The following is a 115,343-nucleotide window of genomic DNA, read 5'->3' on the forward strand; positions in this document are numbered from 1 at the left end:
TTAAATTCCGAACTGATAAATTTACCACTTTGAAATATATATAAGTAATTGATATCGCTTTTTGTTAACTGATTGTGGAGTTATATTTTATACTTCTTAAATTCCGAACTGATAAACTTACCACTTTAAATAAATATATAAGTAATTAGTATCGCGTTAATTGGGTGATTGTCTAGCACCCAAAACTAAAGGAATCCTACATAATTAGAATCCAGAAATATATTTTAAGACATGTATTGTTACAAATTTTTTCCGAATTGTGCATGTAATAATGAAACGTAAATTTTTAAACTAATCAAAACTGAAACATAATCTATAAAAAAGTTTTCTAGGTTATTAAAATTTAATCCTGATGTCGCTATACTAATATTAAGGTTAATTATTTTACTTATAACTCATAGAATAACAATTTAGTACCCTTTCGAGGGATTGTGTTGGAAGAATCATCTGTTCAGATGCGTGACGAGAAGTAATCGTTTAGCATATTGAGCGGATGTTTTTTTATATAAATAATTTAAGGAGATGGTAAAATGCTAAAGAAAAAATATGCTATTGTTAAGCGAATGGGAGAAAAGGAAGAATTTATCGGTACAGTCGAGGCAGAGTCGTTTGAAAAAGCAGAGACCAATGCAAATCGACAATATGCTAAAGAAAAGCAAGCGATGAAAACGGGTGATGCTTGGCTAGTTATTGAACTAGCGGGTGATATTGTATTCGATGCAGAAGGGCGAGTAGTAAATACAAGCGGCAATCTGAATATGTTTTACAAATTTTAATCACTTCAAAAGGGTGATAAAGATTAAATTAGTTGAGTGACTAAAAAGAATCAGAAAAAGCGTAAAGGTATAAACCTTTACGCTTTTCAAATAACTGATTTTATAATTTTAAAATATATGCTTAAATCTTCTAAAAATGATTAAAATCCATAATATACACGCACCTAATAAAGCGACAGCAAAGTCACTTTACGAGTTGGGGGGTTCCCTTTTTATTATTAATTTTAGCAAGTTATGAAACATCTGTTCTGAAAAGTCAAAAAATAAATTGAAAATTTGTCTTTAAAGAATATGGTCTATAACGGCTTTTAATGTTAGTTGAATTTTTCTTCTATCAATGCAAGGAATGTATCATGTATTGCTTGTGAGATGAATTCTCCATCAAGTAGTAAATTGCTTAAATGCTCAATAAATTCCGCTTCATGTGTTTCTAATTCGACTATTTTGTCCGCAGCAGCTTTACGTAACCAATCCAAAAGGCCTTCTTCAATATGTAAAGGGGTTTCCATTTTGTGTAGGACAAGATTTTGATAAAAGTCTGCATCCTGTTCTAATAAATCTTGTTCTTCATCATTAAAAAATAATTCAGTATCGTAATAGTCTCCCCACCCAATAGCAAGTAAATTAAATTCGGAAAAATACAAAGCTACATTTGCATTAAGCTCCTTATTATCGACTTTCGGTAGCACCTTATTTTCAATTTTAAAGGGGTGTATGTACTTACGAAATAATGTTTGTTTATCCAAAAATCCGCATTTCTCCAATAGAACAAGGTAGCTGTGAATTAATGTTGCAACCTGTTTGCTGTCCTTAACATCATATCGAAGCTGATCTTTTATATCTTGAAATAAATATTTCGAGAAGATCAGTTGCTTCTTACTATAATTGTGTTTTATTGCTTTATGAAAAACGAGTAATTGCCATAGCGGATATGGTGTATGGATCCATTTATATTCTTCCATCTGGATATTAAAGATGCCAGGGAAATTGTTGTCTGTTAATCCGTACTCTTTTACTAAACGTCTAAACAAAACTTGCTCTCGATGTGACATCCGTTGTAATACTTTATTTATATTGAAATTTCTTAAATATCTTATATACTGTTGAAACCGTTTCTGCTTTTCTTGTTTTTGATGAATTCTTTGCATCCGTGCAGCACTTTGTTCCTTACGTTTCTTCCAAAGTTCAGCAGCTTTAATTTTTCTATCATTTAAATAGTGTTGAATCTTTTCGTAGGAAAGTTTGTTACATAAAACGAATCTGCATGGCGACTGTATTTTAGCGATTTCCATTTTAGATATTGCAATTTCTTGAAGCTTTACTACAAATCTTGTTTCAGTTCGATACCTAATACCGAAAAATTTGCCAATATGTTTTACAAGGTTGTTTTTAACATCTATGAAGTAAACGCTACGTTCTTTTTTATTCACTAATTGCTGCTGGTATTTTAAGCGTAGAACAACTTCATCATCCTCGATATCTTCTGCATTTATTTCTTTATAATAGTTCTCTCCGAAAAGCCAAATATCTTTGATTCCAGCGATTGCATAAAGCTTTCGGCGTTCCAACCATTCCTCAGCAGTCTGTTCCGCACATTGAATTTCAAAAGCAAACTTATGACCATTCCCAAAATCCGCATACACATCCGCGATTTGATTGGTCTTAGCAATACGTTCTTCTAATGCAACACAAGCATTCGGATATTTATCTTTCAACCAATTATAAATCGCTAATTTTCCACCAAGATGTTCCTGCGTTTCAGGCTCCCCAACGAAACTACATTCAACATGGCGCTCATGATAAAAGTGGTGAATGCGTTTTGGACCGCCGCGAAAGAAGACATTCTTCTGACAGTGCGGACAGTATAGTTCTTTTGCTTTTGCTAAAGAATATAGGCGTTCTTTATCCTCGTGAAAGGCAAATTGTTTTTCACCATTTGGATTGATTGCTACGAACATGTTTTCACCTCTATAAGATATAGAATTAAGTTTATTTGTTACATTTTACACTCAGAATTTCGCGACTAGGCCTTAGTGGATAAATTATACTTTTATTATATATTAATTGAAAATATGGTAAAATATAATCAGTAAAAAGGTAGAATTTAAGTAGAGTTACTCAAATCAGTTTATAAAATTGGAGTGATCTAAGTGAAAGCGAATGAAACAAACCTACAAGAAATAATCGAAGGTTCGAAGCAATATATCATACCAATGTTTCAACGTACATATAGTTGGGATCAAAAACAATGGCTAACATTATGGGAAGATTTAATGGAGTTAGTAGATGAAGCACAGCAATATGAAAATCATTTTATCGGATCAATCGTATCTATACCGGTAAATGCAAACCCTACTGGCGTGCAACAATTTGTAGTTATTGATGGACAACAAAGATTAACGACATTACTTGTTCTTTTAAGTGTTATTCGTGATAAGGCGGAAGAAGATGAATTGCCTGAATTAGCAGCTGAAATTAACGAAACGATGCTTGTAAATCGTTTTAAAAAAGGTGAAGAGTATTTTAAGTTGCTACCAACACAAGTTGATAAAGATACCTTCAAAAAAATTATAAAAAATGAAATTACAGAAGTAGATCAAAATAGTGGGCTTGTAAAATGCTATAACTACTTCAAAAATAAGCTTTATGATTTAACAATTGATGTGGAACAATTAAAAAATGGTGTTTTACATAATCTTTCATTAGTTAGCATTGTACTGTCTCCAGATGATAACCCCTATTTAGTATTTGAAAGCTTAAATGCAAAAGGACAGCCTTTAACAGAAGCAGACTTAATCAGAAACTATTTATTTATGCGCATTGAGCCATCCGAGCAGGAAGAAATGTATAAAGGCTATTGGATGCCAATGCAAACGAATTTAGGAAATTCTTTAACGGAGTTCATCAGACATTTTTTAATGGGCGTAAACTTAAATGTCAAAAAGAAAGATGTTTATGTGAAATTAAAGCAGCAAGCTGATAAAGCAAATGTCATTGATTATTTGAAGGAGTTGGCTGTATTTGCAACATATTATGATAAATTACTACATCCAGAAAAAGAATCTAATGAAAAAATTCAATACTATTTAAAGCGAATTCAACAGTTTGAAGCACGTACTGCATTTCCGTTTTTACTTTATATTTATCGTGATTTTGATACGAAAAAATATAGTTTGGAACAATTCATTGAAATTTTATCAATAATCGATAATTTCATTGTTAGACGATATGTTTGTAATATTGAATCGAAACCATTAAATAAAATGTTTGGGTCTTTATACAATCAGCTAAAACCGTATAGTGAATCCGATTCTATACAAGAATTAAAGGCACTTTTACAAGTAAGAGGTTATCCAAAAGATACTGAAGTTCTTCATGAATTAAAGTTTTCACCTTTATATGGAGGCGGAGACAAGAGAGAAAAGTGTAAGTTTATTTTAAGTGTACTTGAAGAAACTTACGGTCATAAAGAAAAGGTGAATTTAACACAGGCGACTCTTGAACATATTATGCCACAGACTTTAACCGAGTCTTGGAAAAATGAATTAGGTAGTAATTTTGAAGAGGTTCATGAGAAGTATTTACATGCTATTGGAAATTTAACGTTAACTGGTTATAATTCAGAGCTATCAAACGAATCCTTTGAAACGAAGAAAAAATATTATATCAAGAGTAATTTTGAGTTAAATAAAGACCTTGTTAAATACAACAATTGGGACGAACAAGCAATAAATGACCGAGCAGAAAAATTATATGAAAAATTCATTTTAGCATGGCCTTATTTTGGATTAGCTAGCATAAAAGACAATGATGTAACAGGTAGCTCGCCACGTTTATTATTTATTGGTGATGAAACGATTAAGGTTAAGGTTTGGCGAGAGGTGCTAGAACATACGGTAATGTTCATTTATAATCACAAGCCAGATTACTACCAGGAATTGTTGCAAACAAGAACGTTGCTAATTTCAGTAGAAAAGAATACAGAAATGCGCAGCGCAAAGCAGCTACCTAATGGCCATTTTATAGAAGCAAACTTCAGTGCGAAAAGTATCTACACCACATGTAAGAAATTATTTATTGAAGCAGGATTTGAAGCAGATTTATGGAATGTAGAGGTTGAGGTTAAGTGATTAGAAAATGAATAATAAGTTTTGAGTTTTATACACGTAAAGTATAATGATATTAACTTTACGTGTATAAACTACGTTTTTAGAACTCTTTAACCCTATATACAATACATGTGTTTTCAATAATGCTGTAACTAAATTTAAACGTTGTTAAATTACCTGTAACGAAGGCATTAAAATCTTTATAAAATAATTCCATAACATTGCGATTCAACTTATTGAAACCCTTCAATTTTGAATATTCTACTATCATATTACCGACATGGACAAGGGAATATCTAATATTATTTAAAGTTATAAGTTGAAATTCGTTAGGATTAGTTTTGTAAGTGAAAATATATTTTAAGTCATTTGGAATATCGAGGTTATCCAAGACATTTACCCAAAACAGTATGGGTTTTGTTTCGTCAGCTTTATTTTGGAGAATGAAATAATGATCAAAGTTTGGTAGAGAGAGCTTTTGAATTTCATAATCATTTTTTTTTAGAATAGTGTGGATATAATTTAGATTGTCAAAATAGATTTGACCATCCCAAATCATTCGGTTTATATCATAAATATTGTATTCTTCACTGATTTCTTTTAATTTCAAAAAATTTAGTCGTGTTAAATATGCGTAATATGGTTTTTGGTTCATTCATATCCTCTCCAATTCAATTATATTTGAAATTAATTATAAGTAATTTTATGGAATAAAGGTATATTATAATTCAGATAATTTTCTCCGAATGAAATGAGGGTTAAAATGAAGACATTTGAATTTATAGAAGAAATTCAAAAATTAGGATTGAATGTTAATAAATCACATGATTCTGTTAGAGCAGTAATTAACATTTCGATGCCTAAAAAAAATAGAAGTGGTTATAATCCGGGAAAAATTGCAGTAGTTTCAACTACCAATATGTATGAGGTTTCCTGTAGGTGGGAAGCATACACCTTATTAAAAAATAGCCACAAAAAAATATTATGGGATTTGATAAAAGCTTATGTTGAAACAGAAATTGAAGATCGTATTTAATATATTAAACATATGTGATAATAAGAATAAGAGTATTAGAAGAAATTTGTGAAAATAATAGTCTCCGTAAGCATTTTTAGCAAACCTTATTAAATCCTTTGTAAGAGCTATTTTTGCCCCTCAAAAAAGCCCTTCAAACGTTGATGTAATAAGGTTTGTCTGTTTTGTAGATTGAATACCCGCCGTCTCCATACATAAAGCTGAGTAATATTGTAGCGGTAAATAATGATAAAGGTATCATAATATAAAAATGGGTGGATACAGACAATACATTTGGCTATGAATGATTTACTAAGCTTTTACTGAATTTAAGATTGAGCAATACACCAATATAGGAAAAAGGTTAACATCAGCAAAATAAGGTATACTATATTTGTTGAATAGATTTCTTTAAAGGCAGGAAAAGTAGGTGAACCAAAGTGGGGAAATATCAATTGGATACTAAAGGTAAGGTGGCTGTGGCAAAGTATCATGAAAAAAACAAGCCGGCCAAATTTGATAAAAAGCAGCAACTTGAGAAAATACGTGCGGAGTATTTGAAAAAGAAGCAAGAACAAACAGATCAATAATTTGAATGAAAACATAGGAAGACTAAAATTTCTCTATGTTTTTCTTTTCAAATTGATGATAAAGACATTGGAACGACATAGACATATAAATGGGAGTCACCATCTACAATTGAGGATAAAAAATTACATGATTTGAATGCATTTTTCCGTTTTGATAATAATCTTAAAACCTACCGTATGATATTACATCTTAGCCCCAACGACGATTGAGTGGGAGTAGTCATAAAGCGAGATAACCATCCGTTTATCTCTTTAAACTGATATCCAACGTTTTTGGTTAAATGTGAAAGAATTCATGTGAATATATGCATATCAAATTCTTCAAAGGCTCTATTTTGGGTATGAATTTATAAAATTGTTTTTACATCTGAATGTCTCAGTCTCTTAGTATTTTTTTTATTTGCATCTGCTTTCAATAATAGAGACTAATGTCTTTAGAGGTAACTAAGGTTTTTCTAATAAAAAATTATCTTTATTTGTAGCATTCCAAAAATCAGAGCGCAATTAAGTAGGTTACACATAAATGAATTAAATAGTTAATTCGAAGTATGTTAGCTTCGTTATTTCATTTGGCTACTTTGGATAAATGAGTTCGGTATTGCACCGGACTCGTTTTTAATTTTGCCTAGTAGTTTATATATTTTTCTAATTCTATTTTTAATGCTCTATACTTTCTAATTCCCTCATGTAAAGGAAATCGGATTTCATAATGTCAAAGAAATTCACCATGACAGAGTTGTTGTAACTATTTCCTTTACGAGACATACTTTGAACAACCCCTCTTGATTCTAAGGCGCGACAGTATTTATTCATTTGATAATGCCAGTCCTGATCGGTATGCATAAGTAACTGGTGGTGCTCAGGTAAACGTTCGAGTGCTTTGTTCAACATGTCTGAAACAAGTGAATAGGTTGGTCTAGAGTAAACTCTAGTGTTTAATTTGTATACGGCTGAATAATAGCCTCAACTATACTGTATTTCATATTGCTTAATCCATTTAAGGATTGCTTTATTATTAGTCCCCATAAGATTTAGCTATAGCATAGGAGCTTTCCTTCCATTCCTCTTAAGCAGCTCTCAACAGCTTGGAAATTATCTTCGGCAGTTCAATACAAGTTTTTTATGTTCCTAATTCCATCCAATTGCATTGAAAACTTCAAAATATTTTCTGTATTCCTTCTTTAGGAAGTATAACAAGTGAAGTATTTTTTTGTATTGTAGAATAGAGGTGAGCACAGTATTTGGTATATTTATGTACATTTAAAATAATATGAAAATTACTAAATGTATAAGGTGGTGGTTTGAATGAAGAATAGAATCCCCAAACCTATTATCAACACGGTTTTATTGTTACTTTTTCTTGTTGCTTTTTGGCTCTTAGGTAATGTTAGCCAACTGTTTGCTAGTAAAGAAAATACCGAAAGTGAAATTGGTTATATAGTAATGCATGAAGGAATAGTTTATTTTATTCAAGGGAAGGACGCTCAACAATCAGATATAGGGAGTTTCTCTAGCGAAAATCTCATGTACTTAAATAAATTTGAAACAGTTTCAATTTTAATTAATGAATCGAAACTTTCTATGAAAGGAATTAAAAGTGGAGATGAAGTGAGGATTTGGTATTCTGAAATTTTGGAGTCAAATCCAGCAAAAATCAAAGTTATTCGTATAGAAAAACTGTGACTAACATTTCGTTTTTACTAAATATAATTTAATACCATTTATAAATTAAAATTCCATTTATTTCCTTTATTTAAGCTGATTATCGCTTCTCAAAATTAATTTTTATGGAGCATAATGCAACAATCTTGCTCGGGATTCAGCCTAAGAAGATGTGAATGTCATCACTATAATGTAGAAGGGTGTGCTAAAAGTCGAGAAACTTTCAGCACACCCTTTTGTATTTAATTGAACAGACGACAATGAAGGAGTATTATACTCCCGTATTTTTCGATCCATCATTTAAAAATATAGTATAGTTATTGTAAAAACCGAAATGATCGAGGGGACTGGAATAGATGAACTTACTAGAAGTTGGAGTAAAAATAAAGCAGATGCGGAAGAAAAATAAAATGTCTCAGGATGATTTAGCTTCGCAGATTAATTTAACGAAAAGTCATATTTCAAAAATAGAAAATGGTAAAGCGACACCGAGTCTGGTGACATTGTCCAAGATTGCGGAAATATTTGATGTGCCAATGGCCTGGTTTGTTATTCAGGATCAATTTGATGGCATTTCGATTGTTTCGAAAAAAGAACGCCATGAGACTGTTGAGACAAATGAACTTGGCTATCAATATGAGCTGTTAGCGAATAAGAGCTATATGAGCAATATCAATCCTTCTATTGTTACTGTACATAATGGGGCGGAAAATTTAGCGCCTTATACACACGATAATGATGAATTTATTTATGTCATTTCGGGTAGTATCGTCTTGAAATACGATCATAAATTTTACCATCTAGAAGAGGGGGACTCTGCGTATTTTTCTGGGAAAAAGGAGCATATCTTTATTAATAATTCTGAAGAAAACTCAAAGGTATTAACGATTTATGTTGAGGATTAAATCTTTCTTTTAAACGTAAATATTATCGAAAATACAAATTTCTTGTTTACAATACTATTCAGACAAATTACAATTGGTGTAATGTTATTCAACTAAGTTGAATTATATTACACTTTTTTAATTTTGGGGGTATGGGGATGACTTCACGTATTAAGGGATTTTATTTACTTTCAGTAGAAGAGCGCATTAAGTTAATCGCTGAAAAATCAAATTTAACCAACGAGGAAGTTGAAGCTTTAAAAAGTGGAATTTCATTAGAGCTTGCTGATGCAATGGTTGAAAATGTTATTGGACATATTTCAGTGCCTCTAGGGGTAGCGGCCAACTTTAAGGTGAATGGCAAAGAGGTATTTATTCCGATGGCTACTGAAGAGCCGTCAGTAATTGCTGCGGCTAGTAATGCTGCCCGTGCAGCATATGAGTTAGGGGGTATTTTTACTTCCAGCTCGGGAACAGTTATGCGCGGACAGATTCAGGTATTAAATATTGAGGACCCTCATGCAGCGAGGGCGAAAATTTTTGAACATAAAAATGAGATCATCGAGCATTGTAATGAAAAGGATCCAACGTTAGTCAAGTTAGGCGGTGGAGTGAAGGATATAGAAGTGCACTTAATCGACACAGCAAAAGAAACAATGGTTGTCGTTCATTTAATCGTTGATACGAAGGATGCAATGGGGGCAAACGCTGTTAATACGATGGCGGAATCTGTGTCACCATTAATCGAACGGATTACAAATGGACGAGTTGTGCTACGGATTATTTCAAATTTAGCAGATAAGCGTATTGTTCGTGCGCGTGGTGAATTCTCGACAGAAATGCTCGGGGGGATAGAGATTGCGAAAAATATTGTAAGTGCTTACGAATTTGCAGATGCTGATCCGTATCGGGCTGCCACACATAATAAAGGAGTTATGAATGGTATTACAGCTGCGGTATTAGCATCAGGTAATGATACACGTGCTGTTGAGGCTGGTGCTCATGCCTATGCTGCTCGTTCTGGTAGATATCGTTCTTTAACAACGTGGGAGCTGAATAAAGCAGGCAATCTTGTTGGGACGTTGGAATTGCCATTAGCTGTTGGTATTGTGGGAGGGGCTACGAAGACTCATCCTGTTGCAAAAGCAGCGCTAAAAATTATGGATGTGCAATCAGCAGAGGAGCTAGCCAGCTACATTGCCGCAGTAGGATTAGTAGAAAATCTAGCAAGCTTACGGGCACTTTCAGCAGAGGGTATTCAATCTGGTCATATGCGTCTGCATGCGAAAAACTTGGCTGTAATGGCTGGGGCTACAGGCGATATTATTGATCGTGTTGTGCAGCAGGCGGTAGAAGAGAAGGATTTCCGTTATGATCGTGTTTTAGAGATTACAAACTCTCTGCGAGGTGAATAATACATGGCGAATACTCCATACAATGAGCAAAAAAATGTAGAGGAAAAGAAGTTTATTGAAATTTTAGGAGACACGGTTTCTGGCAATCAATTAATTATTTCAATTATTTTAAGCGTTGCCGCAAGCTTTTTAGGCTATCAGTTTGGCCAGTGGGTTTTTCCGAAGTTTGCAGACCCTCAGATGATTAACTCTTATTCACTGTTAACAGGAATCACAGGTATTCTGATTGTTGTTGCTATTAATACGATTCTTTTTAAACCAAAGCGTATTTTAGTAGAGGATGAAGCATCTAGTCATTCTTTAAAGGAAGCATTTGAGGATTTACAAATTGATATAGACGAGGAAATACGCTTAATCGAGGAAGATCCGGTGACAAAAAAGGAGCTTGAGGATTTTGGAATTCTTTCTAGCTTACAAGGCCTGAAAGGAGCGGATAAAAAATGAGTATTTATGTAATAGCTCTTTTATTTGCACTTCTTGGTGCAGCTATCTTTACTGTCATTGGTCTTATCTCAGGTACAGATGAAACAGCAATTATGGTACCAATTACATTGCTAGTTATTTTGCTGGGAGCGCCTCCTGAAGGGGTATTCGCCTTTTTCATGGCAGGCGTGTTAGCCAAGCATTTAACACATGCTGTCCCAACTGCGTTATTAGGAATTCCAGGGGATACTACGGCTGTACCGTTAATCGATCATGCCAATACATTACGCCGTTTAGGGATGCCGCACGTTGCACTACGTAAAATGATTTCTGGCGGTGTTATCGGTGCATTTATCGCCCTACCAACCGCTGTATTGTTAGGTCAGTTTTTAGGTCAATTTGCCGACTTTTTTAAATCTTCATCAGGCATCATTTTTACACTTGCCGCTATTTTAATCGCATTCTTTTCAAAGGGAAAATGGGCAAGTATTTTAATCATTATTCCATTTGCATTTTTCATTAAAGCTTTAGATAGCGTTAGCTTCGCGATGCTGGATAAACATTTAAGTATTACATTCTTTTTAGGAATTGCGATTGGACCGATGTTTTGTAATATTTTAATGGCGGCTTCTTCTGTTGCTAAAAATGATCTAGCACGCAGTAAGCCAAATCAATATAATCTTGCTCCTGAAACGAAATCATGGAAAGGCTATTTCCCGAATCCATTTAAAATTTTATCGAAAAGGCAGACCATTTTTACGAGCATTACAACGTTTCTTTCCTCCCTTACATTTGTCTTCAGTCCTGTTGGGATGACGTCATTGATGGGAGAAATTGTAGGCTCTCGTACAAAAGGTGCCTATAAAAAATCAACAACGAGTCTTACTGTCATGAATGGTGTAACGGAATCGACATATATAGCTGAAGCGATTATTCCATTAATTGCATTCGGTATTCCGTTAAGCCCAGTAGCACTTGGACCAGCATCACCTTTATTTAATGCACCACCGATTTTTACAGTAGATCCAGTTAACAACCTACACACGCTAATGTCTTCATGGGACTTTTTCATTTTTGGGTTAATCGGTATTAGTGTAGCCGCTTTAATTGCTTATCCATTTGCGATGAATTATGCACGTAAAGCATCTGTATTAGTATTGAAATATATTAGCCAGGAAGCAATCGTAGCGATGTTTATCGGATTAGCATTTTTGCTTGCCTATAACGAGGCACAATTGCTAGGAGTAGTGTTAACATTTACAGTCGCAACTGTGGGTGGTTTATTAAATCGTATTTTAGGTGTAGGGGCCGGTGTGCAATTCATGGTATTCTACGCATCAAGCTGGATTATGCTACAGCTGTTCGGCATTTAATTAAAGGAAGTGTATCTTGATGACTTTACCAAAACAAGTGGAAATAAGAGAAGTAGGTCCTCGTGACGGCTTACAAAATGAGAAAATTTTTATTCCAACTGATTTGAAAGTGCAATGGATTAACTTAATCAGTGAAACAGGTGTCCGCCATATCGAAGTATCCTCTTTTGTTAGTCCCAAATGGATACCAGCTTTAGCCGATCATCATGAAGTGTTTGAGCAAATCGCACGTGATGAAAAAATAACGTATGCAGCGCTTGTGCCTAATTTGAAAGGGGTAGAAGGAGCCATTCAACAAAAGGTTGATGAAATTGCGTTATTTATCTCCGCCTCTGAGGAGCATAATCAAAGTAATGTAAACGCTTCAATCAACCAATCTTTGCAGAACTTAAAAGCTGTAGCTGAAGTAGCAAATCGTGAAGGTATATCGTTAAGAGGTTATATTTCAACTGTATTTGGCAGTCCGTTTGGTGATGAAGTAAAGCTTCAAACAGTGAAGGATATCATTGATGCCTATCTAGCAATGGGCGTTTCTGAAATTTCACTCGGCGATACAATTGGGGTAGCGGATCCTGTACAAGTAAAGGCTATTTTATCAGAGCTGCTCACTCAATACGATCGTGATTTGTTTGCCCTTCATTTTCATGATACGTATGGCCGTGCTTTAGCCAATATATTTGCAGCACTTGAGCTGGGGATTACAAAATACGACAGTGCTATTGGAGGTTTAGGGGGATGCCCCTATGCCCCTGGTGCAAGCGGCAATGTATCGACAAATGATTTAGTAAATTTTCTGCATCGTTTAGGTGTGCAAACGAATATTGATGAAGAAAAATTGTTTACCGCTACGCGATTTTTACAGCAGGCAATAGATAGACAGCTTGATAGTAAAGTATATAAAGTGCAAAGTAATTAAGTAAAAGAGCGCCTCTATAGTTAGAATTAAAATTAGAAATGTCCCACCCAATTGGTGGGACATTTTTTACTGAGGGAAAATAGTTTTATGCCAATTAATCATACTACCTTTGAATTCAATAGATGACCCTCCTAAATATGATCAATATACTTTAAACACTTTGCTAGTAGCTGGGTACGATTGGTTACTTGAAATTTTCTATATAGATTTTGAAGATGTTTTTTGATTGTATTTTCACTGACGAATAATTGCTGGGCGATTTCTATGTTTTTTAAGCCTTTGAATACAAACTTTAAAACTTCTCGTTCTCGATCTGTCATTTCCAACACGATGGAGGGCTGTGAAAAGTGATGTAAGGAATACATATTTTCGATATTTCTTTTCAAATATACTAACTTTAAAATATCTTTTTCATTAAATAGCTTCTCTCCTGTTTTCCTTAAAAAGCCAATAACGGCTACGAGCCTATTGTCTATCCTCAAATACATGGCCATTTCATCTTCATAGCGATTTTCCTTCAAAAATACTTCTTTATAGTGGGTTTGTTTTTGCAGGCACATCACTTCATTCCTACTCATTAGCTGAATGGAAGGCTGTGTATTTATATTTTGGGGGTGCAATGGATCAAAGTTTTTATATCTTTGTAAATAGTCATTAATCGTATGACGCTCTATATTAAAAAGCACAGGGGCGGTTAGCTCATTATTTGCTATTTCCCAAAATAACATATGGTGATAGCCGAGATGCTGACTAATTGTTTGCAATAGTTCATGTTTAAAACATTCATTGCTTTGTTTCACATTCATATTTGAAATATGATAGCTTGCTTTAAGAATGTTTTCTAAATCATTTTCTAAAAACATGAAAACACCTCATTTCTCTATTATGCGTATATATTCTACTTAAAACAGAATTATCCTTTCGGGTAATATCTTAAATTTAGAATATTCAGTACATTATAGTTGCAAGATTACTACTATACGAGGTGATGATATGAATTTACAAGAGTATGCATCCTATGACGGTATTGGGTTAGCAGAGCTAGTAAAATCAAAGGAGGTAACACCACAGGAGTTAAAGGAGCTAGCGTTAGAAGGAATAAAAAAAGTCAATCCATCCATTAATGCAGTTGTTAGTGTGTTAGAAGAGCAGGCTGATAAGGCCATTGAGAAGGTTGATGAAAATGCGCCGTTTGCAGGTGTTCCGTTTTTAATTAAGGAGCTTGTGTTACATGCAGAGGGTGTTCCGCATAGTATGGGGAGTCGTATTGGAGAAAATACGGTTATACCCGTCGATAGTGAATTAATGGCGCGCTTTAGAAGGGCTGGCTTGATTTTAGCAGGTACTACGACAACACCTGAGTTTGGCTATAATGCAGCGACTGAAGCAGTTATTTATGGTGCAACGCGCAATCCGTGGAATTTAAATCATAGTCCAGGCGGTTCGAGTGGTGGGTCAGCAGCGGCTGTTGCAAGTGGTATTGTGCCAATCGCTCATGCCAATGATGGTGGAGGTTCTATTCGTATCCCCGCTTCCTGTAGTGGGTTAGTGGGATTAAAACCTACACGTGGAAGAGTTCCAGCTGGTCCATTCAATAGCGAGCCTTTAAATGGTATTGCCATTGAGTTCGCTGTGACTCGTACAATTCGTGATACAGCTGTTTTATTGGATCAAGTAGCAGGCCCTGACTTAGGGAGCTATTCCAAATTAGAAGTAACACATGCACCGTATGGACAACTTATCCAGAAAACAGTGCGCCCGCTAAAAATTGCTTGGACAACTGAAACAAATTCTGGGGCATTTGTCGATCCGGAATGTATAGAAGCGGTTCATAAAACAGTTCAAGTATTAAAAGAACTAGGACACGAGGTAGTAGAGGCGCGTCCGAAATATGAACAAGCATCATTCACAAAGGCGACGGTCGATATTTGGACAGCGAATATTTATCAAATGATTAAGGGGGCTGCAGCAGGCACTGGTAAAGCAGTTTCTCCAGACTATATTGAAGCAGCCATTTGGAAATGCTATGAATATGGTGGTCAATTAAAGGCGGCTGATTTATTGGAAGCTATTCATACAAATGCGGTCGTTTCACGTCAAGTAGCAGGCTTCTTTGAAGACTATGATATTTTATTGAGTCCAACTATTGGCACACTTCCTGCTAAAATTGGTGAATTAAATGCCAACAATCCTAACGTTTCAACTGTTGAATGGACAGAGCAAATTTTCACGTATGCACCGTTTACAAATTTATTCAATGCTACAGGTCAGCCCTCCATATCATTGCCTTTAGCCGAAAGTAAATCAGGTCTACCAATTGGTCTACAAATGACAGGTAAATTTGCAGATGAATTGACGTTATTACAGCTAGGTAGACAGCTAGAGGAAGCCATGCCTTGGAAAGACCGTCAACCAGCAGTACATGTCAGTGAACAGCCTCAGCCAGCGGTATAATCTAGCATGAACGCACTTAGTGTAGACTGGGTGCGTTTTCTTTCTGTCGTAATTTTAAAGCTTCCTCAAAAGCAGGTTTTATCCTGGCCTCGAACTCATATACATAACTTAAAAGCTAATAGGAGTAGTGATTATTGGACAAACAACAACATAAGTACAGATGGATTGTGTTTGTTGCTGTATTGTTTACCTATTTGTTAATGGCAAGTCAGCGAACTGCTCCAGGGTTAATTACAGATCAATTGATGGAGGATTTTGGGGTAACGGCATCGACAATTGGGTTATTGACGAGTATTCAATTTTTTGTGTACACGAGTTTGCAAATTCCAATGGGGATTCTAGCTGACCGATTTGGGCCAAACCTTTTCCTCATCATTGGTGCCACACTTACAGGTATAGGAACGATTCTTTACAGTCTAGGTACACATGAATTCATTCTATTCTTTTCTTTTCTAGAATACTTACTGGTATAGGAGATGCCACCATATGGGTGAATATGGTGCTTATTTTGGCACAATGGTTTCATAAAAAGGAGTTTGTCCGATTAATTGGTTTTGCAGGTATGACAGGGAGCTTAGGCTTCTTATTGGCAACAGTTCCTTTTGCTACATTGATTTTTTTATTAGGTTGGCGAATCACCTTTTTCTCTACAGGACTTTTACTATGCTTATGTGGTGTACTTCTTTATTTTGTGCTCGTACAAAACACAAAACGCATTTTTTCAAAGGAACCTGTAAGCATAACTAAAGAACTAAAACGTGAAAAAAGCTCCAAATTATTACGAAGAATATTTTCAAGCAGGCAAGCATGGGCTTTATTTTTTTGTCATTTTGGCGTTGTGGGCGGGTATGTTGGCTTTATTAGCTCGTGGGCAGTACCATATGGGATCAATATGTATGAGATGTCACGGTCAGAGGCTAGTCAGCTAATTATGATTGGTTTAGTCGGAGCGCTTATCGGAGCACCTTTAATGAGCTGGATTGCTGGCTGGTTAGGTACGATTAAGAGACCCTATATTGTTGTGCATATTGCGGTTTTAACGAGTTGGTTTGCCTTTCTTTTATTGAAAGGGCATCCATCCATTTTCATGCTCATTGTCCTGTTCTTTATCATCGGCTTTGGCTATGGTGCAAGTGCTTTAACCTTTGCGGCAGTTCGTCAAACTTTCCCTTTAAATGAATCAGGCATTGTTTCTGGGTTTGCCAATACAGGGGGCTTTCTAAGTGCCGCATTGCTGCCCATTATTTTTGGGTATATTTTAGATTATTTTCAAGCTGCCACAGGCAATGTAAGTGATGGGTACTACTATGGCTTCATTTCGCCTGTTATATTCTCCTTCATTGGTTTGATGGGAGTCCTGTTATTAAAGGAAAAACGTGTGAGAGTGGCTCTAGCATATCCAAATGATTCAAATAAATCCTATTAAAATAGGGATATTGGACGGGTTTGAAACTTTTGTTGAATATCGATTTTCTATTGCTTTTTCCTCTTTAATCACGCTAATATTTGTTAAATTTATGAAATTATATTACTTTTATGATAGATTTTACCTGGTTAGACATCTCCATAAATGCTACACTGATTAGGAATCTTAAAATTCAGAATAAAAAGGGAGAAAACTAGGAAATGAATCAATTGAAACAAGTTATAACAATACTAAGTATGGCTGTATTGATTCTGGCAACAGGAATTGTCTTTACACAAACGCCTGTCAATGCACAAGAGAAAGATATTCATATTACACTCCTGGCTACGTCAGATATTCATGGCCGCTCTATGCCTTGGGATTACGCAGTGGATGGACCTAATCTCACAGGAAGTTTAACGCAATTATATACAATTATTAAAGATATCCGTAAAGATCATCCGAATACCATCCTATTGGAAAATGGAGATTTAATACAGGATAATTCTGCAGAATTGTTTAATGACCAGCCGCAGTCACCAATGATGGTGGCTGTTAATGAAATGGGCTATGAAGCTTGGACATATGGTAATCACGAGTTTAATTTTGGTTTGGATGTATTAGATAAAGTTTCCAGTCAATTTAATGGAGCAAGACTTGCTGGGAACGTTTATAAAGAAAATGGCGAACGCTATTTACCTGCATATACAATTATTGAGCGTGAAGGGGTTAAAATCGGGGTTATTGGCATGGTAACACCTTTGATTACAGAGTATGAGAAGGGGACAAATCATCTTGATGGTTTAGTTGTCAAAAACCCTATAGAAGAGACTAAAAAGGCAGTTAAGGAATTAGAGGGTAAAGTAGATGTCATGATTGGCCTTATGCATATGGGATTGGAAAATGAAAATGGTGTTCTAGGAACGGGTGTGAAGGAAATGGCTAATGCCGTACCAGAACTAGCTGCTATTTTTGCAGGACACAATCATGTACTGATAAATAAAGAAGAAGTGAACGGTGTTTTTATAACAGAGCCTAATAAATATGGAACACATATTTCACGAATTGATTTAACATTTACTCGCCAAGGCGAGAAATTGTTGCTTAAAGAAAAAGATGCTTCAACTATTCCTGTAAAGAATGAAGACGGGACCTTTGTTGAATCGGATAAAGACCTAGAAAAAACGTTGAAGCCATACCATGATTATGCACGTGAAGATGCTAATATCGAAGTAGCACAGCTTAAAGGAACAAATCTTGTTCCCAAAAATGAAATTAAGGGTATACCAGCTGTACACATCCAAGAAACACCTTTATCAGATTTTTTCCATGAGGTCATGCTACATTATAGTAAGGCAGATGTGGTAGCACATCAGATTGATAATGACAAAGCTTCATTGGATGTAGGTCCTATTAAGAAAAAGGATATCGCCTATAATTATCAATTTGCTGGTGGAGAAGTATCAGTTTATGAAGTAACGGGCAAAGATTTAAAAGATTATATGGAATGGGCAGTTGGCTATTTTAATAGCACACGTGATGGAGATGTGACGATTAGTTTTGATAAAACGCGTCGTTCCTCTAAATATAGTACGAATGATTATTTCGGAAATGTAAAATATGACATCGATTTAACTGAGCAGCCAGGTAACAGAATAAAAAATCTACGAAAATTAGATGGTACCCCAATTAAGCTGGAAGACAATTTAAAGCTTGGTATGAACTCTTATCGTATGGATTTTCTTGTATCAAAAGGTCAGGCACTTGAAGGGCGTAAGTTTAATATGATTTGGTCCTCTAAAGAAGAAAGTGCCTATGGAGAAACAGGCGGTACAATCCGTAATCTAGCCATTCGATATCTAAAAGAAGAGATGAACGGCGTGTATGAGCCAGTGATCCAGCATAACTGGAAAATCGTTGGTGTCGATATGAAATCGCCAGCACGTGCTGCTGTTGTTGAATTAATCAATAAAGATATTTTAGCCATTCCTACAACGGAAGATGGTAAATATACAAATATAGCATCTATTAATGTCAAAGCTTTGATTACAGAAGAAGAAATAAAAATGCTAGCAACAAAAGCAAAAGTAGATGCTAGCCAATTTACTGGGGTAAAAACGTCAGGTGAATTTTATCAGAAGCTGGTAAAAGCATTGAATAAACCTAAAGATGAGCCAGTAGAAAAACCAGTGAATCCAAGTAAGACAACACCAGACAAATCGAAGCCAACTATTACTCAGCCAGAATCACTTAAAGGGATTGTTACGGCAAATCACTTAAATGTTCGTTCAAAGCCATCGAACTCAGGAAAAGTATATGGGACAATTTCAAAGAATACCGAAATTACAATTTTAGAGGAAATACAAGGCTGGTATAAGATATCTTATAATAATAAATCGGGGTATGTTTATAGCAAATATGTAACGATTAAAAAATAAGAGCTAGCATAAGGCTGAAGGAAACTAGATTTGCATCTATTCCTTCAGCCTCTTTACATACGGCGATTTTTAGTCAATTAACACGTTGGGCTTTGTCATTGTAGTAGAGCGTTATTAAACTTGTGAATGTAGGTTATTAAAAGTCAAAAAACCTTATCCCATATATACACTAGCACAAGTATCTGGAGCAGGTTCATAAAAGCAATGATTCTTAAATTGTCCTGTAAACGGCTGACCATACCATGTTGGGGGACATGGTGCATATGGATTGAAGTACCAGAGTGCGTATTTTGCTGGATGTTCTCGCCAGAAATCTAAGTTTTGTTTCGCTAATCTTTTTTCCGTTTCTCTTGCTCGTTGGTAAAACATATTGCCTTTTTGAACAGCTTCGAAAGAATAGTTTCCACCTTGTACCTGGTAAATAACCTGCTCAATCGTTCTTACATCATTGAAATCTAAACAGGACGCCACTGCACGATTCACAATGACATTGCCCACGTAAAGCATACCTTGTTGACCTTCACCCTCTGCTTCTGCTCTCATCATCCTTGCCATTAAAGCAACGTCTGCATCACGGTATTTTACTCTTGGCATTTTTCCACCTCCACCTTATAGTATGAAAAAGAACAAGGCTAGTTTCACTTTATCTTGAAATTCGTTGTTTTTGAATATCACTCCATAAAAAACACCATCTTTACTGTTCAACAGCAAGATGGTGTATTTTCATTAAAAATTATTTTTGAAGTATGGCGTTTTTTTCAGTACAACACATACCGGGATGGCGATAACTAAGCCTACGATGTTTTGAATGACGTCCCCAGGAATGGATGCCAGCGGGGCAATCCAGCTGTTGAACATAATGGCTTGCCCAACATAGTAAACAGCAATCATCACGGGCATTGACACTACTGCTCCTAAAATATTCAGCCCAAGATTATCACCTTTATGTCCTTTTGCCCAAGCAATTTTACCAACAATGAAGCCTTGTAATGCGCGTGAAATAATGGTTGTGGGTGCCCAAATTAACCAGCCACCTACGATATCGAATAAACCCATTCCAATAGCTCCAGCCAGTGCTCCTTTTTTAGGCCCGAATAAAATAGCGGATATAAACAGCATAGATGTTCCTAAGTGGATAAGGCCCCCTTGCCCAATCGGTAGCTTAAGATTGATAAACATTGTAGCAACGAAAACAAGTGCTGCTAAAATCGCTGTAATGACTAAATCAAATGTTTTTGTGCGTGATTTTGTATAGGATGTTGTCCTTTGTATATTTTGCATTTGTCTCTTCCTCACTATGATGAATATTTTGATGATTTTTACTTTAACAAAGGACTGACTATTGTAAAAGTGTCAATTTCATAAAAAAGTTAAGGGTCAGTTTGAGGTTATTTTCGCATCTTTCTAATTGTGATACGATGGGGAGAGTAAAAGCAGGATGAGTTAGGTGGAATGTATGATGAAAAAAGTTGCTGTAATTCAAGATATGTCGTCCTTTGGAAAGTGCTCATTGACGGCTGCGATGCCTGTACTCTCTGTGATGGGTGTGCAAGCAGTCCCACTACCAACAGCTATTTTAACGGCACAAACAGGATATTCAAGCTTTTATTGTGAAGATTTAACGTCAAAGATGGACTCTTTTATAGACGAGTGGAGTAAGCTTGGAGCTACCTTTGATGGTATTCACACAGGCTTTGTTACAGGTAAGGAGCAAATTGATAATATATTTCGCTTTTTAGATGTGTTTCACTCAAATAAGACGACGTTGCTTGTCGATCCAGTAATGGGCGATCATGGTGAGGTCTATAAAATGTTTACTGGTGACTTGCTAGATCGTATGAAAGCATTAGTAAAGTGTGCTGATATTATTACGCCAAATGTTACGGAATGCTGCTTGCTTACAGGTTTATCCTATGAAAGGCTACTGAGCTATCAAAATGATACTGATTATATTCATGCCCTTAAAGAGGCAGGTCAGCAGTTACAGCAAGCAACTGGAGCAAATGTCATTATTACGGGTTTGAATCCACCAGTAGGTGATACGGACAAGCGTTATGTTGGGAATATGTTTGTCGATTCTGAGCGGTCTTTTCATAATATCCGCAACTATAATGGTGAGAGCTATTCAGGCACAGGCGACCTCTTCGCATCCATCATAATGGGTGGCATGATGCGCGGACAAGATTTAATGGAGTCAATGACACTAGCAGAAACATTTTTAGCTGCTGCAATTGAAGCTACTTCGAAGGAGCAAGTACCTCGTGAGGCAGGCGTGCATTTTGAAAAGTTTTTACGTATGCTGCTTTAGAAACTATAGAGTGACCTAAAATGTTAGCATCATTTTAGGTCACTTTTCTTTTAACAGCAATCTCATAGTGATGTCTCTCATGAATAGACAGCAACTGAATAGCTTGAATGAGATTAGGATAATGCGCAATGGGATCAGGAAAAACAATGTGCCCTGCAACATCCTCGTCTATATTTTGTACTACTTTTGCAAAGCAAGTGTCTCGTTGATAAGTAATTGGTCGATATCATAACTGTTTAATACAAAGCGTATTTTCTTAGGTGGAACTAAAATACCTGGTGCTCGCATTCCTTGTCCTTTTTTGAATTGATATTCTTCATAAATATCATGTATTTCAGTAGAGAATGGCTTGTTTCTTCGCATTTTAGCGATAGGCGTAAGGAATAAAGAATATTTGGTTGCTGTGTGGAGCATTTTGAGAATCAAATAAAGGTGATAAAAGTGTTCACCAATGGACCATTTTCCCTCGCTTGTTATCGCCATAGTTCAGCCATAGTTCTTCCTGTGAAAGTGAATGAATAGCTGGTAGGTAGTGTGCTCGTTGTGCCTGTAATGTAAAAAAGTGTTTTGACATATTAGTAGATTCCATAGATTTTCAACTCCCTTATTTCCATTTTAAGGATTACTGTTGGAAAAGTGCATCAAATGCCAATCGTTATGGCCGATAAATAGGAAAAGTATGATAGGAGGAAAAGGCATGGAAATTAGACAATTAACAGCTGCAGATGCTGAGGTATATAGAGATTTAAGATTAGAGGGATTGCAAACAAATCCAGAAGCTTTTGGCGCTAGCTTCGAGGAAGAAAAGAATTTGTCAATTGGGTCGTTTGCAAGTAGGCTCGAAGGACAGGGAACATTTACGTTTGGGGCATTTGACCAGGAGGATTTACTCGGTGTGGCGACATTGGTGCAAGCAAATAAAATGAAGCTAAAGCATAAAGCGAGTATTTTTGCCGTTTATGTTTCTACAAAAAAGCGGGGATTGGGCATAGGAAAACAACTAATGGTAGAGATCATCAATCAAGCAAAGACACTAGTAGACGTCGAGCAAATTAATTTAACAGTTGTTTCTTCCAATGAATCAGCAAAAGGATTATACAAATCGTTAGGTTTTCACGTTTTTGGAACAGAACGAAACGCCTTAAAAATAGGGCAGCAATATTTTGATGAGGATTATATGGTGCTGTATTTCTAAAAATGCTAAAAAGCCTTTGAAGTATTCCATCTTCAAAGGCTTCAATTTATTAGGATGAGTAACAATGGAACAATGAAATTAAAGCAAGGAATAAAAGAATCCCCGTAATAAAAAGAATAAGTAAAGAGCTAACAATGCCCACTTTTTTTATAAGTAACCATAGACTTAGCAAGATAGTAAGGACCGATAATGGGAGTGCCAGCCAAAATCCAAGATTCCCCAAGTATTCAATCATAATGGGGAATGAATGGTGAAAGTAATTGTAGGGAATATCTAGCATGAGAAAAATGGTCAATATAAGCTCCATAAAATCCCCCCATCTACATATTTGTTCTTACATATATGGTATGCAGAAGCATCTTTAAGTCACACGGCAGCATCCTTTTTAAAGGATGCTGCCGTATATTTTTTTATAGGCTTATTAATTTTCCTTTTTATCTAACAATTTCAAGATGACCGCTTCCAAATTTTCTATTTTCTTCTCAAAACGCATAAAGAGATAGATGGTAATGGCAATAGGGAAACCTGAATTACCTATTAGGTGAACCCACATTTGTATAGTTTCAATTGGTATCATAACATCTTCCTCCCTCATTATTGTGATGCTTACAGTTATGAAAAGTGAACGTACGATTAATAAAATCAATATGAATGAATAAATTAGGGAACATTTGTTCTGTTTTTGGTTTATAATAGATATATGATATTCACTTTAATGAACAAGAAGGCGAATATATAGGAGTGATGCGAATGTGTAATGAGTACAAAATAATAGAAGAGTTTTTTTACAGAAATAGAGAACAGGTTAAAAACCCAATTATCAGGAGTTTTTTGGCAGATGCACAAAATCTTTATTTGGTACAACATGCAATCTTATATCCCAATGATTGTAATTTGAAAATGGTTGATGAAACATTTCAAGCTCATTATCAAAGGGTACAGAAAATAAAATATATCAGCAATTTAATTTATTTCTTTAGCTTGGATTTCGATAAAAAAAAGAGAAGATTGCAAAATCGCTTTTTATTAGTCGCAGATAGTGGTCTAATGGACGACGGTAAAAGAGACGAAGAGAGCGAAGAAGAAGGATTATTAGAAAAAATTGAAAATGAACAGCTCTTTAAAGGCTTGCAAAAATTAACAGACAAGCAACTGCAAATTTTAGAAATGATTTATGTCAAAGACTATTCTATAAAAGTAATCGCTGAAACATTAAAAACAACACCACAGAATATATCCAACCTGCATCGAAAGGCTTTAAAGAAGCTTCATCATATTATTAGAAAGGAGGAGATTTAGTCAATGCAGAACAATATGAATGAGGAGATGCTAATAATTATTGAAAATTTTACGCCAAAAATTAAGCAGTGTCTTCATCAAACAAGTTACCAGGATAGAGAAGACTTAGAGCAGGAGATTAAGCTGAAAATTATTGAAAAGCTGACAACGAAGGAATTTGAAAACACACCTAGTTTTTGGAATTTTTTTGTATGATAAAAAAAGAGCAATGCCCTTTTAAGAAGGACAATTGCTCTTTTTAATCATTAACCCTTTAAGAAATCTGGTTTCGCAAAGCTTGGATTTGGATATGCGTAGAAGCCTTCACCTGTTGCGCGGCCCAATTTGCCTTTTTCGATGTACTCTGTTTTTAAGAGGTTAGCTAATTTTTTCATGTTTTCATCACCAGTGGCAGTTGCTTTCGCTTCCACAATGTTATAGGCAGTGTTAATGCCAACGATGTCTAGAATAGCAAATGGTCCTAGTGGAGCGCCTGTACCAATCATCCATGTTTTATCAATTGTTTCTGGATCGGCCACTTCTTTTACAAGTAAAGATTCAGCTGCATCTAAAAACGGAACTAGTAATGAGTTTAAAATATAGCCAGGTTGCTCTTTATGCAATGGTAGTGGTACCATGCCAATGGCGCGTGCAAATTCAATCACTTCATCAAATACTTTCATATCTGTACCAGGGTGTTTCATAATTTCCGCAGTATTGTTTTTCCAAATTGTATTAGCAAAGTGAAGAGCTAAAAATTTATCAGGACGGCCAGTTGCTTCAGCAAATTGGCTTGGTAGTAAAGTAGACGAGTTTGTTGCAAAAATTGTTTTTGCTGGTGCTACTTTTCCAAGATTCGTGTAAAATTCTGTTTTGATGCTCACAACTTCAGGGATTGCTTCTATAACAAGGTCAGCATTGGCAACGGCTTGCGCCAAGTCACTATTAAAAGTAAGACGTGCATAGGCTGCATCCACTTCTTCTTGTGTAGCACCTAAATCTTGTTGATAAAATGGTTTTAATTTTGTAATACGATCCTGTGCATTTTTTAACGCCTCATCGTTAATGTCATACACTGTTACATTAAAGCCTTTGAAAGCAGATTGATAAGCAATTTGGCTTCCTAATACACCACTACCTGCAACCGTAATGTTTTGATAATTCATCGAAATTCCTCCTTTGAAATTGTTACATCAATATAATAGTGTGGATATGTAGATCAATCCTTCGTTACAATTCCATACTACTTCTACCTACGAATAAAAATCAAATGAAAGCCTCTAACATTATATAAATATAAAGTATATTGAAAGAAGTTTCTTTCCAAGTATGTACCCGCTGTTAAAGAAATATAACAAAGAACAGCCTTTAAGCTGCCCTCATTTGAGAGATATATCTAATTACATATGTAATTGTGGTAGATAGCATTGAGAAATTTGTCCTTCTGTTAAACTAGTTTCAAACTCAAAAGTAAAATAGGAAAATTATAATGTGTTAAAAATGTGTCTTTTATATATTTATTGTTTAATTCCCATATTTTTATAGATTTATAAACTGTTGTTTTAGTACACTGAATCTATGAATTGAAGGGGGAAAAACAGTGAAGAAAATAATGTTAGCTGGTGCACTGAGTATTGCATGTTTTACAGGGGTTGGTGGACAGGCGTATGCACAGGATGTAGTAAATATGGCAAATATAATCCATCCAAAGCAGAATGTTGCAGCCACTAGTCAGTTACAAGCCATGCCCTATCAAGATATTTATAAAATGCTTTTGTTATCTAAAATAGGCTTTGAAAATAATGAAGTGTCGATTGTTACAACAAAAAATAGTATTACAGTAAAAATTTCATTAGAGGCGATTCTTCAATCGTACAAAGATGGTACAAACCTCTATCCAGAGGGAGAAAAAGAGTTTAAGGAAAACTATGAAGAACTGAAGAAGTTATTTGGGCCTGCGATTCAAATAAAAATTACACAAACTAGTAATGGCTATAAGAGTGAGGTATATACAGCTGGCAAATGGGAAGCAGTTAGTGCAGAGGATTTAAATGATATGGTACAGGTATTTGCTCGTGCCGACGTTGAGTTAAAAGCAGGTGGATATTTCAAGGATGCTATTGGTCATTGGGCTGAAAGCTATATTCAGTTACTATATCAAACAAATATCATTAATGGGACAACGGCTACTATGTTTAATCCAAATGGACAAGTGACGCGTGGAGAACTGGCGGCTATTATTTTCCGTGCATCTGGCTTAAATGTGAATGAAGATTATGAGGGTCCTGCTTCTTATACTGATCTTAGTGGTTTCTGGGGTGCTAAGGAGGTAGCGATTCTTGAGGAGTATGGCTTAATCGATATTTTCAATGGTGAAAAATTTGAGCCGAAAAAGCCCGTTACACGAGAGGAAATGGCCTATATTACTGCTAGGTATTTAGAAGGTATGGAAGTGAATGTTGCGCAAGTGAGCAAAAACAATTCATTCACAGATAAAAATCAAATGCGTCAAGAAACAGTAGAGGCTATCGGTCTATTGCAACATCTAGGTATTTTAAATGGTACGAATGGTAAGTTTAACCCAAAAGGTAATCTTACTCGGGCAGAGGTTTCTAAAATTTTAACGCTTACTTTAATGCTAGTTAGTGAAGAAGAATAAAAGAGGAAAGGGATGTCTCATGCGCGGAGACATCCCTTTGTTATTCAACAAGTATATGGAAAATATAGCTTAGGAAATAACCTAGAAAGAGATACATAAAAACTGCTTTAAATGAGACTTTCTGTAGCTGATGCAAAATGAATTCAGAAATACTAGCTGTAGCAATCAATCCTATCGAAATGCCCATTAAGATCCCTTGTGCTTTGTCTGGTAAAGCCCAATACTGACCAAACCAGATGAAAATACTAAAGAAAATAGAGAAGATGAAGAAATAAATGAAAAGTCTCCAAAGCCTTTCACCTTGAGAGATGAGTGCAGTAGATAATGCAAATCCCTCTGGAACATGGTGGAGAATAATGGAGGCTGTGAGAGAAATACTTAATGCAGCATTTCCAAGTAAATTTCCAACAGTGAGACTAATAGGTATTGTATGGATAATCATAGCTAGTGTTAATAGAGAGACAGAGGGATTCTGTGCATGAGAAGCATGAAATAAGGTATCTAGTAGTTGGAAGATGAAATAACCAATAAAAATACCTAATATAATCCCAAATGATTGATAGATTTGAAAGGAAGAAGGGATGATATCTAGCACAAGTAAGCCTACTAAAAAACCTCCGCACAATAATGATAACCCCTGTGTCGTATGCTGAAATAGCTTAGAGAAAATCCAGGCAATCGCGCCCCCAATGCTCACACTGAAAAATAGAAAACCGCCAAGTATCATTGCACTCACCTGTAAAATTCCTCCGCCCTATCATCAACTTAATGCCTTTTTCAAACTATATGCTAAGTAGAAATGAATATGCTTGACATTGAATTGCCTGCATAAAAACGATAATGACAAAGATGTGCATACTGCAGGTTAGCGAAGGAAAGAATAGAGTCGAAAATATATGCTTGTTGTGATGATACTATGCAAAGGGAGTGTTGTCGTGAAGGCTGTAACCTATCATGGAAATAAAGATATTAGATGGTCCAACTGTTAAAAGAAGGACGATATTATTGTGAAAATCACTTCTACTGCTATTCGTGGAACTGATTTGCATATTTACCAAGGCGCTATTCTTTCACATAAGAATTATGTAATAGGTAAGAGCATGTGACAAAAGTGAAAAAGGGTGACTGTGTCCTCTTGCCTTTTAATGTATCGTACCATTACATATCAATTGCCATTAGAAGAAGCAAGTAGCCTATGAAATAATTTGTGGACGGGAAGATAACTATATAAAGTTGATTCTAAAACCTGAAATCGAGTGAGTATGCTCCTTTTTTGTGGAAATATAGGGAATGGTTTAAATTGACTGAATATTGGTTTAATTCTATACTTTTTAATAGAAAGGACAGATTCATCGATTTAGCTCATATAGGGAGGAATGGTTGAATGAAATGGGATGCTAGTTATGATGTAGTAGTAGTAGGCTCTGGTGCAGCGGGATTGACAGCAGGTTTAACAGCAAAGTTACAAGGAATGAAATCATTAGTGATCGAAAAAACAGATCGCTATGGTGGTGCTTCTGCTATTTCAGGCGGTGCTTTATGGATTCCTAATAATCATATCATTAAAGGTGCAGGTGTCCCAGATACACATGAACTTGCACGCCAATATCTAGATTCAACAATCGGTGATCGTGTGCCAGAAGAGCTAAAGGAAACTTATATTACGAGAGGGCCTGAAATGTTACGCTTTTTATACAATAAAACAAAGCATATGCGCTTCCAATATGCAAAAGGCTACTCGGATTATTATCCAGAAAAACCAGGTGGGTTGTCACAGGGACGCTCCATTGAACCACTTATTTTCGATTTAACAAAAATGGGCTCTTTAGCAAATTCTATGCGTCGTGCAACTCTATCAACAAAAGGCTTCACGATGAATAGCTACGAGTTTCATAAAGTGAATATGATTACCCGGACGCTAAAAGGTAAAACTACTGCACTGAAATTAGGGGCGCGTTTAGTCAAGTCAAAGGTAACTAAGAGCGATCCAGTAGCCTTAGGAGAAGCTTTAATTGCACGTTTACGCCTCTCCCTTGCAGAAGCAAATGGTGAGCTTTGGCTATCAACGGCCTTTAAAGATTTCATTATGGGCAAAGGAAGAGTAATAGGAATTATTGTGGAAAGAGATGGACAAGAGCTTAAAATTGAGGCAAAGAAAGGTGTTGTTCTGTCATCAGGTGGCTTCTCACATAATCAGACACTTCGTGAAAAGTATTTACCAAGTCCTACGAATGCTGCATGGACTTCTTCTCCAGAAGGTCAAACAGGTGACATCCTTGAACCTGGCGTAAAAATTGGTGCAACGTTGGATTTAATGGATAAAGTATGGGGAGCCCCTTCTGTTATTGATCCACAAGGACATCCATTCTTCCTTGTGGCAGATCGTGGCGTGCCCAATATGATTGTAGTGGATAGTGCAGGGCAACGTTTTGTCAATGAAGCGGCTCCATATCATGAATTCGTGGATACGATGTATAAGCATCAAGAGGTCACACAGCAGGCAGTTCCTTCCTGGATATTAATTGATGCTTCAGCTAAAAGCCGTTATATTTTTACAGGATTGTTCCCAGGACAGGCATTCCCGAAAAGTTGGTTTGAGCATGGAGTTGCAAAAAGTGCGGAAACGATTGAAGAGCTTGCCAAACAAATGGAAGTGCCAGCGGAGAACCTAGTAGCAACGGTGAATCGTTTTAATGACTTTGCGCGGAACGGACATGATGATGATTTTTATCGAGGAGATAGTGCCTACGATAATTACTATGGGGACCCGACACTACCAAATCCAAATTTAGCAGAAATCAAGAAAGCACCATTCTATGCATTGCGTCTATATCCTGGAGACATCGGCACAAAAGGTGGCCTCGTAGTAGACGAATATGCTCGTGTAATAAAGGAGAATGGCGAACCCATTGAGGGGTTGTATGCTTCTGGCAATTGTTCAGCGTCTATCATGGGGGAAACGTATCCTGGCCCAGGCGCAACCATTGGGCCTGGTATGACACTAAGCTTTGTGGCGACAGCACATATGGCCAATGCAGTGACAAAAGATGAGGTATCACTTGTAAACGTGTAAATGAAACGAAGCCCTTCCTTTCTAATAAGGAGGGATTTTTACGTTGGTGTAATGTTCTAATACTTTCTTGCTAGGAATATAGTGGCTACTAAATGTATGGCGATAATCATGTGAAAAGGAGCGATTTAGTTCATTGCTAGCTTATAAACTCATAACGACTATCGAAGAGTTAGAGCCCTATCGGAGCATTTGGTCAGAGATTCTTGAAAAAGAGTATAATAATAACCCTTTTATTGAGTATGAATGGATTTCAACTTGGTGGACAACGCTCGGGATTCATGACAATGTCAAAATTTACATAGTGGAGCATCAAGGTATAGCAGTGGCCTTTTTTCCGTTAGTGCATTCTGTACGATTTGGTACAATCCATTATTTCAGCTTTTTAGGACAAGGTTTTGCGACCTATATGGAAGTGATTGCTGATAAGGAGTGGTTAGAACCTTCGATTACGTTTCTTTTGAAGGAGTTTTCACGAAAATATAAGCGTTATTTAATCGTGTTACATGGATTATTAGAAAGTAAAAATACCTCTCAAGTATTAGAAAAATATGCGATTGAATATCAGATGCCTCATTCGATTTTTCGAACTGTCACATCTTATATTGATTTCCAAACCATTCCTATGGAAACATTTCTAAAGATGCATCGTAAGAAATTCAAAAGCCTTAAACGGCGTGAAAACAAATTAAAGTCTCTTGGTCATGTCGCCTTTCAGGAAGTGGATCACAATCATCTACAAGACATGTTTACGTTATTCAAGAGAAGATGGCAAAAGAAAATTGATAAAAGTGGCTTTACTGAAAAGCAAACTCGTCTATTTTATGAGCAGCTAGCTAAAACCAACAGTAAGGAGCTTCGCGTAGAAGTCGATAGCTTACAATTTGAAGGGCAGTGGATTGCTTTTACAATTGACCTATGCTGTAGAGAGCGCAATTTTTGTCAGGCAATGGGCCATGAGCCAGATTTTAATCTATTTGGTCCAGGTCGCCTCATTGAAAAAGAAAATATGCTAAAAGCACATCAAGCTGGCTATCGTTATTATGACTTAGGAAGTGGCTATGAGCCATATAAGTTTGAATGGTATACACATATTGATTTTACTAGGAAATTTGTGATGAGTACAAAAGGAGTTAAAGAGCGTAGTATTCGATTATGGATGGTCATACGTGATCGCCTAAAAGGGCTATTAACGAATAATCATCAGCTAGTAAAATTGAAGCGAGACCGATTAGGAGAACTGCGTTATTTTCTGAAGCATGCAAGCACGAAAGATTGGCTAAGAGCTTTTACAAAAATGTTCCAACGAATGCTAGCCATTCATATTTTAGATGTTTATATTGCAAAGCAACAACAGAGTAAAGGAAATGTGAGATTTCAAGAATTATCAATGAAAGACATCATGACAACGAAGGATCGAGCGAAAAATGTTACAGATTTCTATAAGGGCTATCGACTCTTTGCAGATAGCGATCATGTCATCTATAAGCGACACGATCAAACGGTAGCCGAAGAAACGGTTAACTATTCCTATGAGCTGTCAGACAATATGTCGTTTATAAAAGAATATGATAGCTTGCGACTAAAGGAGATCGTTGCAGATGTGCAGCGGGAAGGGAGAGCAGTCTGTACAATAGTCCCTTGGTATAAGAGAACCAGACGAAGAAAGCTCATGCAGGCAGGCTTCCATAAAGTAGCTAAAATTAATATAATAAAGATTTTCAAGTGGCAAAAAATATACGATATCTAAATAACAACACCCTCAGCATATTTGCTGAGGGTGTTTGATTAAAAATGAATACCAGGTTTATCAATTAGCTTACAGCCTGTACCATACTTGGCTTTTAAGGCACCTTTGAAAAGAGTGTGCTCCAGCTCTGGGAATGTCTGTTTCCAAAGTTCAAAGACATTATGGCTAGATGCTTTGCCGTCCTTTGTTAAGCGCGCAATATGGAAGCCATATTCATCATTACAGCGAGCCAATGGGCGGTTTTCTCTTACTGTAATAATTCGACCACTTGCCGTCATTTCATATAAGCCTTCATAGCCAGCAATCGCACGGCTTTCTTCTTGTCCTTCAACTAAAGGCTTTTCTTCATGTGGTGCTACTTTTTCCTCTGTCGTTGCTTCTTGTTCAGAAGATTGAGTTTCTTTATCGCTGTTTCCTGCTGGTAGTTGTTCAACAATCACAAAATCTTTTTTTGAAGCTTTATCGCTCATTGTCGCCATCACGTTCATGATAGAGCCTACATAGCGTAATGGTTTTTCTCTTCCTTCTTCGAAAACAAAAATATTATACTCGGTTTTATTAATCTTTTTCATAATAATATTACCCGTTGTAATAGTAAAACCGATGAATTTGTTCTTTTTAAGTGCTTGTATTGCTTCTTGCTTTGTTAAAATCATTTTGAAAATCTCCTAAAGAATTATTTATTCTATTCTACCATAAAAATTATCACATTGTTTTTCGTAAAATAATGGATGATTTTGTACAATGCAGGGAAATATCCCTATTTTCTCAAAATTAATAATGGTACTATTAAGAATGTTTGGGGAATAGAACTCCTTTATAAAGGAGCTTTCATAATAGAGATACAATTTTAGTAGGGAGTGTTGATAGGTTGATCAATGTGCTTGGGGGCATAGGTTTATTTTTACTTGGAATGACGATGCTAACAAACGGTTTAAAGGAATTGGCAGGAGATGCCTTGAAAAAATGGCTCAATCGTTTTACAGGTGGGACCATTAGCTCGGTACTATCTGGTACATTTATGACAATGCTTGTACAATCCTCCACGGCCACGACCTTGATTACGATAGGTTTTGTCAGTGCTGGACTTCTTACATTTGTCCAATCGATTGGCGTTATTATTGGCGCCAATATCGGGAGTACGAGTACTGGTTGGATTATTTCATTAATCGGCTTTAAGATCAATATGCAGACAATGTCACTACCTTTTATTGCGCTTGGTGTATTTGTCCAATTGCTCGCACCACGTGATTACAAAGCAATTGGAGGGCTAGTGACTGGTTTTGGCTTATTATTTTTAGGTATTGATGTTCTTCAGGGAGGAATGGCTGCGGTACAAGATAAAATTCCATTCGATGCATTTAGTGCAAATTCTATTAGTGGCAAGCTAATTTTAATTGTTTTGGGTCTTATCATGACGGTTATTATGCAGGCTTCTAGTGCTGCAATAGCAGCCACTTTAACAGCTTTATATGCAGGTGCTATTGATTTTGAACAGGCTGCTTATTTAGTCATTGGTCAAAATATCGGGACGACAGCTACAGCGTTATTTGCTGCGATTGGTGCATCAACAGCTGCAAAACGAACAGCTGTGACACATGTAATGTTCAATGTAGTCACTGCTATACTAGTGACATTCGGTGCAAGGTTTATGTTTGCTCTTACAGAGTTTGTCACGAAATCCATCAATGGTAGCTTTGCTGAAACACTCGGCATTGCTGTTTTCCATACATTATTTAGTGTGATTGGCGCGATACTCTTTGTGCCATTTGTTCGTCCTTTTGCAAAGGCCATTGAAAAAATGATACCTGAAAAAGGAAATTATTTAACTCGTAATTTAGATAGTAGTGTTGCCAAACTACCTGGAGTTGCTGTAGAGGTATCCTTTAATACATTGCAAGATATTACTAAGGAAATGACGACAGTACTCGTTTCCCTTATTCAAGGAAAAAAACGCACAGCTGAAACAGACAGTAGATTGGCTCAAATAGATGAGGCAATCGAAAAAACACGTTTATTTATGGATGCTATTCAATCTTCCTCTCAAAAAGAACGGTATAAGCATATTGCCCTTTTACATGCTTTAGACCACTTATATCGTTTGTCAAAGGCATTACGTGAGCAACATCCAAATGCCTTTCAATTACAGGAGACATTAACCCAAAAGTGGTTAGAGGTATTGGAAAAAGTACTACTAATCATTGATGAGGATGAACGTCTACCTGAGATTGCTACCTTGCTTGAGGTTACTTCCTCTGAAATGGCTACGGTGCGTCGTGATAAACGAAACGCATACTTTGAGCACACTGTTGAAAATGTGGTAGAGTTAGAGACAGCTGTATCGAAAGTGGAGACTTTGCTGTGGATTGATCGACTTGTCTATCACTATTGGCGTACGACCGCTCGTCTTGCAGAGTACCAAACCGTGACTAAGAAAGGTCGTCATATTGACACAGAAAAAAATACAGTAACAGTTGAATAAATGGAATGCTCGTCTTACGTTTGTAAGCGGGCATTTTTCTTCGCTTTACAAATAAAGGAGGATCTAGAATGGTTCAGCATAAATTTACAATGGACTTAACTTGGTCAGAAGGAAGAAACGGTACAGGAAATATCCAAGCTAGTAATTTGCAAACACAAATTTCTATTCCTCGGGAAATGAATGGACCTGGCATTGGTACAAATCCAGATGAAATGCTTTTAGGGGCAGCTGCAACCTGTTATTTAATTACACTAGCTGCTTTATTCGAAAGGTCAGAAATAGATGTACTGGAATTATCCATGCAGGCCCATGGATTTGTTAGTGTAGAAAATGGCATTTTTACGTATGAAAAAATTGTCCATAAACCGACTATTATTGTGCAAGAGCGAACAGAACATCTTGAAAAAAGACTTCTACGCTTAGCACACAAGGCTGAACAAACATGTATGATCAGTAAAGCATTAAAAGGTAATGTTGTAATTGAATGTGATGTTCAAATTTTTGAAGCAAGCATATAATAAGACAGCAAGAGTTATTCAGCAAGTAACGCTGATATAACTCTTTTTTTCATAAAATAAGCACTTTTTCTAAAATAGTTCTAGAAATGTTCAAAATGAATATATAGAGTTAAGTGCTAAAAAAATGCAAAGGATGATGTATTGCACGTTCAGACAGCTCAGAATCTCACATTCTATGGTCAGTACGGCAAAAGAATATTCGATATTATTGGGGCATTATTTTTGCTTTTTATAACAATTCCTCTAATGCTAGCTATATTCCTCATTTTACTCATAACGACAGGTCGCCCCATTTTTTTTAAACAAATCCGAACTGGCCTCGATCATCACCGCTTTGTGATTTGGAAGCTACGAACAATGTGTATTCAGGCAGTTCCAGTCAATATGCCGACTATTTGTGCTGATGGTATCCCTGATGATTATTATTTTAAAACAGAGCAAGATACACGCATCACAAAAGTGGGCGCTATTCTTCGAAAACTCAGTATTGATGAAATTCCACAACTTTTAAATGTGTTAAAAGGTGATATGAGCATTGTAGGTCCACGTCCTGAAGTACCAACGATCACGAATGCATATAATTCCTTACAGGCTCGGCGTTTGGAGGTAAAGCCAGGATTAACAGGCCTCGCTCAAATTAATGGTAGGTCGAATATTTCACATGGACAAAAAATATCATATGACATTGAATACGTTGATCATTATTCCTTTTGGTTGGATGTCCAAATTTTGTTGAAGACAATTTATGTTGTCGTTGCACGCACAGGTGCTTATTAAAAAATAAGGAGTGGCCATACTGAAGATCGTTCAGCTTATTACAAGAATGGATAAAGTTGGAGGTGCGCAAAAACATGTGGAGGCACTTGCTATCCACTTAAAACAGGATGGGCATGATGTCACAGTAGTGACGGGCTCCTACCAACCATCACTGTGGCACTTACAAGAGCATAAAATCCCTGTTATCAGTATATCTGCTCTTCAACGGGCTATTCATCTAGCGAAAGATCTTCAAGCATTTTGGCAATTAAGAGCCGTTTTCAAACATCTACAACCAGATGTTATAGCCACCCACTCCTCTAAGGCTGGTGTGATTGGTCGCATAGTTGGTAGGTTGTTACAAATTCCAACTATTTTTACGGCACATAGCTGGAGCTTTACAGAAGGTGTTCCTTACAAGAAAAAGCTATTCTATCAACGGATGGAAAGATCAATTCAGCCATTTACGACAAAAATTATTACAGTGTCTGAATATGATCGGGAACTAGCACTAATGAAAAAGGTCGCTCCTGCTCATAAATTGCTGACTATTCACAACGGCATTGACCCTATCGAGAGAAATAAGACAACTGAAAAGATATGCATGGAGCAGCCAGTCATTGTCATGGTTGCTCGTTTTGAAGTGCCTAAAAGACAAGATGTCCTGTTAAAGACTTTAGCGGAACTGACAGATATCCCTTGGCACCTTCAATTAATTGGAGATGGTTCTCTGCGTCCAGCTTTAGAACATTTCGTTGAACAAAATCGATTATCAAATCGTGTAACATTTTTAGGTAATCAATTAGACGTTCATTCTTATCTTGAGAAAGGCCACCTATTTGTTCTGTTATCAGATTGGGAAGGCTTGCCGATTTCGATTATTGAAGCGATGCGTGTAGGACTTCCTATTATTGCAACAAATGTAGGTGGTGTGAAAGAGCTTATTATTGATCATGACAATGGGTTTTTAGTGGAGCGAGAGAATAATGAATTATTGAAGAAGAGGCTACATCAATTATTAATGGATGCTCCTTTAAGAGGGGAAATGGGGACGGCAAGTGAGCAGCGTTATTTACAGTACTTCACCTTCATCCCCATGTATCAAAAAACATTAATGGTTTATCAACAGGCTGTTTCAGAACTAGTGAAGAAAGGGGATTAAATTGCAATTAATTCGCATTAGAACTGATGATGAGCTTATGTGGTACAAGGAAATTTGGGATGCCATTTTAGAAGAAGAGAACAATGATAATCCATTTATAGAATTTGCTTGGTTTTATAATTGGTGGCAAATTGTAGGACGGAAAGTGCGTGTAGAGCTTTACGCCATTGAACATGAGGGGACAATTAGGGCCTTTTTTCCTTTTACAGTGTCTATTCGTTGGGGGGTAAGGGTGTATGCTTTTGCGGGAGAAAACATCGCCAATTATACAGGGGTTGTGGCTAAAAAGGAATGGTTACAGCAAGTTACAACCTTTGTGTTTGATGAGCTCATTAAAAAGCATCGGCATATTCTTTTTTCCTTGCATGGGTTATTAGAAAGCAAGGTGTCTACTAAGATCTTAGAGCAATACTTTGTAGAAAGACAATTACGTACAAGCCTGTTCCGAGTTGTGACACCCTATCTTGCTTTTTCGGAAATTGATTTTCATCGCCATTTCAATCAACGTCGAAAAATGCATGGCGTTGATCGACGAGAACGAAAACTAAGAAATTTAGGCTCCTTAGAAAGACGTGAGGCTTCACAGGACGAGCTTTGGCAAATGTTTCGGTTATTTGATCGACGATGGGCAAAAAAACTAGATACAAGTGGCTTTACAAAAGGCAAGAAAAGAGATTTTTTTGAGCGTTTAACGATGCTTAATGGTGAGGCGTTACAGGTAGAGGTCGATGCACTTGTCTTTGAAAACCAGTGGATTGCTTTTACCTATGGATTATGCTGTCGTGGCCGCTATGTAACATATGCTCTTGCACATGAGCCAACTTTTAATTTATTTGGTGCTGGTCGGATAGTCACTCAGGAAGCCATCCAGCGAACGTTTACTGCTAACTATCGCTTATATGATATGAGCATAGGCTATGAGTCTTATAAATTTGATTGGCGCTCAGACATTGATTTTACAAGACAGATGCTTGCTAGCAGCGGTACGAAACGTACAAATCTACTGGCAGGTTTTTTATCGTTAAAGCAAAGGCTCAAAGAATTTATGAAAGGGAACCAACGAGTCGTAGATTGGAAGCGTAACACACTGGGCCATTTACGATATTTAGTAAAGTATGGAAAGGTAAAAGATTGGCTAGAATATGGACAACAATTCGTAGAAAAATTTATTCGTTTGAAACAAGTGGAGCTGTATGAATTATCCCCATCAGATGACGTATCACCACAGCAACCTGTCGGAAACTTATTTGAAGAAATGTCGATTCAGGAAGCGATGCAACTTGATCAGGAAGAAGTCATGGCCCTCCTTTATAAGGGCTATACGATTTATAAAGACTCCTTTGCGGAAACGAATAAGCTGGCGTTTGCATTACATGCCACAAACTGGCGAGTGGATTCAATGCAAATTGTAGAAGCCTTACCGAAGCAAACCTATTTTTTAGCCTATGATGTTTTCAAACAAATCGACATTATTACAGCTTTTTTACGGAAAATAAAACCAGCACAAACATTGTGGGTATCGGTAAGTTTTTGGCAATGGCGCAAGCGCAAGCGCTTAGTACAACTAGGCTATAAACCTATTTCTCGAATGAAACATTATAAACTTGCTCGTTTTGAGCGACACCGTGTAGAAAAATATACAGAGAGTGGGGGCGATGTACATTCTGTCCATTAAAAGTAAGCGATGGAATATCGCAATGCAGCATTTTTATTTTCTCGAAAAGCCAGCCAATTTTCGAAAGTCTATGAAAGTTGTAGGCTATACGCATTCATTAGTACCAAGTCGGAAGCTTGTAAAAAGCGAAACGATTCACATTTATTTGCAAGAGCATGAGCTTTCATTGTATTTAGCACTGTCTGAAGGTAATCGTAAAATCTTACGACGTGCCCAAAAAGAATCCTATCAAGTCATTTTGTATAAAGAGCCATCCATAGAAAATTTGAAAGCCTTTCAGCAATTTTACAATCAATTTGCCAAAAGAAAAAAAATTGAAGCAATCGGCAAGTCGCAAATGGAAACCATTCTGCTCCTCAATGAACAGGGTGCCTTATTATTATCGGAGATCCAGAGTTTTTGTGGACAGACATTATGTTATCGATTAGATATTGTGCATGAGAAAAAAGCGATGTCTTATTTTGAGGCAACATGTCATGCAACTGCATTGCCTGCACAATTAAAACGTCCTTTCCGTTATGCAAATCGGTTTTTAATTTGGCATAACCTGCTACACCTAAAGGAGCAAGGTTTTGTCTTATATGATATGGGAGAATTAACGGACAATCGAAATGTACGAGCCTTTAAATTAAGCTTTGGTGGCCAGGTTGTTCATGTTTACTCAGGCTACATTATCCAATCAAAAATACGTGCACTTTTACTAGGTGTGCAAAAATGGAGGAAGTAGCAACATGAATGGTGGGGGTCTCGTTATTTCATTAGATTTTGAGCTGAATTGGGGTGTCCATGACGTATTTCGTTATGGCCAATACAATAAAAACCTATATGGTGTCCGTAAAGCCTTGCCCAGGATACTAGCGTTATTTGAGCAATATGACATCCATGCAACTTGGGCTACAGTTGGATTATTGTTTGCTGAATCAAAGGCAGAAATGGCTCATTATTTGCGAGGTATCCCTGTGAAATATGAAAATATGCGCTTTGCAGCACATACACAGCTTGCAAAAGTTGGCGAAAATGAACAAGAAGATCTACTGCATTTTGGTAAATCTTTAATAGAGGAAATTAAACGTACACCACATCAGGAAATAGGAAGTCATACCTTTTCTCATTTTTATTGCTTGGAGAAGGGCCAAACAGAAGCTGCCTTTTGTGCAGATTTACATGCAACCAAAACAATTAGTGACGGTTATACTGCGCCTATGAAATCGATTGTCTTTCCTCGTAATCAAGTAAACAAAGACTATTTTACAGCATGTTTAGAAGCGGGGTATGTTTGCTATAGAGGCACCGAAAATCATGAGCTATATGACGCACAAAAGTTTACGAAAAAGGGAAGACTTTTAGGTGCTAAGAAGTGGTTAGATAGCTATTGGAATATAACTGGTCATCATATAGCCACCCTGGAAGAAATGCAAGAGGAGCAACTGATTAATATTCGATCAAGTGCTTTTTTAAGGCCATACTGTAGTCCATTGCGTATATTCGAAAATTTAAAAGTAAAGCGAATAAAGGAAGGCATGCTCAAGGCTGCACAGGCACAAGCCTTTTATCATTTATGGTGGCATCCTCATAATTTTGGCAAGCATATTGATAAGAATTTGGCGATGCTAGAAGAACTATTAAGTTATCATCAAGAACTGCGTAATCAATATAATTTTCAAAGCTATTCCATGTATGAGGTAGCGGAACTTTGCGATAGCCTTTCGAAACAGCAGAAGTAATAATGGAAGAGCTCTCTGTACGAAGAGTTGGTAAAAAAGAGGTTTGCTCTCTGAAGAGTAATTAAAGTGCTTGTAAACGAGAGAAAGTCATTTATTAAGAGTGTCAAAGCGCTCAAGGTAGGTGAACAACACTCAAAAAGTTGAGAACAGCCACAATCTCCTAACAAAAGAAACATGTAATTTCTAAGCAAACTGATTTCAAGTTTGCTTTTTTTGTTTGATCAAAAGAATATTTTCAATATAAGAGAAAAAAAGAAAAACTTTGACGAAAATCATTGTACGAATGGTACTATTACTATAAAGAAAATATGTTAGGACATTTACAGGGGAGCACCAATTGATTTAGGTCAATTGAACTTGAATGGAAAAGAGAAGAAGGTGGTAGATGAATATGTTTATACAATCAGAATGCCAATGGAAGCAGGAGAATGGATCAGCTATGCATCAGTGGATAAAGCAGCAAACAAATCCGAATCCGAATGAGGTGGATATTGTCGTATATGGAGCGCTTTTATCATATACCAATGGTGCGTCGTCAAAAGCGCAATACCCAACAGCCTTTCGTAAGGCTTGGCCAGGTTTTCAATCATATAATTTAGATGAGCAGGTGAATTTACGTGCCCTTTCAGTTGTGGATATTGGGGATGTGGCGATTCTAGAAAATGATCGAATGCTTTCGGAATCTGCCATCGAGGCTGCTGCAGAAAATTTAAGTATAGCCTTTCAAAGAAGTTTTACTTGTTTGATTGGGGGAGATCATACTATTACAGCGCACTCCATAAAAGGTATAAAAAATGCCTTCCCACAGGATCGCATTGGCATCATTCAGATTGACACGCATTTAGATGCAAGAAACCAAGAGGAAATTGGTTTAGCACAAGATTCTCCAATTCATCAGTTAATTGCAGCAGGGGTTGTTGAGGGGAGACATGTCTATAATGTCGGTTTGCATGGCTTTTTCAATTCACCCGAAATGATTCATTATGCTAAAGAACAAGGCATTCATATGATTACGTTAAAGCAAATGCGACGTGATGGTATTCAACTCACAATACGTGAAATGCTGCGTCAGCTTATGTATGAAGTAGATCGCATTTATGTGTCTGTGGATTTAGATGCACTTGATATTGTATTTGCCTGTGATGTTCCTGCAGCTTCACCTGGTGGTTTAACGGCTTATGAGTTATTCGATATCCTCAAGATTATTGGCGAAAATGAGGGTGTTCGTCATATTGATTTTGTTTATGCTGATCCTAAAGAAGGTATACTACGTCCAGAAACTGTTAAAATCGGTGTAACTGCATTTTTACAATGGTTGACAGGCATTCAACTAGATCATCGCAATCGTATCTCGAAAAAAGGAAAGGTTATGTTGTAAAGCAAGTGTATTTCCGAGTATTAACAATGCTGAATTTTAAAAGTTTGCTATAATGTTTAAATAGAAAACAATAAATAAATACAAACTTTGTATTGTAATAGAGAGGAAATTTATGATGACAACAAAACCAAGATTATTGATTGTCGACGGTATGGCACTGTTATTCCGTTCTTTTTTCGCTTCGGCTGCCATGGGGCATTTTATTCGCTTGGCAGATGGAACACCTACGAATGGGGCCCAAGGATTTGTGCGACATGTTCTAACAGCACAAACTATTATGAAGCCAACACATATGGCTGTTTGCTGGGATATGGGCGCACATACATTCCGCAATGATTTATTTGATGGTTATAAAGCGAATCGCCCAGCACCTCCAGAGGAAATGCTACCACAATTTGATATGGCGAAAAATTTATCGCAGCAAATGGGTTGGCAAAATTTCGGGGTGAAGGGCATGGAGGCAGATGATTTAATTGGCTCCATGATAACGAAATGGCAGGACGAGGCAGACATTACGGTCATTAGTGGTGATAAGGATTTACTTCAGCTTTTAAGGCCATCTACAGAAATTGCGTTTATGAAAAAGGGCTATACAGAATACGATATTTATACACATGCTCGCTTTAAAGAAGAATATTGTATTGAACCTTCACAGTTTGCACAGGTGAAAGCCTTTATGGGTGATTCAAGTGATGGCTATCCAGGTGTGAAAGGGATTGGCCCAAAACAAGCGTTAACGCTTATTCAAACATATGGCTCAATAGACAAAATACTGGCATCACTCGGTGAATTGAAGCCAGGTCAAAGAACAAAAATTCAAGATAATTTAGATATGTTGCAGCTATCACATGAGCTTGCAACGATTCAAACCAATGTACCAATTGACGCTGATTTTACAAGCCTTGTGTTACCAACTTACGAACCACATATTTTTAAAGCAATAGAAGAGCGTGGCTACACACTAATTGCCAAGCACGCCCGTTCTTTGTATTCGCTTATTTAATCAATCATCGCAGAGTATAGTCATATGCTCTGCTTTTTTTATTGTAAGGAAAAGAATAGAGAGCAAAAAGAAGGCTAATCGATATTTGCTCTAGTAAGGAACCATTTTCACGAAGGATAATACCTTTTCGTTGTCTTTATAGAGAGCCTGACGAATTTGGCTATCACGTTGTGGACCACCATTATCATGGAATATTAGCCATAGCTCATCATTTTTTATCTCATAGCCTATAAGTGGTACCCAATGATAAGCAAAGGTTGATTTTTTATCTTGCCACTGAAGGCTAAAATAGCGATCAAAACGCATAGCAACTGGTCGACCTGCGTCAATTTCCTGTAGAGCTTCCTTTAATGAACATGTTCGAATATCCCACGTTGGAAGCAATTGACGAAGATTGTGAATCAGTCTCCATTTGAATAAGCCAATTCTTGTACCACCAAGCAGTTTATATAGCTCATTAATAGAAGGAGTTGACTCATTTAAAAATTTTAAGATGACATGAATCGTAGTAGGTCCACAGGCAGAATTGCGATAGCTTGGTGCAATGGAAATCTCATATTGTGAAGCCCCTCGTAGTGCCAATTGTTGACGCATGATAAACTCCTTTCAAAAAGAGCTGCATTTCAAGAAGAAATGCAGCTCTCTCGCCATTATTGTTGAGCAGATAAAAATTCTGTTACTTGCTGAGGTGTTTTTGCATTTGCACTATGTAAGTGTGCAAGTTTTTCACCATTTTGGAAAATCAATAGACTTGGAATTCCCATAACATCGTACTTATCAGCGATTTCTGGAAGCTCGTCTCGGTTTAGCTCATACCAGTCATATTGGTTGTACTCTTCAATGATTGGATCGATGAACATATTCATACGTGTGCAATCAGGGCACCAGCCAGCATAAAATTTCACTAAAACTTTTTGGTCGCCAGCGATTAATTCGTTAAATTGTTCTGCAGTAGTAATAGTTTTCATTAAGTATTCACTCTCCTTGCTTTCCATTCTACACATTTTTCTCGCAATCTGAAAGTTTTCTGTTTGGCCGTTTCAATCGCTACTTCTTGTCCTCTTTTAGCTCGTTAAAAACAAAAAAAGATGTATACTGCAAAAATAATTCTTGAAAAAAGATTGCTAAATTAGACAAAATAATCTACACTAAAAACAGAAAAGTAGTTTTATCTTCATTCATTAAGAAGTGTCATTTTGGAGCGAAGATAAACCTTAGTCGTGCTTGGTTGAGTGGAGGGAATCTCATTCAACAAAAGGACAAAAAATTCACTAAGGAACACTTGATATTTTTTTGGCCAAAAAATGAATGGCTATTCATTCAATGGGAGAATAAGGGGGAATTGCTTGTGACTTACAACATTAAAAAAGCAGCTGTTCTAGGTTCTGGGGTGATGGGCTCTGGAATTGCAGCACATTTAGCAAATATCGGTATACCAACATTACTATTGGATATAGCACCGAAGGAACTGACGCAAGAGGAAGAAGCAAAAGGCCTTTCTTTAGAGCATCCAGCTGTTAGAAATCGTATTGTAAACGGAGCTTTGCAAAAGTTATTAAAGCAAAAGCCAGCACCACTTACTTCTAAGAAAAATTTATCACTACTATCAGTTGGCAACTTTGAAGACGATCTAGGGAAACTAAAAGATGTAGATTGGATTATTGAGGTTGTTGTAGAAAATTTACCAATTAAACAAAGTCTTTATGAAAAAATTGATGCGGTTCGTTCACCAGGAACAATCATTAGTTCAAATACATCTGGTATTAGCATTAATGCGATGGCAGAGGGACGTTCAGATGATTTTCAAAAGCATTTTCTTGGCACACATTTTTTCAACCCACCTCGCTATTTAAAATTATTAGAAGTGATTCCTGCCAATACAACTGCACCTGAAGTAGTTAGCTTCATGAAAACGTTTGGGGAAGATGTGCTTGGTAAAGGAGTTGTACTTGCAAAAGATACACCAAACTTTATTGCCAACCGCATCGGAACATATGGTTTACTTATCACTTTACAGGAAATGTTAAAAGGTGGTTACTCTGTTGGTGAGGTAGACTCTGTAACAGGTCCGCTTATCGGCCGTCCAAAGTCTGCAACTTTCCGTACGCTAGATGTAGTTGGTTTAGATACATTCATTCATGTAGCGAAAAATGTTTACGATCAAACAACAGGTGAGGAGCAGCAAGTATTTGCAGTACCTGAATTTTTACAAAAAATGGTCACAAACGGTTGGCTAGGAGCAAAATCGGGTCAAGGTTTCTTCTTAAAACAAGGAAAAGAGATACATGAGATTGATCCAGCAACCTTAACGTATAGTCCAGCCAAAAAATTAAAAACACCTTCTATTGAAATGGCAAAACAAACTCGTGGATTGGCCAATAAAGTTAAGGCGTTAACCTATGCAAAGGATCGTACAGGCGAGCTATTATGGGGGATTTTTGCACCGACGCTCCTTTATTCTGCACAGCTGCATGGGGAGATTGCAGATGATATCGTAGCCATTGATAACGCGATGAAATGGGGATTCGGCTGGCAACAAGGGCCATTTGAGATTTGGGATGCTATAGGCGTAAAAGATTCTGTGGCGAAAATGGAGGCTGAGGGCCGAGAGGTACCTGCTTTTGTCAAAGAGATGTTAGCAAATGGCGTGGAGACATTCTATACAGAATTAGATGGAGATTTAGCTTACTATAATGGTTCACAATATGTGAAAGTGCCAGTCAATGAAAAAGAGATTAATTTAAAACGTTATAAGAAAAAGCATGGTGTGATTAAATCAAACACAGGTGCTAGTTTAATAGATTTAGGGGATGGAATTGCATTACTGGAGTTCCATTCGCAATCCAATGCAATCGGCTTGGATATTATTCAAATGATTAACTTTGCGGTAGATGAAGTAGAGGCTAACTATAAGGGCTTAGTCATCGGTAATCAGGGGAAAAACTTCTGTGTTGGGGCAAATCTAGGAATGATTTTGGTAGAAGCACAGGATGATAATATATTTGAGCTAGATTTCGTCATTAAAGCATTCCAAGATGCTATGCAGAAAATTAAATATTCACGTAAGCCTGTTGTAGCAGCACCGTTTGCCATGACATTAGGCGGGGGAGCAGAGGTTTGCTTACCAGCTGCACATATTCAAGCAACAATGGAAACATATATGGGCTTAGTGGAAGTAGGGGTTGGATTAATCCCAGGTGGTGGCGGAAATAAAGCACTCTATCAGAAATTCCTAAAGGGCTTACCAAACGGCGTAGAGGTAGACTATCAACATATTGCTAATAAAGTATTTGAAACAATTGCGATGGCGAAGGTTTCAACATCTGGTGAGGAAGCACGTGAAAATAATTTCCTAAACTTTGCGGATGGTATTTCAGTTAATCCAGATCATCAATTGTATGATGCGAAGCAGGCGGCATTAGCACTTTACGAAGCGGGCTATCAACCACCTGTACCAACAAAAGTGCCAGTGGTCGGTGCATCAGGCTATGGTACATTACTCATCGGTGCGCAAGGGATGTTTGAGTCAGGCTTTATTAGCGAACATGATTTAAAAATTGCTAAAAAATTAGCTTATGTTATTGCAGGTGGAAAGGTTCCGTACGGCACATTAGTCGATGAGCAATATTTATTGAACTTAGAGCGTGAGGCATTCCTTAGTCTTGTTGCTGATCCACTATCACAGCAGAGAATGCAACACATGCTGTTAAAAGGTAAACCACTTCGTAACTAATTGACGAAATAGATCAATCTTGCACATGAAACAAAGGGGGATTAATACGATGCGTGAAGCCGTTATTGTAGCAGGAGCACGAACTCCAATTGGAAAAGCAAAAAAAGGTTCTTTAGCAACAGTAAGACCAGATGATTTTGGTGCTGTTGTAGTCAAGGAAACATTGAAAAGAGCAGGCTATGAAGGGCCAATTGATGATTTAATTTTAGGCTGTGCAATGCCAGAAGCAGAGCAAGGAATGAATGTAGCACGTAGTATTGGGGCACTTGCTGGATTACCAGATACAACGCCTGCTCTGACAATCAATAGATTTTGCTCATCAGGTTTACAGGCAATTGCTTATGCAGCAGAGCGAATTATGCTAGGACACTCAAAGGCTATTCTTGCTGGTGGTGTAGAATCCATGAGTATGGTGCCGATGGTAGGGAATACACCACGTTTAAATCCGACTTTAGCAGAAACGGCTCCACAGTATTATATGGGCATGGGGCATACAGCTGAGGAAGTAGCTCGTCAATATAATGTTAGTCGTGAAGACCAAGATGCTTTTGCTGTTCGCTCGCATGAGCTTGCTGAAAAGGCAATTAAAGAAGGTAAATTCAATGATGAAATTGTACCAATTGAAGTGGAACAGCACTACGTAGATGATAACAATAAACCACAAGTGAAAAAATTCACATTCAGTATGGATGAAGGTGTACGTCCAGGTACATCAGTTGAAGGTTTAGCCAAACTACGTCCAGCTTTCCACGTAAAAGGCAGTGTAACGGCGGGCAATGCCTCTCAAACTTCTGATGGTGCAGCAGCTGTACTAGTAATGGATCGTGAAGAGGCTGACAAGCAAGGACTGACACCAATGGCAAAATTCCTAGGCTTTGCAGTTGGCGGTGTACCTCCTGAAGTAATGGGTATCGGGCCTATCGTGGCAGTGCCAAAAGCGTTGGAAATTGCGGGTTTATCCATCGAAGATATTGATTTATGGGAAATCAATGAAGCATTTGCTTCACAGTCATTACAGGTGGTACGTCATTTAGGCATCGACCAAGAGAAAGTCAATGTCAATGGTGGAGCGATTGCATTAGGTCATCCACTAGGCGCAACGGGAGCTATTTTAACATTAAAGCTAATTCATGAATTGAAGCGTCAAGGGAAGAAATATGGCGTAGTGACAATGTGTATTGGTGGCGGCATGGGTGCTGCTGGCGTATTTGAAATTCTATAATATTTGCTAGATCAGCTTGAGGTGTACTGTTTACGGTTGCCTCCGAACATTGTATACGTCAAGCTTTTCTATACATGATCATTAGGGGAATCAACTAACAAAAAGATATATTGGGAGGAATTAATCATGACTGAAAAAACAACTGATTTCATTAAAGGCGGCGGATTTCTTATTGAAGATGTGGAATTAGATCGTGTATTTACACCGGAAGATTTCACTGACGAGCATAAAATGATTGCTAAAACAACAGAGGAATACGTTACAAATGAAGTTTTACCAGTAGTGGAAAATTTAGAGCACCATGAATTTGAGCATTCAGTGCGTCTCCTAAAAAGTGCAGGCGAATTAGGCTTACTTGGAGCAGATGTGCCTGAAGAATACGAAGGGCTAGGATTAGACAAAGTTTCTTCAGCTTTAATCGCTGAAAAAATGTCTATTGCAGGTGGTTTCTCTATCACACATGGTGCTCACGTTGGTATTGGGTCATTACCAATTGTTCTATTCGGTAATGAAGATCAAAAGAGAAAATATTTACCTAAGCTTGCTTCAGGTGAATTAATCGCTGCCTATGCATTAACAGAGCCAGGTTCAGGTTCAGATGCTCTAGGTGCAAAAACGACTGCAAAATTAAACGAAGCTGGCACACATTATATTTTAAATGGTGAAAAACAGTGGATTACGAATGCAGGCTTTGCTGATGTATTTGTGGTCTACGCAAAAATTGATGGCGATAAATTCTCCGCCTTTATCGTAGAACGTGCCTACAATGGTGTTTCAGTTGGTCCTGAAGAAAAGAAAATGGGGATTAAATCATCATCAACTCGTACATTAGTATTGGAAGATGCGGAAGTACCTGTAGAAAATCTATTAGGCGAAATTGGTCGTGGTCATATTATTGCGTTCAATATTTTAAACATTGGTCGTTATAAACTAGGCGTGGGCACAATTGGCGGATCGAAACGTGCATTGGAGTTAGCTATTCAGTATACAAACCAACGTCAGCAATTTAAGACAAAGCTTTCTGATTTCAATCTGACAAAAGAGAAATTATCAACGATGGCTTCTCAATTGTATGCTTCAGAATCATTAAACTATCGTACTGTGGGTCTATTTGAGGATCGTTTAAGCCAATTAAGCCTAGAAGAGCAAAAGCAAGGTAAAGAAATTGCAGGAGCGATTGCTGAATATGCCATTGAATGCTCTATTGCTAAAGTATTCGGTTCAGAAACTTTAGACTATATTGCTGATGAAGCTGTCCAACTTCATGGCGGTTATGGCTTTATGGCTGAATATGAGGTAGAGCGTATTTACCGTGATTCTCGTATTAATCGAATTTTTGAAGGTACAAACGAAATTAACCGCATGATTGTACCTGGCACATTTATGAAAAAGGCGCTAAAAGGTGAGCTACCATTATTACAAGTTGCCCAAAATTTACAGCAAGAGCTGCTTATGCTAATGCCAGAGGATATCGGTACAGAGCCGTTAGCACAAGAAAAATATTTAGTGAAAAATGCCAAGAAGATTGCTGTATTAGCTGCAGGATTAGCAGCACAACGCTTTGGTGCAAAGCTTGATCAAGAGCAAGAAGTATTGGTAAACATTGCGAATATAGCTAACCAATTATTTGCAATGGAATCAGCTGTCTTACGTACAGAAAAAGCAATTGCTCGTGACGGTGCTGAAAAAGCACATCAAAAATTGCTATACACACAAATTTTCTGCCAAGAAGCATTCGCAGAAATCGAAAAAGAAGCAAAAGACACAATTCTTGCTTCAGCGGATGGCGATGCAGCCCGTATGACATTATCTGCACTGCGTAAGCTAACGCGTAATAATCCATACAATTTAATTGCGAAGAAGCGTGAGGCTTCCGTTAAATTAATTGATGCTGAAAAATATATTGTATAATAGTGCAAATTTAACCTAGCTATCTGCAAAAGATAGCTAGGTTTTTTTATATGAGATGGATAATCGTAAAAGGAGCGGATAAATTTGCACAACTGGTGGATAAACTTACAAAAAAAAGTGAAGTTCACCATTGAAAACAACTATGATGGTATACTACAGAAAAAGACAGAAGAGGAGCATTGTAATGACGATTCAATTTTTCCATTATCCGAAATGTACAACATGTAAAAAGGCACAGAAGTGGTTAAATGAGCATGAGGTTTCCTATGAAGAGGTACATATCGCAGAGCAACCTCCCACTAAAGAAGAACTAACAGCTATTTGGCAAGCTAGTGGACAGCCTTTGAAGAAATTTTTTAATACCTCAGGCATGAAATATCGTGAGCTTGGCTTAAAGGACAAGTTAGCGGAAATGACGGAGGATGAGCAGCTTGAGCTACTTGCTTCAGATGGCATGTTAATTAAACGTCCCATCGTGACAGATGGAAAAAAAGTTACTTTAGGTTTTAAAGAAGTAGATTTTGAGCAAGCTTGGAAATAACCGTATTAAACCTTGTATTTATAGGAGAAGTATGGCACACTGAAAGTGAATATATTACATATTTATGGAGGGGTTTTTTGCATGAGCACACCTAAAGACTTACGATACTCTGAAGAACATGAATGGGTAAAAGTAGAAGATGGAAAAGTACGTATTGGTATTACTCACTTCGCACAATCTGAATTAGGAGATATCGTATTCGTTGAGCTTCCACAAGTTGGCGACGAAATCAAAACAGATGATCCATTCGGTAGCGTAGAATCAGTAAAAACTGTTTCTGAATTATATGCACCAATCTCAGGTACTGTAGTTGAAGTAAATGCAGATTTAGAAGATAGCCCAGAATTCGTTAATGAATCACCATATGAAAAAGCATGGATGATCGTTGTTGAGCCTGCTGACGCATCAGAAGTTGAGAAACTAATGACAGCAGAGCAATACGAAGAAATGATCGCTGAATAAGACAAGCCATAATCGAAAAACGTCGGAAACTACCGGCGTTTTTTGTTATATAATGACTTATAAGTGGGGATCTCTAAATGGAGGTGGCGTAATGTTCGAGGGAAAATGCTTGATAGTAGAAGGGCGCTCAGATAAGCTACAAATTGAGCCTATTTTGAATGAGAATGTTACAATACTATGTACGAATGGTACAATTGGTGTGCATCAATTAGAAGAACTACTGGATCCCTATGAGGGCTGTGAGCTATTTACTTTTTTTGATGCAGATACTTCTGGCGATAAGCTACGTGCATTAATGGACAGACATTATCCAGAAGCTGAGCATCTGCGCACAATGCCAACATATAAGGAAGTAGAAACGACACCAAGAAAAGTGCTAGCGATGATTTTACTGCGTGCACATTTTTCAATCCATAATGAATATATTTTGTAAGGTTGCGTGAGTAAATGGAAGAATGGTCAATAGAGCAGTGGGAAGCGGCTAAACAGTCGGGAGAGAAAACTGCATTTTATTTATATACACCGATGTGTGGAACGTGTGCAGTGGCATCTAAAATGATGTCCATTATTGAGCAATTACTGCCACAGCTACAAATTGGTAAAGCAAATATCAACTTTTTGGAACACATAGCTTATGAGCATCAAATTGAAAGTGTTCCATGTCTACTCATCAGTGATGGCGGAAAAGTGACAGAAAAGATTTATGCTTTTCAATCCGTACCATTTTTATATGAATTGTTAAAAAAATCAATTGACTGAACTTTACTAGCGTGGTAAAGTATCAAATATATTACTAAAACATTAAATATATCGAACTCTTATGAAGAGTGGCGGAGGGAAGTGCCCTATGAAGCCCGGCAACCATCACAATGTGAAAAGGTGCCAAATCACCCAAAGATTTTTCTTTGAAAGATGAGAGAACGGTTTAACGTATCATACGTGACCCCTTCTACTTGTCTGTGAGTGAAGGGGTTTTCTATATGAGAAAAGGAGTATTCGCTATGATCCAGCTTCAAAATATTACAAAGAAATACAAAACAGCAAATGGCGAATTAACGGCAGTCAAAGACGTCAACCTTACTATTAATAAAGGTGAAATTTTTGGCATTATCGGCTATAGTGGTGCTGGTAAAAGTACCATGATTCGTTTATTAAACGGTTTAGAGAAACCGACAGCAGGAACAGTAACGGTGAACAATCAAGAATTTTCATCGATAAAAGGGCAAAAACTTAGAGCAGCTAGACAAAAGGTAAGTATGATTTTCCAGCATTTTAATTTACTTTGGTCAAGAACAGTTGCCGAAAATATTGCATTCCCTTTAGAAATCGCAGGCTTCCCAAAGGCTCAACGTGAAGCGCGTGTGAAGGAATTAATTGCCCTTGTAGGCTTAGAAGGGCGCGATAAGGCATATCCATCCCAGCTTTCTGGGGGACAAAAGCAGCGTGTAGGAATTGCACGTGCATTAGCGAATAATCCAGAGGTTTTACTATGTGATGAGGCGACATCCGCACTCGACCCTGAAACAACGGATGCCATTCTTGATTTACTCGTAGATATAAATGAACGCTTAGGCTTAACAATCGTCCTGATTACCCACGAAATGCATGTCATCCGCAAAATTTGTCATCGTGTAGCGGTGATGGAGGCAGGCGAAATTGTGGAACGTGGTGAGGTATTACAAGTCTTCCAAGCCCCACAGGCGGCTATTACTAAGAAGTTTGTATCTCAAATTACAGACACTAAGGAAACACAGGATACGGTAGCACAAATTAAAACAAACTATCCAACTGGACAACTTGTCAAATTGATTTTTGTTGGTGAAAAAACAGAACAGCCTGTCATCTCACATCTTGTGAAACAATTTGATGTAGAAGTAAGTATTGTTCACGGAAATATTTCGCAAACAAAAAATGGTGCATATGGTACATTGATTGTGCAAATTGATGGCTCTCAGACAAACGTCACTGAAGCCCTTCGTTATTTAAATACAGTGGAAGTACAGACGGAGGTGATTGAAAATGCTAACTAATCTCTTTCCGAATGTAGACTGGGAAAATATGTGGCAAGCTACCTATGAAACTTTATACATGACAGCTATATCAACGGTTGTGACATTTATTCTTGGGTTAGTCATTGGTATTGTTCTATTTCTAACTAGCCCCAATCAGTTATGGGCAAATAAAATCGTTAACTTTTTAACAGGATCACTCGTTAATATTTTCCGTTCCATTCCATTTATCGTATTAATTATTTTATTAATTCCATTTACGAAATTTTTACTAGGTACAATTCGCGGTGCCAATGCGGCGTTACCTGCTTTAATTATCGGTGCAGCACCGTTTTATGCTCGTATGGTATTAATTGCGTTACGTGAAATTGATAAAGGTGTGATTGAAGCAGCCCGTTCAATGGGAGCAAAAACTTCTACGATTATTTGGAAAGTATTGGTTCCTGAATCATTACCAGCTTTGATTTCTGGTATCACTGTAACGGCTGTTGCTCTTGTAGGATATACAGCGATGGCAGGAATTATTGGTGCAGGTGGTCTTGGTAACTTAGCTTTCTTAGACGGCTTCCAGCGAAATCGCCAAGATGTGACATTAATGGCAACTATTTTGATCTTAGTAGTCGTATTTATTATTCAATGGATTGGTGATTTAATTACCGAGAAAATTGATAAACGCTAGCAAGAAAAAGGGGTTATTCCGGTTTTTACCGCTAACATATTTTAAACAAATAAAAGGGAGTGTCATAAATGAAAAAGTTATTAGCAGGATTATTTTTATCAATACTTGTACTAGCATTAGCAGCTTGCGGTACAGATAAAAAAGAAGATGAAAAATCAGCATCTGGCGATCAAACAGATAACAAAGAAAACGTAACATTAAAAGTAGGTGCTTCTAATACACCGCACGCAGTTATTTTAGAAAAAGCAAAACCGATCTTAGCTAAAGAAGGCATAGACCTTGAAATTGAAACGTATACAGATTATGTTCTACCAAACCAAGATTTAGACTCAAAAACACTTGATGCAAACTATTTCCAACACATTCCTTACTTAGAGCTACAAATTAAAGACAATGGCTATGATTTTGTTAATGCAGGTGGCGTTCATATTGAACCAATCGGTATTTACTCTAAAAAATATAAAACGTTAGAAGACCTGCCTGAAGGCGCAACAATTTTACTTTCTAACTCAGTATCTGACCATGGTCGTATGCTGTCATTGTTAGAGGCTAAAGGCTTAATCAAATTAAAAGAAGGCATTGATAAAACAGCAGCAGAATTAAAGGATATTGAAGAAAATCCTAAAAACTTTAAATTCGATGCAAATACTGCCCCAGAAATGCTTGTACAAATGTACGAAAACGATGAAGGCGATGCAGTACTTATCAATTCTAACTTTGCCATCGATAACGGTTTAAACCCAATTGAAGATGCTATTTCTCTTGAAGATAAAGAATCTCCATATGTTAACATCATCGCTGTACGTGCAGGTGATGAATCAAAACCTGAAATTAAAAAATTATTAGAAGTATTAACATCTAAAGAAATCCAAGACTTCATTTTAGAAGAGTGGAAAGGTGCAGTAGTACCGGTAAAATAAGAATTAAAAATTTTATAAAAGGGTACATAAGTTTAACGACTTATGTACTCTTTTTTTATTTGTAGTTAAATTGATGAGAAACTATGTATTTTTTATGACGTCTATTTATGTTTAGATATTGTTTAGTCATATTTATTACTATAGTAATGTTGTTAATCTATGAAATAAATGATAGAAAGTAATAATAAGAAAAAACTAGATGGAGTGATTCTAATGAATGATATAAAATTCACCCATGACATCATGCAAGAACATGAAGTAGAGCGCTACTTTAAAATATGGCGAGAAAGTGTTATTAGATCACGCCTTACTATAACAGCAGTCTTTTTAAAAACAGCTAATGCTACACAACTGAATGAAAATGTGAATGATCAAGTTACCTCGTTTTTACAATCAAAAATACGCAAGACAGACTTGCTTTTTCAATTATCCGACGGGGATCATTGGGGCATCTTCTTTTTACAAAGTAGTGATGTAGAAGCTAGGGCGTTTTTAAAACGAATATTTGCCATCTTAAAAGCAGAACGAAAGTTCCAACAGATTGCATTAAAGGCCTCTATAACAGAAATAAGAAATAATAACGTTATTTTTGAAGAGCTGTTAAATAAAAATAAACAGATGTTATCAGGGGATGAGCAATTTACTTGGAGTATAGCAGAGGTAAAGGATTACTGTGAGCAACCAACTGAATTTGTGAAAGTTAGTATTATTGAGCAAAACGCAATTTTTAGACAAGTATTAGAGTCAACGCTTAACCAAATAAATATCCCTTATTTTTCTTTAGATGTAAAGGTTTATGAGGATGGCTATAGCTTTTTACAATCGGATGATTATAAATCAGGGCATATGCATCTAATTCTTATGAATGATATTTTACCGCTAAAAAATGGCTTAGAAATATTGCATATCTTACGACATATGCCAAATGAAAAGAAATTTATTATTTATATGATGTCAGAACGCAATTCTGAAGGGGCAGCGCTTAATGCTTATGAGGGCGGTGTTGATGAATATATTGTCAAACCATTTAATTTACGTTTGCTAGAAGCCAAAATTAAAAGAACGTTTGCGAGGTTTTGGCAATGATCAAGCTGACTGTTTCGACGCTTTTGGCAATAATTTTCTTCTTATTAGTTGTGCTCTTTATCTTTTTAATGTATTTACTTGTTCAGCGACAGCGTGAAAGCTATTTTGAAAAAGTTCGTGACCGTTATTTACAAAATTATTCTCAATTTTGGTATGATTACTTATTCAATAACGCATTATTTAGTATCGTATTGGTACCTAGAGGAAGCGCCCAAGTAGAAGCTATTGAAAAAATTTTTTCATCCTATTTAAAGAATATAAGGAATGAACAGGTGGAACTAAAAATTAAACAATTCTCCAATCAATATTTAAAAGCATTCTACGAAAAAGATTTATCCAGTAAACGATGGAGTATTCGAATGAATGCCCTCTATCGAATTGCAGACTTACAAATAGATGAATTGCTAACGAAGTGCCAAGAATTCGAAAAAAATAACATTACAGATGAAGAACATTTCCAGTTATTGAAAATATACTCGCTTTTCCAACCAGATTTATTTATGGAGAAAATAAAAAATTCCAATGTAAATTACGCTGAAAGTGAATATAGAAGACTATTTATATTATTAGATGATAATGTATTTATTCGATTTTTCCATGATTTTAATAGTTTGTCGGCCAAAATGCAATTTGCTGTTATTGATACTGCTGCTGTAAAAAGAAATATGGAGTATTTGGATGAATTAAAAAAATTATTACACCATGATACACCGGAAATTAACATCAGAGCATTAAAAGGGCTATATGAAATAGGAATTATTGATGAGATGGATCCCTTTGTCCCTTTTGTGACCTCAGAAATGTGGGAAGCCAGGTTAATGGTTGCAAAAATTTTTAAACATGTACCGCTTACTTACACTTATAGTTATTTAGAGCAGCTTCTTCAAGATGAGAATTGGTGGGTACGTTCCCAAGCGGCAAAAACGATTGTAGAAGATCGACATGGTATTGCCAAATTACAGCAATTCATTGAATCCTCAAATGATCAATATGCAATTGAAATGGCCCAAGAAATTGCAGCGAGAAAAGAGGGGAAGTAAATGAAAATAATTGATTCTTGCATGATGTTTTTTGGGGGCATTATTTTATTTTATATGCTGTTCGTTATTGTTTCATATTGTACAATGTTCATCATTGCTATGCTGGATTTAAGAAAACGCTATCGTCTCGATCTATCAGAGTATGATGATGCACATATCGATGCCTTTTATTCAAAACCGGTATCGTTACTTGTTCCTGCTTACAATGAAGAAGTAGGAGTTGTAGATACAGTATATTCATTATTGAATTTACGTTATCCTCAAACTGAAATTATCATTATTAACGATGGATCTACAGATCAAACCCTTCAAACGGTCATCGAACATTTTCAAATGAAGCCAATCAATAAAATTGTTCGAACTAACATCCCTACAAAAGACATTAAACAAATATATGAATCTGAAATCTATAAAAATTGTATTTTAGTAGATAAAGAAAATGGTGGTAAGGCTGATGCGCTAAATGTGGGTATTAATGTATCTCAATATCCGTATTTTTGCTCCATTGATGGGGACTCCATTTTAGATGAAAAATCCTTGCTGCGGGTGATGAAGCCTATCATTTTATCTGATGGTGAGGTCATTGCAGCAGGTGGTAATATACGTATTGCAAATGGCGCGAAGATGCAGTTTGGCTCTATTTATGAAACTCAATTACCTAGTAATTACCTAGTAATCATGCAAGTAATCGAATATTTGCGGGCATTTTTAATGGGGAGAATAGCGTTAAGTAAATTCAATTTAGTCCTTATTATTTCAGGAGCATTTAGTGTTTTCTCTAAAAAATGGGCTGTTGAAGCAGGTGGATATTCAACCAATATTATTGGGGAAGATATGGAACTGGTGGTGAATATCCATCGACTTATAAAAGAAAAAAAAGAAAATAAGCGTATTGAATTTGTACCTGACCCAGTTTGCTGGACGGAAGCACCTCAAACATTAGGAGTACTACGCAATCAACGAAGAAGGTGGCATCAAGGGTTATTTGAAAGTCTATGGAAGCATAAAAAAATGACCTTGAATCCTAGATATGGAATGATTGGATTTCTTTCGTTCCCGTATTTTTGGCTAGTGGAATGTCTAGGGCCTCTTGTCGAGTTAGGAGGATATATTTATATTGTCATAGCCTTTTTCTTAGGGAAAATTTATTATGAGGTTGCACTCATGCTGCTACTACTATTCGTTATTTATGGTGTTATTTTTTCAATAGCGGCAATATTGTTTGAATCGTGGAGTATGAATACGTATCCGAAAAAAAGAGAGTTGTTACGCATGATTCTTTTAGCGTTTACAGAAATTTTTTGGTATCGCCCACTAACATTATTCTGGCGCTGTGAGGGATTACTTCGTTTTGTCTTAAGAAAAAGTGACTGGGGTAATATGAAACGTGTCGGCATTGCTGAAAAGGAGAAAAGTGTATGAAACGAATCTATATAGGGGTTATGGTCGTTCTAGTCCTCATGATAATCCCTATTACATGGTGGTACTTAGAAGATGAAAAACAGCTTAATGTGGCCATTATAGATAAAACCGTTCCGAATGAGTCTTACCGAGAGCACTTAGGGTTGAATTGGTTTTTAAACCATTATAAATATAGATTAAATAATGAACCTTATGACGTAGAACGCGATTATTATGGTACGGTCCCAAATGATGAAACTAAAAGTGTTGTAGAAAAGAATTTGCCAAATGATTATAGTGACTATGATGTCATTTATTTGGCAGATACGTACGGAGTTTATAAAGATGATTTACAACAAACAAAACGTTTAGGTGAACGTTCAGAAAAAATTGTTGGGGGACTTGAACAAAAAGAATGGCAGGCAATCGTCGAACGCTTAGCCAGCAAAAAAAAGAGTATGTTAATAGCTGAGTATAACACGTTTGCTTCACCAACATCAGGGGAAGTTCGTAAAGAATTACAGGATTATTTAGGAATCACATGGTCTGGCTGGATCGGGCGTTATTTCGATGAGCTTGATTATCATAAAAATTTAGAAATACCACAATGGGTGATCGATGAACATGGCGATAATTGGTCATATAAAGGTGGAGGCTTTTTACTATTTAACGAAATAACTGAGGAGCTTCTTGTTCTAGAAATGAACAAGCATGTTAAATCTGAAGGTATTCAAGTGCAGTTTACTGAAAATGGGAAAAAATTCTTTCATTCATCTGCAAGGGCGCAATACGATTATTGGTTTGATATTATTACACCTAAATATGCTGAAGATGCTCTTGCAAATTATAAATGGGATTTAACAAAAAAAGGAACAGAGCTGTTAAAGGATAATGGCATTCCAGAACAATTTGCAGCAATTGTAGGCCAAGATAAAAGCTACACATCTAGTTATTATTTTGCGGGAGATTTTAATGATATCGCACGGGTACCGAATATTTATAAAATAACAGGGTTACCTACAATCTATAAATATGCTGAGAAGTATGCGGACAGTTCGTTTTATTGGTCCATTTACATCCCAGTAATGCATAAAATATTTGATTCATTTGAGCACAAAGAGGTTCAGGACACTGTAAATCATGAGAAATTAAACTATAATGCAAGGATTCAGGGACAATCTTTTGAGGTGCTAAGAGATGGCAAATGGAAACCAATCGTATTTAAGGGTGTCAATATCGGAATGGGGAAACCTGGCGCCTTTCCTGGAGAAGCAGCAATTACTGAAGAGGAATATTATCGATGGTTTAAACAAATAGCAGACATGAATGCTAATACGATACGAGTCTATACATTACATCCACCAGGCTTTTATAGAGCACTTGCTAAATATAATGAAGAACATCCAAAAAAACCATTATATGTTTTACATGGAGTTTGGATTAATGAAGAGGGCTTAGCAGGTTCATTGGATGCCTATGACAAAGATACATTAGAAGATTTCCAATTAGAAATGAAACAAATGGTAGATGTCATTCATGGAAATATCTATGTGAAGCCTCGCCCAGGACATGCATCTGGCTTGTATGATGTAGACGTATCAAAATATGTTGTAGGATGGGTACTAGGAATTGAATGGTATCCACACATGGTTGTGGGAACGAATGAAAAACATGCAAATATTGGTCAATACAACGGTACTTTTTTTGAAACAAAGGGTGCATCTCCGTTTGAGCATTGGCTAGCAGAACAAATGGATGTGGTGTCAGTTTATGAAAAGGAAAAATATAACTGGCTACGTCCAATGAGTTTCACGAACTGGGTCACAACTGACATTCTTGAACATCCGTCAGAGCCATCTGAGGAGGAAGATTTAGTAGGGGTCAATCCAAATGTTATTCATACAAAAGGAGAGATGACTGCACCGGGACAATTTGCTTCCTATCATGTGTATCCTTACTACCCTGACTTCTTTAATTTCGATAAAGATTATTTAAATTATGTCGATTTCCGAGGGAACAAAAATAGCTATGCAGGTTATTTAAAAGAGCTCCATGAAGCTCATACTATGCCTGTTCTTATTGCGGAATTTGGTATCCCAGCATCACGTGGTAAAACACATGATAATGTATATGGTTGGAATCAGGGGCAAATGTCAGAGCAAGCTCAGGGAGAAACACTTCAACATTTATTTGAGGATATTATGCATGAAGGGCTCATGGGAGGACTTGTTTTTACATGGCAAGATGAGTGGTTTAAACGAACGTGGAATACGATGGATTATGATGATCCGAATCGTCGACCATTTTGGTCCAATGCTCAAACAAATGAGCAACAGTTTGGATTATTAAGCTTTGATAGACTTAAGGTAAAAGTAGATGGAGAGACAACGGAATGGACGGGTAAACAGCTATATGATACTGCACCAAACAACCCAACAGATTTTGCAGTAGACTATGATGAGCGCTATTTGTACATTAAATTAAAAAGTGAGGAGTTAGCCAATACCTCCCCTCGCATTTTATTAGATGTTGTACCAGGTCAAGGAAATATGTCTGCTACATCTATAAAAAATATGACGTTTTCCAATGGTGTTGATTTTATAGTTGAGCTCAATAAAAATGGTCAATCTAGGGTTGTTATTGATGAATACTACGATTTCTATGATTATTTCTATGGCCACCGTTTAAATTTAGTTGCTCCCCGAATGGCAAATGCCTTGAAAAATAGTGGAAAGTTCGCCCCTATTTACTATGTGTTAAATAAACAACTATTTTTACCTGAGCAAAATAGAACGACTGATTTTAGTATCTACGAAACAGGAAAATTACTTCAAGGAAATGCTAATCCAGAAGCAAAAGATTATGATTCTTTAGTTGATTATACTTGGACCGATGACAATGTTATCGAACTTCGCATCCCTTGGTTATTGATTCAAGCTAAAGATCCGAGTCAGCGTGAGTTTATAGGTAACCTGTATAAAGATGGCGATAAAGCGGCCGTTAAAGTAGACAATATTTATATTGGTGCTTTATTTGTAGATAAAGAGAACAACGTTGTTCAATCTATGCCAGCAGCTTCTAATGGTGTTTTACCACCACTCTCTACTTATACATGGGAAACATGGCAAGTACCAAAATATGAAGAGCGCTTAAAACAATCCTATTATATTTTACAAAAATTATTTAAAGCATATTAAAGGAGCTAAGGGTAGATTGTTCTGCCCTTAGTTCTTTTTTATTTACCAATCCCCTTAAGTGTCGGTGGTCAACCGGGGCTTAAGGGGATTTTTAGAATTGTAGAAAGAAAAATTTTTCTAAACAAAAAAATTTACAGTTAATGGTTAATATAAAAACGTCGTAAATAGACATTTTTATAATGAAAATTTGATTTATTTTTTAGAGGAATAGGTTTTTATTACCTTGTATGTAATTGTTTAGAAATTGTTTAGCTTCAATTAGTACTATATAAACGTTAATAAACTTATTTTGAGTGATGTGTAATCCTACTGATCTATTTCGACTAAAGAGTCCTGTGTAAGTTTGAATGTTGAAGGGGGTTTTTACAAAAGATGACGAGAATTGAACCATTGCTTTATGGAATGCGTTCCTCAATTAAATAAAGAAAAAACAATGAAAATACAGATTAAATAAAGGAGTAATTTTAATGACGAGCGAAACGAAATCACTAAGTACAGCTTTATTAAAAAAAATCCAAACAAAAAAAGCAACAATTGGAGTGATTGGACTTGGCTATGTAGGTTTACCGTTTGCTGTGGAAATGGCTCAAAATGGATTTAAGGTAGTTGGTTTTGATAAGAATCAAGGAAAAATCAGACAATTGCAAAATGGTGAAAGTTATATTGCTGATTTACCGAGAGAAAATATAGAGCAAATGATCGAAAGTAAACATTTTGAAGCAACTAAGGATTTTTCTATGCTTTCACAAGCAGACGTTGTGATTATTTGTGTACCTACACCTACTACTCCTGATGGAACACCTAATATTTCATATATCGAAGAAGCAACGCATGCCATCGGACAAAATATTAAAGCCAATGCGCTAGTTATTCTTGAAAGTACGACTTACCCTGGGACAACAGAAGAAATGGTCCAGCCTATTTTACAAAAATATGGTTTTACTATTGGTCATAATTTGTTTTTAGCGTATTCACCAGAACGTGTTGATCCAGGAAATAGCAACTTTTCCGTGTCGAATACACCAAAAGTTATTGGGGGAATAACAGCCACATGCCTAGAATTATCAAAGATTTTTTATGAAACAGTTCTTCATACCCATGTGTGTACTGTGACAAGCCCTAGAGTGGCTGAAATGGAGAAATTACTGGAAAATACTTTTCGCCAAATTAACATAGCCCTTGTAAACGAGTTAAGTCAGATTTGCTATAAGATGAACATTGATATTTGGGAAGTTATTGATGCAGCTTCTACAAAGCCTTATGGTTTTATGCCATTTACACCAGGGCCAGGAGTGGGGGGGCATTGTATTCCAGTAGATCCTAAATATCTACTATGGGCTGGGCAACAACATGGTATCTCTGCAACGTTAATTGAAGCAGCTGATAAAATCAATGACTCAATGCCCAACTTTGTAGTAGAGAGATTAAGTAATTACTTACGTATTCAAAATAAAGAGCTGTATAGAGCCAATATTGTTGTCATTGGTGTCACTTATAAACCTAATATAAACGATTCACGTGAATCACCAGCACTTCATGTTATTCAGCAACTACTAGATAAACAATGCCAATTAACGATCATTGATCCTTATATACAAACATTTTCTATCGAACAATCCCATTTCAATACGGTTGCATTAACAGCACCAATAATCCAACAAGCAGATGCAGTATTAATTTTAACGAATCATTCAACTATTGATTACTCTTTAATTGATCAACAAGCTTCTTTAATTTTTGATACACGTAATACCCATTTTTTGTTCGAAAATAAAAATTATTACAAACTATAAGGGGGAATTCATAGGAAATGAAACTACTAAAACTATGTGGTCTGCTCATCATGCTGTTCTTAGCAGGCTGTCAGTCAGCGACACAAGAAACGATTCATCCAGTTGATTCTTCTATAGAGGTCAAAAAATCTGATGGTACTAAAAGTGAATTAATTAGTCATGCCAATATTGTGGTACCAAAAGTATCGTTAACATTTAATGGCTTAGCAGATAACGACACAATGAAATTGCTATTAACGAAACTAGATGAATCGAATATGAAGGCTACCTTTTTTCTAGAGGGAATGCGTGTTGCTCAAGAGCCAGAGCTTGTGAAAGATATCTTAAAAAGGGGACATGAGGTGCAAAACGGTACATTGACATTTCCAGATGTAACGTCTTTGGATTATGACCAAACGTATGAAGAAATCATGTTAACCAATCAAATTTTTGAAGAGCATTTAGGCTATACACCAAAATTTGTTCGTAGTCGTTCAGGCGATGTTACCGATAATATGCGCTTAGCAGCTAAGGCGCTTGATATGAAAGCCGTTATTGGATTATCTATTAACCCACTTGATAGAAAAATGCAAAGTGCTCAGGAGCTGATTAATTATATCAGTAAATATATTGATAGGGGCTCTATTATTCATCTCAACACATACATTAATCCTGCCATTATTGATGCTATACCATTATTAGCTCAATTAGCTAAAGAACGCGAGTATACCATTACTACTTTGAGTGATCTATTGGATAAACGTTATTTAACAAAGTCCGTGGAAGAAATTTCAGGATATGATGCTGTCAGTCCAAATGTAAATTATGAGCAAGCCAAGCCGAATTTATATTATCGAAAAGAGACAACAAAAAAGGAAATAGCTATTACTTTTGATGATTGGGCACATGAAAAACGAGTAAAAGAAGTGTTGGATGTTTTACGTAAATATAATATCAAAAGTACCTTTTTCCTAATAGGAAGTGGTGTGGAGAAGAATCCACAATTAGCGAAGATGATTGTAGAGGAAGGTCATGAGGTAGCGAGCCACTCCTATTACCATTTAGATGTTACAAAAATGACACCCGAAGAATTACAAGATGATTTAGTGAAGGCACATCAGGCATTAACCTATGCTTTACAAGAGCCCCCGCTTCTATATTTCCGACCAGCCCAAGGAATAATGGATGAGCGAACGGCCAAGATCATTACTGCTGCGGGAATTAAAACTATTGCTATGTATGATATCGCTTCTTTTGATTGGAATTTAGATTACTCAGCACAAGACATTTACGAACGGGTGATTTCTAGGGTTGGGCCCGGCAAGGTCATTGTCATGCATATCCTAGATGGAACAAATACGGTAGAAGCACTTCCACTCATTATTGAAAAACTTCTAGAAGATGGTTATAGCTTTAGCAAAATGTCTACTTGGATTGAAGAAGATTCAAATAGGGATGTGAATGAACAATGAAAACAAAAAAAGAGATCTTAACGATACCACGCTCTGACCGTCGGATTCTTTCAAATATTCCCGATCCCGAAAATGTAAGGAGCCTTGTGAATCGTCGTGGCGCCTCCTATCAGAAAGAGGAAATTGATCCGACAGATGTGAATGAAATCTATCGACTTCAACAATTAAGTTTACGCTACGAAACTCATTTTGAGGTTCATATTAAAAGGGCAAAACGCCAAGTGAACGCAGAAAAACTTTTTGCAGAGGATATTTCGGTAACGGGTATCCTCGTTTACTCTAATCAACCTCATGAATTTTTAATAAATGAAATTTTAACAATGAATTTCAACATACCGGGTGGTGCAATGCCTGAGGGCTATGAAGCCAAAGTGAAGTTAAAGGCTAAGGTTGTCCGTTATTTTACGAAAGAAGTGGATAGAGAACTACGTTATTATGCTGCCTGTGAATTTTTACAGCCTTTAAACGAATATATGACAAAAAAACGTTGGGGCATTTCTATTTTTATGGCTAGTTTATTTTTATTGGTCGTATCGATTATTGTCATGTTAATGAGAGCAGAAAGCGTGATTTACTTTAGGTTTAATAAATTTTTATATCTTTATAGTATTATTGCAGCAACATTTCTGTTAAGTAGATATTTATTTGGTATTTTCTATAAAAATGTACCGATCAATCCAAAGTTTGAACCAGGTGTCTCCATTATTATTCCAGTCTTTAATGAGGAAGAGTGGATTCATCGCACGATTTCTAGTTGTATCAATCAATATTACCCAGTAGATAAATTAGAAGTAATCGTTGTAGATGATTGTTCAACAGATCGTACAGAGGAAAAGGCATACGACATGATTAACCTTATTCATCAAGAGGGTGAACGATTTAAGACGAATGATCGATTAAAGTTTTATAAGCTTCCACAAAACGGTGGGAAACGGGAAGCGTTAGTTGCGGGTGTTCATCAAGCGAAGCATGATTTAGTTGTTTTTGTGGATTCCGATAGTTTTTTAGAGCCACATGCAATCCGTAATTTAGTGCAACCTTTTCAAGATCCCAAAATGGGCGGTGTGGCTGGCCGAACAGAGGTTGAAAATAAATTTACTAATGCGCTAACTAAATTACAGACGGTTCGTTATTATATTGCCTTCCGTATCATGAAAGCAGCTGAAGCATGGTTTGATACGGTTACTTGCTTATCAGGACCACTAGCCTGTTACCGGAAAGAGCTAATTTTAAAAAATGAAACAGCATGGCTTAATCAAAAATTTCTTGGTCAGCCAGCAACTTTTGGTGATGACCGTAGTATGACAAACTATATTTTAAAAACACATCGAACAGGCTATCAGGACAATGCCATTTGTTCAACAATTGTTCCATCTGACACAAAAGTTTTTCTATCCCAGCAAATGAGATGGAAACGTTCTTGGCTTCGAGAATCTTTGCGTGCATTTTTATTTATGTGGAAAAAAGAACCGTTTATGTTCCTTTTCTTCATTATTGGTTTAATTGTGCCGATTGCAGCACCAATTGTCGTTGTTTATAACTTAATTTATGTACCAGTCATGTATGGTATTTTTCCTACAACGTTTTTAATAGGTTTACTATTAATGGCCATGCTTATGAGTTTGGCTCATCTATTCTTTAGAAAAAGTAAACTATGGGGATTTGGTTTTATCTTTGTCCTCTATTATGAATTTATTTTGCTATGGCAGATGCCAGTTGCTTGGGTGACTTTTTGGAAATCTACATGGGGGACAAGGGAAACACCTCAGGATGTTCTAGCGAAGGAAAAGAAAATGGAAAAGCAAAAATTACGAAAATCCCGATTTTCGATGTTGAAAATTAGAAAAAAGGGTGAGAAGGAATGAACGGAAAAAGTGTAGAGCTTCAGCCAGCTAAAAAAAATCGTCGGAAAATCATCCGTTCGATCGCTCAATTAATTATAGTAGTATTGTTAGCTGTCATTTTAATTAAAGCTGTTTTTCTAACAGAGAAAAGGGGAGCTGAAACAGTTCCATTAAATAATAAAGAGGGTTTTATTGCTCTTTCCTATTTTGGTGTCAGTAGAAATGAATCACCTAAATATGTGTCTAAAAAGAATTTAGAAGAACAATTAACTTTGTTAGAAAAACAAGGGTATCAAACCATTACTCAAAAGGATATTTTAGACTTCTATCAGCATGATAAACCATTGCCAGAAAAAGCTTTGTATCTATCATTTGAAGATGGACGTACAGATTCTAGTATTTTTGCTCAAAATATTATGGAAAAATTAAATTATAAGGCAACGATGTTTACTTATGCCAATAAAATGGATACAACCGATAATAAATTTTTAAAGCCCAAAGATTTAAAACTGATGGAAAAAAGCGGTTATTGGGAAATGGGCTCCAATGGATATAGGTTAACCTATATTAATATTTTTAATGATAAAGGACAGTCCTTAGGCGTCATAGATGAAAATAACGTACCTAATAAAACAACAATAGAATACTATAATCATTATTTAATGGATTTTATTCGTAATCAATATATGATACCAAGTGAAACTCGACAAGAGATGGAGGCTCGTATTAAGAAGGACTACAATTTAATGCAGGATATCTATCATGAAGAGTTGGGGGAAGTCCCTAAAGCCTACGCAATTATGCATGCAAACTCACTTTATAACAATATGGATCCTCTCGTAGAAAGTGTGAATAACAAAGAAATTAAAGACAAGTTTCGTATGCATTTTAATCTAGAATTAGGAGCCTACAATGATAAAGAGGCAGATATTTATAATTTAAGCAGATTACAAGTATCACCATATTGGTCAACTAATCATGTGATGATGAAGATCAGACAGGCCAGTAGGCAAAACATACAATTTAAGATAGGAGATCAGGAAGTAGCACAACACTGGAAAGTGATAAATGGTGCGGCAGAATATGAAAATAATGAGATCACCTTAACTTCAGCACCATCAAGTGAAGGCAGAATTCTTTTAAAGGAGGAACTGCCAGATCAATATAATGTGAATTTTGCGTTTAAAGGGAATGTGGTTGGCCAACAAGCTTTCTATGTAAATTACGATGAAAAAACAAATAGTTATTTACGAATTGTACTAGTCGATAATGAGATTGTAATAAGTGAAAAATTACCAGGCGGGGGAATTGTTGAAAAAGAACGCTTTCCATTAAATGAAATTAAGTGGAATGAAGAAGAATACGCATTTAATAAAGCAACAGTTTACACTTACCATGATACGCAAAAAGGGTCACGTATAGATGAAGAAGAGTACCCAAGAAACTTAACGGAAAATAGAGTATTTAACATTGCTATAAATAAGGATAAAATAGAAATAGATGTAGATAATGTATTATCCGAGACCGTTCAAATAAATCCGAAATTACAAGGGGCACAGATTGGATTTGGTGCGTTGTACAGTAATAAGAACACTTCACACGAACAGTATGCAGATGATATTTACGATACATTAATTGAAGATATTTTGATTACAGATAAAAACAATCAAACTATTTTTACGAACCAATATACGAATTTCGAGAAGGTTAAGTATAAATCCACTGAGTTATTTAATCATGTCGTTGATTTCTTTATCGAGACCTTCTAAATCGGGGTGAAATTAGAGTCAAGTGAAGAACATTATGTTATTTATTTGTATTGCGCTACTATTTATTACAGCTTGTAGTAATAGTAAAGAACAGCCAGCTAAAGCAAAGGAAGAATTTAACGATAAGGAGAAGCTCCGATTATCTATTTGGTTACCAGAATGGCAAAATAAATCCGCCATGAAAGATGTAGAAAATTCTCAGCTTGGATTACAAGATATACGTGTTTTTGGCGCATATTTTAATAGCAATGATGAACTATTGTTAACAGAAAATGCCGTAGATATGTTGCAAAAGACCAAGCAGCAATTTAATGATTCCCATCATGTGATCCTAACACTCATCAATGATTATGTAACAGAGAATGCTCCATCTGTTCAAAAGGATAGCACGCTTTTGCATAGATTATTGCAGGATTCCTCAGCAAGGCAAAAGCATATTGGAAATATTTTGCGGGTTGTGGAACAATATCAAGTAAATGGCATTGAGATTGATTATGAAAAGGTGGCTAAAGATGACCTTCAAAACTATATCCTATTTTTAGAAGAGCTTTACCAAGAGCTTTCCAAAAAGGATGTTACATTGCATGTTGTACTCGAACCACGCTTTCCATTTGATGTGAAATTACCAGATGGACCTCACTATACAGTAATGGCCTATAATGTTCATGGTTACCACAGTGGGCCAGGTGCTAAAGCTACTTTTTCTTTTCTAGATGATTTAGTAAAAAAAATGAAGAAGTCTAATCAAGATTTAGCTATCGCCTTTGCCACTGGAGGTTTTGATTGGGTAGCTCAGGGCAAAACAGTCGCTTTAACAGAGCTTGAGGCCGAACAATTACTAGCCGATAGAAAAGCAGCTAAGCAGCGTGATCAAGCAAGTGGAGCCGTTTATTTTTCATATGTAGATGACAATAATGTCAGCCATGAAGTTTGGTATGCTGATCAAGAAACGCTAGAAAAATGGGTTACTTACGTTCAAAAGAAAAGCTATCATGACGTTGTATTATGGCGTGCAGGAGGCTTAGGAGAGAAAACAATAGAATGGATTGCTGAGCAATCAACAGAATAATAAAAAAATCGCCCAAAAGGCGATTTTTTTATTGGAATTGTGAAAGGCGAGAAAAAAAGTTTTTCACAAAGTCTAAGAAAATGATTTCTGATGGTGCAATTTCTCGATTTACGGGTGAAATAATACCAACAGTTCTAGGGATTGTAGGAGATTCAATAGGAACCTTAATGGTAAAGCGAGCTGCTGAATCATAAAGAGAACTTTCTGGTAATAGACTAACACCTATGCCAGCGGCGACTAAGCCCTTTAGTGCATCCAAATCTTCTCCCTCTGAAATGACATTTGGTAAAAAGCCTGCAGCTCGACAAGCATCCATCGCTACCTTATGCAAAATGTAACCATCTGGAAATAATACGAATAAATCATTTTTCAACTCTGCAAGCTGTATGCTTTCTCTTTTAGCTAATGGATGATTGGCTGGTAGGAGTGCGGCAATATTTTCAGTAAACAGAATGGTTGATTGAATGGATTCGTCCTTAGGGGGCAGGGGTCCCAAAAAGGCGAGGTTCAACTCCCGATTTTTGACTGCATCAATCAAAAATCGATAAGACCCTTGACGGAGCTGGAATTGTAAATCAGGATATTCGCGTTTAAAGGCTGAAATAACGGTTGGCAGAACATAGCTAGCTAAACTTGTTGGAAAGCCGATTTTAATTGAGCCCTTTGCAGGATCAAGATATTCTTCTACTTGCTTTGCTGCAAAATCGATGGCCTTTAATGCCGTAATGGTATGCTCAAGAAATGTCTTCCCTATTGGTGTTAATTTGACATTTCGTCCCACTCGTTCAAATAACGGAGTGCCTAACTCATCCTCAAGATTTGCGATTTGCCGACTAATGGCAGATTGGGCTACATGAAGATGCTCAGCAGCCTCTGATATATGCTCACGTTCAGCAACCTCTACAAAATAGCGTAATTGACGTAACTCCACTAACATTTCACCTCTATTAATCTAAAAATAAGATTGATTATACCTTAATTATATATTATTTAAGATGAAAAATGACTGTTTATGTCAAAATAAAAATTATAAGCTGTTAGATATTTGAGAGTTCGCTATTGTAAGATGAGGAGGAGGTGGGATTCATGATAAAAAAAAGTTTAAGTTGGTTATTTATTTTAGTAGCCATCACGATGCTAACTTATTTAATTTTTAACGATCAAGATACAAGCAATACTAAGTTACAGGCGGTAGATGGTCAATTAGATTTATCAGAAATAACAAAAGAGGAAGAGATTGTAGCATTGTCTGGAGAATGGCGTTTTATAGGCAATAAATTTCTTGAACCTGCTAATTTTCCTGATCATGCTCCAATTGAAAAGGTTCCTGGACCATGGCAGGCCGATGCAGAGTATGGTACTTATCAACTTAAAATTAAGCTACCACCTCATTTCAAAAAAATAGGTATTCGGGTACGAAATATTTGGTCATCTCATCGACTGTTTATAAATAATGAGATCGCTGCCTCCTATGGTAAACTAGCTACTGCTCGTGAAGCATCGAAACCAAGTAATCCTGTTTATGAAGTGTATTTTTCACCTTCTTCAGATTCGGTGATCCTAACAATACAAGTTGCAGATTTTCATAATGCAAGGCATGGCATTATATTTCCTATAGATATAGGAGATGCGGATGCTCTTGCAAAAGATGTCATTCAAGATGTGTACTTAGAAAAAACAACGATTATCATGTTATTAATATTTTCAATCTTTCATTTTAGTTTGTATTTATTAAGAATAAGAGACAAAGCGTTTTTTTATAGTGCAATGTATTTTTTTACGTTGGCAATTTTGGTATGTACAAGAGGCGAACGAACTCTTTATAGAGAGTTTCCTACTATAGAATTTGAATTTTATTTTCGTTTGCAAGATTTTATAACGTATATAAATGCAGTGATGCTATTCCTGTTCTTTGCCTATACGGTAACAGCTATGATGAAGCGTAGGACAGCTTTATTATTTGTGTCACCACTACTATTATATGGCGTTGGAACACTGCTTTTACCAGCAAGATCCTTATCAGAGCTACAATATATATTTTTTACCTATATAAATTTCCTAGCATTTTTTATAATAGGACGATTATTGTATTTGATCATGAAGAAAAGTGCTCATGTTCCGAAAAATGAACTGATAATATTAAGTGCAACAATTATATCTCTATTAATTTTTAGCATAAGTGGAACATTTGATCAGCTTTTTTTCTCTGGGCGAAATGTTTTTAATCGTATTGGTCTGCTATTCTTTGTAGTATGTATGAATATTTATTTGGCAATGCGACTAATTAATCGAACAAGAGACGCTGAATTATATAGCCAACGTCTGGAAAAGGCGACAATCGGTAAGGATTCCTTTTTAGAAGTGACAACAAATGAATTAGAACAACCTCTTTATCATGCATTAAATATTACAAAATCCTTATCAACTCAATCTATGACGGATAAGCAACAACTACTAGAACAACAATTAGAACGTTTATTATATCTAGTAAATGACTTAAAAGATTTCACTAGAATAAGGTTTCAGGATTTTAAAATAGATGTACACCCAGTTAATATTCAAATGATTATTCAGCATGTATTAATTATGCACGGAAAGAAAATAAAAAAAACGCATATTCGTTTATACAAGCACACCAATCCAAAATTATTAGTTCAAGCTGATGAGCAACGTCTAGGTCAAATCTTATACAGGGTACTTGAAACAGCTATTGCTCATGCTGGGAATGGGGATATGATTCTAACTGTTTTACATCTTGATACAGACGTAAGAATCTTGGTAGAAGGAGCTGGCCCTGAGCCTATACAGCAAAAAGCAGCAGATGAGACTGGACAGTCGATAGGGAAAGCCATCATTGAGCAGATGGGTGGTACATATTCGGTAGATTTATTACAAAATGGCATTCGATTTATCATCACCTTGCCATTCGGGGGCTATGAGCAAGTGCTAAAAGACAATGAGATGATTATCATTATGAATGATCAGCCACTGTTCAATGAAAATTTGCCAAGATTACTCATAGTTGAGGATGATGTCATTCATGCAGAGGTTTTACAATCGTTACTACAAAGCCACTACGCTATAGAGGTAGTGCATTGTCCTGAGGAGGCACTCAACGTTATTCAGCAGAAAAGACCTGATTTTTTATTGATAGATGAAGTGATGCCTGGAATGGGAGGCATTGCCCTAACCAAATATATACGTAAGTATTATAGCTATATAGATTTACCGATTATTATGTTAGTAGCCAATGAATATCCAACGAATATTTCACTTATCCTAGAATCAGGGGCCAATGATTATATCCGTAAGCCAGCTACAAAAGAAATGTTACTTACACGTTTATCGGCTATAGCATTAACGAAAGAGGCTATGGGCAAAGCGATACAGCATGAAATGGCTTTTCTACAGGCACAAATCAATCCTCATTTTTTATACAATGCACTCAGCAGTATTATTTCGTTTTGTTATACAGACGGAGAGCGAGCAGGGCATTTATTAACGATGCTTTCTACCTATTTACGTTATATATTAGAATCAGGTAAGGATGGGCAACGCGCAACGTTAGAGAAAGAGCTTGAAATTATACGTGCCTATGTAGAGATTGAACAAGCACGCTTTGGTGATAAGTTAACGGTTATTTTGACAATAGAAGATACATTAGATGCTGAAAAGATAGAAATCCCAAGTTTACTGATACAGCCTTTAGTTGAAAATGCAATTCGTCATGGGATTTTTGAAAAGGATGGAAATGGGACAGTCTTTATTGAAATTAAAAGGCAGCAAAATAATTTAAGCATTCAGGTGAGGGATGATGGCGTTGGTATGACTGAGGAACAGGTAAAAGCTTTAAACAATGGAGAAAATATATTTTCAAATGGCATCGGATTTACCAATGTTCTACGTCGAGTAAAAGAAATGCCGAGTGCTACTCTTTCTATTACTTCTAAGAAAGATGAAGGTACAACAATGGTATTCATACAACCTTTAAAGGAGCTTCAACATGTGGAAAATTATTATGGTAGAGGATGAACAGCCAATTTTAGATTTGCACAAACTATTACTTGAAAAAGAGGGGCTTTTTCAAGTTATTGCCACCTTTACATCACCTTTAGAAGCAATAACTCAAATTTTGTCCATTAAGGGTGAATATGATGCGCTAATTTTAGATATTGAAATGCCAAAGATGAATGGATTAGAGCTTGCAGCTATTTTAGTAGAAGAAGGCATTGATGTCCCTATTATTTTTTCAACAGCCTATGCAAAATATGCTGTAGATGCATTTCGAGTCCAAGCACTAGACTATGTATTAAAGCCCATGACACCAAGTATTGTACTACAAGTAAATGAAAGACTTACAAAATATTATGGGCGTCAAACACAGCGAAACACTACAAAGTTGGAAGTTAGTTTAAAAGGTGAGGTTGGAACAAGGATACATGACAAAGCTATTAAATGGCGAACAAAGGTTACGGAGGAGCTTTTTTATTATTTATTAGTCCATGAAGGAATCGTAGTATCGAAGTATCGTATTTTAGATGATATTTGGCCTAATATAGATGAGAAAAAAGCGTTAGCTAATCTTTATAATACGATTTACCGTCTACGTCAGCTTTTTATAGAGCTAGGTTTACCTATTCAAATAGAACGCGTGAATGAAGGCTATGAGCTGAAGACAAATGATGCAATTGTTATCACTTCTACCTTAGAGTCAGATGCTTTTTTACTGGAATCAAAAGGATATTTATGGGCATATCATCTAAATTAATGGAGAAATGGCAGAAATGTTGGATACAATCTACGTTTCTGTCTTTTCATTTGCCTAAAATTACTTTCTTTTGAGGAGACAATCCATTAATTTTTATAGCAAAATTTCTTTCTTCCAATATGAACTTAAATTGATTCCATTTTAATGAAATAGGTTATAGTATAGATATGTTGTTTATGCTAATTTGTCACAAAACCGCTACAATTAGCACTTTTCTCGAGGTTTTCACTATGTAGCTAGATGAAATCAATTCTCAATTAGGGAGATTTTATTGAAAATGAAGAAAGTCTATTCTCATTGTTTAGGTGAAGTAGCAATAATCTGAAAATGCTTACAAAGTCTTTATTTTTAAAGATTCTATTTAAGGAATGGGAAAGTAATTGAAATGGTTTGCATAGAGAACGATTTTCAGTTAAGATTAGAATGATGATAATTAAGGAATGGTTGACCCATTCACTGAACACTATGGAGGTATTTTCATGTCAACTTTAGTTATTAAAGATCTTCACGTTGCTATCGACGGAAAAGAGATTTTAAAAGGCGTAAATCTTACAATTAATACAAACGAAATTCACGCAATTATGGGACCAAACGGAACTGGTAAATCAACACTAGCTTCTGCTATTATGGGTCATCCAAAATATGAAGTAACTTCAGGTACTGTTGAGTTAGATGGCGAAGATGTGCTTGAAATGGAAGTAGACGAGCGTGCTCAAGCTGGTTTATTCCTAGCAATGCAATATCCATCTGAAATTGCTGGTGTTACAAATGCTGATTTCTTACGTTCAGCAATTAACGCGCGTCGTGAAGAAGGCGATGAAATTTCATTAATGAAATTTATCCGCGAATTAGATAAAAACATGGAATTCCTTGAAATGAACGAAGATATGGCTCAACGTTATTTAAATGAAGGTTTCTCTGGCGGGGAGAAAAAACGTAATGAGATTCTTCAATTAATGATGATCAAACCAACATTTGCAATCTTAGATGAAATTGACTCTGGTCTTGATATCGATGCATTGAAAGTTGTCTCAAAAGGCATCAACGCAATGCGCGGTGAAGGCTTTGGCTGCTTAATGATTACACACTATCAACGCCTATTAAACTACATTACACCAGACCATGTACACGTAATGATGCAAGGACGTGTTGTAAAATCAGGTGGTGCAGAGCTTGCACAACGCTTAGAAGCAGAAGGTTATGACTGGATTAAAAAAGAATTAGGAATCGAAGAAGAAACAGAAGAACAAGAAGCATAAGAAGGAGGACGAACTAGCATGACAGTGGAACTTAACTTGCCTGTAACAGTACAGGACGTGCGCTCGTTCTCAGAAGCAAATGGTGAACCTACTTGGTTTACAGAACTTCGCGCGGCAGCACTAGACAAAGTAGCTGGTTTAGATTTGCCAAAACCAGATAGAACGAATATTACAAAATGGGATTTCATGAACTTCCCAGTGTTGGCAGTTCATAGTGAGGCATTCCCTTCATTGGATGCTCTACCTGAAGAAGCAAAAGGTTTAATTGACCTTGAAGCACAAGAAAACCTATATATTCAACGTAATAATACACCAGCATATATTAAGGCATCACAAGAACTTGCTGATAAAGGTGTTATTTTTACTGATATTTTCACAGCAGTTCGTGAACATGGCGAACTTGTACAAAAATACTTTATGACAGAAGCTGTTAAAGTAGATGAGCATAAGTTAACAGCACTTCATACAGCACTTGTTAATGGTGGAGTGTTTGTATACGTACCAAAAAACGTGATCATTGAGCAACCACTTCAAGTTGTTTTCCTTAATGACAATGCGGAAGCTTCATTATATAACCATGTTTTAGTAGTAGCAGAAGCGAATTCAGCAGTAACATATGTGGAAACTTATGTTTCAACAGTTGAAGAGGCAAAAGGGCAAGCGAATATTATTGCGGAAGTCGTTGTTCAAGATAATGCACAGGTGACATATGGTGCAGTAGATGTCCTTGCAAAAGGATTTACGACATATGTTAATCGTCGTGCACGTTTAGCGCGTGACGCAAAAGTTGACTGGGCTCTTGGTCTAATGAATGATTCTGATACAATCTCTGAAAACATTACGCATTTGATTGGTGACGGTTCTCATGCAGATACAAAAACAGTCGTAGTTGGTCGTGGAGAACAAAAACTTAACTTCACTACTGAGGTTCGTCACTGGGGTAAAAACTCAAACGGGCATATCTTAAAGCATGGTGTAATGAAAGATGCAGCTCAGTCAATCTTTAACGGTATTGGCTATATCGAGCATGGTGCGACAAAAGCCGATGCACAACAAGAATCACGTGTATTAATGCTGTCAGAAAAAGCTCGTGGGGATGCAAACCCAATTTTATTAATTGACGAAGATGATGTAACAGCAGGACACGCAGCATCTGTTGGTCGAGTAGATCCATTACAGCTTTATTATTTAATGAGCCGTGGTATCTCGAAAGCAGAAGCAGAGCGCCTTGTTATCCATGGATTCCTTGCGCCAGTTGTTACGCAATTACCAATTGAAGGCGTTCAAAAGCAACTGACGGAGGTTATTGAAAGGAAAGTTCGCTAATGATGAATAAAGACATTAAAAGCTATTTCCCAATTTTAAATCAGGATGTAAATGGTCATAGACTTGTATATCTTGATAGTGCAGCGACGTCTCAGAAGCCTGTTCAAGTGATTGAAGCGATTAAAGCTTATTATGAATTTGATAATTCCAATGTTCACCGTGGCGTGCATACACTAGGAAACCGTGCAACAGATAAATATGAAGGTGCTCGTGAAAAGGTTCGTAAGTTTATTAATGCGCAATCAACACAGGAAATTATTTTTACGCGTGGTACAACAACCGCTTTAAATACAGTTGCGACAAGTTATGGTCGTGCAAATGTTGTTGAGGGTGATGAAATTGTCATTACTCATATGGAGCATCATTCCAATATTATTCCTTGGCAACAATTAGCCAAAGAAAAAAATGCAACTTTAAAATACATTGAGCTTGAAGCAGACGGCACTCTTAGCCTAGAGAAAGTACGTGCGACAGTCACACCTAAAACAAAAATTGTTTCGGTGTCTATGGCATCAAACGTACTTGGAACAATAAATCCAATTAAAGAAATTGCTCAAATTGCACATGCTAATGGTGCTGTCATGGTAGCCGATGGTGCACAAGCTGCGCCACATATGAAAATTGATGTGCAAGATTTGGATGTAGATTTCTTAGGTTTCTCAGGGCATAAAATGTGCGGACCAACTGGAATAGGTGTACTATATGGTAAAAAGGAACACCTTGAAAAGATGGAGCCAATTGAGTTTGGTGGCGAAATGATTGATTTTGTTGGGCTTTATGAGTCAACGTGGAAGGAATTACCGTGGAAATTTGAAGGTGGAACGCCTATTATTGCAGGTGCAATAGGTTTAGGAGCCGCTATTGATTTCTTAACTGATATCGGGTTAGATAACATTCTAGAGCATGAGCATAAGCTTGCAGGCTACGCAATGGATCAACTTGAAACAATTGACGGTTTGAAAATTTTTGGCCCACGTGACCCTATGAAGCGTTGTGGATTAGTAACATTTAATCTAGATGATGTACATCCACATGATGTGGCAACGGTGCTTGACATGAATGGTATTGCTGTTCGTGCAGGACATCATTGTGCACAGCCACTAATGAAATGTCTTCAGCAAGTAGCGACAGCACGAGCAAGCTTCTATCTGTACAATACAGAGGAGGATATTGACCGTTTAGTTGCAGGGTTACGTTCTGCGAAGGAGTATTTTGGCGATGTCTTTTAATAATTTAGATCAACTATATCGTTCAGTCATTATGGATCACTATAAGAATCCTCGTAATAAAGGATCTTTAGATGAGAATGCTGTAACGATCGATATGAATAATCCGACTTGTGGCGACCGTATTCACTTAACATTGAAAGTGACAGACGGTGTTGTAGAGGATGCAAAATTTGATGGTGAAGGCTGTTCTATTTCTATGTCCTCTGCATCAATGATGACACAGCTCATCAAAGGAAAAAAAGTAGAGGAAGCTATTGAGCTTTCTGATATTTTTTCTAAAATGATGATGGGTGAGGAGTACAGCGATAAATATGACCTTGAGGATGTTGAGGCACTGCAAGGTGTTTCACAATTCCCTGCACGAATTAAGTGTGCAACATTGGCTTGGAAAGCAATGGAAAAAGGTGTGAAATAAATCTTACTTCCTTGTTCTTGAGTGAAAGCTACTATGCCTTCACTCAAAGCAAGGGATGATTACCTAGAAAAATACATCTCAATGAACGGAGGAGAAACGATGGCTAAAAAAATGCCTGATATCGGCGATTACAAATACGGTTTCCATGACAAGGACGTATCAATTTTCCGTTCAAAACGCGGTTTAACTGAAGAAATCGTCCGTGAAATTTCAAATATGAAACAAGAGCCAGAATGGATGCTAGAATACCGTTTAAAAGCTCTTGAAACTTTTTATACAAAACCGATGCCACAATGGGGTGGCGATCTTGGAGATTTAGATTTTGATGAAATTACGTACTATGTAAAACCATCAGAAGCTACTCAAAAATCATGGGATGAAGTACCTGATGAAATCAAAGCAACTTTTGATAAATTAGGTATCCCAGAAGCAGAGCAAAAATATCTTGCAGGTGTATCTGCACAATATGAGTCTGAGGTAGTTTATCACAACATGAAAAAAGACCTTGAAGATCTTGGTATTGTGTTCAAAGATACTGACTCTGCTCTACGTGAAAACGAAGATATTTTCAAACAATATTGGGGCAAAGTGATTCCTTACACAGACAATAAATTTGCTGCTTTAAACTCAGCGGTATGGTCAGGTGGATCATTTATTTATGTGCCACCAGGTGTTAAAGTAGAAACACCGTTACAAGCTTACTTCCGTATTAACTCAGAAAATATGGGTCAATTCGAACGTACACTTATTATTGTAGATGAAGGCGCTCACGTACACTATGTTGAAGGTTGTACAGCTCCTGTTTACACAACAAACTCTTTACACTCAGCAGTTGTAGAAATTGTTGTACGTAAAGATGCCTATTGCCGTTATACAACAATCCAAAACTGGGCGAACAATGTTTACAATCTTGTAACGAAACGTACAGTTGTAGAAGAAAACGGTACAATGGAATGGATTGATGGTAACATCGGTTCTAAATTAACAATGAAATACCCTGCATGTATCCTTAAAGGTGAAGGTGCTCGTGGTATGACATTATCGATTGCATTAGCAGGTAAAGGACAACATCAACATGCTGGCGCAAAAATGATCCATATGGCACCAAACACATCTTCAACAATCGTTTCTAAATCGATTGCTAAACAAGGTGGTAAGGTAACGTATATGGGACAAGTTCGTTTCGGTCCTAAAGCAAGTGGTGCTCGTGCTAACATCGAATGTGATACGCTGATTATGGATAATCAATCGACTTCCGATACAATTCCTTATAACGAGATTTTTAATGATAATGTATCTTTAGAGCACGAAGCAAAAGTTTCAAAAGTATCTGAAGAACAATTATTCTATTTAATGTCTCGCGGAATTTCCGAAGAAGAAGCAACAGAAATGATCGTAATGGGCTTCATCGAGCCATTCACAAAAGAACTACCAATGGAATACGCAGTAGAAATGAACCGTCTGATTAAATTCGAGATGGAAGGTTCTATCGGTTAATTTATTAGCCACCCCTAGTCACAACATAAATTGTGACTAGGGGTTTTTTGTGTTTTTACGTCGTGAAAGAAAGTGGATAATTATAATATATCGAAATAGTACTGGATTTATTTAAGATTACATAATAAAATGATAATGATAATCAATATCAATTGAAAAGGGGGATGGTAAATCTAGAAGATGTTCAGTACTTCAATAAGCAAGATGAGATAGTTAATCATCATAACAATCATCATTCAAAGGAGAATAGGTAAATGAAAAAGAAATTTTTATTTATTAGTTTCATAGCATTATTTATGCTCATTCTCGCCGCATGTGGAGAGAAGAAGGCAGTAGAAGAGGAATCTTCCACTGATACACCAAAAGAAGAAGAAGTGACACAAACAAAAGAAGAATCAACAAATGAAAATGGCACGAGAACGATTGAATATCTTGGTGAAAGCTATGAAGTGCCAGAAAAAGTGGAAAGAATTGTTGTAACAGGAGCTATGGAAGCAATGGAGGATATGGTGGTGCTGGATGTTCACCCAGTTGGAGCTATTGCTATTGGTGGCAAGTTCCCTGAGCTCTATGCTTCTGTAACAGACAAAGCAGAATCTATTGGTGAGAAGATTAAACCAAACTTTGAAAAAATATTAGAATTAAATCCAGATGTCATTTTAGGGTCCACAAAGTTCCCAGAAGAGGTACAAAGTAAATTAGAGAAAATTGCACCTACAATTTTAGTTTCACATATTTCGACGAACTGGGAATCTAATTTGAATTTACTAGCAGAACTAACTGGTAAGCAAGCAGATGCTGAGAAGATCTTATCTACATATAAAGCTGATATTGAAGCTGCTAAGTCCACGTTAACTGAAAAACTACAAGATCAAAAAGTAGCGGCTATTCGTATTCGTGGGGGACAAGCGTATGTTTATCCAAAAGAAGTATTTTTAAATGCAGTTCTTTATGGCGAGCTTGGTTTAGCAGTACCTAATGAAGTTGCTAAAGCTAAATCTCAAGAGGCCATTTCTGTAGAACAGCTTGCAGATATGAATCCTGATTATTTATTTGTGCAGTTTTCAACAGATGAAAATGCGGACGCGCCGAATGCTTTAGAAGACTTTAAAAAGAATCCAATCATCCAAAATATTACTGCATTTAAAAATGACCGAGTATTTGTTAATGTACTAGATCCACTAATGGAAGGTGGCCCTGCATATAGCCGAATTAAGTTTTTAGAGGCTATTCAGCAAAATCTTGTGAAATAAACGTCGCCTGTTATAGTAGCATGAGTTCAATGGAATATGGACTCATGCTTTTTCTTTGGCATAATTAAGTGATAAAAGAAGGTATATTTTTTACATGATGTTTATTTGTAGTGACATACTGTGTGCTATGATTATGTACATAGAGGAGGATGTCACATGATTGTAGTAGGATTAACTGGTTGGGGCGATCACCCTTCACTTTATAGTGGAGTGACTACTTCAAAGGATAAATTATTTGATTACACAGGTCATTTTTTAACGGTTGAAGTAGATACTTCTTTTTATGCCATACCAGCCAAAGAGCATGTTCGGAAATGGTGTGAGGATACACCTGAAAACTTCCGTTTTGTTGTGAAAGCTTACCAAGGAATGACGGGTCATTTACGTGGAGAGATTCCCTTTGAATCAAAAAATGATATGTTCAATGCATTTATTGAATGTGCCAATGAATTTAAACGTTATGGAAAGCTAGCCATGGTATTAGCACAATTTCCACCATGGTTTAATTGCCAAGGAAAAAATGTGCAATATTTATTGTATATCCGACAGCAGCTAAAGGATTTTGAAGTAGCGATTGAATTTCGAAATCAAACATGGTATGCAGAAAATGTTGTCAAGCAGACGATAGATTTCTTAAGAGAACATCAATTTATCCATACGATTTGTGATGAACCACAGGCTGGTGTAGGATCTGTTCCTTTCTACCCTGTAGTGACTGCAAATAAAGCGTTGATTCGTCTCCATGGTCGCAATATACATGGATGGCGGAACACAGGAAATGCAGAAAATTGGCGTAAAGTTCGCTTCTTATATGATTATAATAAAGAAGAATTACAGCAGCTTGGGGATAGCATGAAAAAGCTTGAACCAGAGGTCAATGAACTCTTCGTTTTATTTAATAATAATTCTGGTAATCATGCAGCGAAAAACGCAAAGGAGCTACAAGGTATGTTGAATATTAACGATGTCGGGTTGGCACCTAAACAATTAAACATGTTTGAAGGGGAACTATAATGGAGTTTATTTTATTAGTCATCATTGCCTTGCTTGCTGGTCTAATTGGCTCATTAGTTGGGCTAGGTGGTGGTGTAGTATTAGTACCAGCAACATTATACATCGGCTTAAATTTAGGAATGATCCCAGATATTACACCACAAAAAGTAGTCGGTTTATCAGTGGTGATGATGATTTTCACGGGACTTGCCTCCACGCTAAGCTATATGAAATCTAAAACGGTGGATTATAAAAGTGGTTTTATATTCTTTATTGGAAGTATTCCAGGAACAATCCTTGGCGCATGGGTCAATAAAGGATTAGATTTACCATCCTTTAATTTATATTTCGGTATTTTACTTATTATTTTATCGATTATTTTGCTTGTGAGAGACAAACTGAAGCCTGTAAAATGGTTTGTAAAAAATGGTATGCAGCAAGAGTTTACTGACTCTGAGGGAAAAACCTATGTATATGGCTATCCCATTTGGTTTGCTATTACATTAACATTTGGTATTGGCTTTGCTTCTGGTTTATTTGGAATAGGTGGCGGCTCCATGATCGTGCCAGCAATGATTATTTTATTCTTATTCCCCCCACATGTCGCGGTGGCAACATCGATGTTTATGGTATTTTTAACGTCCATTGTTAATTCTGCAAGCCATGTTTATTTCGGTCATGTACCCTGGCTTTATACTATTCCAGTTATTCCTGGTGCTTATGTTGGAGCAAAGCTGGGTGCTGCGTTAAATAAGAGGATTAAATCCGATACACTTGTACTAGCTTTAAGGATTATTCTATTATTACTAGGAATTCGATCTATTATAGAAGGCATATTAGCTTAATTTGAAGTGAGGTGGCTTTAATGCTTGAAAAGATCCATATTTTTCACACAAATGATTTGCATAGTCATTTTAAGTATTGGCCACGAATGCAAAGCTATGTGAAAGAAATGCGCAATAAATTAGGGAATATCGGGGAAACAAGCTATTTGTTTGATGTTGGAGATCATTTAGATCGTTCCAACATTTATACAGAAGCAACAGTTGGGAAAGGTAATGTGCGATTGCTAAATGAGGCGGGTTACGATGTGGTGACAATCGGCAACAATGAAGGTATTACATTATCCCATGAAGAGCTCTTCCACTTATATGACAATGCTAATTTTGATGTTGTGGTTGCAAATGTATATGCCTCCCACGGGAAGAAGCCAGCATGGATGAAGCCTTATGTAATCTTAACAACAGCAATGGGTACGAAGATTGGCGTCATTGCAGCCACGGCCATGTTTGAAGTATATTATGAAGAATTAAATTGGCATATGGACGACGCTAGAAGTACACTGCTACGTTTAGCGCATCAACTACGTGAAGAAGTAGACATTGTTGTATGCTTATCCCATTTAGGCATTACAGAGGATGAGCTCTTAGCGGATGAGTGTCCAGAAATTGATGTTATATTCGGCTCTCATACTCATCATGTCCTACCAGAGGGCAAAGTGATTAATGGGGTTTTACTGACAGGTGGAGGTAAGTTTGGCCAATATACTGGACATCTTATCATAGAATATGATAAAAAATTGAGGAAAATTGTTGAAAAAAAGGATACTTTAATTCATAATAAGGATTTGCCAATTGTTAAAAATGAACAGAAAGTGGTACAGTTTTTGGAGGATGAAGGAAACAGAATATTGGATACTCCAGTTTTTACAACAAAGAAAGCCTACAACAAGGAATGGTTCCATTATTCACAGCTATCTGATTTATTTGCACATGCAATTTTGGAAAAAAGCGGAGCGGACTGTGCATTATTCAATGCAGGGATATTTTTAGATGGTCTTCCTAAGGGAATAGTGACTGCCTTAGATTTGCACCGAATTTTTCCACATCCAATTAATTTATGTACAATTGAATTATCCGTCGCTGAAATGAAAGAAATTTATATGCAATCCAAAAATGAAGAATGGCCCTATATCGAACTAAAAGGACTAGGGTTTAGAGGCGTCATTTTTGGAAAAATATTGACATATGGATTTTCCATGAATGAAAATCGGCAATTATTAATTAATGGTAAGCTAGCAGATCAAAATCACATTTATAAACTGGTCACATTGGATCTGTTTACATTTGGTTATTTTTATCCAAGTTTTAAATATGCAAAAAAACAATATATTTTACCTGAATTTTTACGAAACATTATGATAGATTATGGTCAAAGATTCTTTAAACAATAGAGAGAGTTTAAAGAATGGAATGGGGAAGAAGTCATGCGATTAATTTCAATCGATGTATTAAAAGAAGGAATGGTATTAGGAAGAACCATTTGGAATGAGGCAGGTCATCCGCTTTTAAAGAAAGATGTTGTCATTAATGACCGTATTATTCAAAGACTTCAACAGTTAAATACACATTATTTATATATTGACGATGAGATTTCTGAGGGAATAGAAGTAGAAGAGACCGTTCCACCTGCTATGCGAAATAAAGTCATCAAAACTATAAAGGATTCGTTCCAGTCCATTGATGGTTTGAATCCAGTAAATGCTTCTTATATATTAGATCAGCAATCAAAGACAATTGTTTCGATCGTAGATGAATTACTTTCTGCAGTTACTGGAAATAATGAAATTCTAACCATTTTAACAGATGCTTATTTATTTGATGAATATTTATATCAACACTCTTTCCAAGTGACATTGTATTCTATTGCCATTGCCAAAGAACTTGGCTACTCTGCTGAGGATTTACGTTTGATCGGGATAGGTGCATTATTACACGATGTCGGTAAACTAATGGTACCGAAAGATATTTTAACAAAGCCAGGACGTTTAACGAATGATGAGTTTGAAATGATGAAGATGCATGCTCGTTATGGTTTTGATTTATTACGGAATTTACATTCAATCTCTCTGCTTGTGGCGCACTGTGCTTTCCAACACCATGAACGTATTGATGGAAGTGGCTATCCAAGAGGACTTGTTGACTTTGAAATTCATCCATTTGCCAAGATAATTGGTGTTGCAGATGTTTTTGATGCGGTGACAACGAATCGTGTATACCGGGAGAAGATGCTCCCTTCACAAGGACTAGCTATTGTTGAAGCTGGCTCGGGCACTCTTTATGATGCTCGAATTGTAAAAGCTTTAAAAAGAGCTGTCGTTCATTATCCAAATGGTGTTATTTTAAAATTATCAGATGGACGCCGTGGGATTGTATCTAGACAAAACACGTTGGATGCGGCATTACCATGGATTCGTATTTTTGAAGAACAAGATCAATTGCTGGCAGCTACATATGAAGTTAATTTAGTGGATTATCCTGATGTAACAATTGAAAATGTTGAGACGGATTATGTGGTTCCCGCAAAAGTAGAATAAATTACTCCTCCTGTTCATACGTTATGGAACAGGAGGAGATTTTTTTGTTTTTCCCTCGAAAAAGAATGAAATTACGCTCATATGGTAGAAGGGGAATGCGTCTTAATAAATTAACGATTTTAATTGTTAGTATGGTTGTTTGCCTTATATTATTTATTTATTATTTAAATGAACGGCTCATGCCAACCTATTTGCAATATGCGGAAGTGCAAACTACGAAGATTGCCTCATATGTTGTGAGTAAAGCCATTAATTCACGTACCTCTAATGTATTAGATGTAAATGATATCATTGAAGATATTCCTCCAGGTACGTCTGAAATGATGACGACTAAGTTTAATACAGAAATCATTAATCGTGTTCGAGCAGAGACATTAGAGCTTGTTAAAATGTATTTGGAGCAAGCTGAACAGGGAGAGCTATCGCATTTACCTGAATTAGATAATGTTGAATATGATATTAACAGGATCCAAGATGGTGATGGCATTGTCTTTTTTGTACCGCTTGGTCAAGCAGCCAATATTCCCTTGCTTGGAAATTTGGGGCCAAAGATCCCGATTCGCTTCCATGTGATTGGGAATGTTCATAGTAATGTGACATCCTCTATTCAAGAATTTGGAATCAATAGTGCTTATGTGGAGGTAGGTATTCATTTAGAGGTAAATGTTCAGATTATTGTTCCTTTCGCTAGTAAATCTTCTACCGTTGCACAGGATATACCTGTAGCGATGGGCCTAACAAGGGGACCTGTTCCAAACATTTATACCAATAGTAGTGACGCGCCACAACCGTCCATAGAAATACCTGTCCCTTATAAATAGAAATGTTTGTTGTGATAGTTGTTGGAGTGCCTTTAATATGTTACATTGACAACAGTGAAGATAGTTAATATTAAAAAATGTATATTTTTGATAGGGGCGATATTCGTATGACATCTTGTAAACCTACAAGTAAAGAAGAACATGTAAGAAAACCAGATTGGCTAAAAATAAAACTAAACACGAATGATGAATATAAAGGGCTTAAAAAGCTGATGCGTGAGAAAAATCTGCATACAGTATGTGAAGAAGCTCGTTGTCCAAACATCCATGAATGCTGGGGAGAGAGACGTACTGCTACCATGATGATTCTTGGTTCCGTTTGTACACGTGCTTGTCGTTTCTGTGCAGTGAAAACAGGTTTACCAAATGAACTAGATTTGGCAGAACCAGAGCGCGTTGCAGATTCAGTAGCCATTATGAATTTAAAGCACGTTGTTATTACAATGGTCGCACGTGACGATTTAAAGGATGGCGGAGCGCAAGTTTTAGCAGAAACAGTACGTGCAATTCGTCGTAAAAGTCCTTTCACATCTGTTGAGGTATTGCCATCAGATTTAGGCGGGATGAAGGAGAACCTTCAAATGTTAATGGATGCAAAACCAGATATTTTAAATCATAATATTGAAACAGTACGCCGTTTAACACCTAGAGTGCGCGCTCGTGCAAAATACGAACGCTCTTTAGAGTTCCTGCGTTTAGCTAAAGAGATGCAGCCTGAAATTCCAACGAAATCATCACTAATGATTGGATTAGGCGAAACACATGAAGAAATTTTAGAAGTCATGGACGATTTACGTGCAAATAATGTAGATATTATGACGATCGGTCAATATTTACAGCCAACGAAAAAGCATTTACCAGTTAAAAAATACTATTCACCAATAGAATTTGGTAAACTGCGTAAGATTGCCATGGAGAAAGGCTTTAAGCATTGTGAGGCTGGCCCACTTGTACGTAGTAGTTATCATGCAGACGAACAAGTAAATGCTGCAACGAAAGAACGTCAATTACAAGCGGAAGTGTAAACGTCAAGGCTGAACGAAAAGGGTGGTGTCACTTTGATCATAGTTGAAGGATTAGAATATGAACTAATAGAAGATTATCGCGAGGCCTTTCAGGAGGAAGTTTTTCAGGAAAGATACTCAGATATCTTAGCCAGATACGATTATATTGTAGGTGATTGGGGCTATAACCAGTTACGTTTAAAGGGATTTTTTGATGATAAAAATCAAAAATCCACTTTTGATACAAAAATAAGTACGCTTCAAGATTATCTATACGAATACTGTAATTTTGGCTGTGCTTATTTCGTATTACGTAAATTAGGGAAAGTTATGAAACAGCCAGAAGTAGTGGATATGAGTGAAGTAACAAAGCCAACAGACCATGAACCTTTAGCAGAATAAACTCTTATACAAAAACCTGATGTGATAGGCATCAGGTTTTTTTTCATGATTGTTAGCTTTTGTGTAATTGGGGAAAACTAAAGCACAAAACAGCTTATCGAAGGTGTGTTGCAAATGAAAAGAGCCGTATTTTTAGATCGTGATGGTGTTATCAATGAAGTACTGACCAATCGTGTGAAGTTTGTGAATAAGCCTAAGGATTTGTATTTTTTACCGCAAGTGCCTGAGGCAATCAGAAAGCTAAATAAGAATTTTGATTATGTGTTTGTCGTGACAAATCAAGGTGGGGTCGGTTTAGGCTTTATGAAGGAAAGTGGCTTACAGAAAATACATGAACATATGGTGAAGGAGTTAAAGAAAAAAGGGGCAGTGATCCATGAAGTCGTTTATTGTCCGCACAAACCTAAGTCAGGTTGTGCCTGCCGCAAGCCCAATAGCAAATTAATTGTGGATTTAGGAAAGAAATATAACATTGATTTATCAAAATCCTATATGGTTGGTGATACAGATACGGATATTATTGCAGGAAAACGGGCAGGAACAAAGGGTGTTTTCCTAGGAGAACAAGATCCATTAGCAGATGCTGTCTTTCCAGATTTAATAAGCGCTGCCCAGTGGATTATTAAGGATGTCACAGCTTAAATGTATTGAGAAAAAGGGCGTATAAATCATTAAAAAAGGGATAATTTATGAATGGAGGTGATGATGTTGGGAAAAGAAAAACGCAATAAAAAGCCATTAGATCGAGAGGAATATGGGTATGGTTTTGATATTAGTGTAGACGATTTAGCTGTGATTGGTCAAAATCAGCAAGCGAAAAAGCAAAATGATAATGAAAATAAAGACAAGCCCCATAATAAAGATAATCCATCCACTTTAAATAAATAACAATACGTAAAAAGATTTCGCAATCGCTCAGGGTTAGCGAAATTTTTTTATGTTATATAAAAAAACACCCAATAAAATGGGTGTTAGTTCAATAATTCACGCAAGTATTCCCGTAATTCGATTGTTTCTTCCTCTGTGCGATTGTACACATGTTCTAAGTAACCAGGCTCTTCTACATCATCAGGACCAATAATAGCAAAGCGACCGAACTGGATATCCATGACAAGCACTTTTCCAAAGAAGCGGCCAGATTGTAATATAGCTAAATCATAACGTAGCTTTTGTCCAGCAAAACTAACAAATCTTGTTTTCGTATCTTCTACATCATCATATAAAAAAAAACGTTCCATCTTTTAATCTCCTTCCAATCCTATAGTTATGGTACTATAGAAGAGAAAAGACTATCAACTTTTAAAGATTTGAATGGGGGCTTTCCTTGTGTATTTTGTAGATCGTAATAAAATCACAAAAAATTTACAGTACTTAGATGGGCTATTAACTATTTTGGAGACAGAGGATAACTGGCTTCAGAATGATATAAAGAAATTAGCTATCGAGCGAATTGGACACAACATTATGGAGTCAATGATGGATGTAGGAAATTTAATGATTGACGGTTTCATTATGCGCGATCCAGGAAGCTACGAGGATATTATTGATATTTTAGTCGATGAAAAAGTTGTAGCTGCTGATTTGGAAGCACCATACAAAGCAGTTGTTGGCTTACGTAAAATGCTAGTGCGTGAGTTTATAGAGGTAGATATCCAAGAGGTTATCCATGTATTAACAGCCAATCTAATGGCTTTAAAGCAGTTCTCGCCAGCAGTTCATAATTATTTAACAAATGAATTAGGACCTGTTTCAGCATTTTTGCCAGAGGATCATCAATGAAACAATATAAGGCCTATTGCTTTGATTTAGATGGTACTGTCTACCGTGGGAAGGAAGGTATTCCTTCTGCGGTAGCTTTTATTCATCGTTTACAGCAAGCAGGAATTGAGCCATTCTATGTAACGAATAATTCTTCGAAGACGCGAGAACAACTGCAAGAAGCTTTACTGTCTATTGGCGTGAACGCGCCATTAGAGCATATTTATTCAAGTGCATTGGTCACAGCAAAGTATGTGGCCCTACATTTTCCAAGCAAAAAAGTAGCGATGATGGGTACAGATGGTATTCGTCAGGCACTACTCAATGAAAATATTGTGCCTGTTGAGGATGAGCCCGATGTATTTGTTATGGGGATTGATCGTACGCTTGATTATATGGCACTTGCTAGGGCAACGGTTTTTGTTCAGCAAGGAGCGACCTTTATTGCCACGAATCAAGATATTAAATTCCCAACAGAATATGGGTTCTTACCAGGCAATGGTTCTTTTGCACGCTTGGTAGGAGAAGTTGCAGATGTTGAACCAATCTATATTGGTAAGCCATCGCCAGCCATGCTGGAAGTAATTGCGACCGAACATGGAATTGCGAAAGAAGACATGGTAATGATCGGTGATAATTATGATACGGACATTATGTGTGGCATTCGATTTGGCTGTGACACCATTCATGTGAATACTGGGGTGACGCCTACAAAGACTGTCCTCGAAAAAGAATGCCAACCTACATATGTAGTGGACGTACTAAAGTAATAAAAGGATGTTTATGCTAATTTTCAGCATAACATCCTTTTTATTTGTTCAAATTTATTCATATAGGCATTTTAGAAAACTACCATAAAGGATTTTCTTCAATAAATTGATAAATGGCTTTCGTTAATTCATCAGGAGAATCAGCTTCTACTAATTCACCGTTTACTATTGCATAGAAGGATTCTGAGCACTTTGTACAATAACTGAGGCAGCCATATTCCAAAACGTCGATGTTTGGATCGCGTTCGAGTACTTCATAAGTTGCTTGAGAGCCATTTGCTAAATTACTTATACAAAATTCAACCATTGGATTCATCCATGTCACCTCACCAAAGTAATGCTACTCGGTTTTACGATTTTCGTCAATTATTTATGTTTAAGAGAAAAGAAACGTTTTTTAATAAAAGATAAAGGGAATTTGTTATTAATGGCTTAAAAATCAATAGAAATGAACAGGTTCTCGTTTATTTTGTGAAATCTTTCACAAAATTTCATTCTGATATTGTGAAACTTCTCACAATCGGTTATACTCGTTTGTGGATACTTTGTGAACAATTATTAAAAGAGATATAAAAGGAGACTATTATGGGAAAATTAGTACTTTTAGGTGGCGGCTACGGCAATATGCGTGTCATGCTTCGTCTATTAAACAGCCTACCACTAGACAGAGAGGTAGTTATAGTAGATAGAGCCCCTTTCCATAGTTTAAAAACAGAGTTTTATGCATTGGCGGCAGGGACAGCAACAGATAAAGAAATTCGTGTAAGCTTCCCGGAGCATGAACGTTTAACAGCCGTATATGGAGAAGTCGTTGAAATTAATCGTGCGGAAAAAGTAGTCATTCTTGAAGACGGACAACGTATAGAATATGATGATTTAGTCATTGGGCTTGGCTGTGAAGATAAATATCATGGTGTACCAGGTGCGGAAGAGTATACGTACAGCATTCAAACAATGGGTAAATCACGTGCAACATTCCAAGCACTTTGTGGGTTACCAGCTGGGTCTACAGTTGGAATTATAGGGGCTGGCCTAAGTGGAATTGAGCTTGCAAGTGAGCTACGTGAAAGTCGCTCAGATTTAAAAATCAAGCTATTTGACCGTGGTCAACGTATATTGAAAGATTTTCCGGAGAAACTCAGTAAGTATGTAAAGGATTGGTTTGTTAAGCATAATGTTGATGTGGTTGCCAATTCAAATATTACAAAAGTAGAGCCAGGTAAAATTTTTAATCATGATGATGAAATTTTACTTGATGCAGTGGTTTGGACTGCGGGGGTTCAGCCAGTCAAAATTGTGCGTGATATGGATGTTGAGAAAGATAAACATGACCGTCCACTTGTCACACAGTATTTTAATTTACTCGATGATGAACATGTCTATGTTGTAGGAGATTGTGCTTCATCAGATTTAGCCCCAACAGCACAATTAGCAGAGGAACAAGCGGAGCAAATTGTGAAAGTACTTCGTATGCGTTGGAAAGGTGAACATTTACCAGAGAAGATGCCAGATATTAAATTAAAAGGCTTTATGGGAGCTCTTGGTAAAAAACAAGGCTTTGTATACTTAGCTGATACAACAGTAACTGGGCGTATCGCTCGCTTAATGAAATCAGGATTATTATGGTATTACAAACGTCAAAATGATTAATTAGCTGAAAAGGGATTGTTTCAAAAATCATTTTGAAACAATCCCTTTATTTTTATTAAACCGTTTCGTCTGGGACAAACCCTAAATTTTCAAGGGCCGTAAATACAGGCTTTAATTGGACATAGCCCTCTCCAACTACCTCATTGTTAATGAGGACAAGGGGGTAGAAAAATTCATCGTCTTGAATACGTGACGCATACTCTTGGTCGCGTTCATTCTCAATTGGACCTTCAATATCGATATAGCGAATATCATATGCTTGATCTGGATATTTGCGATTGATGGCTGCTTGTAGCCACTCATATGTATCCTTGGAAGATGGGGCATTGACACAACTAGCACAGATGACAGCTGTTCCATAAATTTCAATCATAGGTTTTGTTGATGGCATAGTATTTTCTCTCCTTGTGATTCAATATTGGATTTTTTCTGTTGCTAACATTATAATCATTATAAGGAAAGGAGTCGAGATAAATGGCAGAAGCAACAATTAACGACCAAGTTCAAGAGGTATTAGATAAATTACGTCCATTCTTACTACGTGACGGTGGAGACTGTGAATTAGTAGATGTTGAGGATGGCGTTGTGAAATTACGTTTATTAGGTGCTTGTGGCAGTTGCCCAAGTTCTACGATTACATTAAAAGCTGGTATTGAACGAGCATTATTAGAAGAAGTACCAGGTATCGTGGAAGTAGAGCAAGTATTCTAAGCCTTTTTAAAAAGTTCTAGCTGTTTGCAAGCTAGAACTTTTTTATTTACCTATTTATGACGCGCATGTTCTTTTTCTTCACGAATAATAGCCCACTGTTCTTTCGCCATATCTATAATTTTTGCCTCACCACCGACACTTTGTTTTTCAATGACTCTAGAAAAGAAGCGTGTCGCATTTTCAATATCTCCAATACGTCTAGATAATTCAGCAATCATATACATAATTCGGACAGCTGACATTTGTGTAGAGCTGTAGTCCTCGGTAGAATAAGATTCCATATAATAATCACGTGCTAATTTCATAAAGCGCTCTTCTTGTCCACTATTGTTTAAGGAACGATAAAGCCATGCAAGACGTAAAGTTAGTCCAGCAATCGCTACATTTTTTTCTTTTTTAATCGTGCCACAAAGAAACGCTAACTTATAGGCTTGAATGGCTTGAAATACGGTACGTTCACCCTTGAAATCATGATGTACCCATTTTTCTGTAATTTGTGTACGTATATCATCTTGGATACCCGGTGCAAAATATTTTGTAAAGTCTTCTGTAAAGGAAAAGCCACAATGCTCACATACAAAAACATTATAATAGAGAGCATTCACTTCATCTGCATAAATAGGTTGAAAATCTGTTTCCGTATGATCTACTTTAATAAATTTTGAACGCACTTTTAATGTTGGAAATTCTTTTTTGCAATTTAAACATTGAATTTTTTTCTCATAATATGGTGAAATCTCCATATATATTACCCCCTGCCAAGAATTCGTTGTAACTATTATACCAATGATGTTTTTATTAACATGAATAAAAAATACTATTAATGTGAAAAATATGAGAATTATAACTTATAATCGACTTGAAGCTGAATGTTTGTCATACAATGGTCAAAATTGTTATGATAATACGTAAGAAGGAAGGTGATTGGGATGACAAGTACAAAGCAAATTATAGAAGTGACACAGGCTGCTGGCTTTCATATTAATGAAATGATGGAGCATAATGAAGAACAAGGTTCTTTTTTACGTGTAGTGGTGAATGGTGGCGGCTGTAGCGGGCTATCCTATGGCATGCATTTTGATAAAGAGAAAAAAGATGATGATTTTGAAGATGTTCAGCATGGTTTAACAATTCTTGTTTCCCGTGAAGATGCGCCGATTTTGATGGGAACAAAAATTGACTATAAACAATCGCTAATGGGCGGTGGCTTCACAATCGATAATCCAAATGCCATTGCATCATGTGGCTGTGGTACGTCTTTCAGAACAGCAAAGCGTGAAGGTACGCCTGAGGTTTGTGAGTAAAAGTAAATAAATCCATTCGAATAATGGGCTAACAATAATAGGCTTCTTTGATTGATGATGTTGCAAAACATGATGAATGAAAGGAGCTTTTTTCTTTCTTTTTATTTACCTGTTTGTAAGTAACTATGTTAAAAATCATCTGACACTTCCAACAAATTTTTATGACCTTATTTAGTGAAATTCAAGGCAATGTATAATAGCTTCTTTCATTGAGGTTGAATGAAAGAAGCATTTTCACTGTGGATTAACTGTAAAATTCAGAATAAATGCTTCATTCCATAGAAAGTGAGCAGGTATAATAGGTAGATAGAGGTGAAGGTTATGAGAAAAGATCGAGGGAAAATATGGTTGGGTGTATCAGGTGTTACGGTGAATGAGCTTGGGCAATGGTTGGTTGTAAAGAAGGCTTATAGTGGCTTGAAGGGGCGTTGGTCATTGCCAGCAGGTTTTGTTAATGCAGGAGAAACGGTAGATGAGGCGGTTATTCGTGAAATCAAAGAAGAAACAGGCATCGATTGTAGAGTCTCAGGCTTAATTGGATTTAGAACAGGTGTCATCCGTGATGATATCAGTGATAATATGGCGATTTTTTATTGTCGAATGCTAGATGAGCAGCAGCAGGTTTCCATTCAAGAAAAAGAAATTTTAGAAGCAAAATGGTTGTATCCACAGGAACTAGCACAAGATGAAACAACCTCTGTGATGTTAAAGGAAATGGCTTCCAATCAATTTGAAAGACATCAATTAGAGGCGATAGAAGGGATTAATCCTGGTGATATTTTTGGTTATACCTCTTATCGTTTATTCTTTAAAAAATAATATGACTTTTAGGAGGTGACCTTTGATGGAGCTGTTTTTATTTATGTTAGAGCGAGTTGGGCTGATCATTGTGTTTGCCTTTTTAATGTCAAGATGGCGACTCTTTCGAGAAAAGCTGTTTCAGGAGCAAGGAACGAAAGAGAAAATATGGCTCATTATTATCTTTAGTAGCCTATGTATTATCAGCAGTTATACAGGGATTAAAATTGAAAGTGGGACAATCCATCCTTTAAATCAGATGATACATAGTACGATCAATGCGGAAGAGGCCATTGCTAATACGAGATTAATTGGTGTCGCTATTGCAGGAATTTTTGGTGGACCACTTGTTGGTGTATGTGTAGGAATTATTGCAGGTATTCACCGAATTACACTTGGTGGTTTTACAGCAATAGCCTGCGGTGTTTCAACAATTCTAGCTGGCTTTATTACAGGTGGTTTAAGTAAACGCTTTAAAATACGTCAAACTTTTTCCTATAAGAAAGCAGTCATTATCGGCATCTGTGCAGAAACGATTCAAATGCTGGTGATTTTAGTAGTCGCGAAGCCATTTGAGCAGGCCTTGCAGTTAGTTTCATTAATTGCAATGCCGATGATTTTAATGAATGCCTTTGGGATATTTTTATTTTTCATCATTATTAAAACGTTTATTGATGAAGAGGAGCGAACAAAGGCATTACAAACTCATCAAGCTTTTTCAATTGCCCAACAAACAATTGAGCATTTTCGTAAGGGCTTGAATGAAGAATCATGCCAAACGGTTGCAGAAATTATTAAAAGAGAAATAAAAGTAGATGCGGTCGCTATTACCGATAAAAATGGGGTGTTAGCACATGTTGGCGTTGGTGAGGATCATCATTTAATTCATCGAGAAATCATGACAGCTTTGACAAAACGAGTATTAGAGGAAGGCAAAATTTTAATGGCTACATCTCAAAAGGAAATTCAATGTCCACACGCTAGCTGCCCATTAAGTGCTGCCATTGTCTTGCCCTTGAAGGTACAGCATCGAACAGTTGGAAGCTTAAAGCTTTATTTCACTAAAGCGGATTCTTTGACAGGGGTGAAGAAGGAGCTAGCAGAGGGTTTGAGTAGACTATTTTCCTCTCAGCTTGAATATGCTGAAATTGAGCAACAGCGAAAATTATTAAAGGATGCTGAAATCAAGGCATTACAAGCACAAGTTCATCCACATTTCTTCTTTAATAGTCTGAATACTATTTCAAGCTTGATTCGGACAGATGCAGATGAGGCAAGAGCATTATTAATCAAGCTTAGTACATTTTTTAGAAGCAATTTGCAGGGCGCACGGCAAATGCTCATTCCATTGAAAAATGAAATAGATCATGTTGAAGCTTATTTATCTATTGAGCAAACACGGTTTCCAAATCGTTACGAAGTTGAATTTATCATGGATGAAACACTCTTTGATGTGCAAATTCCTCCATTTACCTTACAGCCTCTTGTCGAGAATGCTATTTATCATGCCTTTAAAAATCGTAATGAAGGCAAAATCTATGTCAAAGTACAACGTGTGAATGATAAGCTGGTCCTGTTAACGGAAGATAACGGCTGTGGTATGAGGAAGGAGCAGGTAAAACAACTTGGCAAGCGTATAATGCAATCCGAACAGGGGACAGGAACCGCTCTTTGGAATATTTATCAGAGGATCCATGAAATTTATGGTTCTGAAGCGGATTTTCATATAACAAGTACGTTAGATGTGGGCACAAAAATTATGATTCAACTGCCGTTAAAGGCGACTAGATGGGAGTAGAAAAATTTGAATGTATATATTGTGGATGATGAACCCTTAGCACGCGCGGAACTGCGATATTTATTAGAGCAAACAGCATTAGTGAATGTTTGTGGTGAATCTGAAAATCTTGAGGAGTTGTGCAAAGCGTCACAGCTTGAAGAAGTCGATTGTATATTTCTAGATATTGAATTAGGCATGAACAATGGACTTGACTTAGCTAAACAATTATTACTGAATGCACAGAGACCTGAAATTATTTTTGCTACAGCCTACGATGACTATGCTTTGCAGGCATTTGAAGTCAATGCATTTGATTATATATTGAAACCCTTTGAGGCAGAAAGGGTACAAACAGCTGTGAAAAAACTGTTAGCTAAAAAAAGAGCTGCGCAAGCAAAAACAATGGAGGAGTTAAAGGCATCTCAGTTGGACAAGCTCGATAAGTTAACAGTTTATGCAAACGATCGAATTTTATTATTGAAAATACAGGATATTTTGTATTGTACCTCTGAGGATAGTAAAACGGTTGTTGTGACAGAGCAGGGGCGGTTTTTTGCTTCTGAATCATTGGCCGCGTTAGAAAAAAGACTTACCTTAAAAGGCTTTGTACGTGTCCATCGCGCGTATATTGTCAATTTAGAGCATATTGTGGAATTAGAGCCTTGGAGTAGTTCTAAATTTAATTTAATTGTGCATAACAGACATTCCATTCCAGTAAGTAGGCTATATATGAAGGATGTACGGAAAATTTTTGACCTATCGAAGTAGTTGCATTTCAACGGACAACTACTACCTTTCAACTTTAATTTCTGACATTTCAGTTATTTTACGAATAATATGGACATTCCTTTGCTATGATGTGGAAAAAGTAAAAGGGGTGTTTGCATGAATGCGATTACAATAGTGATAGGGTCTATTTGTATTTTGATGATCAGCTATCGTTTGTATGGCATTTTCTTTACAAAGAAGGTACTTAAAATAAAAGATGATACGCCCACCCCAGCCCACACTTTGGAAGATGGTAAAGACTATGTTCCGACGAATAAGTGGGTAACCTTTGGGCATCATTTTGCAGCGATTGCAGCAGCAGGACCTTTAGTTGGACCAATCCTAGCTGCACAATTTGGGTATTTGCCTGGACTTCTATGGCTATTAATCGGAGCAGTAATTGGTGGGGCAGTTCATGATGCTGTTGTTTTATTTGCTTCCATGCGTCATGGTGGTAAATCCCTATCGGAAGTGATGAAGGAGGAGTTAGGCCCTATCGCAGGTTTCTGTACAGGCCTTGCGATGCTATTCATTATTACGATTACAATGGCAGGTCTCTCGATGGTGGTGTTAGGTGCTTTAGAGCGCAATCCATGGGGAACGTTTGCTGTAGGTATTACGATACCAATCGCCATGCTTGTGGGTATTGCCTATCGTAAAACAGGCAATTTAATTGTTACATCTACTATAGGCTTTATTTTATTAATGATTGGGGTATTTATCGGACCGCTTATTCAAGGCACAGCATTCGGTGATTTTTTAACATTTGATCGGGATACATTAGCTATCATCTTACCAATCTATGCCTTTTTTGCCGCTGCATTACCTGTGTGGCTTTTATTAGCACCTCGTGATTATTTAAGTAGTTTCATGAAGATTGGGGTATTTATTGCACTAATTATTGGCGTTTTCTTTGTTAATCCTGCTATTCAATTCCCACCATTGACAGAGTTTATTCATGGTGGTGGACCAGTAATTGCCGGTCCTGTGTGGCCGTTTGTTTCTATTACAATTGCCTGTGGTGCCATTTCTGGCTTCCATGCTTTTGTAGGCTCAGGAACAACACCTAAGATGATTGATCGTTGGGAGGACATCCGTATTGTAGGCTTTGGTGCTATGTTAGTAGAGTCACTAGTAGGTGTGATGGCTTTAATCGCAGCTACTGCTCTTCATCCAGCCGACTATTTTGCGATTAACTCAGCACCAGCTGTATTTGCTACATTAGGAATGGAGCCCGTTCATCTACAAGCATTGTCTCAAAGTATCGGCATGGACTTGGAAGGACGAACAGGAGGTGCTGTAACGCTAGCAGTTGGTATGACAGATATCTTTACAGGTATTCCTTGGTTCGCAGAGTTATCTTCGTACTTCTATCAATTTGTCATTATGTTTGAAGCGGTTTTCATTCTTACAGCCATTGATGCTGGAACAAGGGTAGCTCGTTATTTAATACAAGATTTTGGTGGCAATGTTTATAAACCACTGAAGCGTACCAATTGGGTACCAGGTACAATTTTTGCTAGTGCACTTGCCTGCTTTATGTGGGGCTATTTATTGTATTCAGGGGATATAAGCTCAATCTGGGTATTATTTGGTGTATCCAATCAGCTAATGGCAGCCATTGGTCTAGTATGTGGAGTGACGATGGTATTGAAGGTCGCAGATAAACGCATCTATGCATTGACATGCTTTATCCCATTGGCTTATTTATACATTACGGTCAACGTTGCAGGCTATTGGATGATTAAAAATGTATACTGGAATCCAGCCGCTGCAGGCTTTAATATGTTAAATGGGATTTTATCTGTTATCATGTTAATGCTTGGCTTCTTAATTGTGCTGACAGCATTTAAAAAATGGGCACAGCTTTGGAAATCACCAAAGTTTTTAGTAGCTCAATCAACTTCATAAAATCATAGAAACTATTGAAGATAAGCATTTGTCTTCAATAGTTTTTTGGTGAAAAAAGCATCTACGACGAAGGAGAAGCAAATACCCGCGGAAGAAGCATATACCCCTAAATTCAAAGATCAACCATAGATGATCGATTGATGATTTTCCTAAATATGACGAACAAGCGAAAACAAGGATATGTTCATTGAAAGCGGTGTCGTAATCATGTAAACTAATGAGAGGAAAACGGAGGTTATACATACATGGATGGTCCAGTTTCATTAGTGCAGTTAATCATTTCTATTTTGTTATTTTTCGTCATGTTCTTTGGTATCGGATTCTTGTTAAATATGCTGTTACGGATGACATGGTTAATGGCAATTGTGTATCCAATTGTTGTCATCTTTATTGTAGATGAAGTAAGCTTCTTAGATTATATTTTTAAGCCAGGCTCTGCATTCCCAGCATTAATTGATAAATTACAGGCACTTCAGTTTGTGGATATTGCTATTTTATCAGGTGGCTTTGCGGGTTCTATTGTGGCTGGTATCGTGATGATTTATTTACGTAAAAGTGGCTATCGAATGTTCTAACGTGCTTAGTATTCTTTCTTCAATTGAAGAAAGAATACTTTTTTTATACAAAAAAACACAGCCTCCTCTAGAGGATGTGTTGATGTCTGTTAGATGAAAAACTCGTAGGCTATGATGGCGATAAAAATACCCGTTAGAGCCCCAAAAAATACTTCACTTCGTTTATGGCCTAATAATGTTTTTAATTCTTCCATTTTTTCTTGTCCGTCCATCTGTGGCCATTTTTTTAAATCATGAAGCAATGTTTGGAAATCCTTACGCAGTTGATTTAAAATGGCTGCATGCTGACCTGCTTGGTAACGAACACCACTAGCATCATACATCACGATAATGGAAAACATTGCGGCTACCGCAAAAATGGGGGATTCCAAACCCGTCTCATAGGCAATTGAGGTTGCCAATCCAGTGACAGAAGCAGAGTGAGAACTAGGCATTCCACCTGTTGAGGTAAAAAGTCCCCATTTTACTTGTCTGGTCATTAAAAAATGAATGGGGATTTTAACAAACTGTGCAAAGAGAACCGCAAAGAGGGCAATTAGTAATGGGGTATTGTGGAGTAAACTCAATTTCATCACAACCTTCGCAAATAATTGCTTTTATTATAACATTCATTATTTTCTAAAAGAAGATATAGGCAAATATTACGCGCTTTTCAGAAACTTCGTTATAATAGTATATGGAATGGAGGAATTTACATGCATATTGTAAAAGAAGCAAAAACATTTGAAACGATTTCTACTGAACTATTAGTGGTAGGAGTCACAAAACATCGTGAACAAATGCAGGACTGGGCAAGCTTTTCATCTTTTTACGGTGAAGCCCTTGATACATGGATTAGTGCAGGAGACGTCTCAATTGAATTAAAGAAACTAACGAAATTACCATTTGTGAAAGACCATGCTAACCTGAAACGTATTGTATTTGTAGGTTTAGATGAGCGTAAAAACCTCACAGAAGGTGATATTCGCACAGCATTTGGTTTAGTGGGAAAAGAATTAAGATCTTTAAAAGTAAAAGAGTATTCCATCTGGCTTGAATCATTTACAACAGAGTCAATTTCAACAGCAGATGTAGCATTTTTAGCAGGTGAAGGAATTGGCCTTGGCTATTATGCTGTCCCACATTATAAAACAACTTCAAACGAAGTAGATAAACGTATTGATGCTGTTCACCTTGTGACTACAGCAGAGGATTTAGATGAAGTGGTGGCAAGCTTTGAGGTAGGTGTGATTTATGCAGATGCTGTCAATGAAGCTCGTAGCTTAATTAATTTACCTCCAAACCTACTAACAGCTACGGATTTAGCTAACTATGCACAATCTCTTGCTGTGGAATACGATTTTGAAGTAGAGATATTAGATAAAGCACAATTAGAGGAACTAGGTATGGGTGGTATATTATGTGTTAACCAAGGCTCTTATGAAGAACCACGATTAATTACCTTAAAATATAAAGCGACTGAAGATTTTGAAGATCCAATTGGCCTTGTTGGTAAGGGTGTAACGTATGATACAGGCGGCTATTCTTTAAAACCAAAGGACTCTATGGTTGGTATGAAAGGTGATATGGGCGGTGCCGCTGCTGTACTTGGTGCGATGAAAATTATCGGTGAATTACGTCCAAATAAAAATGTTGTAGCCGTTATCGGTTCTACAGATAATATGGTGTCTGATACAGCGTTTAAACCAGATGATGTGATTACGACGTACAGCGGAAAAACGGTAGAAGTATTAAATACGGATGCAGAAGGGCGTTTAGTTCTGGCAGATGCAACTACATATGCTAAACAGCAAGGGGCTACATCACTGATCGATGTTGCTACTTTAACTGGAGGCGTTATTACTGCACTAGGTATGGATAAAACAGGTGCTCTTGCAAATGATGATGCATTTTTTGAAGCATTTATGGAAGCTGCAAAAGAGACCGATGAATTTGTTTGGCGTATGCCTTTAACAGAAAATGATAAAAAACGAATTCGAAAATCAGATGTAGCTGATTTAAATAATTCACCTGGTCGTGATGGTCATATGATTTTCGGCGGCGGTTTTGTGGGCGAATTTGTTGGTGATACACCATGGATTCACCTGGATATAGCAGGCACATCTGATGCAGTAGCTGTACATGATTTAGGACCTAAGGGTGGTACTGGTGTTATGGTCCGTACACTCGCGAATTTTGTCCAACGTTTAGGGGAAGAAAAATAATAAAGTATGTCAATCAGCGGGAGTTTATTCTCGCTGATTTTTTGTGATTTATGTACTAATCCCGATGGAATAGGCATTCTACATATGATAGATGTATCTTCCTTCATACGATAGAGTAAAAAGGGGAGGTAGCATATGCGCAATTTCGGAGGTTATCCAGGCGGAGGATTTGGAGGCTTTATTTGGCCATTTGGCGCACCGTTTTTTGGTGGTTTTTTAGGCAGTTTCCTTGGCTCTCAATTTAATCAATATCCTTACAATCCATATTATCCAAACTATCGACCATATCCACCAGGTCCATATTTTCGACCAGGTCCGCGATATCGTAGACCATGGTAAGCACATAATTAGATCAGCCAGTTGTCGATCTTGATATCGACAACTGGTTTTTATTGTGCCTAACGAAGTATCAAAATTAGTGTTGACAGAATATACTAAATTATTTATTATTCTTATTATATTACTAAGAATTAAATATGTGGCTGACTAGCAAACTAGAGGCTTTTATTATTCATAGGCATTTTTGTGTCTAAGGATAATATTAGCCTTTTTTCTTTATCTTAATTTAGTAAAGGTTTTTGTACCGAAAGCAAAGTGTCAGGTTTAGAAAATCGAGGACCCTTATTAGTAAGTTTAATCAATCTGAAATGCCATGACAACGAGGCGTAATTGACAGAAGGAGTGAGATGAAATGGGGAAAGTTTATATTGTTGGTGCAGGTCCTGGAGATGTTGACCTCCTTACGATTAAAGGATTACGTTGCATTGAATGTGCAGATGTCATTTTATATGACAGACTCATTAATAAAGAGCTATTAGCCTATGCCAAGAAAGACGCTAAATTAATCTTTTGCGGGAAATTGCCTCAGCAACATGCCATGATTCAGGAGCAAATCAACCAAACGCTTGTTGATTATGCCCAACAAGGATATGTTGTCACAAGATTAAAAGGAGGAGACCCATTTGTTTTTGGTAGAGGGGCAGAGGAGGCAGATGTGTTAGCGAAGCATCAAATTCCCTTTGAAATTGTTCCTGGTATTACGTCAGGTATAGCAGCTCCAGCATATGCAGGTATTCCTGTCACACATCGTAACTTAGGTTCAAGTTTTGCTATGGTTACTGGGCATATGCAGGATGGAAAAGAAGATGCTATCCGTTGGGAAAGTCTTGCAAAAGGAATTGATACGATTGCCATTTATATGGGTGTTGGTAATCTTCCGTATATCCGTCAACAATTACTCAAATATGGCCGTGATGAAAAAACGCCTGTGGCTGTTATTCACTGGGGAACAGTTTCTACTAAGCAAAGAACTGTTACGGGGACTTTAGCTACAATTGAGGAAATTGTGCGTACAGAAAATATTCATAACCCTAGCATTATATTAGTAGGGAAGGTTGTGACCTTAAGAGAAACCATTCATTGGTTTGAGCAAAACCCCGCACAGCCAATCCAAATAACGGGATAAGGTTGTGGGATTATGCAGGCTATTTTATATATTGCACATGGCAGTCGTGTCAAGGAAGGTGTAGAGCAGGCCGTAAACTTTCTTCAAGGCGTACAACAAGAAGTGACAGTAGCTATTCAGGAAATATGCTTTCTAGAGCTGGCAACACCAACCATTGCAGAAGGCATTGCTAGCTGTATTCGGAAAGGGGCAACAGCGATTGCCGTAATGCCTATTCTCCTACTAGCTGCTCAACACGCAAAGCATGATATTCCGAAAGAAATGGCAAAAGCTCAAAAACTATACCCATATGTAAAGTTTACATATGGTGAGCCTCTTGGCATTCATGAACGATTAATTGACACATTACAAGCTAGGATAATAGAAAAACAGCAACCTAACAGCAATGCGAGTGTTTTACTCATAGGACGTGGGAGTAGTGATCCAGCCGTCAAGAGGGATTTAGCCAAAATTGCCAAAAGGCTACGTACTAAATATCACTATAAAACCGTTGATACATGCTTCTTATACGGAATGGGACCAACCTTTGAAGACTGGTTACTGCAAGTTAAAGGGAAGCAACAGCAAATTTTTATTGTCCCTTATTTATTATTTACAGGCATTTTAAGACAAAGTATTGCCAAGCGATTACAAGGCTTTGACAGTCAAAACATTATGTTATGTGAAAGCTTAGGCTATGACGACAATGTGAAAAAAGTATTAGTGGAACGTATTGATGAATTACTACATTTTAAAGAGGAAGGTGTTTCGTAATGGTAGATAAAAGAACTGAAAATATAAATCTAGCATTAGATAATGTCCGCCAAATGTTAAATACTGTGAACCACGGATCAATTACATTGATTGTTCAAAATTCCTATGTGGTTCAGATTGAGAAAAAGGAAAAAATAAGGCTTCGATAAATTAAAAAATATGAAATGAAGAAGATTCGTGAGGTGGCAAAGATTGAAATTACAAGTAATAAACAGTCCATTTAATGAAGAGCAGGTGAAGTTATTAAACGAGCTTCTCCCTAAATTAACAATTGAACAAAAATTTTGGCTAAACGGTTACCTAAGTGCTCCCCAAGCAACTCTTGAAGCAATTGTTGAACAGGCACCACCAGCAGCCCAGCCGATTACCAAAACAATAACAATCTTATATGGTTCCCAAACAGGCAATAGTCAAGGATTAGCTGAAAAGTATGCAGCAGCTTTAAAAGAGCAGCAGGTAGATGTAACTGTCTCATCATTAGGGAAATTTAAAGCTAGTAATTTAAAAAAGATCACCAATCTATTACTTATTGTGAGTACACATGGAGAGGGAGATCCACCCGATCAAGCGATACAATTCTATGAATTTTTGCATAGCAAGCGGGCGCCTAAGCTAGAACACCTACAATATTCGGTTCTTGCTTTAGGGGATAGCTCCTATGAATTTTTTTGTAAGACAGGTAAGGACTTCGATGAGCGATTTGCGCAATTAGGTGCAACAAGAATTGTTCCTCGTATAGATTGCGATGTAGATTATGATGACGCAGCTGCACAGTGGTTCTCCGCGGTTCAACAGGAATTTCTTCAGCATACAACTTCAGCAACGTCTACTTCAGCACACACCGAAGGGGCGCAAGTACTTGAAGAATCTACATATTCAAGAAAAAATCCATTTTACGCTGAAGTACTTGAAAATATAAATCTAAATGGTCGTGGCTCCAATAAAGAGACGCGTCATCTTGAATTATCGATTGAGGGAGCTAATTTTCATTTTGAACCTGGCGATAGCATTGGCATTCTGCCAGAGAATGATGAACAATTAGTCAATGCATTGCTGACAGCACTTCAATTTGATTCGGAGACAGAAGTGACTGTTTTTGATGAAACAATAACAATAAAAGAAGCACTACAGAAAAAATTAGAAATTACGGTGTTATCTAAACCGTTACTCGAAAAAATTGCTGCTTATACAGAGCATAAAGAATTTTCTAAGCTATTTGAAGAACCAAAAGCCTGGAAGGACTATGCAAAAGGAAGAGACTTGCTCGACCTAGTAGAGGAATTTACACCATTTACTTGGAGTGCACAGCAATTTGTAGAGTTACTGCGTAAAATTCCAGCTCGACTTTATTCTATTGCTAGTAGCCAAAAGGCCAATAGCGAAGAGGTTCATTTAACGATTGGCAAGGTAAGCTATGAAACAGCAGGTAGACAACGTCTTGGTGTTTGCTCTGGAAGTGTGGCAGAACGAATACAAATAGGTGATACATTACCAATCTATGTTCATAAAAATCCGAATTTCAGATTGCCAGAGAATAATGAAACGCCAATTATTATGATTGGTGCAGGCACAGGTGTTGCACCATATCGAGCTTTTCTAGAGGAGCGAGAAGAGTTAGGGATTGAGGGGAAAGCATGGCTCATCTTTGGTGATCAGCATTTTGTTACGGATTTCCTCTATCAAACGGATTGGCAACGTTGGCTAGCTGCTGGCACATTAAGTCACATGCATGTAGCCTTTTCACGTGATACAGACCAAAAAATCTATGTTCAACATAAATTGCATGAAAATGCCGCAAGTTTTTATGAGTGGCTGGAGCAGGGGGCTGTCATTTATGTATGTGGTGACGAAAAATCAATGGCATCTGATGTGGATGCAACCATTCATCAAATTATTGAGCAGCAAGGACAGAAAACACCAGAGGAAGCAAAAGTCTATGTGAATGAATTAAAACAGCAAAAACGCTACCAACGTGACGTTTATTAATGGAGTTCAACACAAATTTCTCGAAAACCTTCCCTTATTAATGAGTTGATCTCTTTGTTAGCAAGTAAACCCTCAGGTATGCCCAATACGCTGAGGTGTAATGGATTAAAGGAGCGATAAAGAATGACTGAAAAAATAGTGTTACCTCCACAGCCCGGGAAACCAAGTGATGTAGAGCGTATTAAAACCGAAAGTAATTACCTACGTGGAACACTCGAACGTACCATGAATAATCCATTAAGCTCTGGTATCCCAGAGGACGATAATCGCCTTATGAAATTTCATGGCAGTTACTTACAGGACGATCGAGATCTTCGGAATGAACGTCAGAAACAAAAGCTGGAACCGGCCTATCAATTTATGGTACGTGTACGAACACCAGGTGGAGCAGCTACCCCAGCGCAATGGCTTGTGATGGATGAAATGGCTAGAAAGTATGGCAATGGCTCTTTAAAATTAACAACACGCCAAGCATTTCAAGTACATGGCATTTTAAAATGGAATGTTAAAAAATATATGCAGGAAATCAATGAGGTGTTATTGGATTCTCTTGCTGCATGTGGAGATGTGAACCGTAATGTAATGTGTAATGTCAATCCAAACCAGTCTGCATTACATGAAGAGGTTTATAATTGGTCTGCAAAACTAAGTGAGCATTTACTGCCGAGAACACGCGCTTATCATGAATTATGGTTAGATGGAGAAAAGGTAGTAGATAGTCAGGATGTAGAAATTGAACCGATTTATGGAGCTCAATATTTGCCGCGTAAATTTAAAATTGGTATTGCGATTCCACCAAGTAATGATGTAGATGTTTTTTCACAAGATATAGGACTGATTGCCATCGTTGAAGACAATCAGCTTGTTGGTTTTAACGTAGCGGTTGGTGGAGGCATGGGCATGACACATGGTGATCATGAAACCTATCCACAGCTTGCTCGTGAAATTGGCTTTATAACGCCAGATAAATTACTAGAAACAGCAGAAAAAATAATAACGATACAGCGTGATTATGGGAATCGCTCTGTCCGTAAAAATGCACGATTTAAATACACGATTGATGCGAGAGGACTTGAATGGTTCCAAGAAGAATTAACGCGTCGTCTAGGCTGGGAAATTCAGCAGGCTCGTCCTTATACTTTTGAGCGTACAGGTGATGAATTTGGCTGGATTAAAGGGGCAGATGGTCATTGGCATTATACGTTATTTATTCAAAATGGCCGTATAAAAGACTTTGAGGATTATCAGTTGTTAACTGGCTTACGTGAAATAGCTAAGGTGCACACGGGTGATTTTCGTTTAACACCGAACCAAAACCTAATGATTAGCAATGTAACACCCCAGAAAAAGAAACAAATAAATACGCTTATTGAACAATACAAGCTAACAGACGGTGCGCATTATTCTGCCTTACGCCGCAATTCCATTGCCTGTGTCTCATTACCGACATGTGGCTTAGCCATGGCAGAAGCAGAACGCTATTTACCTTCTCTTATAACAAAAATTGATGCCATTATTGATGAGGCTGGCTTAAATGAAACAGAAATTGTTATTCGCATGTCTGGTTGTCCAAATGGCTGTTCACGTGCAGCAATGGGTGAAATCGGCTTTATTGGCAAAGGGCCAGGTAAATATAATATGTACCTTGGTGCAAGTTTTACAGGCAATCGCTTAAATAAAATCTATCGTGAAAATATTGGTGAGGAGGAAATTTTAGCAGAGCTACGACCAATTCTTCTGCATTTTTCAAAGGAACGTTTAGAGGGCGAACATTTTGGAGACTTTGTCATTCGTGCTAGGTATGTCACAGCTGTCTATGATGGGAGAGAATTTCATTAAAAATAAAAACCATGTAGCAAAGAAAAATTTGCTACATGGTTTTTTATATAGAATAATCCTCAGGAATAAATACCTTTAATTGTTTCGGCTTTACAAATACCTGATCGCCCACCTTCAGTTGAAGAAGATGAAATTGTTCTTTTGATAACTCCGCTTCTAAAAATTCATCAAGATCCTCACGTCGTAGTTCAATTTGAACGATAGGTCCTAGCAAATGAATGTGGCTGATTTTAACAGGAACTGTACCTGAAATACTTGTTTTCTCAATCTGAATATCATGTGGACGTACATAGCCTATCGCATTGTCCTCTGAATGTGTTAGGGCCTCAGGTACATCAAGTGCAACTTCACCCTGCATGAGCTTACCATTATGTAAGCGACCTTTAAATAGATTAACATTGCCCAAGAAGTCATAGACAAATGGACTTTTGGGATTTGTATAGACCTCATCTGGACTACCAATTTGCTCGATTTTGCCATTATTCATGACCACAATGCGATCTGCAACATCGAGAGCTTCCTCTTGGTCATGTGTCACAAAAATACTTGTAATATGAAATTCATCATGTAACTTTCGAAGCCAGCGACGTAACTCCTTGCGTACTTTTGCATCGAGAGCTCCAAATGGTTCATCTAGTAACAGTACCTTTGGCTCTACAGCAAGCGCTCTTGCCAGTGCGACACGTTGTCGTTGCCCACCTGAGAGCTGTGTTGGATATCGATCTGAGAAATTTTCAAGCTTCACAAGTTGCAATAATTCCATCACTTTATCTTTGATTTGTTGTTTTGAAGGTCTGCTTTTTCGAGGACGTACCTTCAGGCCATAAGCTACATTGTCAAAGACCGTCATATGGCGAAAAAGCGCATAATGTTGAAAGACAAAGCCCACATTGCGTTCCTTTGGATGACGATCTGTGATGGATTGACCATCAAATAAAATATTGCCGACATCCGTTGTTTCAAGCCCAGCAATCACACGTAATAATGAGGTTTTTCCTGATCCAGAAGGGCCAAGCAGTGCTACTAGCTCCCCAGACTGAATATGTACGGATATATCCTCTAGTGCCTGAAAGGACCCATATTTTTTGGATACGTTTTGAATTTGTATACTCATTGAGACCATCTCCTTTTAACTAGATTTTGATTTCCAAGCAATAATGTCTTTCACAATTAATGTAAAGATGGCCATTACGCTCATTAAGGAAGCAACTGCAAAGGCTGCTGCAAATTGATATTCATTATAGAGAATTTCAATATGAAGGGGCATCGTATTTGTCATGCCACGGATATGACCAGATACCACAGACACAGCCCCGAATTCTCCGATGGCTCGTGCATTACATAAAATCAAACCATAGAATAGTCCCCATTTAATATTGGGTAAAGTGACATACCAAAAGGTTTTAAAGCCACTTGCCCCCAATGAAATGGACGCTTCTTCCTCAGATATACCTTGGGTTTGCATCAGCGGTATTAATTCACGTGCAACAAAGGGCAATGTGACGAAAATTGTGGCAAGGACAATGCCAGGTAGTGCAAAAACAATTTTAATATCATGTGCAAACAACCATTCACCAAATAGTCCCTGTGAGCCAAACAATAAAATAAACACTAAACCTGCGATAACAGGTGAAACTGCAAAAGGTAAATCTACCATAGTAAGTAATAGATTTTTCCCCTTAAAATTAAACTTTGTAAGTGCCCAGGCAGCCATTACGCCAAAGATCGCATTGAGGGGTACAGTAATGGCTACGACGATTAATGTAAGCTTAATAGCAGCTAATGCATCTGGATGTGTAATCGCAGCAAAGTAAACATCGGATCCTTTTTGAAAGGCTGTAATAAAAATAGATACTAAAGGTAGTACGATAGAGAAAGCTAAAAAAGCTAAGGCAATAAATATTAACGTATAGCGAATAATACGAGGCTCCTGTAAGGCAGCAGTCTGTGTAGCTGCTTTCCTTTTTCCTGTACTAGCCTGCTGAATAAAAGTTGATTGTTCCATATAGTACCTCCTAATGTACAAACCGACGATTGGCTAGCCATTGTATCAAGTTAATGGTGAACAACAAAATAAAGGATGTCACAAGCATGACAACAGCTATGGCAGTTGCCCCCGCATAATCATATTGCTCAAGCTTTGTCATAATAATTAACGGCGTAATTTCCGTTTTCATCGGCATATTTCCTGCAATAAAAACAACCGAGCCATATTCACCTAAAGCGCGCGCAAAGGCCAAGGAAAAGCCAGTTAAAATTGCTGGTACTAGCTCTGGTAAGATGACTTTACGGAAGGTTTGTAAACGATTGGCTCCAAGGCTTGCCGAAGCTTCCTCCACCTCAGCACTGATATTTTGTAAAACGGGCTGGACCGTTCGTACAACAAATGGTAGCCCGATAAAGGTTAAAGCAATAATGATGCCAAGAGGTGTAAAGGCAATTTTAAAATCAAAAAATTGACCAATCCAACCATTTGGTGCATAAAGAGATGTTAAAGCAATTCCAGCGACAGCAGTAGGCAATGCAAAAGGTAAGTCTACAAGCCCATCAATGATTCGTTTAAAGGGAAATTGATAGCGAACGAGAACCCATGCAATAGTCGTACCGAAAAAAACATTTAGTAAGCCTGCAATCAGTGCAGTGCTGAAGCTCACTTTGTAGGAAGCAACAGCACGGGGATCTGTAATGATATCTATAAATGCTGACCAGCTTAAGGACATGGTATGAATGAAAATCATGGAAAGTGGTAGTAACACTAGTAAACTTACGTAAAGCATTGTATAACCAAGAGATAAATGAAAGCCTGGAATAATTCGACGCGATTTTTTAGGAATGATTAAACTGCTCATCAAAACGCTCCTTATTGTGGTACGTATATTTCATCAAAGGTACCACCATCTTTAAAATGGGTTGCTTGTGCTTGTGACCAACCACCAAAATCATCGATGGAAACAAGTTCAAGCTGAGGGAATTGATCTTTATACTTTGCTAGAATCGTTTCACTACGTGGTCGATAATAATTTTTCGCCGCAATTTCTTGCCCTGTATCACTATATAAATGCTGTAAGTAAGCTTCAGCGACTTCACGTGTCCCTTTTTTATCTACGATTTTGTCTACAACTGCAACTGGTGGCTCTGCTAAAATACTTAAAGAAGGCGTGATGATTTCAAATTCATCCTTACCTAATTCATTGAGAGAGAGGTATGCTTCATTTTCCCACGCAATTAAGACATCACCAATTTTACGTTCTACGAATGTTGTTGTAGCTCCACGAGCGCCAGAATCAAGTACTTCTACATTGCTGTAAAGTGATTTCATAAATTTTTTTATTTTTGTCTCATCATTGTTATATAACTTTCCGGCATAAGCCCAAGCAGCTAAGTAGTTCCACCGTGCACCTCCAGATGTTTTGGGATTAGGCGTTATGACAGATACATCATCTTGAATCAAATCATCCCAATCTTGTATGTTTTTTGGATTGCCCTTACGAACTAAAAAAACAATTGTAGATGTATAGGGAGTCGAATTAAGATCAAATTCGGTTTGCCAATCTTTATTCAGCAGCTCACGAGTTTGAGCAATTTCATCAATATCGTAAGCGAGTGCGAGTGTCACAACGTCGGCTTCAAGACCATCAATAACTGCACGCCCCTGTTTGCCAGATCCACCATGTGATTGATTGATTGTGACGTCTTGGCCAGTATCATCCTTCCATTTTTTTATAAAATCTTTGTTGAACTCATCGTAAAGCTCCCGTGTTGGATCATAGGAAACATTTAGTAGCTCTACAGACTTCTTGTCTTCCTGACCGCTTGTTTTTTGATCTGAGTTAGCACTTCCACAGCCAGTTAAACTAAGCGTTAGAATAGTTAATAATGCCAAGGATTGTAGAACATAGCTCTTTTTTTTCATAGTTAATCCGCCCCTTTTCTGTCTTAAGAATGCAAAAAGCCATCACCCACAATGACATGACAACATTGGGTAGATGGCCTTCAGATCCTCTGATCAGCGTTTTTTTAGGTCAAAGCTTTAGTAATACATTAAACATATATTTCCTATTAGTCAACAAGGAATTATAAAAAAGATTATTTATTTTGAAAATTAATAAAAGTGTCCTTAGATACCACTCATCATATGCAGCAAAGAGCAAAAAAAATGGGTGTATGGAAAAGATATTTAAAAAACCTAGTTGACTGCTTGGTGTACTTTAGTATATATTTGGTAATAAGAAGAATGATTGTAGTACGAGGTAACAACTACTAGTGAACAATCATTAAATATAGAGCTGGCTAGTCAAACTAGAGGCGTTTTAACAAAGACCTGTTTTTCCTATGTCTTTTGTTAGAACGCCTTTTTTGTTATGAGGGGGATTCGATGTTAACTTACGAAAATTGGCAAGAACCGATCATTGATTTTCAGGTTGATGATATGTATAAGGCTGCACTAGAGGTTTTACAGTGGAGCTATCAAAAATATGGAGATGAAATCGTCTATGCATGTAGCTTTGGTATTGAGGGCATTGTCTTAATTGATCTCATTTCAAAGGTAAAGCCTAACGCTACGATTGTATTTTTAGATACAGATGTACACTTTAAAGAAACATATGAAACCATTCATAAAGTCAAAGAAAAATATCCACAACTCAACATTGTCATGAAGAAGCCAACCCTTACACTTGAGCAACAAGCTACACAACATGGTGACGAACTATGGAAAACCAACCCAAATAAGTGCTGTGATATTCGTAAGATAATACCTTTACACGAAGCCTTATCAGGTAAAAAGGCTTGGATATCAGGTTTACGTCGTGAGCAATCACCAACACGTCAACAAACAAACTTTTTAAATCGTGACGATAAATTTAAATCGATTAAAGTTTGTCCATTGATTCATTGGACTTGGAAGGATGTCTGGCGTTATGTTTCGAAGCACAGTTTGCCATATAATCCGTTACACGATCAAGGCTATCCAAGCATCGGCTGTGAGCATTGTACGAAACCATCATTTACAATGGAGGATTTACGTTCAGGTAGATGGCAAGGTTCTGGTAAAACCGAGTGCGGGTTACATGAATAAAGGAGTTCTGCCATGCTTGAATATTTTGCAATAGCTATTAGTTTATTTTTTGCGATGAACATAGGAGCAAGCGGTGCAGCAGCCTCAATGGGTGTTGCTTATGGGGCAGGTGCCATCAAAAAAGCGTGGCAAGCATTGCTTTTATGCGCGATAGGCGTCTACAGTGGAGCTGTATTAGGCGGAGGAGAGGTAGTTAAAACGATAAGCTCAGGCATTATGCCCCAGGAATATATTACGGTAAAGGTTGTCATCATTATCTTGATTTCTGCGACAAGCTCGTTATTTTTCGCCAATCTTTTAGGCATTCCCTTATCAACAAGTGAAGTAACAGTGGGTGCTGTCGTGGGTGTAGGAATTGCCTATAAAGTACTATTCGTCAATTCGCTGCTTGTCATTATATCATTTTGGGTGATTGTACCGCTTGTTGCCTTTGTCATTGCTCTTGTATGTGGAAAGTTATTATATAAGTTACAAAACACAGGGTTGCTGAAAGATCGGCCAATTTTAACTGTTCTTCTCGTTTTAGCAGGATTTTTCGAAGCATTTTCAGCGGGGATGAATAATGTTGCCAACGCAGTTGGACCCTTGGTGGGAGCAGGAATGATGGATGTGACAACGGGCATTGTGCTTGGCGGTGCATTTGTCGCAATAGGTGCTCTGCTACTTGGTAAACGAGTGCTTGAAACAAACGGTAAAAAAATAGTGCGCTTTCAAAAGGCAGAGGGCATTCTCATTTCAAGTACAGGTGCACTGCTTGTTGGCGTAAGCTCAATTTTTGGGCTTCCAGTACCCTTAACACAAGTCACTTCTTCATCCATCATTGGGATGGGGATGGCGAAAAACGGAAAGCAAATCTTCCATAAGCATATTGTGAAAAAAATTATACGTATTTGGGTTGTATCACCCATCTTTTCATTAGTCATTTCTTATTTTTTAGTGCAGTTATTTTTAGAAAAAGACCTTTATGCCATTATTTTAAATGGCAGCATTATTGTTGGGACGCTAGGGGTCATTAGTCTGATGCGTACGATGCGTGAAGAAGAGCAGTCTATCTATGATGCAGGGGAAGGCATTTAAATTGAATCATATCATCACTATCTTTTGACTACAAAACTTAGTATTTAACTAGAATTAGGAGGAGATTTTTATGAGTCTACAACCACATGGTGGACTACTTGTGCAAGCATTTAATCCGGAAAAAAAAATCACAACTATTCATAAGGAAATTGAGTTGGATGCAATTTCGTTGAGTGATTTAGAGCTAATTGCTATAGGGGGGTATAGCCCAATTGAAGGTTTTTTAACACAAGTAGACTATGAGTCAGTCGTGGCACAAAGTCGTTTAGCATCAGGTGTAGTATGGAGTATTCCGATTACCTTACCTGTTACAAAAGAGAAAGCGTCCATTTTACAGCCTGGTGACGAGGTGAAGCTGGTTTATGGTGATGAAGTATATGGCGTTATTGAAGTAGCAGATATTTATGAGCCGAATAAACGAAAAGAGGCTTTACTTGTCTATGGAACAGAGGATTTAGCACATCCGGGCGTTCAAAAGCTTTTTGATCGTCCTGCCATTTATGTTGGAGGGAAAATTACGTTAATTAAACGTCTTACACAAAAGTTCCCTGCTTATTCATTTGATCCAATAGAAACGCGACAATTATTTGCTGACAAGGGATGGAAAACTATTGTTGGCTTCCAAACACGTAATCCAGTCCATAGGGCGCATGAATATATTCAAAAGGCAGCACTTGAAACGATTGATGGGTTATTTCTAAATCCACTTGTGGGTGAAACAAAGTCAGATGATGTGTCAGCTGCTATACGTATGGAGAGCTATGAGGTTTTATTAAAAAACTATTATCCTGAAAGTCGTGTACAATTAGGTATTTTTCCAGCCGCTATGCGGTATGCAGGACCAAAGGAAGCTATTTTCCATGCACTTGTTAGAAAAAATTATGGCTGTACTCATTTTATTGTTGGTCGTGATCATGCAGGTGTTGGTGATTATTATGGCACATATGATGCACAAAAGATTTTTGAACAGTTTACTGAAGATGAATTGGGAATTGTCCCACTGAAATTTGAGCATAGCTTTTATTGCCAGCAATGTGAAGGCATGGCGACGACAAAGACGTGTCCACATGATAGCTCTGCCCATGTCATTCTATCAGGAACGAAGGTACGTGAGATGCTACGAAATGGAGAAGTACCACCAAGTACATTCAGTCGTAAAGAAGTCGTAGACATTTTAATTAAAGGCATGAGTAAGGAGGTAGTGAAATGAGTTCAAACATTGTTTGGCATGAAGCCTCCATTACAAAAGAAGAACGCCGTTCAAAAAATAAACATCAAAGCTTTATTTTATGGTTTACGGGTTTATCTGCTTCAGGAAAATCATCAGTGGCTAATGCATTTGCCCGTCGATTATTTGAAAGGAGCAATCAAGCCTTCGTATTAGATGGTGATAATGTGCGTCATGGCTTAAATAGTGACTTAGGATTCGATGAGGCAGGGCGCAAAGAAAATATTCGTCGAATAGGTGAAGTCTCAAAGTTATTTATAGAGAGCGGTCAAATTGTGCTAACGGCTTTTATTTCACCTTATCGAGAAGATCGTCAGGTAGTCCGTGAACTTGTAGAGGATGGTGAATTTTTAGAGGTCTTTGTAAAGTGTTCAGTAGAAACATGTGAAAAAAGAGATCCTAAAGGTTTGTATAAAAAAGCAAGGAATGCTGAAATTGCTAATTTTACAGGGATTAGCGCTCCATATGAAGAACCGATTAACCCAGAAGTTATTTTGGATACAGAACAGCATTCCATTGAAGAATGTGTGGAGCAACTGACAAATATTTTAACTGCCAAGGGATATATTTAACTAAAAAAATCTGCTCGATTTAGTAATCGGGCAGATTTTTACGTTTATTTTACACCTTGTTCCTTTTTCATTCTGTCAATTTCAGGACCTAGTTCATCACGTACGGTACCTTTCCAAGGCTTAACACCAGCAATATAGGAAGAACGCGTCATAATGTGTCCGCCAACAGGACCAGTAATAAAGAGGAAGAGTATCCCCAGTAAAATACGAGGGTTGAAATGATCTTCAA

At 37.0% G+C, this 115,343-nt stretch carries 107 protein-coding genes, 4 pseudogenes and 1 riboswitch (1 of these 112 running past the window's edge); of the genes and pseudogenes, 87 read left to right on the forward strand and 24 right to left on the reverse strand.

The genetic code is table 11. The annotated features are described in order from the left end of the window. The first annotated feature begins 530 nt into the window (after positions 1 to 530). Complete coding sequence (locus C7B89_RS00005; protein ID WP_115672930.1) at positions 531 to 776, forward strand: hypothetical protein; 246 nt, start codon at positions 531 to 533, stop codon at positions 774 to 776. Between the two features lie 314 nt (positions 777 to 1,090). Here the strand turns inward: C7B89_RS00005 and C7B89_RS00010 are convergent, their stop codons facing one another. Then, the gene (locus tag C7B89_RS00010) at positions 1,091 to 2,734 is read right to left on the reverse strand and encodes a competence protein CoiA (RefSeq protein WP_115672931.1); all 1,644 of its coding nucleotides are present in this window, start codon (positions 2,732 to 2,734) and stop codon (positions 1,091 to 1,093) included. Positions 2,735 to 2,926: 192 nt separating this feature from the next. Here C7B89_RS00010 and C7B89_RS00015 point away from each other — a divergent pair, with 192 nt between their 5' ends. Beyond that, on the forward strand, positions 2,927 to 4,906 hold the full coding sequence (locus C7B89_RS00015; protein WP_115672932.1) for a DUF262 domain-containing protein: 1,980 nt from the start codon (positions 2,927 to 2,929) through the stop codon (positions 4,904 to 4,906). Between the two features lie 79 nt (positions 4,907 to 4,985). Here the strand turns inward: C7B89_RS00015 and C7B89_RS00020 are convergent, their stop codons facing one another. Beyond that, positions 4,986 to 5,540, reverse strand: coding sequence for a hypothetical protein (locus C7B89_RS00020; protein ID WP_115672933.1), 555 nt, complete (start codon positions 5,538 to 5,540; stop codon positions 4,986 to 4,988). Between the two features lie 108 nt (positions 5,541 to 5,648). Between C7B89_RS00020 and C7B89_RS00025 the strand changes: the two genes are divergently transcribed. Both C7B89_RS00025 and C7B89_RS22995 read left to right on the forward strand, forming a co-directional pair. Next, positions 5,649 to 5,921 carry a hypothetical protein gene (locus C7B89_RS00025; protein WP_115672934.1) on the forward strand — a complete coding sequence of 91 codons (273 nt, stop codon included), beginning with the start codon at positions 5,649 to 5,651 and terminating at the stop codon, positions 5,919 to 5,921. A gap of 419 nt (positions 5,922 to 6,340) precedes the next feature. Continuing rightward, complete coding sequence (locus C7B89_RS22995; RefSeq protein ID WP_004228154.1) at positions 6,341 to 6,490, forward strand: hypothetical protein; 150 nt, start codon at positions 6,341 to 6,343, stop codon at positions 6,488 to 6,490. Positions 6,491 to 7,118: 628 nt separating this feature from the next. On the opposite strand, the pseudogene C7B89_RS00030 reads toward C7B89_RS22995, so the two are convergent. Further along, positions 7,119 to 7,411 (reverse strand): annotated as a pseudogene (locus C7B89_RS00030) (IS3 family transposase); the annotation flags it as partial. Between the two features lie 384 nt (positions 7,412 to 7,795). Here C7B89_RS00030 and C7B89_RS00035 point away from each other — a divergent pair. From C7B89_RS00035 to C7B89_RS00060, 6 genes are all read left to right on the forward strand, one after another. Further along, positions 7,796 to 8,173 carry a DUF3221 domain-containing protein gene (locus C7B89_RS00035; protein WP_115672935.1) on the forward strand — a complete coding sequence of 126 codons (378 nt, stop codon included), beginning with the start codon at positions 7,796 to 7,798 and terminating at the stop codon, positions 8,171 to 8,173. A gap of 335 nt (positions 8,174 to 8,508) precedes the next feature. Next, positions 8,509 to 9,057 (forward strand): helix-turn-helix domain-containing protein, encoded by a 549-nt coding sequence (locus C7B89_RS00040; RefSeq protein ID WP_115672936.1) that lies wholly within the window; start codon positions 8,509 to 8,511, stop codon positions 9,055 to 9,057. A gap of 137 nt (positions 9,058 to 9,194) precedes the next feature. Further along, the gene (locus C7B89_RS00045; RefSeq protein ID WP_048394314.1) at positions 9,195 to 10,451 is read left to right on the forward strand and encodes a hydroxymethylglutaryl-CoA reductase, degradative; all 1,257 of its coding nucleotides are present in this window, start codon (positions 9,195 to 9,197) and stop codon (positions 10,449 to 10,451) included. A 3-nt stretch (positions 10,452 to 10,454) separates the two neighbouring features. Then, positions 10,455 to 10,895 carry a hypothetical protein gene (locus C7B89_RS00050; protein ID WP_048394316.1) on the forward strand — a complete coding sequence of 147 codons (441 nt, stop codon included), beginning with the start codon at positions 10,455 to 10,457 and terminating at the stop codon, positions 10,893 to 10,895. Next, positions 10,892 to 12,247: a tripartite tricarboxylate transporter permease gene (locus tag C7B89_RS00055; protein ID WP_066037148.1), complete on the forward strand. Its 1,356-nt coding sequence runs from the start codon at positions 10,892 to 10,894 to the stop codon at positions 12,245 to 12,247. Before C7B89_RS00050 ends, C7B89_RS00055 begins: the two co-directional genes overlap by 4 nt. 19 nt (positions 12,248 to 12,266) lie before the next feature. Then, a complete protein-coding gene (locus C7B89_RS00060; protein WP_048394320.1) occupies positions 12,267 to 13,163 on the forward strand; it encodes a hydroxymethylglutaryl-CoA lyase in 897 nt (298 codons plus the stop codon). 131 nt (positions 13,164 to 13,294) lie between these two features. Here the strand turns inward: C7B89_RS00060 and C7B89_RS00065 are convergent, their stop codons facing one another. Continuing rightward, positions 13,295 to 14,026, reverse strand: coding sequence for a response regulator transcription factor (locus C7B89_RS00065; protein ID WP_048394322.1), 732 nt, complete (start codon positions 14,024 to 14,026; stop codon positions 13,295 to 13,297). Between the two features lie 130 nt (positions 14,027 to 14,156). Between C7B89_RS00065 and C7B89_RS00070 the strand changes: the two genes are divergently transcribed. The 3 genes and pseudogenes from C7B89_RS00070 (at position 14,157) to C7B89_RS00080 (ending at position 19,460) form a co-directional block, all read left to right on the forward strand. Next, positions 14,157 to 15,617 carry an amidase gene (locus C7B89_RS00070; protein ID WP_115672937.1) on the forward strand — a complete coding sequence of 487 codons (1,461 nt, stop codon included), beginning with the start codon at positions 14,157 to 14,159 and terminating at the stop codon, positions 15,615 to 15,617. Between the two features lie 134 nt (positions 15,618 to 15,751). Next, positions 15,752 to 17,043, forward strand: a pseudogene (locus C7B89_RS00075) (MFS transporter). A 200-nt stretch (positions 17,044 to 17,243) separates the two neighbouring features. Then, complete coding sequence (locus C7B89_RS00080; RefSeq protein WP_115672938.1) at positions 17,244 to 19,460, forward strand: 5'-nucleotidase C-terminal domain-containing protein; 2,217 nt, start codon at positions 17,244 to 17,246, stop codon at positions 19,458 to 19,460. Between the two features lie 153 nt (positions 19,461 to 19,613). On the opposite strand, the gene C7B89_RS00085 is transcribed toward C7B89_RS00080, so the two are convergent. Together C7B89_RS00085 and C7B89_RS00090 are read right to left on the reverse strand one after the other, a co-directional pair. Further along, positions 19,614 to 20,054 (reverse strand): cell wall hydrolase, encoded by a 441-nt coding sequence (locus tag C7B89_RS00085; RefSeq protein ID WP_004228176.1) that lies wholly within the window; start codon positions 20,052 to 20,054, stop codon positions 19,614 to 19,616. Between the two features lie 132 nt (positions 20,055 to 20,186). Further along, positions 20,187 to 20,741, reverse strand: coding sequence for an ECF transporter S component (locus C7B89_RS00090; RefSeq protein WP_115672939.1), 555 nt, complete (start codon positions 20,739 to 20,741; stop codon positions 20,187 to 20,189). 178 nt (positions 20,742 to 20,919) lie between these two features. On the opposite strand from C7B89_RS00090, the gene C7B89_RS00095 reads away from it, so the two are divergent. Beyond that, positions 20,920 to 21,768 carry a pyridoxamine kinase gene (locus C7B89_RS00095; protein WP_115672940.1) on the forward strand — a complete coding sequence of 283 codons (849 nt, stop codon included), beginning with the start codon at positions 20,920 to 20,922 and terminating at the stop codon, positions 21,766 to 21,768. A gap of 34 nt (positions 21,769 to 21,802) precedes the next feature. Here the strand turns inward: C7B89_RS00095 and C7B89_RS00100 are convergent. Beyond that, positions 21,803 to 22,357, reverse strand: a pseudogene (locus C7B89_RS00100) (DinB family protein). A 108-nt stretch (positions 22,358 to 22,465) separates the two neighbouring features. Between C7B89_RS00100 and C7B89_RS00105 the strand changes: the two are divergent. Then, positions 22,466 to 22,963 (forward strand): GNAT family N-acetyltransferase, encoded by a 498-nt coding sequence (locus C7B89_RS00105; protein ID WP_115672941.1) that lies wholly within the window; start codon positions 22,466 to 22,468, stop codon positions 22,961 to 22,963. Between the two features lie 421 nt (positions 22,964 to 23,384). On the opposite strand, the gene C7B89_RS00115 is transcribed toward C7B89_RS00105, so the two are convergent. Continuing rightward, on the reverse strand, positions 23,385 to 23,540 hold the full coding sequence (locus tag C7B89_RS00115) for a YvrJ family protein (protein ID WP_115672942.1): 156 nt from the start codon (positions 23,538 to 23,540) through the stop codon (positions 23,385 to 23,387). Positions 23,541 to 23,713: 173 nt separating this feature from the next. Here C7B89_RS00115 and C7B89_RS00120 point away from each other — a divergent pair, with 173 nt between their 5' ends. Together C7B89_RS00120 and C7B89_RS00125 are read left to right on the forward strand one after the other, a co-directional pair. After that, positions 23,714 to 24,262 carry a sigma-70 family RNA polymerase sigma factor gene (locus C7B89_RS00120; RefSeq protein WP_009373124.1) on the forward strand — a complete coding sequence of 183 codons (549 nt, stop codon included), beginning with the start codon at positions 23,714 to 23,716 and terminating at the stop codon, positions 24,260 to 24,262. 3 nt (positions 24,263 to 24,265) lie between these two features. Then, a complete protein-coding gene (locus C7B89_RS00125) occupies positions 24,266 to 24,457 on the forward strand; it encodes a hypothetical protein (protein ID WP_004228187.1) in 192 nt (63 codons plus the stop codon). Between the two features lie 50 nt (positions 24,458 to 24,507). Here the strand turns inward: C7B89_RS00125 and C7B89_RS00130 are convergent, their stop codons facing one another. Then, entirely contained in the window at positions 24,508 to 25,407 is a 900-nt protein-coding gene (locus C7B89_RS00130; RefSeq protein ID WP_115672943.1) for a 3-hydroxyacyl-CoA dehydrogenase, read from the reverse strand. A gap of 434 nt (positions 25,408 to 25,841) precedes the next feature. Here C7B89_RS00130 and C7B89_RS00135 point away from each other — a divergent pair, with 434 nt between their 5' ends. Beyond that, positions 25,842 to 26,900, forward strand: coding sequence for an S-layer homology domain-containing protein (locus C7B89_RS00135; protein ID WP_115672944.1), 1,059 nt, complete (start codon positions 25,842 to 25,844; stop codon positions 26,898 to 26,900). 40 nt (positions 26,901 to 26,940) lie between these two features. Here C7B89_RS00135 and C7B89_RS00140 read toward each other — a convergent pair whose 3' ends face one another. Further along, the gene (locus C7B89_RS00140; protein WP_244205531.1) at positions 26,941 to 27,627 is read right to left on the reverse strand and encodes a ZIP family metal transporter; all 687 of its coding nucleotides are present in this window, start codon (positions 27,625 to 27,627) and stop codon (positions 26,941 to 26,943) included. 208 nt (positions 27,628 to 27,835) lie between these two features. On the opposite strand from C7B89_RS00140, the pseudogene C7B89_RS23175 reads away from it, so the two are divergent. The 3 genes and pseudogenes from C7B89_RS23175 to C7B89_RS00155 all read left to right on the forward strand — a co-directional run. Next, positions 27,836 to 28,053 (forward strand): annotated as a pseudogene (locus C7B89_RS23175) (glutathione-dependent formaldehyde dehydrogenase); the annotation flags it as partial. Between the two features lie 231 nt (positions 28,054 to 28,284). Then, on the forward strand, positions 28,285 to 29,973 hold the full coding sequence (locus C7B89_RS00150; RefSeq protein ID WP_115672946.1) for an FAD-dependent oxidoreductase: 1,689 nt from the start codon (positions 28,285 to 28,287) through the stop codon (positions 29,971 to 29,973). 133 nt (positions 29,974 to 30,106) lie between these two features. After that, complete coding sequence (locus C7B89_RS00155; protein WP_115672947.1) at positions 30,107 to 31,720, forward strand: GNAT family N-acetyltransferase; 1,614 nt, start codon at positions 30,107 to 30,109, stop codon at positions 31,718 to 31,720. Positions 31,721 to 31,758: 38 nt separating this feature from the next. Here the strand turns inward: C7B89_RS00155 and C7B89_RS00160 are convergent, their stop codons facing one another. Beyond that, positions 31,759 to 32,376 carry a 3-ketosteroid-delta-1-dehydrogenase gene (locus C7B89_RS00160; protein ID WP_115672948.1) on the reverse strand — a complete coding sequence of 206 codons (618 nt, stop codon included), beginning with the start codon at positions 32,374 to 32,376 and terminating at the stop codon, positions 31,759 to 31,761. A 224-nt stretch (positions 32,377 to 32,600) separates the two neighbouring features. Here C7B89_RS00160 and C7B89_RS00165 point away from each other — a divergent pair, with 224 nt between their 5' ends. The 9 genes from C7B89_RS00165 (at position 32,601) to C7B89_RS00205 (ending at position 42,418) form a co-directional block, all read left to right on the forward strand. Further along, positions 32,601 to 34,202, forward strand: a complete 1,602-nt coding sequence (locus tag C7B89_RS00165; protein ID WP_244205533.1) for a Na/Pi cotransporter family protein — start codon at positions 32,601 to 32,603, stop codon at positions 34,200 to 34,202. Positions 34,203 to 34,270: 68 nt separating this feature from the next. After that, positions 34,271 to 34,720 (forward strand): SACOL1771 family peroxiredoxin, encoded by a 450-nt coding sequence (locus C7B89_RS00170; RefSeq protein ID WP_115672950.1) that lies wholly within the window; start codon positions 34,271 to 34,273, stop codon positions 34,718 to 34,720. A 141-nt stretch (positions 34,721 to 34,861) separates the two neighbouring features. Continuing rightward, entirely contained in the window at positions 34,862 to 35,497 is a 636-nt protein-coding gene (locus C7B89_RS00175) for a sugar transferase (RefSeq protein WP_048394351.1), read from the forward strand. 10 nt (positions 35,498 to 35,507) lie between these two features. After that, a complete protein-coding gene (locus tag C7B89_RS00180; protein ID WP_175400733.1) occupies positions 35,508 to 36,638 on the forward strand; it encodes a glycosyltransferase family 4 protein in 1,131 nt (376 codons plus the stop codon). A 1-nt stretch (position 36,639) separates the two neighbouring features. Further along, entirely contained in the window at positions 36,640 to 38,313 is a 1,674-nt protein-coding gene (locus C7B89_RS00185; RefSeq protein WP_115672951.1) for a GNAT family N-acetyltransferase, read from the forward strand. Then, entirely contained in the window at positions 38,294 to 39,040 is a 747-nt protein-coding gene (locus C7B89_RS00190; RefSeq protein WP_231595696.1) for a hypothetical protein, read from the forward strand. The genes C7B89_RS00185 and C7B89_RS00190 overlap by 20 nt, the downstream gene beginning before the upstream one ends. Before the next feature lie 4 nt (positions 39,041 to 39,044). Continuing rightward, a complete protein-coding gene (locus C7B89_RS00195; protein ID WP_115672952.1) occupies positions 39,045 to 40,037 on the forward strand; it encodes a polysaccharide deacetylase family protein in 993 nt (330 codons plus the stop codon). Between the two features lie 391 nt (positions 40,038 to 40,428). Then, positions 40,429 to 41,415 (forward strand): agmatinase family protein, encoded by a 987-nt coding sequence (locus tag C7B89_RS00200; protein WP_231595698.1) that lies wholly within the window; start codon positions 40,429 to 40,431, stop codon positions 41,413 to 41,415. Positions 41,416 to 41,530: 115 nt separating this feature from the next. Continuing rightward, the gene (locus C7B89_RS00205) at positions 41,531 to 42,418 is read left to right on the forward strand and encodes a 5'-3' exonuclease (RefSeq protein WP_004228212.1); all 888 of its coding nucleotides are present in this window, start codon (positions 41,531 to 41,533) and stop codon (positions 42,416 to 42,418) included. Positions 42,419 to 42,508: 90 nt separating this feature from the next. Here C7B89_RS00205 and C7B89_RS00210 read toward each other — a convergent pair whose 3' ends face one another. After that, on the reverse strand, positions 42,509 to 43,012 hold the full coding sequence (locus tag C7B89_RS00210) for a C39 family peptidase (protein ID WP_115672953.1): 504 nt from the start codon (positions 43,010 to 43,012) through the stop codon (positions 42,509 to 42,511). Positions 43,013 to 43,068: 56 nt separating this feature from the next. After that, positions 43,069 to 43,413 carry a thioredoxin family protein gene (locus tag C7B89_RS00215; RefSeq protein ID WP_081010969.1) on the reverse strand — a complete coding sequence of 115 codons (345 nt, stop codon included), beginning with the start codon at positions 43,411 to 43,413 and terminating at the stop codon, positions 43,069 to 43,071. A 353-nt stretch (positions 43,414 to 43,766) separates the two neighbouring features. On the opposite strand from C7B89_RS00215, the gene C7B89_RS00220 reads away from it, so the two are divergent. The 19 genes from C7B89_RS00220 (at position 43,767) to C7B89_RS00310 (ending at position 68,545) form a co-directional block, all read left to right on the forward strand. Further along, positions 43,767 to 46,151 (forward strand): 3-hydroxyacyl-CoA dehydrogenase/enoyl-CoA hydratase family protein, encoded by a 2,385-nt coding sequence (locus C7B89_RS00220; protein WP_054549465.1) that lies wholly within the window; start codon positions 43,767 to 43,769, stop codon positions 46,149 to 46,151. A gap of 49 nt (positions 46,152 to 46,200) precedes the next feature. Continuing rightward, positions 46,201 to 47,373 (forward strand): acetyl-CoA C-acetyltransferase, encoded by a 1,173-nt coding sequence (locus tag C7B89_RS00225; RefSeq protein WP_054549464.1) that lies wholly within the window; start codon positions 46,201 to 46,203, stop codon positions 47,371 to 47,373. A 126-nt stretch (positions 47,374 to 47,499) separates the two neighbouring features. Continuing rightward, the gene (locus C7B89_RS00230) at positions 47,500 to 49,284 is read left to right on the forward strand and encodes an acyl-CoA dehydrogenase family protein (protein ID WP_115672954.1); all 1,785 of its coding nucleotides are present in this window, start codon (positions 47,500 to 47,502) and stop codon (positions 49,282 to 49,284) included. Between the two features lie 184 nt (positions 49,285 to 49,468). Beyond that, positions 49,469 to 49,825, forward strand: coding sequence for an arsenate reductase family protein (locus tag C7B89_RS00235; RefSeq protein WP_004228225.1), 357 nt, complete (start codon positions 49,469 to 49,471; stop codon positions 49,823 to 49,825). A gap of 81 nt (positions 49,826 to 49,906) precedes the next feature. Beyond that, on the forward strand, positions 49,907 to 50,287 hold the full coding sequence (gcvH, locus tag C7B89_RS00240) for a glycine cleavage system protein GcvH (RefSeq protein ID WP_004228227.1): 381 nt from the start codon (positions 49,907 to 49,909) through the stop codon (positions 50,285 to 50,287). 91 nt (positions 50,288 to 50,378) lie between these two features. Next, complete coding sequence (locus C7B89_RS00245; RefSeq protein WP_004228229.1) at positions 50,379 to 50,720, forward strand: toprim domain-containing protein; 342 nt, start codon at positions 50,379 to 50,381, stop codon at positions 50,718 to 50,720. A 14-nt stretch (positions 50,721 to 50,734) separates the two neighbouring features. Further along, complete coding sequence (locus C7B89_RS00250; RefSeq protein ID WP_054549461.1) at positions 50,735 to 51,046, forward strand: thioredoxin family protein; 312 nt, start codon at positions 50,735 to 50,737, stop codon at positions 51,044 to 51,046. 56 nt (positions 51,047 to 51,102) lie between these two features. Next, a riboswitch (SAM riboswitch) is annotated at positions 51,103 to 51,206 on the forward strand. Between the two features lie 82 nt (positions 51,207 to 51,288). After that, complete coding sequence (locus C7B89_RS00255; protein WP_004228232.1) at positions 51,289 to 52,317, forward strand: methionine ABC transporter ATP-binding protein; 1,029 nt, start codon at positions 51,289 to 51,291, stop codon at positions 52,315 to 52,317. Beyond that, positions 52,307 to 52,975 (forward strand): methionine ABC transporter permease, encoded by a 669-nt coding sequence (locus C7B89_RS00260; protein WP_004228234.1) that lies wholly within the window; start codon positions 52,307 to 52,309, stop codon positions 52,973 to 52,975. The genes C7B89_RS00255 and C7B89_RS00260 overlap by 11 nt, the downstream gene beginning before the upstream one ends. 68 nt (positions 52,976 to 53,043) lie before the next feature. After that, positions 53,044 to 53,895: a MetQ/NlpA family ABC transporter substrate-binding protein gene (locus C7B89_RS00265; RefSeq protein WP_115672955.1), complete on the forward strand. Its 852-nt coding sequence runs from the start codon at positions 53,044 to 53,046 to the stop codon at positions 53,893 to 53,895. Positions 53,896 to 54,108: 213 nt separating this feature from the next. Then, positions 54,109 to 54,981: a response regulator gene (locus C7B89_RS00270; RefSeq protein ID WP_115672956.1), complete on the forward strand. Its 873-nt coding sequence runs from the start codon at positions 54,109 to 54,111 to the stop codon at positions 54,979 to 54,981. Beyond that, positions 54,978 to 56,021 carry a HEAT repeat domain-containing protein gene (locus C7B89_RS00275; RefSeq protein ID WP_115672957.1) on the forward strand — a complete coding sequence of 348 codons (1,044 nt, stop codon included), beginning with the start codon at positions 54,978 to 54,980 and terminating at the stop codon, positions 56,019 to 56,021. The genes C7B89_RS00270 and C7B89_RS00275 overlap by 4 nt, the downstream gene beginning before the upstream one ends. Beyond that, a complete protein-coding gene (locus C7B89_RS00280; RefSeq protein WP_115672958.1) occupies positions 56,022 to 57,443 on the forward strand; it encodes a glycosyltransferase family 2 protein in 1,422 nt (473 codons plus the stop codon). Beyond that, positions 57,440 to 60,619: a hypothetical protein gene (locus tag C7B89_RS00285; RefSeq protein ID WP_115672959.1), complete on the forward strand. Its 3,180-nt coding sequence runs from the start codon at positions 57,440 to 57,442 to the stop codon at positions 60,617 to 60,619. The genes C7B89_RS00280 and C7B89_RS00285 overlap by 4 nt, the downstream gene beginning before the upstream one ends. Positions 60,620 to 61,086: 467 nt before the next feature. Further along, entirely contained in the window at positions 61,087 to 62,412 is a 1,326-nt protein-coding gene (locus C7B89_RS00290) for a nucleotide sugar dehydrogenase (RefSeq protein WP_115672960.1), read from the forward strand. A gap of 17 nt (positions 62,413 to 62,429) precedes the next feature. Continuing rightward, complete coding sequence (locus tag C7B89_RS00295; RefSeq protein WP_231595700.1) at positions 62,430 to 63,863, forward strand: polysaccharide deacetylase family protein; 1,434 nt, start codon at positions 62,430 to 62,432, stop codon at positions 63,861 to 63,863. Further along, complete coding sequence (locus C7B89_RS00300; RefSeq protein ID WP_115672961.1) at positions 63,860 to 65,728, forward strand: glycosyltransferase family 2 protein; 1,869 nt, start codon at positions 63,860 to 63,862, stop codon at positions 65,726 to 65,728. The genes C7B89_RS00295 and C7B89_RS00300 overlap by 4 nt, the downstream gene beginning before the upstream one ends. Then, on the forward strand, positions 65,725 to 67,476 hold the full coding sequence (locus C7B89_RS00305) for a polysaccharide deacetylase family protein (RefSeq protein ID WP_115672962.1): 1,752 nt from the start codon (positions 65,725 to 65,727) through the stop codon (positions 67,474 to 67,476). The genes C7B89_RS00300 and C7B89_RS00305 overlap by 4 nt, the downstream gene beginning before the upstream one ends. Before the next feature lie 22 nt (positions 67,477 to 67,498). Then, positions 67,499 to 68,545, forward strand: coding sequence for a glycosyl hydrolase family 18 protein (locus C7B89_RS00310; RefSeq protein WP_241489980.1), 1,047 nt, complete (start codon positions 67,499 to 67,501; stop codon positions 68,543 to 68,545). Positions 68,546 to 68,573: 28 nt separating this feature from the next. Here C7B89_RS00310 and gltC read toward each other — a convergent pair whose 3' ends face one another. After that, positions 68,574 to 69,476 carry a glutamate biosynthesis transcriptional regulator GltC gene (gene gltC / locus C7B89_RS00315; protein WP_048394390.1) on the reverse strand — a complete coding sequence of 301 codons (903 nt, stop codon included), beginning with the start codon at positions 69,474 to 69,476 and terminating at the stop codon, positions 68,574 to 68,576. Between the two features lie 155 nt (positions 69,477 to 69,631). Here gltC and C7B89_RS00320 point away from each other — a divergent pair, with 155 nt between their 5' ends. From C7B89_RS00320 to C7B89_RS00400, 17 genes are all read left to right on the forward strand, one after another. After that, entirely contained in the window at positions 69,632 to 72,577 is a 2,946-nt protein-coding gene (locus C7B89_RS00320; protein ID WP_115672963.1) for a histidine kinase, read from the forward strand. After that, positions 72,549 to 73,313: a response regulator gene (locus C7B89_RS00325; protein ID WP_115672964.1), complete on the forward strand. Its 765-nt coding sequence runs from the start codon at positions 72,549 to 72,551 to the stop codon at positions 73,311 to 73,313. Before C7B89_RS00320 ends, C7B89_RS00325 begins: the two co-directional genes overlap by 29 nt. A gap of 479 nt (positions 73,314 to 73,792) precedes the next feature. Beyond that, a complete protein-coding gene (sufC, locus tag C7B89_RS00330; RefSeq protein WP_016994918.1) occupies positions 73,793 to 74,572 on the forward strand; it encodes a Fe-S cluster assembly ATPase SufC in 780 nt (259 codons plus the stop codon). 18 nt (positions 74,573 to 74,590) lie between these two features. Then, positions 74,591 to 75,898, forward strand: a complete 1,308-nt coding sequence (gene sufD, locus C7B89_RS00335; protein ID WP_048394394.1) for a Fe-S cluster assembly protein SufD — start codon at positions 74,591 to 74,593, stop codon at positions 75,896 to 75,898. Beyond that, positions 75,898 to 77,127 carry a cysteine desulfurase gene (locus tag C7B89_RS00340; protein ID WP_048394396.1) on the forward strand — a complete coding sequence of 410 codons (1,230 nt, stop codon included), beginning with the start codon at positions 75,898 to 75,900 and terminating at the stop codon, positions 77,125 to 77,127. Before sufD ends, C7B89_RS00340 begins: the two co-directional genes overlap by 1 nt. Next, positions 77,117 to 77,542, forward strand: coding sequence for a Fe-S cluster assembly sulfur transfer protein SufU (sufU, locus tag C7B89_RS00345; RefSeq protein WP_016993621.1), 426 nt, complete (start codon positions 77,117 to 77,119; stop codon positions 77,540 to 77,542). The genes C7B89_RS00340 and sufU overlap by 11 nt, the downstream gene beginning before the upstream one ends. Before the next feature lie 99 nt (positions 77,543 to 77,641). After that, positions 77,642 to 79,039 (forward strand): Fe-S cluster assembly protein SufB, encoded by a 1,398-nt coding sequence (gene sufB / locus C7B89_RS00350; RefSeq protein ID WP_016993620.1) that lies wholly within the window; start codon positions 77,642 to 77,644, stop codon positions 79,037 to 79,039. 254 nt (positions 79,040 to 79,293) lie between these two features. Next, positions 79,294 to 80,292, forward strand: a complete 999-nt coding sequence (locus tag C7B89_RS00355) for an ABC transporter substrate-binding protein (RefSeq protein WP_103118721.1) — start codon at positions 79,294 to 79,296, stop codon at positions 80,290 to 80,292. Positions 80,293 to 80,448: 156 nt separating this feature from the next. After that, positions 80,449 to 81,306 carry a DUF72 domain-containing protein gene (locus tag C7B89_RS00360; protein WP_115672965.1) on the forward strand — a complete coding sequence of 286 codons (858 nt, stop codon included), beginning with the start codon at positions 80,449 to 80,451 and terminating at the stop codon, positions 81,304 to 81,306. Continuing rightward, positions 81,306 to 82,130 (forward strand): sulfite exporter TauE/SafE family protein, encoded by an 825-nt coding sequence (locus C7B89_RS00365; protein WP_054549446.1) that lies wholly within the window; start codon positions 81,306 to 81,308, stop codon positions 82,128 to 82,130. The genes C7B89_RS00360 and C7B89_RS00365 overlap by 1 nt, the downstream gene beginning before the upstream one ends. A gap of 20 nt (positions 82,131 to 82,150) precedes the next feature. Next, positions 82,151 to 83,518 carry a bifunctional metallophosphatase/5'-nucleotidase gene (locus C7B89_RS00370; RefSeq protein WP_048394403.1) on the forward strand — a complete coding sequence of 456 codons (1,368 nt, stop codon included), beginning with the start codon at positions 82,151 to 82,153 and terminating at the stop codon, positions 83,516 to 83,518. Between the two features lie 33 nt (positions 83,519 to 83,551). Next, the gene (locus C7B89_RS00375) at positions 83,552 to 84,661 is read left to right on the forward strand and encodes an HD-GYP domain-containing protein (protein WP_048394405.1); all 1,110 of its coding nucleotides are present in this window, start codon (positions 83,552 to 83,554) and stop codon (positions 84,659 to 84,661) included. Positions 84,662 to 84,684: 23 nt separating this feature from the next. Beyond that, positions 84,685 to 85,482, forward strand: a complete 798-nt coding sequence (gene yunB, locus C7B89_RS00380; RefSeq protein ID WP_048394406.1) for a sporulation protein YunB — start codon at positions 84,685 to 84,687, stop codon at positions 85,480 to 85,482. A gap of 107 nt (positions 85,483 to 85,589) precedes the next feature. Further along, positions 85,590 to 86,507, forward strand: coding sequence for a lipoyl synthase (lipA, locus tag C7B89_RS00385; protein WP_004228269.1), 918 nt, complete (start codon positions 85,590 to 85,592; stop codon positions 86,505 to 86,507). Between the two features lie 33 nt (positions 86,508 to 86,540). Further along, positions 86,541 to 86,888 carry a YutD family protein gene (locus C7B89_RS00390; RefSeq protein WP_004228271.1) on the forward strand — a complete coding sequence of 116 codons (348 nt, stop codon included), beginning with the start codon at positions 86,541 to 86,543 and terminating at the stop codon, positions 86,886 to 86,888. Positions 86,889 to 87,002: 114 nt separating this feature from the next. Continuing rightward, on the forward strand, positions 87,003 to 87,530 hold the full coding sequence (locus C7B89_RS00395) for a D-glycero-alpha-D-manno-heptose-1,7-bisphosphate 7-phosphatase (RefSeq protein ID WP_115672966.1): 528 nt from the start codon (positions 87,003 to 87,005) through the stop codon (positions 87,528 to 87,530). Between the two features lie 51 nt (positions 87,531 to 87,581). Further along, positions 87,582 to 87,776, forward strand: a complete 195-nt coding sequence (locus tag C7B89_RS00400; RefSeq protein ID WP_196333040.1) for a hypothetical protein — start codon at positions 87,582 to 87,584, stop codon at positions 87,774 to 87,776. 83 nt (positions 87,777 to 87,859) lie between these two features. Here the strand turns inward: C7B89_RS00400 and C7B89_RS00405 are convergent, their stop codons facing one another. Then, positions 87,860 to 88,126 (reverse strand): DUF3055 domain-containing protein, encoded by a 267-nt coding sequence (locus C7B89_RS00405; protein ID WP_009371988.1) that lies wholly within the window; start codon positions 88,124 to 88,126, stop codon positions 87,860 to 87,862. An 88-nt stretch (positions 88,127 to 88,214) separates the two neighbouring features. Here C7B89_RS00405 and C7B89_RS00410 point away from each other — a divergent pair, with 88 nt between their 5' ends. Together C7B89_RS00410 and C7B89_RS00415 are read left to right on the forward strand one after the other, a co-directional pair. Then, positions 88,215 to 88,667 (forward strand): DUF86 domain-containing protein, encoded by a 453-nt coding sequence (locus C7B89_RS00410; RefSeq protein ID WP_048394413.1) that lies wholly within the window; start codon positions 88,215 to 88,217, stop codon positions 88,665 to 88,667. After that, positions 88,664 to 89,416: a TIGR01457 family HAD-type hydrolase gene (locus tag C7B89_RS00415; RefSeq protein WP_048394415.1), complete on the forward strand. Its 753-nt coding sequence runs from the start codon at positions 88,664 to 88,666 to the stop codon at positions 89,414 to 89,416. Before C7B89_RS00410 ends, C7B89_RS00415 begins: the two co-directional genes overlap by 4 nt. Before the next feature lie 79 nt (positions 89,417 to 89,495). Here C7B89_RS00415 and C7B89_RS00420 read toward each other — a convergent pair whose 3' ends face one another. After that, positions 89,496 to 89,732 (reverse strand): YuzB family protein, encoded by a 237-nt coding sequence (locus C7B89_RS00420; RefSeq protein ID WP_004228286.1) that lies wholly within the window; start codon positions 89,730 to 89,732, stop codon positions 89,496 to 89,498. A gap of 269 nt (positions 89,733 to 90,001) precedes the next feature. Here C7B89_RS00420 and C7B89_RS00425 point away from each other — a divergent pair, with 269 nt between their 5' ends. Continuing rightward, complete coding sequence (locus C7B89_RS00425) at positions 90,002 to 91,066, forward strand: NAD(P)/FAD-dependent oxidoreductase (RefSeq protein WP_115672967.1); 1,065 nt, start codon at positions 90,002 to 90,004, stop codon at positions 91,064 to 91,066. A 55-nt stretch (positions 91,067 to 91,121) separates the two neighbouring features. On the opposite strand, the gene C7B89_RS00430 is transcribed toward C7B89_RS00425, so the two are convergent. Next, complete coding sequence (locus C7B89_RS00430) at positions 91,122 to 91,457, reverse strand: YuzD family protein (protein WP_054549443.1); 336 nt, start codon at positions 91,455 to 91,457, stop codon at positions 91,122 to 91,124. An 83-nt stretch (positions 91,458 to 91,540) separates the two neighbouring features. On the opposite strand from C7B89_RS00430, the gene C7B89_RS00435 reads away from it, so the two are divergent. Continuing rightward, positions 91,541 to 91,777 carry a NifU family protein gene (locus C7B89_RS00435; RefSeq protein ID WP_004228295.1) on the forward strand — a complete coding sequence of 79 codons (237 nt, stop codon included), beginning with the start codon at positions 91,541 to 91,543 and terminating at the stop codon, positions 91,775 to 91,777. A gap of 50 nt (positions 91,778 to 91,827) precedes the next feature. Here the strand turns inward: C7B89_RS00435 and C7B89_RS00440 are convergent, their stop codons facing one another. Next, positions 91,828 to 92,520: a DUF2225 domain-containing protein gene (locus tag C7B89_RS00440; RefSeq protein WP_048394419.1), complete on the reverse strand. Its 693-nt coding sequence runs from the start codon at positions 92,518 to 92,520 to the stop codon at positions 91,828 to 91,830. Between the two features lie 186 nt (positions 92,521 to 92,706). On the opposite strand from C7B89_RS00440, the gene C7B89_RS00445 reads away from it, so the two are divergent. The 6 genes from C7B89_RS00445 (at position 92,707) to C7B89_RS00470 (ending at position 98,913) form a co-directional block, all read left to right on the forward strand. Then, on the forward strand, positions 92,707 to 93,081 hold the full coding sequence (locus C7B89_RS00445) for a HesB/IscA family protein (RefSeq protein ID WP_048394421.1): 375 nt from the start codon (positions 92,707 to 92,709) through the stop codon (positions 93,079 to 93,081). Between the two features lie 321 nt (positions 93,082 to 93,402). Further along, positions 93,403 to 93,900, forward strand: a complete 498-nt coding sequence (locus C7B89_RS00450) for an NUDIX hydrolase (RefSeq protein ID WP_036078588.1) — start codon at positions 93,403 to 93,405, stop codon at positions 93,898 to 93,900. 25 nt (positions 93,901 to 93,925) lie between these two features. Further along, a complete protein-coding gene (locus tag C7B89_RS00455) occupies positions 93,926 to 95,677 on the forward strand; it encodes a sensor histidine kinase (protein ID WP_115672968.1) in 1,752 nt (583 codons plus the stop codon). A gap of 6 nt (positions 95,678 to 95,683) precedes the next feature. Continuing rightward, a complete protein-coding gene (locus tag C7B89_RS00460; protein WP_115672969.1) occupies positions 95,684 to 96,427 on the forward strand; it encodes a LytR/AlgR family response regulator transcription factor in 744 nt (247 codons plus the stop codon). 117 nt (positions 96,428 to 96,544) lie between these two features. Beyond that, positions 96,545 to 98,338 (forward strand): carbon starvation CstA family protein, encoded by a 1,794-nt coding sequence (locus tag C7B89_RS00465; protein WP_115672970.1) that lies wholly within the window; start codon positions 96,545 to 96,547, stop codon positions 98,336 to 98,338. Positions 98,339 to 98,583: 245 nt separating this feature from the next. Then, positions 98,584 to 98,913, forward strand: coding sequence for a YuiB family protein (locus C7B89_RS00470; RefSeq protein WP_004228336.1), 330 nt, complete (start codon positions 98,584 to 98,586; stop codon positions 98,911 to 98,913). 89 nt (positions 98,914 to 99,002) lie between these two features. On the opposite strand, the gene C7B89_RS00475 is transcribed toward C7B89_RS00470, so the two are convergent. Continuing rightward, positions 99,003 to 99,485, reverse strand: coding sequence for a divergent PAP2 family protein (locus tag C7B89_RS00475; RefSeq protein ID WP_048394429.1), 483 nt, complete (start codon positions 99,483 to 99,485; stop codon positions 99,003 to 99,005). A gap of 123 nt (positions 99,486 to 99,608) precedes the next feature. On the opposite strand from C7B89_RS00475, the gene C7B89_RS00480 reads away from it, so the two are divergent. From C7B89_RS00480 to cysI, 7 genes are all read left to right on the forward strand, one after another. Next, positions 99,609 to 101,117, forward strand: a complete 1,509-nt coding sequence (locus tag C7B89_RS00480; RefSeq protein ID WP_115672971.1) for a leucyl aminopeptidase — start codon at positions 99,609 to 99,611, stop codon at positions 101,115 to 101,117. 135 nt (positions 101,118 to 101,252) lie between these two features. Next, positions 101,253 to 101,456: a hypothetical protein gene (locus C7B89_RS00485; RefSeq protein WP_016991509.1), complete on the forward strand. Its 204-nt coding sequence runs from the start codon at positions 101,253 to 101,255 to the stop codon at positions 101,454 to 101,456. Positions 101,457 to 101,808: 352 nt separating this feature from the next. After that, positions 101,809 to 102,582 carry a uroporphyrinogen-III C-methyltransferase gene (cobA, locus tag C7B89_RS00490; protein ID WP_054549436.1) on the forward strand — a complete coding sequence of 258 codons (774 nt, stop codon included), beginning with the start codon at positions 101,809 to 101,811 and terminating at the stop codon, positions 102,580 to 102,582. A gap of 12 nt (positions 102,583 to 102,594) precedes the next feature. Further along, a complete protein-coding gene (locus C7B89_RS00495; protein ID WP_115672972.1) occupies positions 102,595 to 103,335 on the forward strand; it encodes a sirohydrochlorin chelatase in 741 nt (246 codons plus the stop codon). Beyond that, entirely contained in the window at positions 103,335 to 103,484 is a 150-nt protein-coding gene (locus C7B89_RS00500) for a YezD family protein (RefSeq protein WP_115672973.1), read from the forward strand. The genes C7B89_RS00495 and C7B89_RS00500 overlap by 1 nt, the downstream gene beginning before the upstream one ends. A 43-nt stretch (positions 103,485 to 103,527) precedes the next feature. After that, a complete protein-coding gene (locus C7B89_RS00505) occupies positions 103,528 to 105,321 on the forward strand; it encodes an assimilatory sulfite reductase (NADPH) flavoprotein subunit (RefSeq protein ID WP_054549434.1) in 1,794 nt (597 codons plus the stop codon). Positions 105,322 to 105,444: 123 nt separating this feature from the next. Beyond that, entirely contained in the window at positions 105,445 to 107,160 is a 1,716-nt protein-coding gene (gene cysI, locus C7B89_RS00510) for an assimilatory sulfite reductase (NADPH) hemoprotein subunit (RefSeq protein WP_115672974.1), read from the forward strand. A gap of 43 nt (positions 107,161 to 107,203) precedes the next feature. Here cysI and C7B89_RS00515 read toward each other — a convergent pair whose 3' ends face one another. From C7B89_RS00515 to C7B89_RS00530, 4 genes are read right to left on the reverse strand one after another with little or no spacing between them, the layout of a single operon-like run. Then, complete coding sequence (locus C7B89_RS00515) at positions 107,204 to 108,274, reverse strand: sulfate/molybdate ABC transporter ATP-binding protein (RefSeq protein WP_048394440.1); 1,071 nt, start codon at positions 108,272 to 108,274, stop codon at positions 107,204 to 107,206. Between the two features lie 15 nt (positions 108,275 to 108,289). Further along, a complete protein-coding gene (gene cysW / locus C7B89_RS00520) occupies positions 108,290 to 109,165 on the reverse strand; it encodes a sulfate ABC transporter permease subunit CysW (protein ID WP_115672975.1) in 876 nt (291 codons plus the stop codon). Positions 109,166 to 109,175: 10 nt separating this feature from the next. Continuing rightward, positions 109,176 to 110,009 (reverse strand): sulfate ABC transporter permease subunit CysT, encoded by an 834-nt coding sequence (cysT, locus tag C7B89_RS00525; RefSeq protein ID WP_048394444.1) that lies wholly within the window; start codon positions 110,007 to 110,009, stop codon positions 109,176 to 109,178. An 11-nt stretch (positions 110,010 to 110,020) separates the two neighbouring features. Next, entirely contained in the window at positions 110,021 to 111,073 is a 1,053-nt protein-coding gene (locus tag C7B89_RS00530; protein WP_115672976.1) for a sulfate ABC transporter substrate-binding protein, read from the reverse strand. A gap of 462 nt (positions 111,074 to 111,535) precedes the next feature. Between C7B89_RS00530 and C7B89_RS00535 the strand changes: the two genes are divergently transcribed. The 4 genes from C7B89_RS00535 (at position 111,536) to cysC (ending at position 115,114) form a co-directional block, all read left to right on the forward strand. After that, a complete protein-coding gene (locus C7B89_RS00535) occupies positions 111,536 to 112,237 on the forward strand; it encodes a phosphoadenylyl-sulfate reductase (RefSeq protein ID WP_115672977.1) in 702 nt (233 codons plus the stop codon). Between the two features lie 12 nt (positions 112,238 to 112,249). Further along, the gene (locus C7B89_RS00540) at positions 112,250 to 113,314 is read left to right on the forward strand and encodes an inorganic phosphate transporter (RefSeq protein ID WP_048394449.1); all 1,065 of its coding nucleotides are present in this window, start codon (positions 112,250 to 112,252) and stop codon (positions 113,312 to 113,314) included. A gap of 70 nt (positions 113,315 to 113,384) precedes the next feature. Continuing rightward, positions 113,385 to 114,524: a sulfate adenylyltransferase gene (gene sat, locus C7B89_RS00545; protein WP_048394451.1), complete on the forward strand. Its 1,140-nt coding sequence runs from the start codon at positions 113,385 to 113,387 to the stop codon at positions 114,522 to 114,524. Then, complete coding sequence (cysC, locus tag C7B89_RS00550) at positions 114,521 to 115,114, forward strand: adenylyl-sulfate kinase (RefSeq protein ID WP_048394453.1); 594 nt, start codon at positions 114,521 to 114,523, stop codon at positions 115,112 to 115,114. The genes sat and cysC overlap by 4 nt, the downstream gene beginning before the upstream one ends. 44 nt (positions 115,115 to 115,158) lie before the next feature. On the opposite strand, the gene mnhG is transcribed toward cysC, so the two are convergent. After that, positions 115,159 to 115,343 carry the 3' portion of a monovalent cation/H(+) antiporter subunit G gene (gene mnhG, locus C7B89_RS00555; protein ID WP_004228373.1) on the reverse strand. The gene runs 184 nt beyond the window's last position, so 185 of the gene's 369 nt are visible here — the last part of the coding sequence; its start codon lies off the right edge, out of view — the gene reads right to left on this strand; it ends in the stop codon at positions 115,159 to 115,161.

The organism is Lysinibacillus capsici, assembly GCF_003367505.1.
Taxonomy (GTDB): domain Bacteria; phylum Bacillota; class Bacilli; order Bacillales_A; family Planococcaceae; genus Lysinibacillus; species Lysinibacillus capsici.

Bases quoted from the DNA above. Each gene is read 5' to 3' on its own strand.
- C7B89_RS00485 (WP_016991509.1), top strand. From the start codon at position 101,253: ATGCGCAATTTCGGAGGTTATCCAGGCGGAGGATTTGGAGGCTTTATT.
- C7B89_RS00230 (WP_115672954.1), top strand. From the start codon at position 47,500: ATGACTGAAAAAACAACTGATTTCATTAAAGGCGGCGGATTTCTTATT.
- C7B89_RS00095 (WP_115672940.1), top strand. From the start codon at position 20,920: ATGAAAAAAGTTGCTGTAATTCAAGATATGTCGTCCTTTGGAAAGTGC.
- C7B89_RS00085 (WP_004228176.1), bottom strand. From the start codon at position 20,054: ATGCCAAGAGTAAAATACCGTGATGCAGACGTTGCTTTAATGGCAAGG.
- C7B89_RS00425 (WP_115672967.1), top strand. From the start codon at position 90,002: ATGGGAAAATTAGTACTTTTAGGTGGCGGCTACGGCAATATGCGTGTC.
- cysW (WP_115672975.1), bottom strand. From the start codon at position 109,165: ATGGAACAATCAACTTTTATTCAGCAGGCTAGTACAGGAAAAAGGAAA.
- C7B89_RS00195 (WP_115672952.1), top strand. From the start codon at position 39,045: ATGAATGGTGGGGGTCTCGTTATTTCATTAGATTTTGAGCTGAATTGG.
- C7B89_RS00435 (WP_004228295.1), top strand. From the start codon at position 91,541: ATGGCAGAAGCAACAATTAACGACCAAGTTCAAGAGGTATTAGATAAA.
- C7B89_RS00365 (WP_054549446.1), top strand. From the start codon at position 81,306: ATGGAGTTTATTTTATTAGTCATCATTGCCTTGCTTGCTGGTCTAATT.
- C7B89_RS00115 (WP_115672942.1), bottom strand. From the start codon at position 23,540: ATGATACCAATTGAAACTATACAAATGTGGGTTCACCTAATAGGTAAT.
- C7B89_RS00120 (WP_009373124.1), top strand. From the start codon at position 23,714: ATGTGTAATGAGTACAAAATAATAGAAGAGTTTTTTTACAGAAATAGA.
- C7B89_RS00430 (WP_054549443.1), bottom strand. From the start codon at position 91,457: ATGCCATCAACAAAACCTATGATTGAAATTTATGGAACAGCTGTCATC.
- C7B89_RS00265 (WP_115672955.1), top strand. From the start codon at position 53,044: ATGAAAAAGTTATTAGCAGGATTATTTTTATCAATACTTGTACTAGCA.
- C7B89_RS00375 (WP_048394405.1), top strand. From the start codon at position 83,552: ATGCGATTAATTTCAATCGATGTATTAAAAGAAGGAATGGTATTAGGA.
- C7B89_RS00035 (WP_115672935.1), top strand. From the start codon at position 7,796: ATGAAGAATAGAATCCCCAAACCTATTATCAACACGGTTTTATTGTTA.
- C7B89_RS00215 (WP_081010969.1), bottom strand. From the start codon at position 43,413: ATGGAAAGCAAGGAGAGTGAATACTTAATGAAAACTATTACTACTGCA.
- C7B89_RS00535 (WP_115672977.1), top strand. From the start codon at position 111,536: ATGTTAACTTACGAAAATTGGCAAGAACCGATCATTGATTTTCAGGTT.
- C7B89_RS00070 (WP_115672937.1), top strand. From the start codon at position 14,157: ATGAATTTACAAGAGTATGCATCCTATGACGGTATTGGGTTAGCAGAG.
- C7B89_RS00260 (WP_004228234.1), top strand. From the start codon at position 52,307: ATGCTAACTAATCTCTTTCCGAATGTAGACTGGGAAAATATGTGGCAA.
- C7B89_RS00300 (WP_115672961.1), top strand. From the start codon at position 63,860: ATGAAAACAAAAAAAGAGATCTTAACGATACCACGCTCTGACCGTCGG.
- cysI (WP_115672974.1), top strand. From the start codon at position 105,445: ATGACTGAAAAAATAGTGTTACCTCCACAGCCCGGGAAACCAAGTGAT.
- sat (WP_048394451.1), top strand. From the start codon at position 113,385: ATGAGTCTACAACCACATGGTGGACTACTTGTGCAAGCATTTAATCCG.
- C7B89_RS00205 (WP_004228212.1), top strand. From the start codon at position 41,531: ATGACAACAAAACCAAGATTATTGATTGTCGACGGTATGGCACTGTTA.
- C7B89_RS00080 (WP_115672938.1), top strand. From the start codon at position 17,244: ATGAATCAATTGAAACAAGTTATAACAATACTAAGTATGGCTGTATTG.
- C7B89_RS00440 (WP_048394419.1), bottom strand. From the start codon at position 92,520: ATGGAGATTTCACCATATTATGAGAAAAAAATTCAATGTTTAAATTGC.
- C7B89_RS00540 (WP_048394449.1), top strand. From the start codon at position 112,250: ATGCTTGAATATTTTGCAATAGCTATTAGTTTATTTTTTGCGATGAAC.
- C7B89_RS00280 (WP_115672958.1), top strand. From the start codon at position 56,022: ATGAAAATAATTGATTCTTGCATGATGTTTTTTGGGGGCATTATTTTA.
- C7B89_RS00150 (WP_115672946.1), top strand. From the start codon at position 28,285: ATGAAATGGGATGCTAGTTATGATGTAGTAGTAGTAGGCTCTGGTGCA.
- C7B89_RS00225 (WP_054549464.1), top strand. From the start codon at position 46,201: ATGCGTGAAGCCGTTATTGTAGCAGGAGCACGAACTCCAATTGGAAAA.
- C7B89_RS00325 (WP_115672964.1), top strand. From the start codon at position 72,549: ATGTGGAAAATTATTATGGTAGAGGATGAACAGCCAATTTTAGATTTG.
- yunB (WP_048394406.1), top strand. From the start codon at position 84,685: ATGGAACAGGAGGAGATTTTTTTGTTTTTCCCTCGAAAAAGAATGAAA.
- C7B89_RS00530 (WP_115672976.1), bottom strand. From the start codon at position 111,073: ATGAAAAAAAAGAGCTATGTTCTACAATCCTTGGCATTATTAACTATT.
- C7B89_RS00515 (WP_048394440.1), bottom strand. From the start codon at position 108,274: ATGAGTATACAAATTCAAAACGTATCCAAAAAATATGGGTCCTTTCAG.
- gcvH (WP_004228227.1), top strand. From the start codon at position 49,907: ATGAGCACACCTAAAGACTTACGATACTCTGAAGAACATGAATGGGTA.
- C7B89_RS00475 (WP_048394429.1), bottom strand. From the start codon at position 99,485: ATGAAATTGAGTTTACTCCACAATACCCCATTACTAATTGCCCTCTTT.
- C7B89_RS00320 (WP_115672963.1), top strand. From the start codon at position 69,632: ATGATAAAAAAAAGTTTAAGTTGGTTATTTATTTTAGTAGCCATCACG.
- sufB (WP_016993620.1), top strand. From the start codon at position 77,642: ATGGCTAAAAAAATGCCTGATATCGGCGATTACAAATACGGTTTCCAT.
- lipA (WP_004228269.1), top strand. From the start codon at position 85,590: ATGACATCTTGTAAACCTACAAGTAAAGAAGAACATGTAAGAAAACCA.
- sufD (WP_048394394.1), top strand. From the start codon at position 74,591: ATGACAGTGGAACTTAACTTGCCTGTAACAGTACAGGACGTGCGCTCG.
- C7B89_RS00415 (WP_048394415.1), top strand. From the start codon at position 88,664: ATGAAACAATATAAGGCCTATTGCTTTGATTTAGATGGTACTGTCTAC.
- C7B89_RS00140 (WP_244205531.1), bottom strand. From the start codon at position 27,627: ATGATACTTGGCGGTTTTCTATTTTTCAGTGTGAGCATTGGGGGCGCG.
- C7B89_RS00450 (WP_036078588.1), top strand. From the start codon at position 93,403: ATGAGAAAAGATCGAGGGAAAATATGGTTGGGTGTATCAGGTGTTACG.
- C7B89_RS00090 (WP_115672939.1), bottom strand. From the start codon at position 20,741: ATGCAAAATATACAAAGGACAACATCCTATACAAAATCACGCACAAAA.
- C7B89_RS00025 (WP_115672934.1), top strand. From the start codon at position 5,649: ATGAAGACATTTGAATTTATAGAAGAAATTCAAAAATTAGGATTGAAT.
- C7B89_RS00045 (WP_048394314.1), top strand. From the start codon at position 9,195: ATGACTTCACGTATTAAGGGATTTTATTTACTTTCAGTAGAAGAGCGC.
- C7B89_RS00500 (WP_115672973.1), top strand. From the start codon at position 103,335: ATGGTAGATAAAAGAACTGAAAATATAAATCTAGCATTAGATAATGTC.
- C7B89_RS00055 (WP_066037148.1), top strand. From the start codon at position 10,892: ATGAGTATTTATGTAATAGCTCTTTTATTTGCACTTCTTGGTGCAGCT.
- C7B89_RS00190 (WP_231595696.1), top strand. From the start codon at position 38,294: ATGTACATTCTGTCCATTAAAAGTAAGCGATGGAATATCGCAATGCAG.
- C7B89_RS00480 (WP_115672971.1), top strand. From the start codon at position 99,609: ATGCATATTGTAAAAGAAGCAAAAACATTTGAAACGATTTCTACTGAA.
- C7B89_RS00125 (WP_004228187.1), top strand. From the start codon at position 24,266: ATGCAGAACAATATGAATGAGGAGATGCTAATAATTATTGAAAATTTT.
- C7B89_RS00010 (WP_115672931.1), bottom strand. From the start codon at position 2,734: ATGTTCGTAGCAATCAATCCAAATGGTGAAAAACAATTTGCCTTTCAC.
- C7B89_RS00400 (WP_196333040.1), top strand. From the start codon at position 87,582: ATGGAGGTGATGATGTTGGGAAAAGAAAAACGCAATAAAAAGCCATTA.
- C7B89_RS00420 (WP_004228286.1), bottom strand. From the start codon at position 89,732: ATGAATCCAATGGTTGAATTTTGTATAAGTAATTTAGCAAATGGCTCT.
- C7B89_RS00360 (WP_115672965.1), top strand. From the start codon at position 80,449: ATGATTGTAGTAGGATTAACTGGTTGGGGCGATCACCCTTCACTTTAT.
- C7B89_RS00160 (WP_115672948.1), bottom strand. From the start codon at position 32,376: ATGATTTTAACAAAGCAAGAAGCAATACAAGCACTTAAAAAGAACAAA.
- C7B89_RS00445 (WP_048394421.1), top strand. From the start codon at position 92,707: ATGACAAGTACAAAGCAAATTATAGAAGTGACACAGGCTGCTGGCTTT.
- cobA (WP_054549436.1), top strand. From the start codon at position 101,809: ATGGGGAAAGTTTATATTGTTGGTGCAGGTCCTGGAGATGTTGACCTC.
- C7B89_RS00040 (WP_115672936.1), top strand. From the start codon at position 8,509: ATGAACTTACTAGAAGTTGGAGTAAAAATAAAGCAGATGCGGAAGAAA.
- C7B89_RS00275 (WP_115672957.1), top strand. From the start codon at position 54,978: ATGATCAAGCTGACTGTTTCGACGCTTTTGGCAATAATTTTCTTCTTA.
- sufU (WP_016993621.1), top strand. From the start codon at position 77,117: ATGTCTTTTAATAATTTAGATCAACTATATCGTTCAGTCATTATGGAT.
- C7B89_RS00050 (WP_048394316.1), top strand. From the start codon at position 10,455: ATGGCGAATACTCCATACAATGAGCAAAAAAATGTAGAGGAAAAGAAG.
- C7B89_RS00465 (WP_115672970.1), top strand. From the start codon at position 96,545: ATGAATGCGATTACAATAGTGATAGGGTCTATTTGTATTTTGATGATC.
- C7B89_RS00200 (WP_231595698.1), top strand. From the start codon at position 40,429: ATGTTTATACAATCAGAATGCCAATGGAAGCAGGAGAATGGATCAGCT.
- C7B89_RS00395 (WP_115672966.1), top strand. From the start codon at position 87,003: ATGAAAAGAGCCGTATTTTTAGATCGTGATGGTGTTATCAATGAAGTA.
- C7B89_RS00285 (WP_115672959.1), top strand. From the start codon at position 57,440: ATGAAACGAATCTATATAGGGGTTATGGTCGTTCTAGTCCTCATGATA.
- C7B89_RS00495 (WP_115672972.1), top strand. From the start codon at position 102,595: ATGCAGGCTATTTTATATATTGCACATGGCAGTCGTGTCAAGGAAGGT.
- C7B89_RS00370 (WP_048394403.1), top strand. From the start codon at position 82,151: ATGCTTGAAAAGATCCATATTTTTCACACAAATGATTTGCATAGTCAT.
- C7B89_RS00210 (WP_115672953.1), bottom strand. From the start codon at position 43,012: ATGCGTCAACAATTGGCACTACGAGGGGCTTCACAATATGAGATTTCC.
- C7B89_RS00005 (WP_115672930.1), top strand. From the start codon at position 531: ATGCTAAAGAAAAAATATGCTATTGTTAAGCGAATGGGAGAAAAGGAA.
- C7B89_RS00105 (WP_115672941.1), top strand. From the start codon at position 22,466: ATGGAAATTAGACAATTAACAGCTGCAGATGCTGAGGTATATAGAGAT.
- C7B89_RS00340 (WP_048394396.1), top strand. From the start codon at position 75,898: ATGATGAATAAAGACATTAAAAGCTATTTCCCAATTTTAAATCAGGAT.
- C7B89_RS00250 (WP_054549461.1), top strand. From the start codon at position 50,735: ATGGAAGAATGGTCAATAGAGCAGTGGGAAGCGGCTAAACAGTCGGGA.
- cysT (WP_048394444.1), bottom strand. From the start codon at position 110,009: ATGAGCAGTTTAATCATTCCTAAAAAATCGCGTCGAATTATTCCAGGC.
- C7B89_RS00130 (WP_115672943.1), bottom strand. From the start codon at position 25,407: ATGAATTATCAAAACATTACGGTTGCAGGTAGTGGTGTATTAGGAAGC.
- C7B89_RS00355 (WP_103118721.1), top strand. From the start codon at position 79,294: ATGAAAAAGAAATTTTTATTTATTAGTTTCATAGCATTATTTATGCTC.
- C7B89_RS00270 (WP_115672956.1), top strand. From the start codon at position 54,109: ATGAATGATATAAAATTCACCCATGACATCATGCAAGAACATGAAGTA.
- C7B89_RS00255 (WP_004228232.1), top strand. From the start codon at position 51,289: ATGATCCAGCTTCAAAATATTACAAAGAAATACAAAACAGCAAATGGC.
- C7B89_RS00295 (WP_231595700.1), top strand. From the start codon at position 62,430: ATGAAACTACTAAAACTATGTGGTCTGCTCATCATGCTGTTCTTAGCA.
- C7B89_RS00455 (WP_115672968.1), top strand. From the start codon at position 93,926: ATGGAGCTGTTTTTATTTATGTTAGAGCGAGTTGGGCTGATCATTGTG.
- C7B89_RS00020 (WP_115672933.1), bottom strand. From the start codon at position 5,540: ATGAACCAAAAACCATATTACGCATATTTAACACGACTAAATTTTTTG.
- C7B89_RS00245 (WP_004228229.1), top strand. From the start codon at position 50,379: ATGTTCGAGGGAAAATGCTTGATAGTAGAAGGGCGCTCAGATAAGCTA.
- C7B89_RS00290 (WP_115672960.1), top strand. From the start codon at position 61,087: ATGACGAGCGAAACGAAATCACTAAGTACAGCTTTATTAAAAAAAATC.
- C7B89_RS00170 (WP_115672950.1), top strand. From the start codon at position 34,271: ATGGTTCAGCATAAATTTACAATGGACTTAACTTGGTCAGAAGGAAGA.
- C7B89_RS00235 (WP_004228225.1), top strand. From the start codon at position 49,469: ATGACGATTCAATTTTTCCATTATCCGAAATGTACAACATGTAAAAAG.
- sufC (WP_016994918.1), top strand. From the start codon at position 73,793: ATGTCAACTTTAGTTATTAAAGATCTTCACGTTGCTATCGACGGAAAA.
- C7B89_RS00060 (WP_048394320.1), top strand. From the start codon at position 12,267: ATGACTTTACCAAAACAAGTGGAAATAAGAGAAGTAGGTCCTCGTGAC.
- cysC (WP_048394453.1), top strand. From the start codon at position 114,521: ATGAGTTCAAACATTGTTTGGCATGAAGCCTCCATTACAAAAGAAGAA.
- C7B89_RS00065 (WP_048394322.1), bottom strand. From the start codon at position 14,026: ATGTTTTTAGAAAATGATTTAGAAAACATTCTTAAAGCAAGCTATCAT.
- C7B89_RS00405 (WP_009371988.1), bottom strand. From the start codon at position 88,126: ATGGAACGTTTTTTTTTATATGATGATGTAGAAGATACGAAAACAAGA.
- C7B89_RS00305 (WP_115672962.1), top strand. From the start codon at position 65,725: ATGAACGGAAAAAGTGTAGAGCTTCAGCCAGCTAAAAAAAATCGTCGG.
- C7B89_RS00470 (WP_004228336.1), top strand. From the start codon at position 98,584: ATGGATGGTCCAGTTTCATTAGTGCAGTTAATCATTTCTATTTTGTTA.